This window comes from Streptomyces sp. NBC_00988 (assembly GCF_045162645.1).
Taxonomy (GTDB): domain Bacteria; phylum Actinomycetota; class Actinomycetes; order Streptomycetales; family Streptomycetaceae; genus Streptomyces.
Map to the genome: position 1 here is coordinate 11440550 of NZ_CP108730.1, position 115343 is coordinate 11555892.

The 115343-nt window shown below is 70.0% G+C and carries 101 protein-coding genes and 3 pseudogenes (1 of these 104 cut by a window edge); 53 read left to right on the forward strand and 51 right to left on the reverse strand.

Annotation, left to right across the window (positions count from 1 at the left end):
- The 7 genes from pgm to OG496_RS51570 all read left to right on the forward strand — a co-directional run.
- Positions 1–1217: the 3' portion of a phosphoglucomutase (alpha-D-glucose-1,6-bisphosphate-dependent) gene (gene pgm / locus OG496_RS51540; RefSeq protein ID WP_405975937.1), read on the forward strand. 424 nt of this gene lie to the left of the window's left edge; the window shows 1217 of its 1641 coding nt (coding positions 425–1641); the start codon falls outside the window, past its left edge; the stop codon is at positions 1215–1217.
- Positions 1218–1315: 98 nt separating this feature from the next.
- Entirely contained in the window at positions 1316–3202 is a 1887-nt protein-coding gene (gene nhaA, locus OG496_RS51545) for a Na+/H+ antiporter NhaA (protein ID WP_405975938.1), read from the forward strand.
- Positions 3203–3338: 136 nt separating this feature from the next.
- Positions 3339–3503, forward strand: coding sequence for a 50S ribosomal protein L33 (rpmG, locus tag OG496_RS51550; RefSeq protein WP_200690819.1), 165 nt, complete (start codon positions 3339–3341; stop codon positions 3501–3503).
- Between the two features lie 125 nt (positions 3504–3628).
- Positions 3629–3877 (forward strand): type B 50S ribosomal protein L31, encoded by a 249-nt coding sequence (locus tag OG496_RS51555; RefSeq protein WP_201051026.1) that lies wholly within the window; start codon positions 3629–3631, stop codon positions 3875–3877.
- Positions 3874–3996: a type B 50S ribosomal protein L36 gene (ykgO, locus tag OG496_RS51560; protein WP_014669332.1), complete on the forward strand. Its 123-nt coding sequence runs from the start codon at positions 3874–3876 to the stop codon at positions 3994–3996. The genes OG496_RS51555 and ykgO overlap by 4 nt, the downstream gene beginning before the upstream one ends.
- A 151-nt stretch (positions 3997–4147) precedes the next feature.
- Positions 4148–4978 (forward strand): PP2C family protein-serine/threonine phosphatase, encoded by an 831-nt coding sequence (locus OG496_RS51565; RefSeq protein ID WP_405975939.1) that lies wholly within the window; start codon positions 4148–4150, stop codon positions 4976–4978.
- A 176-nt stretch (positions 4979–5154) separates the two neighbouring features.
- Positions 5155–6129: an MASE1 domain-containing protein gene (locus tag OG496_RS51570; RefSeq protein WP_399390826.1), complete on the forward strand. Its 975-nt coding sequence runs from the start codon at positions 5155–5157 to the stop codon at positions 6127–6129.
- A gap of 32 nt (positions 6130–6161) precedes the next feature.
- Here the strand turns inward: OG496_RS51570 and OG496_RS51575 are convergent, their stop codons facing one another.
- Entirely contained in the window at positions 6162–7298 is a 1137-nt protein-coding gene (locus tag OG496_RS51575) for a PP2C family protein-serine/threonine phosphatase (RefSeq protein ID WP_405975940.1), read from the reverse strand.
- A gap of 154 nt (positions 7299–7452) precedes the next feature.
- On the opposite strand from OG496_RS51575, the gene OG496_RS51580 reads away from it, so the two are divergent.
- On the forward strand, positions 7453–8214 hold the full coding sequence (locus tag OG496_RS51580; protein ID WP_405975941.1) for a hypothetical protein: 762 nt from the start codon (positions 7453–7455) through the stop codon (positions 8212–8214).
- On the opposite strand, the gene OG496_RS51585 is transcribed toward OG496_RS51580, so the two are convergent.
- From OG496_RS51585 to OG496_RS51610, 6 genes are all read right to left on the reverse strand, one after another.
- Positions 8180–8713 carry a TerD family protein gene (locus OG496_RS51585; RefSeq protein ID WP_366496395.1) on the reverse strand — a complete coding sequence of 178 codons (534 nt, stop codon included), beginning with the start codon at positions 8711–8713 and terminating at the stop codon, positions 8180–8182. The two genes, OG496_RS51580 and OG496_RS51585, sit on opposite strands and share 35 nt — an antisense overlap.
- 108 nt (positions 8714–8821) lie before the next feature.
- Positions 8822–9883, reverse strand: coding sequence for a M20 family metallopeptidase (locus OG496_RS51590; RefSeq protein WP_405976868.1), 1062 nt, complete (start codon positions 9881–9883; stop codon positions 8822–8824).
- Between the two features lie 156 nt (positions 9884–10039).
- Positions 10040–11485: an argininosuccinate synthase gene (argG, locus tag OG496_RS51595; protein ID WP_033280510.1), complete on the reverse strand. Its 1446-nt coding sequence runs from the start codon at positions 11483–11485 to the stop codon at positions 10040–10042.
- A gap of 148 nt (positions 11486–11633) precedes the next feature.
- Positions 11634–12635 (reverse strand): ABC transporter substrate-binding protein, encoded by a 1002-nt coding sequence (locus OG496_RS51600; RefSeq protein ID WP_405975942.1) that lies wholly within the window; start codon positions 12633–12635, stop codon positions 11634–11636.
- A gap of 64 nt (positions 12636–12699) precedes the next feature.
- Positions 12700–13761, reverse strand: coding sequence for an ABC transporter permease (locus OG496_RS51605; RefSeq protein WP_366496392.1), 1062 nt, complete (start codon positions 13759–13761; stop codon positions 12700–12702).
- Complete coding sequence (locus OG496_RS51610) at positions 13758–14576, reverse strand: ATP-binding cassette domain-containing protein (protein ID WP_405975943.1); 819 nt, start codon at positions 14574–14576, stop codon at positions 13758–13760. Before OG496_RS51610 ends, OG496_RS51605 begins: the two co-directional genes overlap by 4 nt.
- Positions 14577–14723: 147 nt before the next feature.
- On the opposite strand from OG496_RS51610, the gene OG496_RS51615 reads away from it, so the two are divergent.
- Positions 14724–15749 (forward strand): LacI family DNA-binding transcriptional regulator, encoded by a 1026-nt coding sequence (locus OG496_RS51615; RefSeq protein WP_405975944.1) that lies wholly within the window; start codon positions 14724–14726, stop codon positions 15747–15749.
- Positions 15750–15789: 40 nt separating this feature from the next.
- On the opposite strand, the gene OG496_RS51620 is transcribed toward OG496_RS51615, so the two are convergent.
- Positions 15790–16005: a DUF4177 domain-containing protein gene (locus tag OG496_RS51620; RefSeq protein ID WP_019056094.1), complete on the reverse strand. Its 216-nt coding sequence runs from the start codon at positions 16003–16005 to the stop codon at positions 15790–15792.
- Positions 16006–16280: 275 nt separating this feature from the next.
- On the opposite strand from OG496_RS51620, the gene OG496_RS51625 reads away from it, so the two are divergent.
- Positions 16281–16943: a DUF6629 family protein gene (locus tag OG496_RS51625; protein ID WP_405975945.1), complete on the forward strand. Its 663-nt coding sequence runs from the start codon at positions 16281–16283 to the stop codon at positions 16941–16943.
- Here the strand turns inward: OG496_RS51625 and OG496_RS51630 are convergent.
- Positions 16912–17155, reverse strand: a pseudogene (locus OG496_RS51630) (hypothetical protein); the annotation flags it as partial. The gene OG496_RS51625 and the pseudogene OG496_RS51630 sit on opposite strands and share 32 nt — an antisense overlap.
- A 79-nt stretch (positions 17156–17234) precedes the next feature.
- Here OG496_RS51630 and OG496_RS51635 point away from each other — a divergent pair.
- Positions 17235–17501 carry a DUF6959 family protein gene (locus tag OG496_RS51635; RefSeq protein WP_366496388.1) on the forward strand — a complete coding sequence of 89 codons (267 nt, stop codon included), beginning with the start codon at positions 17235–17237 and terminating at the stop codon, positions 17499–17501.
- A 25-nt stretch (positions 17502–17526) separates the two neighbouring features.
- On the opposite strand, the gene OG496_RS51640 is transcribed toward OG496_RS51635, so the two are convergent.
- Together OG496_RS51640 and OG496_RS51645 are read right to left on the reverse strand one after the other, a co-directional pair.
- Positions 17527–19017: an arabinose isomerase gene (locus OG496_RS51640; protein ID WP_405975946.1), complete on the reverse strand. Its 1491-nt coding sequence runs from the start codon at positions 19015–19017 to the stop codon at positions 17527–17529.
- A 58-nt stretch (positions 19018–19075) separates the two neighbouring features.
- Entirely contained in the window at positions 19076–20377 is a 1302-nt protein-coding gene (locus OG496_RS51645) for an MFS transporter (protein ID WP_399390840.1), read from the reverse strand.
- A 229-nt stretch (positions 20378–20606) separates the two neighbouring features.
- Between OG496_RS51645 and OG496_RS51650 the strand changes: the two genes are divergently transcribed.
- Complete coding sequence (locus OG496_RS51650) at positions 20607–24542, forward strand: glycosyl hydrolase (protein ID WP_405975947.1); 3936 nt, start codon at positions 20607–20609, stop codon at positions 24540–24542.
- Here OG496_RS51650 and OG496_RS51655 read toward each other — a convergent pair.
- Entirely contained in the window at positions 24525–25550 is a 1026-nt protein-coding gene (locus tag OG496_RS51655) for a LacI family DNA-binding transcriptional regulator (RefSeq protein WP_405975948.1), read from the reverse strand. The genes OG496_RS51650 and OG496_RS51655 overlap by 18 nt on opposite strands.
- Before the next feature lie 155 nt (positions 25551–25705).
- On the opposite strand from OG496_RS51655, the gene OG496_RS51660 reads away from it, so the two are divergent.
- On the forward strand, positions 25706–26392 hold the full coding sequence (locus OG496_RS51660; RefSeq protein ID WP_405975949.1) for a TetR/AcrR family transcriptional regulator: 687 nt from the start codon (positions 25706–25708) through the stop codon (positions 26390–26392).
- 51 nt (positions 26393–26443) lie between these two features.
- Here OG496_RS51660 and OG496_RS51665 read toward each other — a convergent pair whose 3' ends face one another.
- From OG496_RS51665 to OG496_RS51695, 7 genes are all read right to left on the reverse strand, one after another.
- Positions 26444–28243, reverse strand: coding sequence for a CocE/NonD family hydrolase (locus OG496_RS51665; protein WP_405975950.1), 1800 nt, complete (start codon positions 28241–28243; stop codon positions 26444–26446).
- 46 nt (positions 28244–28289) lie between these two features.
- A complete protein-coding gene (locus OG496_RS51670; RefSeq protein ID WP_366496380.1) occupies positions 28290–29021 on the reverse strand; it encodes an acetate uptake transporter in 732 nt (243 codons plus the stop codon).
- A 360-nt stretch (positions 29022–29381) separates the two neighbouring features.
- Entirely contained in the window at positions 29382–30047 is a 666-nt protein-coding gene (locus OG496_RS51675; protein ID WP_405975951.1) for a TetR/AcrR family transcriptional regulator C-terminal domain-containing protein, read from the reverse strand.
- A gap of 151 nt (positions 30048–30198) precedes the next feature.
- Positions 30199–31182 carry an alpha/beta hydrolase gene (locus tag OG496_RS51680; protein ID WP_405975952.1) on the reverse strand — a complete coding sequence of 328 codons (984 nt, stop codon included), beginning with the start codon at positions 31180–31182 and terminating at the stop codon, positions 30199–30201.
- A gap of 98 nt (positions 31183–31280) precedes the next feature.
- Entirely contained in the window at positions 31281–31682 is a 402-nt protein-coding gene (locus OG496_RS51685; protein ID WP_405975953.1) for a RidA family protein, read from the reverse strand.
- 46 nt (positions 31683–31728) lie between these two features.
- Complete coding sequence (locus OG496_RS51690; protein ID WP_405975954.1) at positions 31729–32940, reverse strand: FAD-dependent monooxygenase; 1212 nt, start codon at positions 32938–32940, stop codon at positions 31729–31731.
- 114 nt (positions 32941–33054) lie between these two features.
- Positions 33055–34470, reverse strand: a complete 1416-nt coding sequence (locus tag OG496_RS51695; protein WP_405975955.1) for an MDR family MFS transporter — start codon at positions 34468–34470, stop codon at positions 33055–33057.
- A 69-nt stretch (positions 34471–34539) separates the two neighbouring features.
- Here OG496_RS51695 and OG496_RS51700 point away from each other — a divergent pair, with 69 nt between their 5' ends.
- On the forward strand, positions 34540–35190 hold the full coding sequence (locus OG496_RS51700) for a TetR/AcrR family transcriptional regulator (RefSeq protein WP_405975956.1): 651 nt from the start codon (positions 34540–34542) through the stop codon (positions 35188–35190).
- A 60-nt stretch (positions 35191–35250) separates the two neighbouring features.
- On the opposite strand, the gene OG496_RS51705 is transcribed toward OG496_RS51700, so the two are convergent.
- Complete coding sequence (locus OG496_RS51705; RefSeq protein WP_366496373.1) at positions 35251–35865, reverse strand: PadR family transcriptional regulator; 615 nt, start codon at positions 35863–35865, stop codon at positions 35251–35253.
- A gap of 273 nt (positions 35866–36138) precedes the next feature.
- On the opposite strand from OG496_RS51705, the gene OG496_RS51710 reads away from it, so the two are divergent.
- The 3 genes and pseudogenes from OG496_RS51710 to OG496_RS51720 all read left to right on the forward strand — a co-directional run.
- Positions 36139–36696, forward strand: coding sequence for a hypothetical protein (locus tag OG496_RS51710; protein WP_405975957.1), 558 nt, complete (start codon positions 36139–36141; stop codon positions 36694–36696).
- Between the two features lie 23 nt (positions 36697–36719).
- A complete protein-coding gene (locus tag OG496_RS51715) occupies positions 36720–38087 on the forward strand; it encodes a carotenoid oxygenase family protein (protein ID WP_405975958.1) in 1368 nt (455 codons plus the stop codon).
- Positions 38088–38209: 122 nt separating this feature from the next.
- Positions 38210–38863 (forward strand): annotated as a pseudogene (locus OG496_RS51720) (RNA polymerase sigma factor); the annotation flags it as partial.
- A 28-nt stretch (positions 38864–38891) separates the two neighbouring features.
- Here the strand turns inward: OG496_RS51720 and OG496_RS51725 are convergent.
- From OG496_RS51725 to OG496_RS51735, 3 genes are all read right to left on the reverse strand, one after another.
- A complete protein-coding gene (locus OG496_RS51725; RefSeq protein ID WP_405975959.1) occupies positions 38892–39815 on the reverse strand; it encodes an SDR family oxidoreductase in 924 nt (307 codons plus the stop codon).
- Positions 39816–40069: 254 nt separating this feature from the next.
- The gene (locus OG496_RS51730; protein WP_399390869.1) at positions 40070–40924 is read right to left on the reverse strand and encodes a chitosanase; all 855 of its coding nucleotides are present in this window, start codon (positions 40922–40924) and stop codon (positions 40070–40072) included.
- A gap of 197 nt (positions 40925–41121) precedes the next feature.
- Positions 41122–42009 carry a helix-turn-helix transcriptional regulator gene (locus OG496_RS51735; RefSeq protein ID WP_405975960.1) on the reverse strand — a complete coding sequence of 296 codons (888 nt, stop codon included), beginning with the start codon at positions 42007–42009 and terminating at the stop codon, positions 41122–41124.
- 125 nt (positions 42010–42134) lie between these two features.
- Here OG496_RS51735 and OG496_RS51740 point away from each other — a divergent pair, with 125 nt between their 5' ends.
- From OG496_RS51740 to OG496_RS51775, 8 genes are all read left to right on the forward strand, one after another.
- Positions 42135–42557: an organic hydroperoxide resistance protein gene (locus OG496_RS51740; protein ID WP_405975961.1), complete on the forward strand. Its 423-nt coding sequence runs from the start codon at positions 42135–42137 to the stop codon at positions 42555–42557.
- A gap of 229 nt (positions 42558–42786) precedes the next feature.
- Positions 42787–43830: a LacI family DNA-binding transcriptional regulator gene (locus OG496_RS51745; RefSeq protein WP_405975962.1), complete on the forward strand. Its 1044-nt coding sequence runs from the start codon at positions 42787–42789 to the stop codon at positions 43828–43830.
- Positions 43831–44009: 179 nt separating this feature from the next.
- A complete protein-coding gene (locus OG496_RS51750) occupies positions 44010–45398 on the forward strand; it encodes an ABC transporter substrate-binding protein (protein WP_405975963.1) in 1389 nt (462 codons plus the stop codon).
- A gap of 2 nt (positions 45399–45400) precedes the next feature.
- Entirely contained in the window at positions 45401–46312 is a 912-nt protein-coding gene (locus OG496_RS51755; protein ID WP_405975964.1) for a carbohydrate ABC transporter permease, read from the forward strand.
- Positions 46309–47244 carry a carbohydrate ABC transporter permease gene (locus OG496_RS51760; protein ID WP_405975965.1) on the forward strand — a complete coding sequence of 312 codons (936 nt, stop codon included), beginning with the start codon at positions 46309–46311 and terminating at the stop codon, positions 47242–47244. Before OG496_RS51755 ends, OG496_RS51760 begins: the two co-directional genes overlap by 4 nt.
- Positions 47245–47287: 43 nt before the next feature.
- Positions 47288–49444 (forward strand): beta-galactosidase, encoded by a 2157-nt coding sequence (locus OG496_RS51765; RefSeq protein WP_405975966.1) that lies wholly within the window; start codon positions 47288–47290, stop codon positions 49442–49444.
- Between the two features lie 56 nt (positions 49445–49500).
- On the forward strand, positions 49501–51255 hold the full coding sequence (locus tag OG496_RS51770) for an RICIN domain-containing protein (RefSeq protein WP_405976869.1): 1755 nt from the start codon (positions 49501–49503) through the stop codon (positions 51253–51255).
- A 63-nt stretch (positions 51256–51318) separates the two neighbouring features.
- A complete protein-coding gene (locus OG496_RS51775) occupies positions 51319–51753 on the forward strand; it encodes an NUDIX domain-containing protein (protein ID WP_405975967.1) in 435 nt (144 codons plus the stop codon).
- A 14-nt stretch (positions 51754–51767) separates the two neighbouring features.
- Here OG496_RS51775 and OG496_RS51780 read toward each other — a convergent pair whose 3' ends face one another.
- Both OG496_RS51780 and OG496_RS51785 read right to left on the reverse strand, forming a co-directional pair.
- Positions 51768–52358: an ester cyclase gene (locus OG496_RS51780; protein WP_405975968.1), complete on the reverse strand. Its 591-nt coding sequence runs from the start codon at positions 52356–52358 to the stop codon at positions 51768–51770.
- A 47-nt stretch (positions 52359–52405) separates the two neighbouring features.
- A complete protein-coding gene (locus OG496_RS51785) occupies positions 52406–53470 on the reverse strand; it encodes a medium chain dehydrogenase/reductase family protein (RefSeq protein ID WP_405975969.1) in 1065 nt (354 codons plus the stop codon).
- A gap of 151 nt (positions 53471–53621) precedes the next feature.
- Between OG496_RS51785 and OG496_RS51790 the strand changes: the two genes are divergently transcribed.
- The 3 genes from OG496_RS51790 (at position 53622) to OG496_RS51800 (ending at position 56354) form a co-directional block, all read left to right on the forward strand.
- Entirely contained in the window at positions 53622–54269 is a 648-nt protein-coding gene (locus OG496_RS51790; RefSeq protein WP_405975970.1) for a TetR/AcrR family transcriptional regulator, read from the forward strand.
- Positions 54270–54382: 113 nt separating this feature from the next.
- Entirely contained in the window at positions 54383–54925 is a 543-nt protein-coding gene (locus OG496_RS51795; RefSeq protein WP_405975971.1) for a hypothetical protein, read from the forward strand.
- A 256-nt stretch (positions 54926–55181) separates the two neighbouring features.
- On the forward strand, positions 55182–56354 hold the full coding sequence (locus OG496_RS51800; protein ID WP_405975972.1) for a DNA gyrase subunit B: 1173 nt from the start codon (positions 55182–55184) through the stop codon (positions 56352–56354).
- Positions 56355–56464: 110 nt separating this feature from the next.
- Here the strand turns inward: OG496_RS51800 and OG496_RS51805 are convergent, their stop codons facing one another.
- Both OG496_RS51805 and OG496_RS51810 read right to left on the reverse strand, forming a co-directional pair.
- The gene (locus OG496_RS51805; RefSeq protein ID WP_405975973.1) at positions 56465–57430 is read right to left on the reverse strand and encodes a phosphotransferase family protein; all 966 of its coding nucleotides are present in this window, start codon (positions 57428–57430) and stop codon (positions 56465–56467) included.
- Positions 57431–57469: 39 nt separating this feature from the next.
- A complete protein-coding gene (locus OG496_RS51810; protein ID WP_405975974.1) occupies positions 57470–58732 on the reverse strand; it encodes a PQQ-binding-like beta-propeller repeat protein in 1263 nt (420 codons plus the stop codon).
- 226 nt (positions 58733–58958) lie between these two features.
- Between OG496_RS51810 and OG496_RS51815 the strand changes: the two genes are divergently transcribed.
- Positions 58959–61016, forward strand: a complete 2058-nt coding sequence (locus OG496_RS51815; protein ID WP_405975975.1) for a GH92 family glycosyl hydrolase — start codon at positions 58959–58961, stop codon at positions 61014–61016.
- Here the strand turns inward: OG496_RS51815 and OG496_RS51820 are convergent.
- Complete coding sequence (locus OG496_RS51820; RefSeq protein ID WP_405975976.1) at positions 61005–61487, reverse strand: winged helix-turn-helix transcriptional regulator; 483 nt, start codon at positions 61485–61487, stop codon at positions 61005–61007. The genes OG496_RS51815 and OG496_RS51820 overlap by 12 nt on opposite strands.
- A 92-nt stretch (positions 61488–61579) precedes the next feature.
- Here OG496_RS51820 and OG496_RS51825 point away from each other — a divergent pair, with 92 nt between their 5' ends.
- From OG496_RS51825 to OG496_RS51835, 3 genes are all read left to right on the forward strand, one after another.
- Positions 61580–62074 carry a PaaI family thioesterase gene (locus OG496_RS51825; RefSeq protein ID WP_366496350.1) on the forward strand — a complete coding sequence of 165 codons (495 nt, stop codon included), beginning with the start codon at positions 61580–61582 and terminating at the stop codon, positions 62072–62074.
- Between the two features lie 191 nt (positions 62075–62265).
- Positions 62266–63060 (forward strand): response regulator transcription factor, encoded by a 795-nt coding sequence (locus OG496_RS51830; protein WP_405975977.1) that lies wholly within the window; start codon positions 62266–62268, stop codon positions 63058–63060.
- Between the two features lie 595 nt (positions 63061–63655).
- A complete protein-coding gene (locus tag OG496_RS51835; protein WP_405975978.1) occupies positions 63656–64882 on the forward strand; it encodes a cysteine desulfurase-like protein in 1227 nt (408 codons plus the stop codon).
- A 68-nt stretch (positions 64883–64950) separates the two neighbouring features.
- Here OG496_RS51835 and OG496_RS51840 read toward each other — a convergent pair whose 3' ends face one another.
- From OG496_RS51840 to OG496_RS51855, 4 genes are all read right to left on the reverse strand, one after another.
- Positions 64951–65109, reverse strand: a complete 159-nt coding sequence (locus tag OG496_RS51840) for a hypothetical protein (RefSeq protein ID WP_405975979.1) — start codon at positions 65107–65109, stop codon at positions 64951–64953.
- Positions 65110–65224: 115 nt separating this feature from the next.
- Positions 65225–65431, reverse strand: coding sequence for an SDR family NAD(P)-dependent oxidoreductase (locus tag OG496_RS51845; RefSeq protein WP_405975980.1), 207 nt, complete (start codon positions 65429–65431; stop codon positions 65225–65227).
- Positions 65428–65556, reverse strand: a complete 129-nt coding sequence (locus tag OG496_RS51850) for a hypothetical protein (protein WP_405975981.1) — start codon at positions 65554–65556, stop codon at positions 65428–65430. Before OG496_RS51850 ends, OG496_RS51845 begins: the two co-directional genes overlap by 4 nt.
- Positions 65557–65610: 54 nt before the next feature.
- A complete protein-coding gene (locus OG496_RS51855) occupies positions 65611–66183 on the reverse strand; it encodes an O-methyltransferase (RefSeq protein ID WP_405975982.1) in 573 nt (190 codons plus the stop codon).
- A gap of 239 nt (positions 66184–66422) precedes the next feature.
- Here OG496_RS51855 and OG496_RS51860 point away from each other — a divergent pair, with 239 nt between their 5' ends.
- The 4 genes from OG496_RS51860 (at position 66423) to OG496_RS51875 (ending at position 69750) form a co-directional block, all read left to right on the forward strand.
- Positions 66423–66593 (forward strand): hypothetical protein, encoded by a 171-nt coding sequence (locus tag OG496_RS51860; RefSeq protein ID WP_405975983.1) that lies wholly within the window; start codon positions 66423–66425, stop codon positions 66591–66593.
- 11 nt (positions 66594–66604) lie between these two features.
- Complete coding sequence (locus OG496_RS51865) at positions 66605–67492, forward strand: sugar phosphate isomerase/epimerase family protein (RefSeq protein WP_405975984.1); 888 nt, start codon at positions 66605–66607, stop codon at positions 67490–67492.
- 142 nt (positions 67493–67634) lie between these two features.
- The gene (locus tag OG496_RS51870; protein WP_405975985.1) at positions 67635–68483 is read left to right on the forward strand and encodes a sugar phosphate isomerase/epimerase family protein; all 849 of its coding nucleotides are present in this window, start codon (positions 67635–67637) and stop codon (positions 68481–68483) included.
- A gap of 247 nt (positions 68484–68730) precedes the next feature.
- Positions 68731–69750 (forward strand): sugar ABC transporter substrate-binding protein, encoded by a 1020-nt coding sequence (locus OG496_RS51875; protein ID WP_405975986.1) that lies wholly within the window; start codon positions 68731–68733, stop codon positions 69748–69750.
- 98 nt (positions 69751–69848) lie between these two features.
- Here the strand turns inward: OG496_RS51875 and OG496_RS51880 are convergent.
- Positions 69849–70274: pseudogene (locus OG496_RS51880) on the reverse strand (Gfo/Idh/MocA family oxidoreductase); the annotation flags it as partial.
- Between the two features lie 22 nt (positions 70275–70296).
- Positions 70297–71475, reverse strand: coding sequence for a phytanoyl-CoA dioxygenase family protein (locus tag OG496_RS51885; RefSeq protein ID WP_405975987.1), 1179 nt, complete (start codon positions 71473–71475; stop codon positions 70297–70299).
- 109 nt (positions 71476–71584) lie between these two features.
- Here OG496_RS51885 and OG496_RS51890 point away from each other — a divergent pair, with 109 nt between their 5' ends.
- Positions 71585–72631: a LacI family DNA-binding transcriptional regulator gene (locus tag OG496_RS51890; protein ID WP_405975988.1), complete on the forward strand. Its 1047-nt coding sequence runs from the start codon at positions 71585–71587 to the stop codon at positions 72629–72631.
- 28 nt (positions 72632–72659) lie between these two features.
- Here the strand turns inward: OG496_RS51890 and OG496_RS51895 are convergent, their stop codons facing one another.
- The 5 genes from OG496_RS51895 to OG496_RS51915 form a co-directional block, all read right to left on the reverse strand.
- Complete coding sequence (locus tag OG496_RS51895; protein WP_405975989.1) at positions 72660–73235, reverse strand: YbhB/YbcL family Raf kinase inhibitor-like protein; 576 nt, start codon at positions 73233–73235, stop codon at positions 72660–72662.
- Complete coding sequence (locus OG496_RS51900) at positions 73232–73798, reverse strand: cysteine hydrolase family protein (protein ID WP_405975990.1); 567 nt, start codon at positions 73796–73798, stop codon at positions 73232–73234. Before OG496_RS51900 ends, OG496_RS51895 begins: the two co-directional genes overlap by 4 nt.
- Positions 73799–73865: 67 nt before the next feature.
- Entirely contained in the window at positions 73866–75623 is a 1758-nt protein-coding gene (locus tag OG496_RS51905) for an MFS transporter (RefSeq protein ID WP_405975991.1), read from the reverse strand.
- A gap of 29 nt (positions 75624–75652) precedes the next feature.
- Positions 75653–76096 (reverse strand): MarR family winged helix-turn-helix transcriptional regulator, encoded by a 444-nt coding sequence (locus OG496_RS51910; protein WP_405975992.1) that lies wholly within the window; start codon positions 76094–76096, stop codon positions 75653–75655.
- A 76-nt stretch (positions 76097–76172) separates the two neighbouring features.
- Positions 76173–76550, reverse strand: coding sequence for a hypothetical protein (locus OG496_RS51915; protein ID WP_405975993.1), 378 nt, complete (start codon positions 76548–76550; stop codon positions 76173–76175).
- Between the two features lie 133 nt (positions 76551–76683).
- Here OG496_RS51915 and OG496_RS51920 point away from each other — a divergent pair, with 133 nt between their 5' ends.
- The 4 genes from OG496_RS51920 (at position 76684) to OG496_RS51935 (ending at position 83220) form a co-directional block, all read left to right on the forward strand.
- On the forward strand, positions 76684–77880 hold the full coding sequence (locus OG496_RS51920) for a sensor histidine kinase (RefSeq protein WP_405975994.1): 1197 nt from the start codon (positions 76684–76686) through the stop codon (positions 77878–77880).
- Positions 77881–77930: 50 nt separating this feature from the next.
- Positions 77931–78512 carry a LuxR C-terminal-related transcriptional regulator gene (locus OG496_RS51925; protein ID WP_405976870.1) on the forward strand — a complete coding sequence of 194 codons (582 nt, stop codon included), beginning with the start codon at positions 77931–77933 and terminating at the stop codon, positions 78510–78512.
- A 272-nt stretch (positions 78513–78784) separates the two neighbouring features.
- Complete coding sequence (locus OG496_RS51930) at positions 78785–80041, forward strand: MFS transporter (protein ID WP_405975995.1); 1257 nt, start codon at positions 78785–78787, stop codon at positions 80039–80041.
- Positions 80042–80076: 35 nt separating this feature from the next.
- Complete coding sequence (locus OG496_RS51935) at positions 80077–83220, forward strand: ATP-binding protein (protein WP_405975996.1); 3144 nt, start codon at positions 80077–80079, stop codon at positions 83218–83220.
- Here OG496_RS51935 and OG496_RS51940 read toward each other — a convergent pair.
- Together OG496_RS51940 and OG496_RS51945 are read right to left on the reverse strand one after the other, a co-directional pair.
- Positions 83201–83986 carry an ABC transporter permease gene (locus tag OG496_RS51940; protein ID WP_405975997.1) on the reverse strand — a complete coding sequence of 262 codons (786 nt, stop codon included), beginning with the start codon at positions 83984–83986 and terminating at the stop codon, positions 83201–83203. The genes OG496_RS51935 and OG496_RS51940 overlap by 20 nt on opposite strands.
- The gene (locus OG496_RS51945; protein ID WP_405975998.1) at positions 83983–84969 is read right to left on the reverse strand and encodes an ATP-binding cassette domain-containing protein; all 987 of its coding nucleotides are present in this window, start codon (positions 84967–84969) and stop codon (positions 83983–83985) included. Before OG496_RS51945 ends, OG496_RS51940 begins: the two co-directional genes overlap by 4 nt.
- 173 nt (positions 84970–85142) lie before the next feature.
- Between OG496_RS51945 and OG496_RS51950 the strand changes: the two genes are divergently transcribed.
- Complete coding sequence (locus tag OG496_RS51950; RefSeq protein WP_405975999.1) at positions 85143–85589, forward strand: SRPBCC family protein; 447 nt, start codon at positions 85143–85145, stop codon at positions 85587–85589.
- Positions 85590–85600: 11 nt separating this feature from the next.
- On the opposite strand, the gene OG496_RS51955 is transcribed toward OG496_RS51950, so the two are convergent.
- Complete coding sequence (locus OG496_RS51955; protein WP_405976000.1) at positions 85601–89689, reverse strand: discoidin domain-containing protein; 4089 nt, start codon at positions 89687–89689, stop codon at positions 85601–85603.
- A 222-nt stretch (positions 89690–89911) separates the two neighbouring features.
- Between OG496_RS51955 and OG496_RS51960 the strand changes: the two genes are divergently transcribed.
- From OG496_RS51960 to OG496_RS52010, 11 genes are all read left to right on the forward strand, one after another.
- Positions 89912–92041 (forward strand): glycoside hydrolase family 27 protein, encoded by a 2130-nt coding sequence (locus OG496_RS51960; RefSeq protein ID WP_405976001.1) that lies wholly within the window; start codon positions 89912–89914, stop codon positions 92039–92041.
- A 91-nt stretch (positions 92042–92132) separates the two neighbouring features.
- Complete coding sequence (locus OG496_RS51965) at positions 92133–93425, forward strand: extracellular solute-binding protein (protein ID WP_366496328.1); 1293 nt, start codon at positions 92133–92135, stop codon at positions 93423–93425.
- A gap of 1 nt (position 93426) precedes the next feature.
- On the forward strand, positions 93427–94362 hold the full coding sequence (locus tag OG496_RS51970) for a carbohydrate ABC transporter permease (protein WP_405976002.1): 936 nt from the start codon (positions 93427–93429) through the stop codon (positions 94360–94362).
- The gene (locus OG496_RS51975) at positions 94362–95210 is read left to right on the forward strand and encodes a carbohydrate ABC transporter permease (RefSeq protein WP_405976003.1); all 849 of its coding nucleotides are present in this window, start codon (positions 94362–94364) and stop codon (positions 95208–95210) included. The genes OG496_RS51970 and OG496_RS51975 overlap by 1 nt, the downstream gene beginning before the upstream one ends.
- Entirely contained in the window at positions 95207–97270 is a 2064-nt protein-coding gene (locus tag OG496_RS51980; RefSeq protein ID WP_405976004.1) for an alpha-galactosidase, read from the forward strand. The genes OG496_RS51975 and OG496_RS51980 overlap by 4 nt, the downstream gene beginning before the upstream one ends.
- A 67-nt stretch (positions 97271–97337) precedes the next feature.
- Entirely contained in the window at positions 97338–98111 is a 774-nt protein-coding gene (locus OG496_RS51985) for an SDR family NAD(P)-dependent oxidoreductase (RefSeq protein ID WP_405976005.1), read from the forward strand.
- A 34-nt stretch (positions 98112–98145) separates the two neighbouring features.
- Positions 98146–98922, forward strand: coding sequence for a FadR/GntR family transcriptional regulator (locus tag OG496_RS51990; RefSeq protein WP_366496323.1), 777 nt, complete (start codon positions 98146–98148; stop codon positions 98920–98922).
- Positions 98919–100064, forward strand: coding sequence for a galactonate dehydratase (dgoD, locus tag OG496_RS51995; RefSeq protein WP_405976006.1), 1146 nt, complete (start codon positions 98919–98921; stop codon positions 100062–100064). Before OG496_RS51990 ends, dgoD begins: the two co-directional genes overlap by 4 nt.
- Positions 100061–100879, forward strand: coding sequence for a hypothetical protein (locus OG496_RS52000; RefSeq protein ID WP_405976007.1), 819 nt, complete (start codon positions 100061–100063; stop codon positions 100877–100879). The genes dgoD and OG496_RS52000 overlap by 4 nt, the downstream gene beginning before the upstream one ends.
- Before the next feature lie 30 nt (positions 100880–100909).
- A complete protein-coding gene (locus tag OG496_RS52005) occupies positions 100910–101557 on the forward strand; it encodes a bifunctional 4-hydroxy-2-oxoglutarate aldolase/2-dehydro-3-deoxy-phosphogluconate aldolase (protein ID WP_405976008.1) in 648 nt (215 codons plus the stop codon).
- Positions 101554–102549: a sugar kinase gene (locus OG496_RS52010; RefSeq protein ID WP_405976009.1), complete on the forward strand. Its 996-nt coding sequence runs from the start codon at positions 101554–101556 to the stop codon at positions 102547–102549. Before OG496_RS52005 ends, OG496_RS52010 begins: the two co-directional genes overlap by 4 nt.
- A gap of 19 nt (positions 102550–102568) precedes the next feature.
- On the opposite strand, the gene OG496_RS52015 is transcribed toward OG496_RS52010, so the two are convergent.
- From OG496_RS52015 to OG496_RS52055, 9 genes are all read right to left on the reverse strand, one after another.
- The gene (locus OG496_RS52015; protein WP_405976010.1) at positions 102569–102928 is read right to left on the reverse strand and encodes a hypothetical protein; all 360 of its coding nucleotides are present in this window, start codon (positions 102926–102928) and stop codon (positions 102569–102571) included.
- Positions 102929–102956: 28 nt separating this feature from the next.
- Positions 102957–103628 carry a SigE family RNA polymerase sigma factor gene (locus OG496_RS52020; RefSeq protein ID WP_405976011.1) on the reverse strand — a complete coding sequence of 224 codons (672 nt, stop codon included), beginning with the start codon at positions 103626–103628 and terminating at the stop codon, positions 102957–102959.
- 153 nt (positions 103629–103781) lie between these two features.
- Positions 103782–104180, reverse strand: coding sequence for a hypothetical protein (locus OG496_RS52025; protein WP_405976012.1), 399 nt, complete (start codon positions 104178–104180; stop codon positions 103782–103784).
- A gap of 189 nt (positions 104181–104369) precedes the next feature.
- The gene (locus OG496_RS52030) at positions 104370–106097 is read right to left on the reverse strand and encodes an MOSC domain-containing protein (RefSeq protein WP_405976013.1); all 1728 of its coding nucleotides are present in this window, start codon (positions 106095–106097) and stop codon (positions 104370–104372) included.
- Between the two features lie 114 nt (positions 106098–106211).
- The gene (locus tag OG496_RS52035; protein ID WP_405976014.1) at positions 106212–109193 is read right to left on the reverse strand and encodes a glycoside hydrolase family 2 TIM barrel-domain containing protein; all 2982 of its coding nucleotides are present in this window, start codon (positions 109191–109193) and stop codon (positions 106212–106214) included.
- 57 nt (positions 109194–109250) lie between these two features.
- Positions 109251–111980 carry an alpha-mannosidase gene (locus OG496_RS52040; protein WP_405976015.1) on the reverse strand — a complete coding sequence of 910 codons (2730 nt, stop codon included), beginning with the start codon at positions 111978–111980 and terminating at the stop codon, positions 109251–109253.
- A 29-nt stretch (positions 111981–112009) separates the two neighbouring features.
- On the reverse strand, positions 112010–112867 hold the full coding sequence (locus tag OG496_RS52045) for a carbohydrate ABC transporter permease (protein ID WP_366496311.1): 858 nt from the start codon (positions 112865–112867) through the stop codon (positions 112010–112012).
- 26 nt (positions 112868–112893) lie between these two features.
- Positions 112894–113841 (reverse strand): sugar ABC transporter permease, encoded by a 948-nt coding sequence (locus OG496_RS52050; protein ID WP_366496310.1) that lies wholly within the window; start codon positions 113839–113841, stop codon positions 112894–112896.
- 7 nt (positions 113842–113848) lie between these two features.
- Positions 113849–115183 carry an ABC transporter substrate-binding protein gene (locus OG496_RS52055; RefSeq protein WP_366496309.1) on the reverse strand — a complete coding sequence of 445 codons (1335 nt, stop codon included), beginning with the start codon at positions 115181–115183 and terminating at the stop codon, positions 113849–113851.
- Positions 115184–115343 lie beyond the last annotated feature (160 nt).

Below are 115343 nucleotides of genomic sequence, written 5' to 3' on the forward strand. Positions count from 1 at the left end.
TGGTCACCCCGTCCCACAACCCGCCCGGCGACGGCGGCTTCAAGTACAACCCGCCGAACGGCGGCCCGGCCGGCTCCGAGGCCACCTCCTGGATCCAGGACCGAGCCAACGACATCATCGCGGGCGGCCTGAAGGACGTACGCCGCATCCCGTACACCCGCGCGCTCGCCGCCCCCGGCACGGGCCGCTACGACTTCCTCGGCACGTACGTCGCCGACCTGCCGAGCGTGCTCGACCTGGACGCGATCCGTACGGCGGGCGTGCGGATCGGCGCCGACCCGCTGGGCGGGGCGTCCGTCGCCTACTGGGGCCGGATCGCCGAGGCGCACCGGCTCGACCTGACCGTCGTCAATCCGCTCACGGACCCGACCTGGCGGTTCATGACGCTGGACTGGGACGGCAAGATCCGCATGGACTGCTCGTCGCCGTACGCGATGGCCTCGCTGATCGCCCAGCGCGACCGGTTCGACATCGCCACCGGCAACGACGCCGACTCCGACCGGCACGGCATCGTCACCCCGGACGCGGGCCTGATGAACCCCAACCACTACCTGGCCGCCGCCATCGCCTACCTCTACGCCCACCGCGAGCAGTGGCCCGCCGACGCGGGCGTGGGCAAGACGCTGGTGTCCTCCTCGATGATCGACCGGGTCGCCGCCGACCTCGGGCGCCGGCTCGTCGAGGTGCCCGTCGGCTTCAAGTGGTTCGTGGACGGACTGGTCGACGGCTCGCTCGGCTTCGGCGGCGAGGAGTCGGCCGGTGCCTCCTTCCTGCGCCGGGACGGCTCCGTGTGGACCACCGACAAGGACGGCATCATCCTGGCGCTGCTCGCCAGCGAGATCACGGCGGTCACCGGGAAGACGCCGTCCCAGCACTACACGGCGCTCACGGACCGGTTCGGCTCGCCCGCCTACGCCCGGATCGACGCCCCGGCGTCCCGCGAGGAGAAGGCGCTGCTCGCCAAGCTCTCGCCCGCTCAGGTCACCGCCGACACCCTGGCCGGCGAGCCCGTCACCGGCGTCCTCACCGAGGCACCCGGCAACGGCGCGTCCCTCGGCGGCATCAAGGTGACGACCGCGAATGCCTGGTTCGCGGCGCGGCCCTCCGGCACCGAGGATGTCTACAAGATCTACGCCGAGTCCTTCCTCGGCCCCGACCACCTCGGCCAGGTGCAGGAGGAGGCGAAGGCCGTGGTCGGGGCGGCGCTGGGCGGCTGACCCGGAGGCCGTGGTACCGGCTGCCGTAGGAATGAATGGTGTGGCAGGCGGGTTGGGCCGACACGTGAGCCATGACGCACGACGGAAGTGAACCCCGTATGTCCTTCGAAACGACCGACTACACGGGGCAGACCACGTGCGGCGACGAAGCGCGCACCCCGCTGCGTGACTTCCTGCGGACGGAGACCGGCAGTGCCGCTGTCCTGGTGGCGGCGGCGATCGTCGCGCTCGTCTGGGCCAACGTCACGCCGTCGGCGTACGAGTCGTTCTGGGAGACCCACCTCTCCGTCCGGCTCGGCTCGCACGGGGTCTCCCTCGACCTGCGCGAGTGGGTCAACAGCGGGCTGATGACGCTGTTCTTCCTCGTCGTCGGCCTGGAGGCGCGCCGCGAGTTCGACATGGGCGAGCTGCGCGAACGCAGGCGGCTGGCGCTGCCGATGGTCGCGGGCGCCAGCGGCATGCTCGTGCCGATCGCCATCTACCTGGCGATCAACAGCGGGCACGGGACGGCGGACGGCTGGGGCGCGGTGATGTCCACCGACACGGCGTTCGCGCTGGGCATGCTCGCGGTCGTGGGCCGCCACATGCCGCCCGGGCTGCGCGTGTTCCTCCTCACGATCACCGTCGTCGACGACTTCCTCGCGCTTGTCGTGATCGCAGTCTTCTACAGCGACCACATCGCCGTACCGGCACTCCTGGTCGCCGTCGGTACGTTCGCCGTCGTCATGCTGCTCCGGCGGTTCCGGGTGCGCCGGGGTCCGCTGTACGCGCTGCTCGGGCTCGTCGCCTGGGTCGCCCTGCTCAAGTCGGGCGTGGACCCCGTCGTGATCGGACTCGCCATGGGGCTGATCACGTACGCCTATCCGGCGGGGCGTGACGACCTGGAGCGCGCCACCGGCCTGTTCCGGCTCTTCCGCGAGCAGCCCACACCCGAGCTGGAACGCGACGTACGCGCCGGCATCGCGGCGTCGATCTCCCCGAACGACCGTCTCCAGCGCATCTACCACCCGTGGGCGAGCTACGTCGTGGTCCCGCTCTTCGCGCTGGCCAACGCCGGTCTGCAGATCAGCGGGGAGCAGCTCGCCAGGGCCTTCACCTCGCCCGTAGCGCTCGGCATCCTCATCGGGTACGTCGTCGGCAAGCCGCTCGGCATCGTCTCCTCGACCGCGCTGACCAGCGTCTTGTCCCGGGGCCGGATCCGGCCGCCGGTCGGCTGGGGAGCGGTGACTGCGGGCGGCACGCTGGCGGGCGTCGGCTTTACGGTCTCCCTGCTGATCGCGACCCTCGCCTTCGACGGGACCACCCTGGAGGACGCGAAGACGGGCATCCTCAGCGCCGTCATCTGCTCCTTCCTGGTCGGCCGGCTGGTCACGGGAGTGATCGGACTGCTGCCGCCGCAGATCCGGCCCAGGGTGCTGTTCGGCCGGGCGGAGACCATCGTCGACCTGTCGGTCCCCGTCGACCCCGACCGCGACCACCTGCGCGGACCGCGCCACGCCCCGGTGACCGTCGTGGAGTACGGCGACTACGAATGCCCCTACTGCGGCCAGGCCGAGCCGGTCGTCCGTGAACTGCTCGGCTCCTTCGGGGACGAGGTGCGGTACGTGTGGCGGCACCTCCCGCTCACCGACGTCCACGAGCACGCCCAGCTCGCCGCCGAGGCCGCGGAGGCCGCCGCGCTGCAGGGCGGCTACTGGGAGATGCACGACCTGCTCCTCAGCCACCAGGGCGCCCTGCGCTTCAAGGACCTGCGGGCCTACGCCGAACAGATCGGCCTGGATACCACCCGCTTCGAACGCGACATGCGGGCCCACGAGGGGTCGGGCCACGTCGCCGAGGACGTCGAGTCGGCCGACCTCAGCGGGGTCGCGGGCACGCCGACCTTCTTCGTGAACGGCCGTAGGCACCATGGCGCGTACGACATCGAGGGGCTCTCGCAGGCCGTACGGGCGGCTCGTGAGCGGGCGGCGGTGGTGGCGGCGTAGGCCGTCCCGCCCTGGTCGGAGACCGTCTCGTACCAGGGGACGGAGCCGGGAATGGACCGAGGGGTGCCCGTGTTGAGACGTACGTAGCTGACATGCCCGGGACAAGATCCCGGGATGTGGGCGGAAGGAGGTCCTCATGGCACGCACCACGAACCGTCCCGTCGTCACCCTGAAGTCGACGGCCGGGACCGGCGTCACCTACGTGACGCGCAAGAGCCGTCGCAACGACCCCGACCGGCTGGTCCTGCGCAAGTACGACCCGGTGGCGGGGGAGCACGTCGACTTCCGCGAGGAGCGTTGAGTCGAACTCGGCGGCGGTCCCACGAAGTGAGCCGAGCGGCAGTTTCACGAAGCAAGCCGAGCGGCGGTCCCACGAACACAGCAGAGCGGCCGTCCCGCAACGGACGGCCTGAGGAAGGAAGCACCATGAGGTCTGGCATCCACCCCGTGTCCCGTCCGGTCGTCTTCCGCGACCGCGCGGCGGACACCGCGTTCCTGACCACCTCGACCGCGCGGTCGGCGCGCACGATCGAGTGGGCGGACGGGAACACCTACCCGCTGATCGACGTCGAGATCTCGTCGGCCAGCCACCCGTTCTACACCGGCAACACGCGTGTCGTGGACACCGCGGGCCGTGTGGAGCGCTTCGAGCGCCGCTATGGGAGGCAGTCATGAAGGTCCGCAATTCCCTGCGCTCGCTGAAGGCCAAGCCCGGCGCGCAGGTGGTACGCCGTCGTGGCGTGACGTTCGTGATCAACAAGAAGGACCCGCGCTTCAAGGCCCGCCAGGGCTGACGCGGCACGTACGACCGGTCGGCCCGGCCCCGCTTCGGCGGTGGCCGGGCCGTTGTCGTACCGCCTCCGTGCGTCCTGTCTGTGTGCGTTTCCGAGGGAAGGAAATCCGTTCTTTATGCTTATAGCGGTACCAACCCCCTTGGAGTGGTCAATGTCCCGCAAGCTCCCCATGGACGACGGTGACGAACTGCTGGCCAGACTCGGGACGCTGACCGCCCAGGCACGCGAGCGGGCGGAGCTGCAGCGCTCCCTGCTCGAACTGGCCGTCGCCCTGCAGCGCGGCATGCTGCCCGGCGACATGCCCGTCACTCCCCGGTTCCACCTCGCGGTCAAGTACTCGCCCGCCAACCACGGCCTCAACGTGGGCGGCGACTGGTACGACGCCTTCACGATGCCCGACGGGCGCATCGGCCTGTCCATCGGCGACGTCCAGGGCCACAACATCGAGGCGGCCGCGTTCATGGGCCAGGTGAGGGTGGGTCTGCGCGCCCTCGCGTCCGTCACCAGCGAGCCCGGCGAACTCCTCTCCCTGACGAACGACCTGCTCCTGTCCCTCGGCACCGAACTCTTCGCGACCTGCACCTTCATGCGCCTGGACCCGATCACCGGGGTGCTGGAGAGCGCGCGGGCCGGACACATACCCTCCGTCTGGGCCACCGCCGACGGCCGCTCCGGCATCACCGACGACGAGGGCGGCCCGCCCCTCGGCATCGTCGCCGGACAGCGGTATCCCGTGACCGAGCACAGGCTCACCACCGGCGGTGTCTTCGTCCTGGTGACCGACGGCGTCGTGGAGGGCCCCTCGATGAGCGTCGACGAAGGCCTCGATCAGGTGATGCGTCTCGCCGGAGTCGCCGCCGTGGCGGGCATGGAGGCAGGCTCGCTCGCGGCCGCCGTGATCAAGGGAGCCGAGCGCGTGGGACACGAGGACGACGCGGCGGTCCTGGTCGTGGGACACGACGCACCCGACACCGGCGCGTAGGGCCCGTCCGGCGGAGGTATGGCCGGGCTGCCGCCATGTCCCTGCCGGGGCGCCTTGACGGTCTTACGGCCGTCCGCGCCGCGCCCCGCTCACAGGCACCGGTCAGGTGCCGGCTCCCTCCCGCGCGGCCCGGCCCCGCCACGCTCGCCTCGCCGACACGGCCGCCTCAGTGTCTGATGGCAGCTGTGGTGGGTTTCGAGGATCTGCGGCGACCGGCCGGGTACGCCCTCCTGACGCTGGCCGTCGCCGGCGGCTACTTCGCGGCGGGACGGCTCGGCCTGCTGCGGGAGCTCGTCGTCGAGGGCGCCGTGTTCACTCCCATCTGGCCGCCCACCGGCGTCGCGGTGGCCTGCCTGCTGATCTTCGGGCTGCGGGTGCTGCCCGGCATCGCCCTCGGCGTACTCCTCGTGATCATGTCGATCACCTCGCTCCAGCCGACCGTGCTCGTCGTCCTGGCGGGCAACACCGTGGCACCCGCCTGCGCCTACCTCATGCTGCGCCGGGTGGGCTTCCGCACCGACCTCGGCCGGCTGCGGGACGGCCTCGCCCTGGTCTTCCTCGGCGCTCTCTCCGCCATGCTGATCAGCGCGACCTGCGGGGTCGGGCTGCTCGTCGTCACCGACAAGCTGGCCGCGCACTCCTTCTGGCCGGTCTGGCTGGGCTGGTGGGTGGGCGACGCGATGGGTGTGCTGATCGTCACGCCGCTCCTGCTCATGCTGCGGACCGTGCGCCCGCCCCTGGACCTGCATCGCTGGAAGGAGGCCCTGCTGCTCGCGGCCACCATCGGCGTGATCGTCCCCCTCGTCACCCACAACCACATCAGCCTGCTGTTCCTGATCTATCCGCTGCTGATCTGGGCGGCACTGCGCTTCCGCTTCGCGGGCAGCATGCTGTGCGCCCTCTTCGCCTCCGTCATGGCCACCATCGCGGCGACCCAGGAGACGGGCCCGTTCGCCGAGCTGACCCACGTCGAGGTCATGATGAAACTCCAGGCCTTCAACGGCACGATGGCCCTCACCGCCCTGCTGCTGTCCTCGGTCATCACCGAGCAGCGCAACACCAGACTCTCGGTGGAGAAGGCCTGCCAGGAACTGGCCGAGGTCCTCGAACACCTCACCGCGGGCGACCCCCGCCAGGGCGGCCGCCCCTGACCGGCCTGCTCCGTCAGGCTCGGCAGGGTCCGTCAGGAGAGGCCCGCGTCGCCCCGCCTGCGCAGCACCAGCAGCGCGGTGTCGTCCCGGGGCGTGCCAGCCGTGTGGCGCCGCAGATCGCCGTAGACGGTGGCCGGTACATCCTTCGGGAGGACCTCGCCCCAGGTCGCCGCCCGCTCCTCCAGGGGATAGAACGCGCCGGACGGATCGCGCGCCTCGGTGACGCCGTCCGTGCAGAGCAGAAGGGTGCCGTCCGACGGGAAGGCGAACCACTCGACGGTACGCGGCTCAGGGGCCAGCGCGTCGAGGCCCAGCGGCACGCAGGGCTCCTGCCGGAGCACCGGCTCGGCCCGCTCCTTGTGCAGCAGCAGCGGAGCGACATGACCGCAGTTGATCGCCTGCACCTCCTGCTCGGCGTCGATGCCCAGGACGAGCGCCGTCACGAACCGCTCCCGCTCACCGGTCTGCGCCGCGAAGGAGTTGTGCCGTAGCACCGCCTCCTCCAGGGCGTCGACGACGGCGGTGAGCGTGGGCTCGGCCACGGCCGCCTCACGGAAGGCGCTCAGTACGGCGAACGCGGCGCTGATCGCCTGGAGGCCCTTGCCCTGGACGTCGGCGATGAAGACGCGGCTGCCGTAGGGCGAGGACACGACCTCGTAGACGTCGCCGCCCACCCGGCTGTCCTCCTCAACGGGCCGGTACAGGCCGTGGACCAGCAGCTGGTCGGTCATCAGGGGGAACGGGCGCAGGATCTGGCGTTGCAGTGCGGCAGCCGCCGAGCGCAGCCGGGCGATCTCGCTCTCCCAGCGGATCCGCTGCGCCGCGCGCGCCACGCTGAGGCCGTTGAACACCAGGGTGAAGGCGACGACGGCCGCGTCGGCGCCCGCCGTGCCCAGCGGGGTGTCGACGAGGGAGCCGACGATGACGAGTGTCACCCACACGGAGGCGACGGTGGTCTGCCGTACGGTTCCGCGCCCGGCGAGCAGCGCGGGCAGCACCACCAGAAAGGGGGCGGGCCGGGTGTCCCGGCCCAGCGCGATACCGGTCACCGCCACCATCAGTGTGACGACGACGAGCCAGAACACGACCACGGCCCAGCTGAGCGGAGGTGTGGAGCGCTGCCCTGCGTCTACCACGGTGGAGCCGGCCGGATCTCTTGAGGTGCGCACCGGCCCTCCGCTTCCTTCAGTCGTCGAACAACCGTCGGGAAAGCTTCCCACTCTTCAATATCAGCCCCACCCGTACCGTCCGCGAGCCGCGCCAACCAGCTCGGGCCGACCCGGGACGCACAAGAAGCGCACAGGGGGCTAGATTCCGATCCGTATGTTTGGCCGATGGTGGGGGAGTTGGGGACCGTTGTTCATCTGGCGCACACTGCGGGGTGAATGGCAGGGCATCGTCGTCGATCCGGTACGACAGCTGCTGCGGCGCGGACTGATGGGGGTGTCCCTGGCGTTCGTCGCCGCTTTCGGCGTCATCTTCTTCCACGCCCTCGCCCAGAACCCGACCGGAGCCGTGATCGTGCGGGACATCGGCGGCGTCCAGGGCGACCTGCCCCTGTGGCTCGCCCTGCTGCGCACCCCCATATCGCTGTACGTCCCCGCCCTCGACCTGCCCGTCTGGGCCGGCATCACCCAGCTGTTCCTCGCCTTCGCGCTGGCCGAGCTGGCCCTCGGCCGGGCCCGCACACTGGTCGTGGCCTACGCGACCACCCTGGCCGGCACCCTCACGGTGCGCGTGATGCTCCTGATCGGGCCCGGCTGCGGCGGCATCGGGCTGCGGCCCGAGATCGGGCACGTCCTCGACACCGGGCCGTCCGCGGCGGTCGTAGGACTGTTCACGTATCTCGCCGTCGTGCGGCGCGCGCCCGTCGTGTTCTTCCTCACCGGCGGGTCGATGGTGTGGGAGTCGATCGTGAAACCCAACCTGGCCGGCCGTGAACACCTGGTGGCGGTGGCCACGGCCGTCGTCCTGGGCGTGGTCCACGAGGTGCGCCACAAGCGGCCGACCGTCACGGCGCTGCTTCCGCAGTTCCAGGCGGAGCAGCCGGTCAGGGCCGAGACACGCTGCCCATCTCCGCGGTGAACCCCGCCGGTTCGCTGTCGAACCCGCGCACCATCGCGCGGAACTCCCAGGCTCCGGAGGCGTCCTTGGTGAACTCCGCGACGGTCGCGGCGGTGGACCCGGCCACCTCCGCGAAGTCGTCCGACAGCAGCTCCTTGTACCCCTCCACGACCAGCGCCCTGGCATGCGACAGATCACCGAACGTCCTGGTCCCGCCGTTCTGGTGGATCGCCACTCCCACGACCACCCGCGCGAAGGACGCGGCGAGCCGGTCGAGTTCGAGGACCATCACCTCCATGTAGCCGTACCCCTGGCCGCTCTCGCTGTGCCGGCTCATGTTGATCGTGCCGTCCGGCGAGCGGCTCTCGGAGTTGACGACGTACACCGGACGTCCGTGCGGGGCCTCGGCCGAGTAGGTCGCCGCGACGATGTCCAGATGGCGCGGCTGCTGCCCCCAGGGACTCGGATCCCAGCGGAGCCGTACTTCGACCTTCCCCGCAACTGTGCTGACACTGCTCACTGAATGCCGCTCCCGTATCAGGCCATCACGGGACGATCCCCCGCATGGTCAAGTATGGCTCTCCGACGGCCTGTTGATGCCGCCCGAACGGACCTGACAAACCCGGGGTCAGGCGCGCCGGATCGCGTCCACCAGTCCGGCGACGAGGTGCGCCCGCTCGGCCATCGACGCGACGAGCAGATACTCGTGGTCGGCGTGGGCCCCGCCCCCGACCGCGCCCAGCCCGTCGAGCGTCGGCACCCCCAGCGCGGCCGTGAAGTTCCCGTCGCTACCGCCGCCGACCGCCCGGCCTTCGAGCCCGGGCAGCAACCGCCGCGCCACCGCGAACAGTTCGGCCGCGGACGACTCGGGCATCGGCGGCCGACCGACACCTCCCTCTACGGTGATCACGGCCTCGTCGAGATGCGGGGCGAGGGCGGCGAACGCGGCCTCGATCCGTTCCTTCTCGCCGGCCGACTCGACCCGCACATCCACGACGACGGTCGCCCGCGCGGGGACGACGTTGTCCAGCGTTCCGGCGGACGCGACGGTCGGCGTGACCGTCGTGCCGACCTCGGGCCGCGCCAACGCCGCGATGTCCAGCACCTGGTGGGCCGCCTCGACCAGCGCGTTGACCCCGGCCGCGGGCTCCAGTCCCGCGTGCGAGGCCCGGCCCGCGACGGAGACCTCGAACGTGCCGCATCCCTTACGGCCGGTCTTCACACCCCCGCCGTCGGCGGCCCCCTCGACCACGAGCACGGCACCGCAGGCGAGGGCACGTTCCTCGATGAGCGCCCGGGAGGAGCGCGAACCGACCTCTTCGTCGGCGGTCATGAGGATCTCGACGCCCGAAAGGTCGTCCAGCGCCGCCAGCCCATGGATCGCCTGCACCAGACCGCCCAGCATGTCGAAAACACCGGGTCCGGTCACCCGCCCGCCCTCGACCAGGAAGGGGCGGCGCGCGAGGGTGCCGAGCGGGAACACGGTGTCGTGGTGACCGAGGACCAGCACGCGGGGTGTACCACCGCCGGACCAGCGGACGTGCGGCCCACCTTCACTCTCCACCAGTTCGGCCCGCCCACCGAGCCGCCCTTCGATGACAGCGCCGACGATCTTGGCCGACTCCCGCAACGCATCCAGGTCACGGGAGGGGGACTCGATCTCGACGAGGGTCCGGAGGTCGTCGAGCATCGCTTCGACGCTCACGGCGGCGGTCTTGTGCGTGGTCACGGGGGAAGGGTACGTGGGCCTCGGTGACCGATCCGTTCCCGCCCCGAACGCCGAAAGGCCGGTCCGACGCCCAACGCGTCGAACCGGCCTTTCGGCGGTGCTGATCCCCGGAGTCGATCAGTCCGTGCCGGACTCCATCGCGGCGCGGTCCAGGAGCGCGTCGTCCTCGGAGACCTCGCCGCGGGAGGCGATGGCCTCGGCGCCGCCCTCCGGCATGCTGCCGATGAGGCCGGTCGCGGCGGCCTGGGCGGCGCCGATCGCGGTGTTGCCGGTGCCGATGAGGCCGAGGCCGGCGTACTGCTCCAGCTTGGCGCGGGAGTCGGCGATGTCGAGGTTGCGCATGGTGAGCTGGCCGATGCGGTCGACCGGGCCGAAGGCCGAGTCCTCGGTGCGCTCCATGGAGAGCTTGTCCGGGTGGTAGCTGAACGCCGGGCCCGAGGTGTCGAGCAGCGAGTAGTCCTCGCCGCGCCGCAGCCGCAGGGTGACCTCACCAGTGATCGCAGAGCCGACCCAGCGCTGCAGGGACTCCCGGACCATCAGGGCCTGCGGGTCCAGCCAGCGGCCCTCGTACATCAGACGGCCGAGGCGCCGGCCCTCGTTGTGGTACTGGGCGACCGTGTCCTCGTTGTGGATCGCGTTCACCAGGCGCTCGTAGGCCGCGTGCAGCAGGGCCATGCCCGGGGCCTCGTAGATACCGCGGCTCTTCGCCTCGATGATCCGGTTCTCGATCTGGTCGGACATGCCCAGGCCGTGTCGGCCGCCGATCGCGTTGGCCTCCATGACGAGGTCTACGGGGGAGGAGAACTCCTTGCCGTTGATCGTCACCGGGCGGCCCTGGTCGAAGCCGATCGTCACGTCCTCGGTGACGATCTCGACCGACGGGTCCCAGAAGCGCACGCCCATGATCGGCTCGACGGTCTCCACACCCGTGTCCAGGTGCTCCAGGGTCTTGGCCTCGTGGGTGGCGCCCCAGATGTTGGCGTCGGTGGAGTACGCCTTCTCCGTGCTGTCCCGGTACGGCAGCTCGTGCGCGAGCAGCCACTCCGACATCTCCTTGCGGCCGCCGAGCTCCGTCACGAAGTCCGCGTCCAGCCAGGGCTTGTAGATCCGCAGGTGGGGGTTGGCCAGCAGGCCGTAGCGGTAGAACCGCTCGATGTCGTTGCCCTTGAAGGTCGAGCCGTCGCCCCAGATCTGGACGTCGTCCTCAAGCATCGCCCGCACCAGCAGCGTGCCGGTGACGGCGCGGCCCAGGGGGGTGGTGTTGAAATAGGCGCGCCCGCCGGAGCGGATGTGGAACGCTCCGCAGGTCAGCGCGGCCAGACCCTCCTCGACCAGCGCCGCACGGCAGTCGACCAGCCGCGCGATCTCGGCGCCGTAGGCCTGCGCGCGGCCGGGCACCGAGGCGATGTCGGGCTCGTCGTACTGGCCGATGTCGGCGGTGTAGGTGCAGGGGACGGCACCCTTGTCGCGCATCCAGGCGACCGCGACCGAGGTGTCGAGTCCGCCGGAGAAGGCGATGCCGACGCGCTCGCCGGTGGGGAGGGAGGTGAGGACCTTAGACATGGGAAGATTATGCACCCTCGCGCATGGTCATGCAAAGTCCCCTTTCTGATCCCCCTTTTCGATACGGCTCGATCCCTCCTTTGATACGCCACTGCCGGGCGCCCGTGACGCAGGAGGGCACCCGGCAGCGGCGGCGGTGGGACTGTGCTCAACACCCCGCCTTGTAGAAGTACTTGCTGATCTCGGGCTGGTTCATGTTCGCCTTGGTGATGGCGACCATGTTGGTGCCGATCGACTTCCGGACCGTCTTGCCCTCGAAGGCGGCCGCGAGCTCGTCGACGGCCTCCTTGCCGATCGCCGCCGGGTCCTGCGCGACCAGGACCTGGAGGGTGCCCGCCTTCAGCGAGGCGATCTCGTCCGGCTCGGCGTCGAACGCGGCGACCTTCACCGTGCCCTCCTTGCCCGCCTGCTTGAGACCGGTGGCTATGCCCTGGCCGGTGTTCGTGTTGCCCGCGAAGACACCGCCCAGGTCGGGGTGGGCCGCCAGCGTCGACTGGATCTGGGAGGCCGCGGTGGCCGGCAGGTCGTTGTCGTAGAGGGTGGGCAGCATCTTGATGTCCGGGTACTTCTTCATCTCCTCCGTGAAGCCCTTGATGCGGGCGTCGGTGGTGGAGACGCCGGGCTTGACGCTGATGACGATGGCCGAGCCTTTCTCGTTCATCAGCTTGGCGAGCGCGTCGGCCGCCACCCGGCCGCCCTTCTCGTTGTCGGACGAGATACGGGTGATGCCGATCGACGGGTCGGTGACCGTGGTGTCCACCAGCGCGACCTTGGTCCCGGACGACTGGATCTGCTTGAGCGAGGGGGTCAGCGCACTCACGTCGACCGGCGAGATCAGGAGTCCGTCCGGCCGGGTCGCCGCCACCGAGTCGATGAGCGGGCGCTGGACCGACACGTCCCACTGCGCGGAGCCGTCGGCGCTGAACTCCATGCCCTTGGCCTTGGCCTCGGTCTGCGCCGCGCAGGTCATGGTGATGTAGAAGGGGTCGCTCTTCACGCCGGTGATCAGCCGGACCTTCTTGCCGGAGGCCCCTCCTTTCGACCCCGAACTGCCGCTGTCGCTCGACGAACTGCAGGCGGCGGCGCCGGTCAGGACCAGCACGGTGCCCGCGGCGACCAGTACTTTGCGTGAGATGCGGATGCTCGACATAAGGGTGTCCTCCTGGGTCATACGAGGGTTGGGGCGAAGGCTGGAGCGGGAGTCGTGCCGGGAGTCATGCGCGCTCCCGGGTCTTCCTGCGCATCTGGTCGATGTAGACGGCGGCGACCAGGACGACACCGACGGCGACGTCCTGCCAGTACTGCTGAACGCCGATGACGATCAGCCCGGTGGTCAGCACCGCGGGGATGAACACGCCGATCACGGTGCCCAGCACCGAACCCCGCCCGCCGAACAGGCTGGTGCCGCCCAGGACCACCGCGGTGATCACCTTCAGGTTGTCGGTGGAGTGCCCTGCGATCGACGTCGTGCCGTACGACGCCAGCCACATCACCGCGCCAAGACCGGCGAGGAGGCCCATCAGGCCGTAGACCTTGATCAGGTGGCGGCCCACCGGGATGCCCGCGCGGCGGACGGCGGTCGGGTTGGAGCCGATCGCCAGGGTGTGGCTGCCGAACTTCGTTGCGCTGAGGACCGCGCCGAACAGGGCGGTGACCACCGCGGCGAGGATCACCATCCAGGGGATGCCGAGCAACTTGCCGAATCCCAGGCTGTTTTGAAGGTGCGCCGCGGACGCGCCGGACGGGTCCTGGCCGCCGGTGGCGAGTTCGGCGATGCCGAGTGCCGCGCCCAGGCCGCCCAGGGTCACGATCAGCGGGGGCACCTTCCCGGTCGCCACCACCGCGCCCTGCAGCGCACCCCAACCCGCCCCAACCGCAAGGGCGATGACGACACAGACCGCGACCGTGAACCAGCCGGCGGTGGGGCCGCCGTGGTGGATGTTGTACTCGCCCGCGGCCACCGCCGCGAGCACCAGCACCGAGCCGATCGACAGGTCGATGCCCGCGGTGATGATCACGAACGTCATGCCGACGCCGAGCACCAGATAGATGGCCGCGTTCACGGCGATCTGCGTGATGTCGTACGTGGTGAAGAACTTGCCCGGTGCCGCGATGGTGAAGAACGCGACCAGCGCGACGAGGATCACGAACGTCCACAACTCGCTGATTCCGGCGGCCCGTCGGAGCCACGGGGGTATCGCGAGGCGTCCGTCGCCGGCCGGGGGCGGCTCCTGTGCCGGGGCGGCCGGCTTGATGTCCTGGCTGTTGGCGCTCATCGCCCGTCCTCCGCTTCCGTCGCGCCGACCGTGTCGTGGTTCCCGTTCGGCGCGCGCTCGTCCAGCGATCCGGTCATGGCGCCGACGAGTTTCTCGATCGTGGCGTCGGCCGCGGTGAACGAGGCGACCCGGCGCCCCAGCCGCAGCACCTCGATCCGGTCGGCGACCGACAGCACCTCGGGCATGTTGTGGCTGATGAGGACGACGCAGATGCCCCGGTCGGCGACCCTGCGCACGGTCTCCAGGACCCGGGCCCGCTGGACGACGCCCAGGGCGGCGGTCGGTTCGTCCATGAAGATGACCTTGTTGGCGAAGGCCACCGCGCGCGCCACGGCCACGGACTGCCGTTGCCCTCCTGACAACGTTGTCACAGGAGCCGTCACATCTTTCAGCTCCACGCCCAGTTCACCGAACGCCGCGATCGCCTCCCGGCGCATGGTGGGCCGGTCGAGCACGCCCAGGCGGCCGAGCAGGCCTCCGCGCACAAGTTCCCTGCCCAGATAGAGATTTGACGCCGCGTCAAGATCCGGTGCCAGCGAGAGGTCCTGGTAGACGGTCTCGACACCGTGCCGTTGCGCGTCCATCGGCCCCGTGAACCGGACCGGCACCCCGTCCAGGCGCACCTCGCCCTCGTCCGGGGTGAGGACGCCGGAAAGTACGTTCACCAACGTCGACTTGCCGGCGCCGTTGTCACCGATCAGTGCGACGACCTCGCCGGCGTACGCCGTGAAGTCCGCGCCCGAGAGCGCGTGGACATGGCCGAAACGCTTGACCACGCCGTGTGCCGCGAGAAGTGGTTCCCTTGCAGAGGCCATGCTGTGCTTTCTGGTTGGTATCGTTAACAGTTCGTCGATTCTGGGAGGCCCATGAGTGGGCGTCAAGGGTCGGGACGGACAGGGATTCGGACGGCCGCTGTCGGCCCGCCGGTCCGGTCGCGCTGGGCGAGATCTGGAGGACGCGGCGTGGCCAGCCGTCCCAGGATGAAGGACGTAGCCGCGGAAGCGGGCGTGAGCGTGATGACGGTGTCCCGGGTGGTCAACGGCGAGGCGGGCGTGGCACCCCTCACCGCCGCCCGCGTGGAGGCCGCCGTCCGCAAGCTGGGCTATCAACGCGACGACGTGGCACGGCAGTTACGCCGTACGGACCGACTGAGCCAGACCATCGGACTGATGGTGGACAACGTTGCCGACCCCTTCATGGCCGCCGTCGCCTCGGCCACCGAGGACGTCGCCCACCGGCGCGGCAACATGGTCCTCATCGGCTCCAGCCGCGCCGACCTCCGGCGCGAACGCGAAGTCATCGCGGCCTTCACCGCCCGCCGCGTCGACGGGCTGATCCTCACCCCGGTCGCGGGCGACCACCGCGTTCTGCGCTCGGCGCAGGCGCGGGGCACGAAGATCGTGTGCGTGGACCGGGTGGCGCCCGGACTGGACGTGGACACCGTGGTGGTGGACAACTTCGGCGCGGTACGGCAGGCCGTACGCCATCTGATCGCGCACGGCCACCGCCGCATCTGCTACCTCGGCGACAAGCCGGAGATCTGGACCTTCGGCGAACGCCACCGCGGCTATCTGGCGGCCCTGAACGCCGCGGGCATCGACGCCGATCCGGCGCTCGTCCGGCACGGCTTGAGGTCCGGCGCGGACGCCGCCCGGGCCGTCACCGCGATCCTCTCCGCACCGGAGCCGCCCACGGCCGTCCTCGCGGGCAACGAGGCCCTCGCGTTCGGCGTACGGGCCGTGCTGCCCGCCGGCGTCGCGTTCATCGCCTTCGACGACTTCGCGCTGGCCGCGCAGTTGACGCCGCCGGTCACGGTCATCGCGCAGGACCCGGTCGCCCTAGCGACGAGCGCCGCGCATCTGCTGTTCGCCCGCATCCACGGGGACACGTCACCGCCCCGCAGGGTCGTCATGCCGACCGAACTGATCCCGCGCGGGTCGGGGGAGATCCCGGGCCCCGGTACGCCGATCACGACTCCTCGGCGCTGACGAATCCGGGCCGCCCCCGTCCCGCGTACGGCATCGATGGTTACGCGCGAGGCCGCTCGAAGGTGAGGAGCAGGCCCTCGACCGCGCCGGGACCTATGCGGCCCTTGACGTCGGCGGCGGTGATGGCCTTCAGGCCCCAGCCGTCCTCGGCGTGCTTGTTGAGGACCTTCTCCAGCTTGTCGCTGTCCAGCGCGTCGCCGATCAGCGACTCCCGGAAGCTGACGACCTTGTACTCGAACGTGTAGGCGTTGCTCATGGCTGCGGTGTCCTCCTGTGCGTGCGCACGGTGTGCGGTGGGCGGGGTCAGCCAATCATGGGAAGACGTTCCCGCGCAGGCCGGGGGTGGTTTCGTGGCACGGCCGTCAACTGGGTCCGGGCAGCGGTGTGTTGTCCGGAACGGGCGTCGGAGTAGTACTCCCGGGTATGTCATGACCCCGCGCCGCGGCCGTCGTGTCACCCCGGACGCGGCGGGGCGGAGACGTAGCGTGGCCGGTGACCGAGGCGTACGCGAACGGATCCCGTGGAGGTGCCATGTGCTGGAGTGCGAAGGCCGACCTCGTGGCGGGCGCGGCGGTCGCCGCCGTAGGAGTGGCCTGTGTGGTCCGGGCGCGGCGGCGGACGGATCTCCCGATGGCGGCACTGCCGTTGCTGCTCGGCGCCCATCAGATCGTGGAGTCGGCGGTGTGGGCCGCCGACGGGGGCACCGGGCCCGCCACCCTCGCCTGGGCCGTGATCGCCATGCCCCTGCTCGCGGTGTGGGTCCCGGTGGGCGTGTGGTGCGCCGCGCCACGGCGGGCCCGGCCCCGGATCGGCGTGCTCGTCGCGATCGGCGCGGCGACCGCGGCGGCCCTCGCCCACGCCCTCGCCGTACACCCCGTGACGGCCGAGATCCGCGGCCACACCCTGGGCTACGTCGTCGATCTTCCCTACGCCCAACTGGTCATCGCCGGCTACCTCGTGGCGACGATCGGCTCGCTGCTCCTGTCCGGTGAGCGCGGGCTGGTGGTGATGGGGATCCTGGTCACGGCCGGCGCGATGGTCTGCTGGACGCTGTGGGAGCTGGAGTTCGTCTCGACGTGGTGCGCGGTCGCCGCGGTGTCCTCGCTTGTCCTGTTCTTCTGGGTGAACGGCCGCGACCGGGAGCCGGGGAGGCGGCCCTACGTCAGTGTGGGGCGCGGCGGGTCCACAGGCTGAGGTCGCTGCTCGTGGCGACGGCGAGGGTCTGCCCGGAGGGCGAGAAGCCGGCGGCGCGCAGTTCCGAGTAGTCGCGGAGCACCGCGGTGCAGTCCGCCGCCGAAGAGACCGGCACTGCGCACCGGGACGCCCGCGATCGGGGTCCCGGTCGCGGGGGAGGGCATCACGGGGGCGGCGGGCGTCGAGCCGAATGTGATGGGGGTCCTTTCACGGGTGCCGCTCTGCGATGCCCAAGTTCCGCCGCGTGCCAAGTCGTTGGTGTCGGCCGGGGATGTCGGGTTGGATGGCTCCATGGAGCGCATAGACGCAGAGCTGTTCACTGATGGCGGTAACGACGCCGTGGTCCGTCTGCCCGGCCGCCGGTTGCCCGGTGTGCTCATCCAGGGCGACTCGCTGCACATCCTCCGCGGCGATGTGGCCGAGGTGGTGGAGGCCTGCGAGCGGGGCGACCTGGCCGAGGCGGGGGAGGCGGCGGGGCTTCTGCTGGCGGGGTTCGACGCGCTCCTGAGCCGCTACTCGGTGGCGTTGGAGAACCATCGGATCAAGTTGCCCTACTGACCGGGTGCCCTCCAGGAGCTCTCGCTCACACCTTCCGGTGCTCGATCCCCAACAGGCTTGCCGCCGCCCGGAAGTCGGCCGTGTGGTGACCCAGCGCGAGGGACCAGTGGTGGCCTACGCCCGTCGCGCTCCACGCGTCGACCCACTCGCCGGGGTCGCGGCCGAAGTCGACGCGGCTGGTGGTGTTGCCGATCGCGAGGTGGGGTCCGGGGACGACGGTGCCCTCGGACGTGACGAAGGAGAGGGTGCCGTCGGCGTCCTGGCCGAGGCCCAGGAGGGTGACAGGGCCGTGCTGGACGTCGAACTCCACGCTGACGCCCCAGCCGCGCTTGCCGTGATAGACGCCCAGGCCGCGCAGCAGCGGGTCGCGGGCGCTGACCGCGAGGTGGGCGGGTCCGTCGTGGCCCATCTCCACCACACCGGCCTCGAAGTCGAGGGCCTGGATCTCGGTGAAGGAACCCCCGGCGCCGATGCTCTGGGTCGCCAACTGGGCCAGGCTGGTGCGGAGTTCGTACTCGCCGGCGGCCGGTACGCCCCGGGCGGTGAGCAGGGAGGCGCCCAGGATCATGCCGGCGCCGAGCCGTTCGTGCAGTTCGCCGTCGAGGCCCCGGTGGTAGTAGGCGAGGGTGTCGAGGCCGAAGTCCTCGACGAGCCGGTCGAGGGCGACGGACACGGTCGCCCCCCATGCGAAGTCCTCGTCGACCACGCTGTCGTCCACGGCGAAGATCCGCCGGGCGAGCGCCGTACGTTCACGGGTCTCGGCCTCGCTCACCTTCTCCACCCGATGCCGTAGGTCGTCGAACTCCAGCACCTCGACGTGGGAGCCGAACGTCGCCGGAAGCAGCGTCAGATCGGTCGACACGTCGAGCATGCCGGGATACAGGTGCCCCATCAGTCCGTGCCGTGCGTGCCGGAGCGCGGCGCGTACGTGGGCGGCCCGGATCCACTGCTCGATGCGCTGCCACGCCGACTCCTGGCGCAGCCAGCCCGACACCGACCGGAAGGGGATCCCGGCCCGCCGGAAGACGTTGCCGACCTCGGGCACCGGGCACTGTCCGCAGTAGGCGAGCCAGGCGCCCGTGTCGAAGGAGGCGTGGTCCATCCGTTCGGACGGCTGGAGGTCGATGACCAGGACGGGGGTGTGCGAGCGCTGGGCGATCGGCAGCACCATCGACGAGGTCAGATACGTCGTCAGGAACAGCACGATCAAGTCGCAGTCCGCACGCCGCAGTTGCTCGGCCGCGACCGCTCCCTCCTGGGCGTCGGAGATGAAGCCGACGTCGGTCACCTCCGCGTCCATCCGTTGGAAGCGCTCGGCGACGTACGCCGACGACTCCCTCAACTGCGGGAGCAGGTCGGGGAATTGGGGCCAGTAGGCGCCGAGGCCACCCGCCACGAGTCCGATCCGGGTGCGGCGGCGGGGCGCCGAGGGGAGCAACTCGCGCAGGGCGGCGGCGCGTTCCGCGGTCATGGTCGTGGGTTCGGTGGTCACGGTCGCGGGTTCGGTCGTTGCCATGGGCGGTGTTCCTTCGGGTGCGCGGTGTGTGCTTTTCCTTCCGGTGTCCGGTGCGGAATCAGGTCCGGGCCACGCCCAGACCCGGCGCCGGGGCGACGGCCGTGTCGGGGGAACGCCGGATGAGGACATGGATGACGTAGACACCCGCGACCCCCGACGCCGCCATGCAGAGCGTGATCAGCCACAGCAGGAGCGACGCGCTGTAGTCCATCAGCGCGGGGGTGACGAAGGCGACGCCCGCGAAGACCCCGCGGGACAGGGCGTAGGTGAGGCCCTGGGTGGTGCCGCGGGTGTCCGGCGGCAGCGTGAGCTGTGACCAGACCTTGTAACTGGCCTCGCCGGCAAAGGGGTTGGAGATCTGGTACAGCACGAAGAAGACGAGCATGCCGACCAGGGCGCCCGCCGTGAGGGAGGCGATGCAGAAGGCCACGACCTGCACGACGGTGAAGACGTAGAACAGCCGGTCGCGCCAGGGGGTGTCGGCGATCCGTACGAAGACGAAGGTCAGGACCAGGGCGATCGGCAGGAAGGCCAGGTTGATCCCGGTGGCCAGGCTCTGTGAGGCGCCGCTGACCGTGACCAGGAGGTAGGTGCCGAACTGGCCGAAGGTGTTGGCGCCGATGCCCCAGGTGACGTAGTAGACGAAGGTAGCGACCATCGGCAGCAGCGCGGCGCGGTTCCACACGTTCTTGAGCTCGATGCCGCGCGGGGCGGCCAGCGCGGCGGCCTCCTCCTGCTGTGCCGCTTCGGACGGTTCGGCCAGCTCCAGGCGGGCGCGGAGCAGGAAGGTGACTAGCGCGGCGACGATCAGATGGCCGGTGATGATCCGCGCCCCGACCATGCCCGTGTCCGACAGGACGTAGCCGAGGAAGATGACGACGACGATGCCCAGTACCCACATGACCTGGGTGAACGACACGAGACGTGCCCGGCCGTCGGGGGGTGCGGCGTCCGAGACGACGGCCAGCGACGTCGGCAGGTCGGCGCCGGCGGCCAGTCCCGCGACGAGCACGCCGACGAAGAGGACGATGTCGTTCGGCGCGAGGGTGATGACGACCGCGCCGATCGCGTAGCAGAGGATGTCCAGGTTGTAGACGCGGCGGCGCCCGAACATGTCGGCGAGCCGGCCGCCGACGAGGGAGCCGACGGCGATGCAGCCGGTGACGATCGCGCTGATCGCCCCGGCCATCCACACGCCCATGTCGTAGTGGTCGCGGTAGATCGCCAGGTTGACGGCGATGCTGACGATGAGTGCGGCGTCGAGGTAGGAGGCCATGCCCGAGAGGGCCGCGACCTTCCACAGGTGCTTCGGGATGGGCGGTTGTTCCGCGTGCTCCGGTGCAGATGAGAATCGGATCATGATGCGGCTCCTCGCGGCTCTGGGCCGGGGTCGCAGTGAATATAGAGTTCAAAAAACGTTCCAACAAGCCCTCTTGCAGGTATCCGAAGGAATCTGCGCCAAGCAGGGCCCGCCTCCTTCCCGAGCCTCGGATCCGGTGCCAACATCGCAGGTGGCGGACAACAGAGCCGACGTAAAACGTTTTTTGATCCGTGAGGGTGACCGAGCCGCACCCGGAAGGACCAACACCGTGATCTCACCCGCGTTGCAGCAGCTTTTCGACGCCCCGCCCCGGGACTTCGGCCCCACCCCGCTGTGGTGGTGGTCCGGCGCCAAGGTCACCCGCGAGCAACTCGCCTGGCAGTTGCGCCGGTTCGCGGACGGCGGCGTCCACAACCTCGTCGTCATCAACCTGGCCCCGGCCGGCCCGGCCTTCGGCGCCCGGACCGACGACCCGCCGTGGTTCGGCGAGGAGTGGTGGGACCGCTTCACCGACACCTGCAGGATCGCCCGGGACATCGGCACCCGCCTGTGGTTCTACGACCAGATCGGCTTCTCCGGCGCCAACATCCAGGGCGCCGTCACCCGCAGCCACCCGGAAGCGACCGGCCGCGCCCTGCACTCCCGGAGGGCCACCGTCACCGGCGGCACGGTCGCACTGCGCGGAGCCGAAACCCTGGTCGCCGCCTACGACTTGGCGGGCCGTCGCCTGCCCGCGACCCCCGACATCCCGGCCGCCGAGGGCACGGACGTACAGCTGGTCGTCGCCGTCCCCACGGCCTTCGACTACCTGGACCCGCACGCCGTCGGCCTGCTGCTGGACGCCGTCCACCACGAGTACGACAGGCGTGTCCCCGAGTACCTGGGCAACGTCATCGCGGGCAGCTTCCAGGACGAGTTGCCCGGCACGAACTCCTGGAGCCACCGCTTCCCCGACGAGTTCCGTGCACGTCGCGGCTACGACCTCCTCGACCATCTGCCCGCTGTGTTCGGCCCGGTGACCGCCCGCGCGGCGAGGATCCGCGCCGACTACTACGCGGTCCGCGCCGAACTCACCGAAGAGGCCCTCTTCAAGCCCCTCGCCGCGTGGCACGACGAACGCGGCATGCTCATCGGAGCCGACCAGAGCAACCCCGCGCGGGCGGGCTTCCCGGCCCAGTCGACACAGATCTACACCGACTACTTCCGCACCCACCGCTGGTACGGCGCCGCCGGAAGCGACCACGAGGGCGACTCCAAAGTCCACTCCTCCATGGCCCATCTCTACGGCCACGAGCGCGTCTGGATCGAGGCGTTCCACTCCTCCGGCTGGGGCGGCACCCTGGCGGACACCTACGACTGGCTCCTGCCGTTCCTGCGCAGTGGCGCCAACCTGTACAACCCGCACGCCAGTTACTTCGGCACCGCGGGCGGCTGGTTCGAATGGGCACCGCCGTCCACCGACTGGCGCCAGCCCTACTGGCAGCAGTACCCGGCGTTCTCCCGTGCCGTCGCCCGGATCTGCTCGATCATGTCCTGGGGCACCTACAGCGCCGACGTCGCGGTCCTGCACCCCACCGCCACCATGCAGTCCCTCATCCCGCTCGACGTCCCCGTCAAACACTTCGGCGACGGCCGCCTCGGCGAGGACCATGCCGACGTCGACGAGACACAGGAGCACTACCTGGACCTGGTCGGCACCAACAACTGGTCCCGGCCCCGCGTCGGCACGCTGGACCGCCACCGCATCTCCTTCGACGTCATCGACGACGCCTCCGTGCAGCGCGCCACGGCCGCCGAAGGGGCCCTCCACGTCACGGACTTGGCGTACCGCGCGGTGCTGTTGCCCTCAGCGAGCGTCCTGGAGGAGGAGACGGCACGCCGACTCACCCAACTCCTCGATGCGGGGGGCCGGGTGGTCGTCGTAGGCCGTGCCCCTGCGACGGCGGCCGGTCAGGACGGTGACGACTCCGTCGTCGCGGCGCTGCTGAAGCACCCGCGACTGGAACGGGCGAGCGATGCCGAGGCCGGAGCGGCGGCGGTGGCCGACCTCGCCGGCCACGCGACCGGCGAGGTGCCACTGCTCGTCAGGAGGAAGGGAGTTGAAGCGGTCGCTCTGGTGACGGGCGCCTTCCCCGACGCCCGCACGCTGCCGGGAGACGCCAACCACGTGGCAGACCCCGCGCGTTACGCCGACCACTCGACCGTCACCGTGCGCGCCCCGGTCGTCGAGGCCGAGATCTGGAACCCGGGGACCGGCACCCGTCACCCTGCTCAAGTCACCGTCTCCGAGGGCCGATCGACCATCGAGGTGCCCTTGGAGGGCGCCCCTGCCGTCCTCGTCGTATGGCGCGAGGGCACCCCGCAGACAGTCCCGACACCCGCACCAACACCCGCGCCAGAGCGGACGATTGACCTCTCGCACGGCTGGGAGGGCCGCCTGGTCCCCACCATGGACAACACTTGGGGCGACCTGGCACTGCCGGCCGGCTCGTCCGTCGCGGAACCGCAGATCTGGAAGATGAGCTGGACCGAGACGGACGGCCCCGACGCGAGCTGGGAACAGACACGGGCGACCTACGGCAACCGGGTCCGCGTCCTCCCGCACGTGTCGTCCGCCGAGGCCCCCGATCCGCTGGACGCGACCTCCGTCGAACGGGTCCTCGCCGGTGAACTGCCTCTCTTCTCCGCGGACTTGGGATGGCGCAGTTCGCTGTACTCGTCGAGCCGAGGCATCCCGGACCCGGACGGTCTGCTCGGCAACAAGGGCCTCGTGACAGAGGAGTTCGTACGTGTCCCTGTGCCCGGGCCCGGTACGGTCGCCCGGGTCCGTTCGATCGTGGAGACGGATCACCGTGGCCCCGCCGAGCTGCACATCGGCGCCGCGGCCACCAAGCGGGTGTGGTGGAACGGCGAGCGCCTGGACACCGGCACCGGGTACCTCGCCACCGCCCGCGTCCGGATCGGCCGGACCCGCAACGTCCTCGAATACGAGCTGGGGGAGGCTCAGGACAGGCCGTTGTTGATCTCCGGCACGGCGGACACACCGTTGGGCAGCTACTTCTGCCTGACCCGTCCGGACGGGTTCGGGCCGCGCCCGCAGTTCATGTGCCTCCCCGAGGACGTACGACCGTCCGGCGGCGTGACCTATCGGGGGCGGCTGAATGGCCCTGGCCGGGCGGTACTTGTCGTGGGCGCCGCGGTGGGCGTCACCGTGCTGCTCGACGGGGCGGTCGTCGCGCGCCAGGAGAAGGTGGAGTACTACGAGTCCGACTGGGGCGCGGTGCCGATGTTCTTCCAGCATCAACTCGCCCTCGTGGACGGCGAACACGTGCTGGAGGTGGTGGCCGACGCCGTCCATCCGCGCGAGGCGGTGTTCGTCGACTGCGTGGCCCGCACGGAGTCGGCCGTGAACTCCCTGGTGAGCGGCTCCGGTTGGGAGGCCGAGACGGGGGAGTGGCGAGGCGGTACCGTCGAACACGAGGGCCGGTGGGGGGAGTTGCAGCACTGCTACGCGGCCGTACGACCGCACCCGTTGCCGGACACCGAGTGGCTCACCGGCGCGCCGGTGCTCGGGACCTCCGTGCTGCCGTTGCGTTCCACGGACACCGTCCGCGAACACGCCCAGCGTTTCCGCTTCACCGTGCCTCCGGGCACCGAATCGCTGGAACTGCCACTGGAGTTGCCCGCGAGGGTGCGGGTCGGCGACGGTGCCGAGACGTGGCTGGACGGACAGTTCCTGACACTGGATCAACCGCTCCCGGAACCGACGGAGGTCGAGGTCGTCACCGCCCCCACGGCCGTACTGCGGGGTGGCTCCGCCTGGCGGGGACCGGTACGCGTCCGCACCGTGCCGGCGCAACTACCGCTGGGGGAGTGGCAGCTGCTGGGGCTAGGCGGCTGGAGCGGTGGTGTGACGTACTCGCGGGAGGTGGAGGTACCGGCCGGACCGGACCCGGTACTGGACCTCGGGCGGGTACGCGGCAGTGTGTCGGTCGTCGTCGACGGGGAGTGTGTCGGCGAGGCGTTCTGTCCTCCGTACCGCTTCCAACTCCCGGGTACCGCAGGGCGATTGGTCCGGCTGGAGGTGACTGTCAACAACACCCTGGCTCCCTATCTCGCCGAAGCCACCCCCACCGCCTGGGCCTTCCCGTCCCAGCTCTCGTCGGGGCTGCTGGGGCCGGTGACGCTACGGATTCGGGACTGACAGGGGCCGAGTGGAGTCCCGTAGGACGAGGTCGGGCGCGAACACCCGTGTCTCATGGGCGTGTTCGGCGCGCGCCTCCACCTCGTCGAGCAGCATTCCCACGGCCGCTCTGCCGAGTTCCTCGACGGGTTGCCGGACGGTCGTCAGGGTCGTACCGACGAAGCTGGCGATGTCGAGGTCGCCGTAGCCGACTACCTGTATTTCCTCGGGTATTCGTACGCCCCGTTCGCCGAGTCCTCGGCACAGGCCGGCGGCGAGGAAGTCGTTGGTGCAGAAGACACCGTCGGGCAGGTCGTCGAGAGTGCGGGCGATCTGCAGGCCGTAGGCCACCGTCATCTCGTCGGCGACGACCTGGCGGACCCGTGCCTCGCGGCGGGTGCGTACGGCCTGGCGGGCGCCCTGGTAGCGCTCGGCGCACTGCACGATGCCGCGCTCGCCGTTCACGACGAGGATGTCGCGCGCCCCGCAGTCCAGGAGGTGCTGTACGGCGACCCGGCCGCCGGCGATGTCGTCGACGGAGACGGAACAGCCGTCCTGGGCCGACAGCGCGCGGTCCGCGAGGACCAGGGGGATGCCGCGTTCGCGCAGGCGGGTGAGGCGGGTGGGGTCGGCGCCGAGGGGGACCACCACCGCGCCCACGGCCCGCTGTTCGATCAGCATCGTGAAGTAGCCCTGCTCGCGCTCGGGGGCGTCGCCGCTGTCGCAGAGCACGAGGGAGTAGCCGTGGGCGTAGGCCGCGTCGGCGGCACCGCGTGCGATGCGTGAGTAGAAGGAGTTGGCGACGTCGGGGAGGACCAGGCCGATCGAGGACGAGTGGCCGGTGCGCAGGCCTGCGGCTCCTGGGTGTGGCACGTAGTCGAGTGCGGCGACCGCGTCGCGGACCCGTTCGGCGGTGCGGGCGTTGACGCGTTCGGGCCGGTTCAGGACGTTCGACACCGTGGAGACCGAGACTCCCGCGGCGGCCGCGACATCCTGAATGCGGGCGGGGCGAACCTGAATGGCGTCCACCCCCTCGCTGTGACAGCCGTGCGACCAGGCACGACGCGGTTCTCATGGGCGGCGTCAGTGTACCCCGATGGTGGTTGCAACGTTTTCCGTCGGGCGCCTTGGAGAGGGGTGCGGTGGCCGAACCGGCCTGTGATCAAGAGGGCTAGCATGGGGTTATGGCTGAGGGTTCCGGGGTTGATGCTCCGATGGAGGGTGATCGCCCGCTGAGGCGTGACGCCGCCCTCAACCGGGAGAAGATTCTGCTTGCCGCGCGGGAGGTCTTCGGCCGGCACGGGCTGAGGGTCACGCTCGACGATGTGGCCCGGCACGCGGGGGTCGGGGTCGGGACCGTGTATCGGCGATTCCCGGACAAAGAGACGCTCGTGCGGGCCCTGTTCGAGCAGGACCTCGGGATGCGGCAGGCGTCCGCGGAGCGGGCTCTCGCTCATCCTGATCCCTGGGAAGGGTTCGTGGACTTCCTGATGGAGATGGGGGCCGATCTTGCCGAGAATCGTGGTCTTCAAGAAGTGATCATGCTGGGGAGCCACAGTTCCGAGCCCATGGAGACGATGCGCGGCGGGATGCTCCCCTTCCTTGAGGCCCTGATCCAACGGGCGCAGGAGAGCGGGGACCTGCGTGCGGAGATCACTCCCTCCGACATCCCCGTCGTCGTGCAAATGCTCAGCTCCGCCAGCCAGTTCACCCAGGGCAAGCGGCCCGACGTCTGGCGCCGCTACTTCGAGATCATCCTGAACGGCATCCGGCAGCGTCCCGACAACCTGCCGCTGACGACACCGAGCCTGAGCAACGAGATGGTGGAGCAGGTGATGGGCCTGGTCAGGCCCGCCTCGGCAAAGGAGTAGCAGGTCTGCTGTACGCGCAGACCTGCCTCCCGTATTTCACACCCTCGTGGTTCAGGAGGACGGTCCCCAGTCGGTGTCGCTGGGTGTGGCCGAACTCGGCGTCGTCAGGGGCAGGTTGACGAAGGACGCCGCCTGCGGGGAGTGCTCGACGGTGTAGATGCCGCTGGCCAGGTTCGCCAGTTCCTGCGGGGTCGGGGCGACGGGGAAGTGGAAGTCGGCCGGGGGTTGGCTGTTGATGCTGATCTGGATCCGGTAACCGGCCGGAATCCTGGTGAAGTTGGACAGCAGGGAGATGTCGTAGCGGGTGGTCCGGCCGGGTGTCACCGGGTGCTGTGACGCCTGGGTGAAGGGGTGGCTGGGTTTGATCAGGGTGCCGTTGTCGCCGTACCAGCTCTCCTGGGTGTCCAGGGCGCGTTGGCTGCCCAGGAGGATTCCGTCGGCCTGCTTGGTCACCGTGCCGTCCGGCGCGACGATGCTCAGCTTGGCCGAGAGTTCGGTCTCCGGGGTCGTGGACTTGGCGTAGAGGGTGACGTCGGTCGGGCCGTTGAGCAGGGCCGCCTTGGTGAGCGGGGCGGTGGTGTAGGTGAGCGTGTTGGCCGCGGTCGCCGCGCTCCAGGAGAGCGTGTCGCTGCCTTCGTCCGTCGGTTTTCCGGGGGTGAGGGAGCCGTTGCCGAGGTAGTAGGTGCGGGCGTCGGAGGACAGGGGCCAGGCGGCGCTGTCGACCCAGGTGTTCGCGCCGTTCTCGAACAGGTGCAGGGGAGTCGAGGTGTTCGCCATGCCGGTGGGCGCGTTCTTGAGCCAGGTGTCGAACCACTCCAGGCGGATGCCCTGCAGTGTCGCCTCGTTGACGTGCTCGCCGTGGGTCCAGGGTCCGACGATCGCCTGGTAGCGGCCGGTGACGGGTTCGTCCGACGAGATCGGATCGGTCAACGGCCGGTGGTAGTAGGCGTTTTGGGCGGACACGTAGGCGCCGAGGTTGCCGCCGGGGAAGAGGTCGTTCCAGCCGGCCTCGGTCAGTGCCGGGATGCTGTTGCCCACGATCTTCGGCACGAGCTTCTTCTGGACGTTCAGGGACTGCCAGTAGGCGTCGTTGTACGAGCGTGAACCGCCCGACGCCTGCTGGGCGACGGTCACCGACTGCGGGTCGGTGGCGGGGTCGTCCTCGGGGCCGCGCGGCTCGGCCTGCGCGATGCCGGCCACGAAGGGGGTGGGGATACCGCCGTTGCCGGTGAGGTCGTTGTAGAAGTCCGAGTCGGTGCAGAACGGTGTGATGGCCTTCAGTGCGGAGTCCTTGCCCACGGCCGCCGCCGTGAACCACTGGTCGACCCCGAGGTAGGAGCAACCATCCAGCCCCACCTTGCCGTTGGAGCCGGACAGCGTGTGGGCTGCCCAGTCGACGAGGTCGGCCCCGTCCTTGCCCTGCCGGTCCCCGAACCAGTCGACCTGCCCGCCGGAGTCACCGGTGCCGCGTACGGCGGAGGCCACGTAGATGTAACCCCGCTGCACGAAGTAGGTGCCGCTGTCCGTGGGGTCGGAGCGCTGGGCGCCGTAGGGATTCTGGGTCAGGAGCACGGGGAACGGGCCCGACGCGCGGGCGCCGGTGCTCGGGTCGGTCGGATAGACGACCTCGACGGCGATCTTCACGCCGTCGTCCATGGTGACGGTGGTGTGGACGGGCGTGCTCGCGGCGTAACTGGCCGCCGGTGGCGTCCAGTTGGTCGCGTGCGCGGGGAGTGCGGTGGCTGTCGTCTGGCCTGCGGCCACGAGGAGGAGCACCGCGGAGGCACTGCTCAGTACGGTGACTCTGTGCGGCAGCTTGATCCGGTGGTCCGCTGCCTTGGGCGTTTTCATGCGGCTCCTTGAGACGGGTGGGGGGTTCCTCGTCATGCCGTCCGGGTCAGGCCGTCTGCGCGAGGGCGTGACGGTCGCGGTTCAGGGCGAAGAGCGGGAACACGTCGCGTCCGCGGATGTCGTTGGTCAGCTCCGCCAGGACCAGGTAGAAGGCGACGGCGGCCAGCACGATCTCGACGTAGCCCGCGGTGTGCAGCACCGAATCGCTCGGGACACCCGCGCTCGAAGCGCCGAGGTAGGCGGTCACCAGCAGCACGATCGTCAGCGACAGCAGGGCGAACGCGCTCACGATCACCGCGTTCGTGCCCAGACTGGCGACGGCGAAGACCAGCGTGACGACCAGCCAGGCGATGAGGAACAGACCCAGCGACTGCATCACCGCGTGTCCGCCCGCGGCCGCCGATGCCTCGGCCGACGCCCCGCCGGCCTTCGCCGCGGCCGCCGCCGCTCCCGCGATGTGGGGCGCCGCCCAGAACTCGATGGCGGTGTAGCCGAGCCAGAACGCCCCGTACGCCGTCAGGAACGCGGCCGCGAAGGTCGCGCCGGACGCCAACGCGAAGAAGCCCGCGACGAGTTGGACGATGCCGCCGTAGAAGAAGGTCCCCGCCAGCACGATCGTGCCGTCGGCCGCGTCGATGACGCCGGCGGTGTGCAGGCCCAGGATGAGCGAGCACCACGCGAATCCGGCCGCCCCCACGGCTGTCGCGTGACCGATGTGTGAGGTGGTGACTGTCGGGACCGGCGGGCTCTGGGCATCGTGAAGCGACACTTCGGTCATGGTGATCAACCCTTCTGGAATGTCGACAGCGGGGGCGCTCGGCCCGGGCCGTCAACCGAATGGTCGGTAGTTTGGGAACGGCCGGTTGGGGCTGTCAAGGGATCGAACCGAAGTGGAAAACGCCCTCGATGGCGTCTCGGCGGCGACCGTCGACGGGTCGAACGCGGCGCGGGGGCGGCTTCAGGGGCGCGTCTTCAGCGCCCGGATCCCGGGCATCGTCCCTGGTGAGGATGGGTGCCTGGAGTCCCGTCCGGAGTGGCCGGACGGGTGGCGAGTGATCGTCCGGGAGAGCCGTGTCGCAGGGCTTCCCGGGCCGAAGAAAGTGGAGATATATTCTCCGAAACGAGGGCGGGGGTGCCCTCAGGGGAGATCGTTCTGGGGGAGCTGCCCGCGCAGGCCGCCGAGAATGAGCCCGAGTCCGAACTCGAAGCGGTCGTCGAAGTTGAGGATCTCCTCGACGGGGGTGGAGAACAGTTGCGGGTACGCCTGGCTCGCGCCGGGGAACGTGAGCCTGTCGCGGGCGTCGTCGGTCAGGCCCTGCTGCTCCAGGGCTTCGCCGAGGACGTAGCAGAAGACGGTGGACGTGGCCCAGAGCGCGGCGACCCCGTTGAATCCCGCGCGTTGCATGACGCCGACGAGGCGTTCCGCGAGCGTCAGGCTGTGCCGTTTCGCGGCGTAGCTGCCGCCGACGATCCGGGCGCCCTCACGCTGTGCCAGCAGGGCCTGCCGCAGCTGCCTGGCGAGGAGGGCGACCTCGGCCTCCCAGCCGCTCTCGTGGCTCTCCGGCAGGGCCTTGGCCAGGATCGCCTCGGCCATCTCGTCCAGGAGGGCCTGTTTGTTGCTGAACACGCGGTAGATCGCGGGCAGTTGGAGCTTGTTCGCGTCCGCGAGCCGACGCATGGTCAGCGCTTCCAGTCCGCCCTCGTCGACGATCCGGAGCGCGGCGGTCACCAGCGCGCGGGCACGGGTCGCGGGCGGCGGGGGGCCCGCCTGCGCGGGAGGAGAAGCGTCAGGACCCAGAGGCATGGTAACGATGTTATCGTCACCTTTGGGGAGTCGCGACGAGGGGAGCCGCGACGGCAGGTCCGGACGGTAGCTGATGAGGGGTGGGGGAGGGGCCGGTCGTGTAGCTCCGGCAGGTGTGGAGCGCCGACCGGCCCTGAACGGCTTGAGGTGATCAGCCCTTGTTCTCTCCCAACAGCCTGCGCAGCCAGTCCAGTTGGGCGGCGAACGAGGACTGGGACAGCCTTGCCTGCGGAGCGAAGCCCGCGAAGCTGTGGAAACCGCCGGGCCAGACGTGCAGTTCGGCCGTGCCGCCCGCCTGCCAGATCCGGTTGGCATAGGTGACGACCTCGTCGCGGAAGGTCTCGGTGGAACCGACGTCCAGGAAGGTCGGCGGCAGGTCCGTGAGGTCCTGGGCGCGGGCGGGCGCCGCATAGGGGGACACGTCCGGGCCGCCGCGCGAGGTACCGAGCAACGCCGTCCAGCCGGTCTCGTTGGCCGTACGGTCCCAGATGCCGACGCCGGTCATCTGATGGCCGGACGGGCTGTCGTTACGGTCGTCCAGCATGGGGCACATCAGCAACTGGCCGATGACACGCGGGCCTTGGCGGTCACGGCTGAGCAGGGCGAGCGCCGCGGCGAGTCCACCGCCCGCGCTGGTGCCCGCGATCACGATCCGTTCGGCGTCCGCGCCGAGCTCCGCCGCGTGTTCCGCCGTCCAGACGAGCCCGGCGTAGACATCCTCGACCGGCGCCGGATGCGGATGCTCCGGAGCCAGCCGGTATCCGACGGACACGACGACCGCGTCCAGCTCCTTCGCCCAGCCCAACGGCACGGTCACACCGGACCTGTTGTCGCCGATCACCATGCCGCCGCCGTGCACGTAGTAGACGACCGGGCGAGGGTGCGCCGGGGCCGGCACGGTGGGGCGGCAGATGAGGAGGGGGATGCTCGGGGCGTCCTCGGGCCCCGGTACGGTCCGGTGCTCGACGTCGAAGGCGCCGTCCATCGTGAAGTCGGTCTCGGCGAGCGCGGCCACCGCCGGGCCGTTGCGGAGGCCGTCGATCTCCTCCAGCGTCAGGCCGGGTGTGAGCACCTCCTTCAACGAGTCGAGGACGACGGCGAGTTCGGGGTCGAACGGGGGCGGTGTCAGAGACATGGCTTCTCTCCGTGCGGGCGGTCGTGGACGTCGTGAACAAGGGGGAAGGACGGTGATCGTGGGGTGGTCCCCCGTGGTGTGGCCCCACTGCCGTCGCGTCAGAGCGTCGCGACGACCTCGATCTCGACCAGGAAGCCGTCCGCGTAGAGGGTGGGGACGCCAACGGCGGTGCTCGCGGGCGGAGTCGGATGGCCCTTGCGCGCCGCGGCGATGATCGCGGTCAGTTCGGCGGCACGGTCGGTCGTGTAACCCGGCAGGTAGATCGTCTCCTTGATGATCCTCTCGCGGGAGGAGCCCGCCGCACGGAGCGCCGCTTCGACGTTGTCGTAGGCCCGCTCGAACTGCGCGGCGATTTCGTCGCCGCCCACGAGTTGGCCGTCCTTGTCCCAGGCGACCTGGCCCGAGGTGTACACGAGTCCGAGTTCCGGCACGGCGACGGCGTGCGAGAGGACGCCCGGCAGCGGGGGAAGTTCAGGGGGATTGACGTAACTGACCGACATGATCAGCCCTTTCGAGGGTGTGGGGTGTCGTGGAATGCCGCAGGGGCTAGGCCGCTACCTGATGCCGTGAGTAGTCGTCGAGCGTGAACGCGTTCGACCTGTTGATCTGGCTCCGGATCAGAAGTTCCTTGCCGGGCACGTGACGTGCCAGGCGGACGAGGTTGTTGCGGAACGCGATGCCGTACGCGGTCCGGGGCGTCATCGTCTTCCCCGAGTCGGGAGCCGACCGCTGGATCTGCCCGATCCACGGGCGCAGCTTCCGCTCGTACCGGGTGAACGCACCCGTGATGTCCCCTGGTGTGCCCGCCAGTTCGCCGGCGAGGACGTACGCGCCGACCATGGCGATCGTGGCGCCGTGGCCCGACAGGGGTGAGGCGCTGTAGGCGGCGTCTCCCAGCAGGCCGATGCGTCCGGCCGACCACCTGGGCAGCCTGACCTGACTGCAGGTGTCGAAGTAGAAGTCGGGTGCCGTGTCGAGCTGCGAGAGAAGCGCGGCCGCCTCCCAGCCCATGCCGGACGCGCGGGCCTTGACGATGCGCACCTGGGCGTCGGTGTCACGCCAGTCGTAGGACGGCTGACCGGCGCGGAAGCTGAAGAACGCCATCACCTTCGTGTTGCCGAGGATGGACCGCATCCCGATGGTCCTGCCGGGTTCGCTGTAGGCGACGGTCCAGTCCTTCAGCCCGATGTGGTTCCGGGCCGTCCAGAAGGAGATGTAAGTCCCCAGGTGGTGAAGGTGGTTGGACTCCGGGCCGAACAGCGTCTCGCGCAGTTCGGAGTGGAGACCGTCCGCCCCGACCACGACGTCGAACGTCTCGGCGGGCGCGGACGCGAACTCGACGTGCACCTTCGTACCGTCGTCGAGGGTCGAGGTGATGCGATCGCCGAACCGGTAGTCGACCCGGTCCCGCGACTGGTCGTGGAGCACCCGGGACAGGGTGCCGCGCAGGATCTCGATCTCGGCGACCGGTCCGTCGCCGCCGAACTGATCGGCGCGGAGCGCCCCCTTCGTACGCCCTTGGCCGTCGACGAAGGAGAGGCCGAAGTTGCCCTCGCGCTCGGCCCGGACCTGGGTGTCGACCCCCATCCGGCGCAGTGCCTCTCTGGACACGCCCCGGAGATCGACCAGTTGACCGCCGGTGCGCAGCTCGGGCCAGCGCTCCACGACCGTGACGTCCGCGCCGTACTTGGCGAGCCAGAGCGCCAGCGCGGGCCCGGCGATGCTCGCGCCGGAGATCAGAACCTTGAGTCGTCCCATGGGCTGCCTCGCTTCACGGAAGGGTGTGACCCATATGTGTTAACAGCGTTATCGCCGACGGTAGCGTTAACGTTGTTACCGTGTCAACGGAGCAAGATCGACCTTGGAGCGGGATCAGCTCCGGTCGGTCGAGGGAACGAAGAAGGCGAGGGCGAGCGGGACGGCGCCGAGGCCGAAGATCCACCAGAACGTGCTGGAGAACGCCGCGAGTTGGTCCGCCGCCGTGGTCGCGCCGTCGAGCAGGCTCTGCAGGATCATGGCGACGACCGCGACCCCGAAGGGCGCGCCCACGCGTTGGACGACGCTGAACGCCGCGCTGCCTCGGGGAGTCTCGGCGTGGCTCAGGCCCGAGAGGGCGAGCGTCATCACCGGGAGCGTCGTTGCGGCGAAGCCGAGCCCCTGGGCGAACTGCGCGGCCAGCAGCACCGCCGTACCGCCGTGTACGTCCGCGAGGGTGAACGGCACGGTCCCGATCATGGTCAGCGCCGCTCCTGCGGCGATGACGAAGCGGCTGTCGAACCGTGCCGCGACGGGGCGCAGGGCCACCACGAAGAACATCGTGCCGAGCCCCTGCGTGATGAGCAGCAGGCCCGTGTGCAGGACCGTCTCGCCGCGAACCTGCTGGTAGAAGAGGGGGAGCAGGAACGACAGGGCGTAGGTCGAGAACCCGCCCGCGAACGTGATGACACTGCCCAGGCCGAAGCCGCGCCGCGCGAACATGCGGACGTCGATGAGCGCGGGACGGCGGGCGCGCAGCGAGTGGACCGTGAAGGCGGCGAGCAGCGCGACGCCGATGACGAGTGGGAGCCAGGCGGCGACGGCGGCGAAGCCGTCCTCGCCGGATATCCCGCTGATGCCGTACGCGACGGCGACGACGGCGGGCGTGAGCAGCAGGAAGCCGAGGATGTCGAGTCGGTGGCCGCGCTCACCGGCGGTCGCGGGCAGCAGGGTCCGGCCGAGAAGGAGCGCGGCGAGGCAGACCGGCACGTTCACGAGGAACAGCCAGTGCCAGCTCAGCGACTGGATGATGGCGCCGCCGAGCACCGATCCCAGGACCGGCCCGAGCAGGCCGGGAAGCGCGACGGCGGCCGTGGCCTTGTGGATGCGCTCCGGGCCGGCCGCCCGCGTCACGATGGAGAGCGTGATCGGCATGACCATCCCGCCGCCGATTCCCTGCAGCACCCGGAAGGCGATGAGCGCGGGCAGCGAACCCGCGAGGCCGCACAGGAGCGAGCCGCCGAGGAAGGCGCCCACGGCGAACATCCAGGCGTTGCGCGCGCCGAACCGTTCGGACAGCCACCCGCTCACCGGGATCACCGACACGAAGGCCAGCAGATAGCCCGTCGCGACCCATTGCGTCCGGGCGACCGGGGCATGGAACACCACCTGCAGATGATCGAGGGCGATGTTGACGATCGTCGTGTCCAGAAGGGTCGTGAACACGCCGAGGGCGAGGACCAGGCTGATGAGGTTCAGCCGGTGATCGGTCACCGGAGTCGTGGCCTGCGAGGCCGTCACTGTCGGAGTCATGGCGGGGACACTACACCGTGCAGTGTAGTTGCTACACCCGTCGGTGTAGGGTTTGCCCCGGAGGTGCGGATGAGCGCGGTGGGCACGGAGAAGACGGTGCGCGAGGGGTCCCTGGAGAAGCGGACGGCGATCCTCGCCGCCGCGCGCGAACTGTTCGTACACCAGGGCGTGGACCGCGTCAGCATGGACGCCATCGCGGCCCGGGCGGCGGTTTCCAAGCGCACCGTGTACGACTACTTCGGCGACAAACGGCGCCTCTTCCTGGCCATCCTCGCCGACGTGTCCCAGTCCATGACGGACACGGTGCGGCGTGCGCTCGACGAGCACCTTCCGGAGGATGCGCGGATCGCGACGGTGCCCCAACTGGAGCGGTCGCTCACGGAGTTGGCGATCGACCTCGGCACGTCGATCGTCGGCTCGGCCGACTACGCCGCCGGGTTCGCCCTTGTCGCCCAGGAGCGCCTGCGGACTCCGACGACCCGGGACGACATCGCGACGGGGGCGGTGGAGGAGGTGTTCGCGGAACGCCTGGCCCACTTCGCCGACACCGGACTCCTGGAGGCGGACGACCCGCGGCTGGCCGCCGACCACTTCTTCGCCCTGACCGTCCTGCTGGCCTACGACCGTCAGCCGGTGCCCGCCAACCCCGACCCGGAACGGGTCCGTCAGACCATGATCGACGGGACCCACGCATTCATCCGGGCGTACGCCGTGCGGTAGGAATGCGTGAGGGCGTGATCAACAGGCGTTCCTGAGTCGCCGGGAAAGCCCTGCGGCGCGTCAACGCCCCGAGTGCGCCTGATCGTTGGCGTCGCCGGCGCTCGATGTGTCCGCGTCCGACGGTTCGGTGGAGCCCGTGATGTCGGGACCCTTGATGTGCGCCGTGCGCAGCTGCTCCGCCGCCCAATGAGCCCACTCCTGCTCCAACACCCGTTGCCGGATGCCGTGTTCGAGGACGAGCCGGCCGCACACGGTGAGCATGTCCTTGTCCCACTCCTCCGTGTCGCGGAGGGCGACCAGGGTGTCGTGCTCCTTGGCCGAGGCCTCCGCGTGGTCGAGGAGCCGCTGGACCGCTTCTTCGCGCGGCAGGAGACCGAGGAAGAAGGTCTGCAGGAGCATCGGGTTGCGCAGCGGCCTGCTCTCCCGGTTCTCGGTCAGCCAGCGCAGCGTCTCCGCTTGGCCTTCGGGGGTGAGCGAGTACTGCTTGCGTCCCCGGGGGCCCTCCTCCGTGACCTTGATCAGACCGGTCGCGTCCAGCTTGGTCAGCTCGCCGTAGATCTGGCTCTGCTTGGCGGGCCAGACGTAACCGAGCGAGGTGTCGAACATCTTCAGCAGGTCGTAGCCGCTGCCGGGGCGGAAGACGAGGAGGCCCAGGAGGGCGTTGCGGAGGCTCATACGGACAAGCCTAACGCCTGTCACTCCAATATTGACAGGTCGAAAACTACCCATGTGGATTCTGTGCGTCCGGGACGGGGGCCGCGTGGAGGTCGGGTGCGGCCGTAGGGGTTTGCGCAGGTAGTGCCTGTGCGGGCCGGTGGGGGCGCCGACGCGGCGGACTTTCGTTCAATATTCCATTCTTGACATGTTGATTGCGGAGCATCTAGCTTCCACCTGTCAAAGTTGGAACATCGAGCTGTGAGGAAGTAAAACGTGGGCATCATGGCGTATATGCGTGGGTTCTACCCATGGATCGCGGCAGGCTTCGTCTCCGCCGTGGACTGGCGCTGGGGCGCGGCGGCCGGCGTCGTCGGCGGCGGCCTGCTGCTTCTCCAGGACCGGCGCAGGGGAGTCGCGATGGACGCGATGGTGCTGGAGATCAGCACCATCATCTACTTCGTCATCATCGGGGCGATCGCCTTCAGTTCGCCCGACTCGTCGATCCAGGACCACAGCGACGTCATCTCGTTCGTCTGGCTCGCCGGGACGGCCTGGGGCAGCATGGCCCTCCGCAGCCCCTTCACGCTCGGGATCGCCCGCCGGCAGACGCCCGAGGAGTACTGGGACACCCCGGGCTTCCTCGCCGTCAACAACCACATCACGGCCGCCTGGGGATCCGGGTTCACGTTCATCGCCGTCGTCCTGGCCATCAGCGGCGCGACCGACGCCCCCGCCTGGGTCGGCATCGTCGCCCACGTCGTCGGCCTGGTCGCCCCCGCGGTCTTCACCTCCGTCTACCCCAAGCGTGTCCAGGCGCGCCTCGAAGCCATGCAAGCAGCGCAAGCCTGACCAGCTAACCCAAGGACTTCCCCATGAGTACGGACAAGACCCCACCGCCTCCGCACCTGGCCGGCAACTTCGCCCCGGTCCCCGACGAGATCACCGTCACCGAACTCGCGGTCAGCGGAGCCATCCCGCCGGAACTCACCGGCTGGTACCTGCGCAACGGCCCCAACCCGCACGAGGCCACCTCCGCCCACTGGTTCACCGGCGACGGGATGGTGCACGGCGTCCGCCTCGACGCCGGCAAGGCCACCTCGTACCGCAACCGCTGGGTTCGCACCCCCACGCTCGAAACGGGCGCTCAGGTCTACGGCCGCGACGGCGGGATGAACCTCGCCGCGGGCGTCGCCAACACCCACGTCATACGGCACGCGGGCCGCACCCTCGCCCTCGTCGAGACGTCCTTCCCACAGGAGTTGAGCTGCGAGGCGGGCCGCGAACTCGACACGGTCGGCCCCTACGACTTCGACGGCCGGCTGCGCACCCCGATGACCGCGCACCCCAAGACCTGCCCGGTCACCGGCGAGTTGCACTTCTACGGGTACGGCGGGCTGTCGGCGCCCTACCTCACCTATCACCGTGCCGACGCCGACGGCGAGTTGACCGTCAGCCGTCCGATCGACGTGCCGGCGCACACGATGATGCACGACTTCTACCTCACCAGGAACCACGTCGTCTTCATGGACCTGCCCGCGGTGTTCAGCATCGAGCGCGCCATGGATCCGACCGGAGGCATGCCGTACGTCTGGTCCGACACCTACGGAGCCAGGCTCGGCGTCCTGCGCAGGGACGACCCGTACGGCGACATCCGCTGGTTCGACATCGACCCCTGTTACGTCTTCCACACCCTCAACTCCTATGAGGAGAACGAGGGTCGGAGTCTCGTCCTGCTCGGCATGCGGTACCCGTCCCTGCGGGACGGCGTGACCGTGGCGACGGCGGCGCACCTGTGGCGGTGGACGATCGACCTCACCACCGGCGCGGTCAGCGAGGAGCAACTGGACGACCACCCGGGGGAGTTCCCCCGCATCGACGACCGACTCGCGGGCCTGCCCGCCGACTTCGGCCACGCCACCGCGGCACCCGTCCCGGAGCTCCCGCAGTACGACCCGAACGAGTCGCGTGCCGCGATCCACCGGTACGACCTGCGCAAGTCGAGCGTCGCCAGCCACTACTTCGCTCCCGGCCGCCTCCCGGGCGAGGCGGCCTTCGCCCCGGCCGACGATCAACCCGGCGGCCCCGGCTGGCTCATGACGTACGTCTACGACGCCTCGACCGACCGCAGCGACCTGGTCATCCTCGACGCCGACAACCTCACCCAGGAGCCGGTGGCCACCATCCACCTGCCCCGACGGGTACCCGCCGGCTTCCACGGCAGCTGGCTGGCGGACGCCTGACACACCGCACCCTGCCGACTCCATGAACGGTGAGCCGTCCTCCGGGCCCGAACGCCCGGGTTCGGAGGACGGCTCTCGGCAGGGTGCCCCGAACAGTCGCGATCAGGTGCCGAAAGGGACTCATGATGGGGGACGCCGAGGGGGCGGCACGCACGGAGGACGCGCAGCTGACGCGTGCGGCCCAGTCGGGCGAAGTCGCCGCGCTGGGGCTGCTGTTGGAACGGCACCGCGCCGGAATGCGCGCCGTGGCGGTGAGCATCCTGGGGCCGGGTGCGGACGCCGACGACGTGATGCAGGACGCGGCGCTGACGGCGCTGCTGCGGATCGGGGACGTACGTGATCCGGAGGCGGTGGGCGCGTGGCTGCGGGCGGTCGTGCGCAATGCCGGTCGAGTGGTGGTGCGGGAAGCGGTCGTGGTCCGGCCGGTGGGTGAACTGCCCCTGCAGTCACCGCACATGGGCCCGGAGCAGTGGCTGGAGCGGAACGCGCTGCGCGACTGGGTCTGGAAGGCGCTGGAGGAACTCTCCCCGGTGTTGCGCATGCCGTTGGTACTGCGTTACTTCGCCACCGGGGTCACCTCGTACGAACGGATCGCGGAGGTCTGCGGGATTCCGGTCGGGACGGTGCGCAGCAGGCTGAGCCAGGGCCGGACCAAGCTGGCGGCAGCCCTCGCCGCCACGGCGGACGCTCCGCACGGAGATGCCGAACTACGCATCCACGCCAGCCGAGTTGAGGCCCACGAGCTGCTGGCAGCCGTAGGGCGAAAGGGACTTGGACCGAGCCCTGACTCCGCTTCGGACCGGATCAGTGTCCTGCGCTGAACTCCCCGAAGTAGTGGCCCTGTTCGATGTCCGGGACCAGTGCGGGGTGCGTCGGTTTCCATCCCGTGCGCTGCCGCGTCAGGGCGCTCGACGCCGGGTTGTCGAGCGCGACCAGTGGGGCGAGGAAGCCGACGAAGTGCCGGCCCGCTTCCTCGGGGGTCAGGCTGACGGCGGGGATCTTCAACTGACGGCCGATGGCCCGCGCGATGTCCCCGAACGGCACCCCTTCCTCGGCGACCGCATGCAGGGGCGTACCGGCCGGTGCGGATTCCAGGGCCAGTCGGTACAGGGCCGCCGCGTCACGTCGGTGCACCGACGGCCACCGGTTCGACCCGTCGCCGACGAAGGCCGACACACCCGTCGTACGAGCGACGCCGATGAGCGTCGAGATGAACCCGCGCGCGTCCCCCGGGCCGTGCACGGTCGGGGCCAGCCGTACCGAGGACGACCGCACTCCGCGCTCGCCCGCGGCGAGCACAGACGATTCGGCCTGGAGCCGTAGGGCTGTGACGGGGTTGGGTACGGCGGGAGTCTCTTCGGTGAGCAGGTGGCCCGGGGTGCGGCCGATGACCCCCGAAGTGACCACGAAGGGCTTGCCCGTTCCCTCCAGCTCCGTGCCGATCGCCTCCACCGCTTTCAGTTCGGCCTTCGCGCGGGCGGCCGGGTCGGTTGTCTCGGAGATGTGCTGGTTCGCGGCGTAGACGACTCCGTCGGCCGCCGCGGCTCCGGCGCGCAGGCTGTCGGCGTCGTGGATGTCGCCGCGGTGCACGTCGACGCCGGTTCGCGTCAACGCGTCGGCGGCCGGGTCCGAACGGGCGAGGCCGAGGACCTGATACCCCGCGTCGAGGAGTTCACGGACGACGGCGGAGCCGATGTAACCGGTCGCGCCCGCAACGAAAACACGCACAGTGGAGATCCCCCAGGGTGGTTCGGGTCGACCCGGCGGCAGTTGGCGACGGGCTCACGGACCACGCTAGGAAGGGCCCGCACGGGTGTCCAAGTCCTGTGTCGCATAGGGCGATGCGCGGCAGGCATGACCGCAGGTGGGTGCCTGACGGTGGGTGATCCGGAGGGAGACGGCAGCGGCGCCAGGACCCGTACCTTCAGGTCCTGGCGCCGCACCGTCCGCCGAGTTGCCTCCCAACCAGGCGGCAGGACCGGTCAGTTGATGGTGTAGCTGTCTCCGTAGACCTTCCAGTTCAGCGGTGTGTTGAGGTCGAAGTTGCCGTTGCGGAGGAAGACGCGCTGTTCCGTGTCGACGCGGGTGGTGTCGCTGTGGGCCTCCTCCTGCTTCATGGCCCACACGCGCGCGTCGAGGAAGGCGTTGAGGTACGTCGTCTCGTTGCCGCCCTGGGCCGGCGGCTTGGCCGAACGCAGGGCGCGGGCGCGGATGTTGCGGAAGCTGGTGGGGTCGTCGCCGTCGCCGTGCATGACGATGGCGTCGTAGTACGTGAACTGGCCCAGCACACGCAGTCCGTCGGTCTTGCCCTGGCTGACGGCGGGGTTGAAGTACACGCGGTCGCGTTCGTCGTTCTGCGCCTGCTGGAACACCGTGTCCTGGGCCGCCGTGCGCCAGTCCTTGGGGAAGTTCGGGTCGAGGCCGGAGTGCGAGTCGGTGCCGTTGACGTTGCGGAGCGCGGGGAGGTACTTGGCGAGGACGTTGCCGGGCTTGCGGGTCGCGTAGAGCTGCACGAGGTCGAGCATGTCGCCGGTGCCCGAGCAGAAGCCGATGATGCCGGCGGTGTAGCCGCGGCCGTCACCTATGTCCTCGATGTACTTGTACTGCGCCTTCCAGTCGAGGGAGGAGTTCTCCGCACTCGACACCAGCTTCATGGCGATCTCCTTCTTCGCCGGGTCGTCGAGGCCGATCGCCGCGGCGGCCGTGGGGGCTGCCGAGGCCTGCGGGGCACGCAGCAGAGGTGCTGCCGCGAGCGACACGCCGATGAGCGCGAGGAGCGTCCGACGCGAGGGGCTCGTCGGCTCGGAGATCGCAGGGTCGCGGAACGGGTGGACCACGGGGACTCCAAAGGGTGGTGGGGGGTGGGGAGTTGGTCGTACCGCCGAACTGATAGGAAAGTTAACTATCAGAGGTTCGGCGTCAAAGGCACCCACCTGGAGCCAAGTTCGTAGCTATGAACGAGAGTCGCGTGTCTGTGCGAGGGTGATGCTTGATGGTTTGCCCACGCTTGTCGCATCGGCCACCTCGGCGACGATCAGCGACGCTCTGCCGCCTCCGTGCGCTCCGCGGCCGCCACGGTCGCCTGGGCGAGAAGGCGCAGCGCCGCCTCCGACGCCGTACCGGAGTCGGCGGTCGCGACGACGATGCGCCGGTCCTCCTCCTGCGGCACGTTCAGGGTCTGGAGGTTGAGCCGCATCCGGCCGACGAGCGGATGGCGCATGCGGTACGTCGCGAGGTCCCACTTCCGGACCCGGTGCTCGGACCACATCGACGCGAACTCCGGGCTCTTCATGGCCAGTTCACCGATCAGCGCGGCCAGCCGGGGATCGTCCGGATGCTGCCCGGCGGCGAGCCGCAGCTTGCCCACCACGTCCCTGGCCTTCTCCGGCCAGTCCTCGTACAGGTCCCGGGTGTGCGCGTCCAGGAACACCAGCCGTGCCGTGTTGGGACGTCGGTCGGGCCGGTCGGGGATGCACGGGTCCAAGTGCCCGGCGAACAAGGCGTGTCCGGTGCGGTTCCAGGCCAGTACGTCGCTACGGCGGCCGAGGACGATCGCGGGCGCGTCACCGAACGCGGCGAGCAACTGCCGGGTCGTCTCGCCCACGCGCTCCGGCGCCGGCCCGCGCCGGGCGCCGGTCCGGCGTGACGCTCGGGCCAGGTCGTGCAGATGGGCCCGCTCCACCTCGTCGAGGCCGAGGGCGCGGGCGAGCGCGTCAAGGACCTCCGGGGACGCGTTGAGCGACTGTCCCTGTTCAAGTCGCGTGTAGTAGGACAGTCCCACCCCGGCGAGCCGTGCCAACTCGTCCCGGCGCAGCCCCGGCACGCGACGGCGCTCGCCGAAATCCTGGAGCCCCACATCCGCCGGCCGCAACTGCGAGCGGCGCATGGTGAGGAACTCTCCCAGCGCGGGCTTCTTGTCCATGAGCCGAGTATCGATCACCGGCGCACCCGGAAGCCTGCCCCTGGCAGGGGCAGGCTGCGCGCGGCCGGCGGCTCCAGACTCGGAGCCGCTCCACCACTCGTAGCGACGACGAAGAGGGAACCGCCATGCCCACGCTGTACACCACCGAGGCACTGTCGACCGGCGACGGCCGCAACGGCGAAGTCCGTTCCGTCGACGGCGTGCTGGACGAACTCCTCGCCGTCCCGAAGGAGATGGGCGGCCCCGGTGGCGACAAGACCAACCCCGAGCAGCTCTTCGCCGCCGGATACGCCGCCTGCTTCCACAACGGACTCCGTCTGATCGCGGGTGAGCAGGGTGTCCGCGTGGGCGCCTCCACTGTTCAGTCGCAGGTCAGCCTGCTCGCCCTGGACACCGGCGGCTTCACCCTCGCCGTGTCGCTCGCCGCGCATCTGCCCGGTCTGGAGCAGTCCACCGCCGAGCAGCTGGTGAAGGCCACGCACGAGGTGTGCCCGTACTCCAACGCCACCCGCGGCAACATCGAGGTGACTCTCAACACCACGGTGTAGTACGGGACTTCAGGCCCCGCGCTCTGTGAGAGCGCGGGGCCTTCGGCCTGTCCGCCGCGCTCGGACGGGACGGGCCACGCGCCCTGCCCGGCCCTCCCGTATTTCGCGGATGTTGCGCGAAGTCTTGACGCGCCCCACTCCGTTGCGTAGATATGACTGCGCAGTCATGACAGCGCAGTCATAGACCGGAGTCGGGCTAGGATGCGGCTGCCGGAGATCGGGAGACACCATGACACCAGTGGCAGGACGTGGCGCGGGAGCCGCGCCGCGCAGCGTGGACGTGGCGCGCCTCGCGGGCGTGTCGCAGAAGACGGTGTCCCGGGTCATGAACGACGAGCCGTACGTCTCGGAAGACGTACGCCGTCGTGTCCTCGCGGCGGCCGGTGAACTCGGCTACCGCTCCAACAACGCCGCCCGCGCCCTGGCCTCCGGACGCACCCGGTCCATCGGCGTCGTGACGCTCGGCACCGCCCTGTACGGCCCCGCCTCGCTGCTCATGGGCGTCGAACGGGCCGTACGGGACACCGGTTACGCGCTCCGTGTCGTCAACACGATGGAGGGCGAGTCGGCGGGCATCGCCGGAGCCGTGGACTCGCTCCTGGACCAGGGCGTGGACGGCATCGTCATCTCCGAGCCGATCGACGAGGAGGGCGGCGCGGAGTTGTCCGCGCGGGTCGATGTGCCGGTCCTGGTCCTGGGCGCACCCCCGCCCTTCGCCGCCCCGCATGTCGTGACGGGCGGGATCGTCTCCGGCCAGATGGCGCGGGCGGCCACCGAGCACCTGCTGGAACTGGGCCACACCACGGTCCACCATCTGGCGGGGCCCCAGCGCTGGTACTCGGCGCGGGACCGGCTCGACGGCTGGCGTGCCGCGCTCGCCGACCTCGGCCGGGTGGAACCTCCGGTTGTCGAGGGCGACTGGTCGGCCGCGTCGGGCTACGCGGCAGGGCGTGAACTCGGCGCCGACTCCAACGTCACCGCGGTGTTCGCCGCCAATGACGACATGGCGATCGGGCTGATCCGGGCGCTGACGGAGGCCGGGCGGCGGGTTCCGGAGGACGTCAGCGTGGTCGGGTTCGACGACACGCCGGTCGCCGCGTATGTGACTCCGCCGTTGACCACGGTGCGGCAGCCGTTCGACGCGATGGCGCAGGACGGTCTGAAGTTGCTGGTGCATGCCATCGAGAACCCTGGGTCGGATCCGTTGCCGATGACCGACCCGCCGGTCGAACTCGTTGTTCGGGCGTCTACGGCGGCGCCACCGCTCCGCTAGTCGTTCCGCTGGGTCTGCGGTTCTTTTGTCCGCGGGCCGGTGGGGGCTGGTCGCGCCCACGCGGCGGAGCCGCAAATCGATACAGCCCCCGCGCCCCTGAGGGCGCTCACCTCACCTGAAGTTTCAGCACGCCGTCGGCCGGTGTGCCGGTCACCCATACCCTCTCTCGGGAGTTCACCATGTCCGGACCCTTCTCCAACTCGCCCTCGTCCCTGAGCCGTCGGGGCTTCCTCGCCGCCACCGGCGCGCTGTCGCTGGCCGCCACGCTGTCCGCCTGTGGCGGGGACAGCGGTGGTACGAGCGGCTCGTCCAGCAAGCCGGTCGGTCAGGCCGACATCGACAAGGCGATGAAGACGCCGACCCAACTGACGTTCTGGACCTGGGTTCCGAACATCGACAAGGAGGTCGCGCTCTTCGAGAAGAAGTACCCGGCCGTCAAGGTCAAGGTCGTCAACGCCGGTCAGGGCACGCCCCAGTACACCAAGTTGCGCACCGCGCTCAAGGCGAACAGCGGTGCCCCGGACATGGTGCAGATCGAGTTCCAGGCGATCCCGACGTTCACCATCACCGACAGCCTGCTCGACCTCCGTCCCTACGGCGCCGCCGCGCTCAAGTCGACGTTCGTGGACTGGACTTGGGGTCAGGTCAGCGGCAGCGGCGGGGAGATATGGGCGATCCCGCAGGACACCGGCCCGATGGGCATGCTGTACCGCAAGGACATCTTCGACCAGCACGGCATCCAAGTACCCACCACCTGGGACGAGTTCGCTGCCGCCGCCCGCAAGCTGCACAAGGCCGACCCGGACGTCTACCTCACCAACCTCGCCGCCAACCAAGTCGCCGCCTGGCACGGCCTGTTGTGGCAGGCGGGCGCCAAGCCGTATGTCACCTCGGGCAAGAGTGACATCACCGTCAGCGTCGACGACGCGGTCTCCAAGAAGCTCGGCGAGTACTGGGGCACCCTCGCCAAGGACGGCGTGATCGGCGTGGAGCCGGACTTCACCGACGCCTGGTACGCGGCCCTCAACAAGGGCAAGTACGCGACCTGGTTGACGGGTGCCTGGGGGCCGGCCTTCCTCTCCGGTTCGGCAAAGGCCACCTCCGGCAAGTGGCGCGCGGCCCCGCTCCCGCAGTGGGACGCATCCAAGCCCAGCTCGGGCAACTGGGGCGGCTCCACCACCGCGGTCATCCGCTCCACCAAGAACCCCATCCAGGCAGCGGTGTTCGCCCAGTTCCTCAACAGCGACCCCACCAGCGCCAAGATGTTCGCCACCGAGCAGTTCTTCTTCCCGGCGACCAAGCCCCTGCTCTCCGAGGCGAGCTTCCTCGCCGACGCCCCCGCCTTCTACGGCGGCCAGAAGGTCAACCAGGTCTTCGCGGACATCAGCGCGCAGGTCGACCCCGCTTTCCAGTGGCCGCCGTTCCTCGACCGGGTGGCCACCGACTGGACGGAGACCGTCGGCAAGTCCCTCGCCGACAAGACAGACACGGTCCGCGCGCTCGGCTCCTGGCAGTCGCGCATCACGACCTTCGCCAAGAGCCAGGGCTTCACGGTGAAGGGAGGCTGACCATGGCCATCACAGCCCCCTCTCGTACGAACTCCCCACCCCGCCGACGCCAACTCGGCACAACAGGCGCCCTGTTCATCGCCCCCTTCATGGTGCTGTTCCTGCTCCTGTTCCTCGCCCCGCTCGGTTACGCCGCCTACCTGAGCCTCTTCCAGGAAAAGCTCATCGGCGGCTCGGCGTTCGTCGGCCTGGACAACTACGTGACGGCCCTCAAGGACCCCCAACTCCTCAAGGGACTGGGCCGAGTCGCCCTGTTCTTCGTCATCCAGGTCCCCGTGATGCTGCTGCTCGCCCTGTGCTTCGCACTCGCGCTGGACAGCGGCCTGCTGCGGCTGGCCCGGGTGATCCGGCTCGGCATCTTCGTCCCGTACGCCGTCCCGAGCGTGATCGCCACCCTGATGTGGGGCTACCTCTACGGCCCCGACTTCGGCCCCTTCGCCCAGATCAGCCACGACCTCCACCTGCCGGCCCCGCACTTCCTCACCGACGGCTGGATGCTCGGCAGCCTCGCGAACATCGTCACCTGGGAGTTCGTCGGCTACAACATGATCATCCTGTACGCCGCGCTGCGCACCATCCCCGCCGAGCTGTACGAGGCGGCGGCCATGGACGGAGCCGGCGCCTGGCGGATCGCCTGGTCCATCAAACTCCCCGCGCTGCGCCCGGCGTTGACCCTCACCGTCCTGTTCGCGGTGATCGGCAGTTTCCAGCTCTTCAACGAACCGAAGCTGCTCATGAGCGTCGCCCCGGACGTCATCGACAGCTCCTACACCGCCAACCTCTACGCCTACTCCGTCGCCTTCATCAGCCAGCAGACCAACTACGCGGCCACGGTGTCCTTCATCCTCGGACTCGTCATCGTGATCGTGTCGTACGCCTTCCTGCTCACCGCGAACCGCAGGAGGACCGCATGACCACCGTGACGCCCACCGCCTCAACCACCCCCACCGCGAAGCGAGTTGATGCCGAGCCCGGCCCGTCGCGCCGGTCGTCGACCCGTCGCCGCAGCACCCCGCTCACGATCGCGATGCTGGCCGTCCTGGCGTACTTCCTGCTGCCCCTCTTCTGGCTGCTGATCGCCTCGACCAAGAGCACCCAGGACCTGTTCAACAGTTTCGGTCTGTGGTTCTCGCATGCCCCGCAGCTGCTGTCGAACATCAAGGCCACCTTCACCCAGGACGACGGCGTGTTCGGACGCTGGCTGCTCAACACGGTCCTCTACGCCGGGGCGAGCGCGCTCGGTGCCGCGCTGCTCGCGGCGGCGGCCGGCTACGGCTTCGCGAAGTACCGCTTCCGCGGTCACGGCGCGGCCTTCAACCTCGTCCTCGGCGCCATCATGATCCCGACCACCGCGCTGGCGATCCCCACCTACCTGCTCTTCGCCAAGGCGGGCCTGGTGAACACCCCTTGGGCCGTCATCCTGCCCTCCCTCATCAGCCCGTTCGGTCTCTACCTCATGCGGATCTACGCCGAGGACGCCGTCCCCGACAGCCTCATCGAGGCCGCCCGCATGGACGGCGCCGGAGAGTTCCGGATCTTCTGCACCATCGGGCTGCGGCTGCTCGCCCCGGGCCTGGTGACGGTCGTCCTCTTCACGCTCGTCGCCACCTGGAACAACTACTTCCTGCCGCTGATCATGCTCAACGACCCGAACCTGTACCCCATCACGGTCGGGCTCTCCTCCTGGGCCGCCCAGGCGCAGAACGGCGGCGCCGGAGCCAGCAGCGACATGCTCGCCCTCGTCGTGACCGGCTCGCTGATCTCGATCGTCCCGCTCGTCCTGGCCTTCCTGCTGCTCCAGCGGTACTGGCAGAGCGGCCTGGCCACCGGCGGCGTCAAGCAGTAACCCCCACACCCCCCAACAGCCCCTGCACTCCGGAGGTTTGTCCATGGCGGATCTGCCCGCCCGCGTTCTGTTCGGTGCCGCTTACTACCACGAGTACCAGCCCGCCTACGGCCCGGACGTACGGCCCGACGAGCAGCTCAAGACCGACCTCGACCTCATGGCCGAAGCACACTTCACCGTGATCCGGATCGGCGAGTCGGTGTGGTCGACCTGGGAGCCCGAGAACGGCCGCTTCCAACTCGACTGGCTGCGACCGGTGTTGGACGGCGCCCACGCACGCGGCATCTCCGTCATCCTCGGCACCCCCACCTACGCCGTACCGCCATGGCTGGCCCGCCAGTACCCGGAGATCACCGGCGAACGGCGCACCGGCGAACGCATCGGCTGGGGCGCCCGGCAGGAAGTCGACTTCACCCACCCCGCGTTCCGCTTCCACGCCGAGCGGATCATCCGGAAGGTCGTCGCCCGCTACGCCGACCACCCGGCCGTCATCGGCTTCCAGGTCGACAACGAACCGGGCCTGGAGCTGTTCCACAACCACGGCGTCTTCCAGCGCTTCACCGACCACCTGCGCGAGAAGTACGGCGACGTCGAGACCCTCAACCGCGAATGGGGCCTGGTCTATTGGTCCCACCGCCTGTCCACCTGGGCCGACCTGTGGACCCCCGACGGCAACGTACAGCCCCAATACGATGTCGCCTGGCGGGAGTTCCAGGCCCGCCAGTGCACCGAGTTCATCGGCTGGCAGGCCGACATCGTCCGCGAGTACGCCCGCCCCGAGCACTTCGTCACGACCTGTATCTCCTACACCCGCCCGGCAGTCGAGGACGACGAACTGACGGACCGTCTCGACATCGCCACGGGCAACCCGTACTACGACATGCAGGACGGCCTGCTCCTGCCCGACCCGACCCCGGACACCCACGAGCAGAAGTGGAAGACCACCGGCGTCTGGTCGCTCTACCAGACCGCCGACTGGATGTTCTCCTCCCGCCAGGAGCCGTTCCTGGTCACCGAGACCAACGCCAACTCCATCGGCATGGCCTGGGACAACCGGCCCGCCTACGACGGCCAGTGGCGCCAGGCCGCCTGGGCCCTCGTCGGCCGCGGGGCCCGCATGATCGAGTACTGGCAGTGGCAGACCCTGCGCTTCGGTGCCGAGACCTACTGGGGCGGAGTCCTCCCGCACAGCGGACGGCCGGGCCGTACCTACGCCGAACTCGCCCGGCTGGGTGCGGAGTTCGAGGCCGTAGGACCCCTCGTCGCCGGTCTCGAACCGGACGCCGACATCACGATCGTCTACTCCACCCCCAGCAAGTGGCTGATGCAGAAGCACCCGCCCCTCGCGACCCCGGACGGTGAGCCGGACCCCGCCGCCTACCACCGCATCCTCGACCCCTTCTACCGCGGCGCCTTCGACGCCGGGCGCCAGGTCCGCGTCGTCCACGCGCGCCAGCTCCACGACCCGCGCGGCGAACGCGAAGGCACGGCCCCGGAAGAGGCCGCCCGCCGCCACCCCGTGGTCGTCGTCCCCGCCCTGTATCTCGCCGACGACGCCACGCTCGACTGGTTCGCCGCCTACGCGCAGGCCGGCGGCCACCTGGTCCTCGGCCCCCGCACCGGCTACGCCGACCACGAGGCACGCGCCCGGCACGAACCGGCCCCCGCCCGTCTCACCGACGCGGCAGGAGTGTCGTACGACGAGTTCAGTAACCTCGCACAGGCTGTGCCCGTGCGCACCGCGCCCGGCAGCCCGCTCGCGCTGCCGGAGGGCGCGACGGCGACGCACTGGGCGGACGGCCTGACCGTCGCCGACGCCGAGGTCCTCGCGACGTACGAGCACCCGCACTTCGGGCGTTGGCCCGCCGTGACGACCCACCGTCACGGGGAGGGGCGGATCACGTACGTCGGCACCGTGCCCGGCCGTGATCTCGCCCGTGCGCTGGCCGAGTGGCTGGCCCCGGCCGCCCGGAGCGGATGGGCCGAGCTGCCGGTGTCCGTCACCGCGACGACCGGTACCTCGCCCGACGGCCGGCGGGTGCACATCGTCCACAACTGGAGCTGGGAGCCCGCCCGTTCGACGGTTCCGGTCGATCTCGCCGATGCCCTGGACGGCACGTCCCTCCCCGCGGGCGCGATGTTGGAGCTGGGCCCGTGGGACGTACGCGTACTCGTCTCCCCGATCGACGCGAAGGAGTAGCTGTGCGAAGAAGCAGAGCGGTGAAGGCGCTGGGTACGTTCGTCGGGGCCGCGGCGATGCTGGCGGTGCCCATGGCCACCGGCGCGCAGGCGTACAACCCGACGGGCGGAATCCTCTACCAGCTCGGCAACGAGCCGTGTCTGAAGGGGCGGGGCAACTGCGCCGTCTACCCGAAGTCGGCCCAACTGCCCGGCGGGCGGCTGGTCGCGTCCTTCGAGAAGTCCACCGTCGTGTCGGCCACGGGCAGTGCCGACGGGCAGACGCTCCCGGTCTACAAGAGCGACGACCACGGGACGAGCTGGCAGCCGCTGTCGGAGGTCAAGGCTCCCGCGTACCTCTCCAAGGACCCCAAGTACGCGAAGTACACCAGCAATTGGACCAACCCCTACCTCTACACGCTTCCGCAGAGCGTCGGAGAACTGAAGCGCGGGACACTGCTCCTCGCGAGTGTCGTGTCGGGCGACGACGAGTACTACAAGGAACACAAGGCGGCCGACCCCAACTGGACGCCCTCCAACGACGGTGACCGCAGCGACCTCGCCATCGCGCTGTACTCCAGCACCGACGACGGCGCGTCCTGGAAGGTCGTCAACGTCATCGCGACCGGCGGCTGGCAAGGCGGCAGCGCGGGCGCGATCGGGCAGAACGTCGCCACGGCCAACACGCACCAGCAGGTGGACCCCGTCTGGGAGCCGTACTTGATGGTCTACAAAGGCCAACTCGTCTGCTACTACTCCGACGAGAACGACTACACCGGCTTCGACGCGACCACCGGCGTCCCGACGCTGGACCCCGCCAACGACACCGCGACGGACTCACACGGCCAGATCCTCGCCCACCGGACCTGGAACGGCCGCAGCGCCAAGTGGAGCGGACCCGTCGTCGACGTCGCCGGACTGACCCAGAGCATGGGCGACGGCAAGACCGAGATCGGCGGTGGACGGCCGGGCATGACGAACGTCGTGCGGACCACGGACGGCAAGTGGCTGCTCACGTACGAGTACTGGGGCGGCGGAGCCAATGTCCGGTACCTGCTCACCGACAACCCGCTTGATTTCCACCGGAGTTCGGCGACCGGCGGTGCCGTCACCTCGCTGCCGGTCGACACCGGCTCCCGTCCGCTCGCGACGGGCGGCAGTCCGGTCGTCATCAGGCTGCCCGGGGGAGGCCTGGTCTACAACGCGGCCGGCAGCGGCAACGTCTGGGTCAACAAGAGCGGTCGTGGCGACGGCATTTGGAAGGAGTACCAGACGACGTCGCAGGCCGGATACAGCCGCGATCTGCAGTACGTCGACGCCACCGGCCGTATCGCGATCCTCAACAACCAGGGCACCTCGACGATCGCCTACGCCGAGGTCGACCTCGGAGGGTCGAAGGGCGCCTACTACCGGTTGGTGAACCGGAAGACCGGTCAGGTGATCGGCACCGGCGGGAAGTCGAACGACGCGAACATCGGCAACGGGGACGTCCCCGATGTCGTCCTGGAGGCCCGTGGTTCCGCCGCGGACCCGGACACCCAGTACTGGCACGTGGTGACCGAACCGAACGGCGGAGCAACGCTGTTGAACGGATCGGGCGGCCGTGCGGCGGCGATCTGGACCGGAAACGCGACGGTCGGTCAGCGGATGGGACAGTGGGTCGACAACAGTGCCACCGGCAGCTGGAACCTGGTGAAGACCGATGACGGGTTCTACCGGTTGCAGTCGGTCAAGAACATGAGCCTGTACCTGACCGGAGCGTCCGACGGGGCGCCGCTGACCCTGCAGAACACGGCGGCGGACGGTTCGCAGGAGTGGAAGCTCGTGCGGTAGGGCGGTGGACGGGCCGGCCGACTTCGAGGGTGAACTGCCGGTCGGCCCACTACCGTTGGGGACATGAGGGTTCGTCACAAGGCACGGGTCGTACTGCTCGACGACGGTCATCTGGTGTTCCTGAAGCGCGGCTGGCCGGGTGGTGATCCGTACTGCACCACCGTCGGGGGGAGCGTCGAGCCCGAGGACGCGGACCTCCAAGCGGCGCTGCGCCGCGAGGCGATGGAGGAGATCGGGGCCACGATCGGCCAGGCCACCGAGTTCCTGACCCTGACCGAACCGCGCGGGACGAGCATCGTCGTCCAGCACTACTTCCTCGCCGACCTGCTGGACATGGACCTGGACCGCCGGCACGGTCCCGAACTCGACGACCCCGACACGGGCGACTTCGAACCGGTCCGGGTAGCCCTGAGCCGTCAGGCCGTGGCGGCCCTCAACCTCCAGCCCGCCGAGCTGGTCGACCATGTGCTCGCGCATGTCGAGGCCTGGGGCGCCTGACAGCCGCACGGTGGTCACAACACCTTGAGCTGGGTGAGGAGTTGGAGGGTGTCGGTGTTGACCCAGTACTCCACGAACCTGCCGTCCCGCATCCGGAGTGTGTCGGTGCCGGTGAACGTGATCACGGTCCCGGGGTCGGCCTTGGCGCCGGGGAAGCCGCCGGCGTAGGTGCCGGTGGCCGTCCACCGTACGGACGCGTGACGGCCGTCGACCAGCGGGGCGACCTGCTCGGTGAAACGTAGGTCCGGGAACGCCGCGCGTGTCTGCTTGATCCACGCGACCAGCCCGTCGGCGCCCCGGATCGAGCTGCCGTCACCGCCGTCGAGGAGCGCGGCGTGGACCCGGAAGGCGGGGGAGATGATGCCCGGCGCACGGTCGTAGTCGCCGTTCCAGAGCCGGAGCCAGTCGTCGAGCATCGCCTTCGGTTTCTGCGTGCCGTCGTGGTGGCTCTGGACGGTCGTGATCGCCGTCGTCGCGGGTGACTTGGGTGACGCGTCCGAGGCGGTGGCGGTCATGGCCGTGCAGACCAGGGCGGCGAGCGCCGCCGGGACGAGCAGCCGGGAGCGGGGACGTCGGGTGGTGCGGGCGGGCGGGACGGTGGTCACGGCAGGTCCTTCCGAGAGGGGTGGGGAAGAGGGGAGGGCGGGGTGCGTCACGGGGTCAGGACGACCTTGCCGGCGACCGTGCCGGACTCGGCCAGGCGCAGGGCGTCCGAGACACGGGCCAGCGGGAGTTGGGCCGCGATCTGCGCGTTGACCTCACCGCGCTTGAGGGCCGCGAAGACCTGGGTCAGGTCGGCGCTCAGCTGGGCGCGGAACTTGTTCTTGCTCAGGGCCCGCCCTGCCCAGACGTTGAAGAAGTAGGCGTGACGGCCGTTCGGCAGCGCGTTCCACGTCCAGACCCGGCCCAGGATCTTGAGCACGGGCAGCTGCTTGGAGCCCTCGTCGTCGCGGGTGGAGGCGCTGCCGTAGGAGACGAGGGTGCCGCCGGGGGCGAGGAGGTGCCAGGACCGGACGACGCTGGCGCCGCCTATGTGGTCGAAGACGGCGTCCACGCCGCGCGGGGAGAGTTCACGGACGCGTGCCGCGAGGTCGGGGGTGCGGTAGTCGATGGGCTCGACCCCTTGCTCGCGCAGTGCGTCGTGGTGGCGCGGGGACGCCGTGCCGATCACGTGCACCCCGGCGGCGTGGGCGAGTTGGACCAGGACGGTGCCGACTCCGCCGTTCGCGCCGTGCACCAGGATCGTCCGGCCGGCGCGGACGCGGGCCTTGCGGTGCAGCATCTGCCAGGCGGTGATGCCGTTGACGACCACGGTCTCCGCCTCGGCCGCGCCGACCCCCTCGGGCACCGGCACCACGTCGGCCGCGTCGACCAGCACATGGCTGGCCCAGCCGCCGACCTTGACCAGCGCGGCCGCCCGGATGCCGGCCAGGCCGGGCTCGACGCCCGCGCCGGTGCTCTGGACGGTGCCGACCAGGTCGTAGCCGGGGACGAAGGGGAACGGGGGCTGGTCGTAGTACTTGCCGCGGCGCATCTGCTGCTCGGCGAAGGAGACCCCGGTCGCCTCCATCCGGATCACGACCTGGCCGGGGCCCGCGACGGGAACCGCTCCGTGCCGGACCTCCAGGCCCTCCGGCTCCACCTTGCCCGGCAGGACGACCTCGACGAGTGCGTCGGTGGTGTTGTCCGCGTGGTTCGTGTTGTCCGTGCTGTTCATGGTGACCTCCACTGCGATCCGTTGCGAGCTAGGTGTCTTCGTGTTCGTTATAAGTTGTAACTCATGCGAGAAGGGGTCGTCAATAGCAATCGTGATAGCTTCTAACTGAAGCGTGAGCATGTAGTCGAGTGGGAGTGGAAGGCGGCCGGTCATGGCGGAAACGGGCACGAAGACCCCACGCGAGCGCTATCGCGACCAGGTGCGCGCGGAGGTCAAGGAACACGCGCGGGAACAGATCGCCACGGCGGGCGCCTCCGGGCTCTCCCTCAACGCGATCGCCAAGCGGATGGGCATGAGCGGACCCGCCCTCTACCGGTACTTCGCCAGCCGCGACGACCTGATCACCGAACTCATCCGGGACGCCTACCGCAGCCTCGCCGACACCTTCCGCGCGGCCGCCGCCTCCGGCACCGACCTGCCCGGCCTGGCCCACGCCCTGCGTGGCTGGGCCCTCGCCGACCCCCAGCGCTACTTCCTCATCTACGGCACACCCGTCCCCGGCTATCACGCGCCCGACGACATCACCGGTATCGCGTCCGAGATCATGGCGGCCCTGCTGGACGCGAGCACGGAACTGCCCGCGGACGGTCCCGAGACACCGTTCGTAGTCGACCTGGGAGCCCACCGCCACTGGGCGGGCGACCACCCCGCCCCACCCGCGGCCCTCCACCGCGCCCTGACCTTCTGGACCCGCCTGCACGGCGTCCTGTCCCTGGAACTCGCGGGCCACTTCACGGGCATGGGGTTCGACCCGGAGATGTTCTTCGACTCGGAACTGGCCGCCCTGTCGGCGCCGTAGGCCCAGCGAGGTGCGACGGTCGTGATCCCCGTGCGCTTCCGCGTCTCCGGTTGGCCGGGCGCCGGTGGGGTATTTCCGCCGTGCGACGGTGAGGGCGGAGCGAAGGCGGACTGATGTCCATTCCGGTTGGCGGGGGCGCGATGTCGAGGATGAGCCGGGAGACACGTGACGCGGCGGTGCGTGCCGCCGGGGAGGCCGGGCTCGGTGAACTGAAGGCCGTCTACGACCGCTCCCTCTTCGGTGCGTGGGTCCTCGCGGTGTCGGGCTGCGCTTTCGTGGCCTTCCTGATGCCCGTCGTCGTGATCGACACCGTCAACGACGGCGTGTCCGGCAAGACGTACGCCGGCGCCGTCATCTGTCTGGTTGTGCTCGTCGGTATGTTGCTCGCCGCCCGCGTCGTGTGGCGGAACTCCGAGGGCGGCGTCGTCCAATTCGAGGGCGGCATGGTCGAGACATACGGCGCGGGCAGCGAAACGGTCTGTGCCTGGCGCGACGTCACCGAGGTCCGACGACTGTCCAGGAACCCGATCTTTCCCACCACGTACGCCATCACCGCCGGGGGACGCCGACTCACGGTGGGCCGCGACGAGTTCTCCCGCTGCCGACCCCTCCTCAAGGACATCGCGAAGCTGGCGGCCCCGGCACCGAGCGACTGAACGTCAGACCTGCCTCCCCGACCGGCCTGCCGCACAACGGAATTGAGGCCGTCAGGGGCGTCCGGAACGGGGTCGTACACGGCTTCGGCAGACCCTCGGACGCGTTCCGGGTGCGGTGCGCGACGGCTGCGCCGCCCGCTTCCCGACACGCCTTCACCCGCCTGTCTGCGACTTCGGTGAAACAGCTCTGACCTGGTGTTTTATTTGATTCCGCCTACGCTGGAGCGATCAACCGAGCGCCAGGGGAGGGGTCTTCGTGAGTGCGGAAGGCATGCAGTACGACGCTGCCCACATCGAGGTGCTGGAGGGCAGGGAAGCCGTTCGGAAACGGCCCGGGATGTACGTCGGCTCCACCGGCGAACGCGGCCTGTACCACCTCGTGTTGGAGGTCGCCGACCGGGCCGTGAGCGAGGTCCTGGCGGGCCGCGCCGGCTCCGTCGACGTCACGCTCACGTCTGACGGAGGCGTACGGGTCGCCGACGACGGGGCGAGCGATGGGCGGGCCAACGACCCGGACCTCGAAGCGCAGTTGACCAGTCTGCACGTCGGTTCCGGCCCCATTGGCCGGCGCACTGCGGTCATTGCCCCCTTCAGCCTGGGGCTTTTCGTCGCCAACGCCCTGTCGAGCCGGCTGACGGTCGAGGTGCGGGGCGGGGGGACCCGGTGGGTAAAGGAGTACGCGCGCGGTGTCGAGGTCGAACAGCCCGACCCAGTGGGGCCGTTGACCGGAGGTGTGGGCTCGGCGATCGGAAGCGGGACGACCATCTCCTTCTGGCCCGACACCGACATCTTCGAGACGACATGGTGCTCGTTCCCCGTGCTGGCGGAGCGGTTCCGGCAACTGGCCTTCCTCAACCGGGGTCTGGCCATCTCGCTGACCGACGAACGCCCGGCGGAAGGGCCTCGAAGGGTGCTGTTCCAATTCCCGGACGGAGTACGGGACTTCGTGGCCGCCCTCGACGCGGAAGCGGGGGCGTGCCCCCATGCGGAGGTCTTCGGCTTCGAGCGGGAGGACGAGAGAATGGCGGGGACGATGGAGGTGGCCCTGCTGTGGGGACACTCCCGAGGCGCGCGGATACGCGGCTTCGCCAACAGCCTGGCCACTCACGAGGGCGGCACGCATCTGGACGGCTTCCGCGACGGAGTGGTGGCCGCGGTCACCGCGTTCGCGCAGGAACGGGAGTTGCCGGCCGCGTCCGACCTCGATGCCCGGGCCGGCCTGATCGTCGAGAGCCTCACGGCAGTCGTCTCGGTGAAGCTCGACCAACCCGAATACCTCGGCGCCACACGCACGTTGCTGGGTAACACCGAAGTGCGGGTGTGCGTCGCGGAGGCCGTCCGGGAGCACCTCGGCTACTGGTTCGCGGAGCGGCCGGAGCGAGGTGCGGAGGTCGTCGACCGAGTCGTCCGAGCCGGCCGGCAGGACTGAACAGGGGCGGGCGGTCCCAGGGCTGAACCGCAACGGACGGTCCGTCAGAAATGCCTCAGGTACCGGACGTTGAAACCAGCCCCGACCGTCGCGCACCGGACGACGCCGGCTCAGCCCAGCGTGTCCAGCAGAGCGGCGACGTAGGCATCCAGCCGTTCCTCCACGGCCCGCGTCGTCAGCTCCGCCCTCCCCGCCCTGCGCCACGGCCGCGCCACCCACTCCGCGCCGGCCGCGAACGGCAGCGCGTCCAGCAACCTCCAGTACAACCGTTCGCCCGCAGACGCGGCCAGCACGCCGCCGGCCTCCTCGTACGCCTCGGCGAACCGCAGACCCCAGGCGGGGCCGTGGAGCAGGGCCAAGTTGCTGGAGCAGTGCGCCACATCGAGGTCCGCCGGCCCCCAGGAGTTCTGTACCCAGTCGACGACGCCTGTGATAAACGGACCTGTCGTGCTTGGGGGCGACACGTCGAACAGCACATTGCCGGGGTGGAAGTCCCGGTGCAGGAAACGCCCTTCATACCGGGGCGCGGGCTTGCGGATCACGTCGGCTGCCGCGGCCCATGCCACCGGGTCGGCGCCAAGTGGAGGGACGACGGCGTCGGCGGTCGTCCACGCCTTGTACACCTGTGGCCGGACGGCGGGTCGCAGCGCGTGGATCGCCACGAGTTGACGGGCCAACAGCGGGACGCGTGCCTCCAGCCCCTCGTCGTCGAGGACCGTCCGGCCCGGCAGATGTGTCATGAGGAGCGACGGGTACTCGCAGTGCGTGGCGGTCGCGTCGACCGCGACCGGTCCGGGAGCCGGGACGTCGGTTCCCGCCAGCAGGGCGAGGGCGTCGGCCTCGCGGTTCAGCAGGTCCTCGGCGTGCTCCACGAAGTGGGGGTCGACGAAGGTCCGCAGCACCAGGTCACGCGTACTCCGGTCCTGCGTATCGATGGTCAGCCGCCGCATCTCGGCGGTGATCCCGCCGTGCAACGCCTCGGTTCCGACGACCCGCTCGCCGACCTCCAGCTGCCGGTTCACCCAGGCCAGCGTCAACGGCCGTACGGCCCCCGCCTCTTCGTGGTCGATCACCATGCCACCCATCATCCTGGTCCGTTCCCAGGGCATCTGTTCCTAGGGAAGCGGCAGCGACCGCAGGATGTGATGGACCATCGTTTCGATGACGACGTGGTCCGGGTCGCCTCCCGGCAGGACGAACGCCGGGTACGCGCTGCCCACGGTCTCCGGGTAGGCCGGTGACATGCGGGGTGCGGCATCACCTTTCGCGTGCGGTCCGGCATGCAGGTCGATGCTGATCATGTGTCCCCGGGTGGCGCGGTCGTTGCGGGGGGTGAAGGTCAGGAACCGCCCGCCGACTAGGCCGGCTTCATCCGAGGTCGTGTGGTAACTCCACAGTTTCTTCGGGTGGTTGAGGTCGTAGGCGTTCCAGTCCCCGACGCTGGAGTCCTCCGGACTGACCTCGAAGAGCATCAGCACACCGTCGGCCGAGATCAGAGCGCGTTCGGGTTTCTGGTCGCTGGCCTTGGCGGTGGCGAGTGGTCGGAGGTCGCCAGGGTCGAGTCGCCGGAGGGGCGGAAAGGTGTCCTCGGTCGTGTACGCACTGCCCGAGCAGACGAGGTAGTCGGCGCCGGAGATGAGGTGCGGACACTTGGTGCCCGAGGTGGTGGTCGCGAGCGCATCGCCGGTACGGGCGTCGCGCGCCGTGACCTTCGAGGAGTCGGTCGTGTAGACGCGCCCGCCGAACGCGGCCGGGCTCTCATAGCGGTCGGCGTGGACGGTCCGGTGCCACAGCGTCGTACCGTCGGACGCCCGGTAGGCGCCGAGCTCGACGTTCGCCTCGCGGTCGAAACTGCTCCACGCGTCGAGCGCGTAGACGATTCCGTCCGCCGCCACGAACCCGGTGTACGCGCGGTCGGCGGGCAGCCGGAGCGACCAGGCCGCCTTGCCGGTGCGCAGGTTCGCGGCGCGCAGGGTGCGACCGCCGCTGGTCACCGCGCGTTCGTCGGCCTTGTCCACGACGAGTCCGAGGTTCTTGCCGGAGGTGATGGTGGGCACGGTCCAACTGACCGCGCCGTCGGTCCGGGACCGCCCGACGAAACCGTCCGCGCCGGTGGCACACACGACCTGGTGGGCCGTGGCACCACAGACCTTTACCCCCTCCGAGCCGGAGAGGTCCCTGGTCCAGGCACGCCACGAGTCCTGGCCGCCGCCGGAGCTCTGCGTCACCGCGGAGGCCGACGCGGAGGCGGGCGCAGACGCGGTCGTCGTATGCCCCATCCCGGCGGACTGCGCGCCCCCGGAGCCCGAACAGCCGACCGCCGTCAGCCCCAACAGGACTGCACCCATCACCCCGTGCGCCACCCGAACCCGTCGCATCAGCCACCCCCGTCGTGTGAGGCGCCCATGTTTCCAGACGCGGCGTTTCACGCACCACGTCGATCGACACCCCGTCGGCCATCGCGACATGCGGCGGAGTGATGACCCGACCGGCTGGTCCTCGGACCCGGACGGTGTGGCGGCACGGCAGGTGGGGCCGCGTTGGGGACACTCGCGGTCCGGCGCCGCGCGGGCGGCGGGTTCCCTGTCTGGCTGGAGAAACGTGGTGCGACTTCCCCTGCTTCGGGCCGCCCTGGCGGCCTCGGTGCTCGTGGCGTCCGGAACGGCCGCCGCCCCGGTCCGGGCCGACGGAACGTCCCGGCCCCGGGCCGTCGACGATCTCGCGCGGTACGTCAACCCCTTCGTCGGCACCGCCCCCGGCGGCCCCGACTTCGGCCACGGCGGCGGCGCGGGCAACACCTTCCCCGGAGCCTCGGCCCCGCTCGGCGGGATGCAGTGGAGCCCCGACACGCTGACGTACCAGCACGGCGGCTACTCCTACGGCGACAACCGCATCCGCGGCTTCAGCCTCGCGCACATCTCCGGAGCGGGCTGCGCCGCCTACGGCAACGTCCCCTTCATGCCTACGCAGGAGACCGCACCGCCGTCGTACGCCACGTTCTCGCACGCCAACGAGCAGGCAGCGCCCGGCAGTTACCACGTCACCTTCGACAACGGCATCGGCACCGACCTGACCACCACCCAGCGCTCGGGCATCGCCCGCTTCACCTACCCGGCGACCGACACCCGCCCCGCCGCCGTGAGCATCGACGCGGCGAAGGCGTTCACCGCGGCCACCGGATCAGTCGACATCGGGACCAACACGCTCTCCGGGTACAGCGACAGCGGCGCGTTCTGCAAGTCCAAGAACCGGTACCGGCTCTACTTCCACGCCACCTTCGACCAGCCCTTCGCCCAGACCACGCACCCCGACGGCAAGGCGGGCGCGGCCATGGTCACCTTCGCCCCCGGCGTCCGTACGGTGACCGCCCGGGTCGGCGTCTCCTTCGTCGACGTCGAGGGCGCCCGCCGCAACGCGCTCACCGAGCAGAAGGCGCGGTCGTACGACACGATCCGGCAGGCCGTGCGCGACGACTGGAACGGGTGGCTCAACCGCGTCACAGTCGGCGGCGGCACGGACGCCCAACGCCGCGTCTTCTACACCGCCCTCTACCACGCCCTTCTGCACCCCAGCGTCTTCAGCGACACCGACGGCCGCTACACCGGCATGGACGGGATCGTCCACCGAACCGTCGCCGGGCACGTCCAGTACGCCAACTTCTCCGGCTGGGACGTCTACCGTTGCCAGGTCCAGCTGCTGGCGCTGCTCGCCCCGCGCGAGGCCTCCGACATCGCGCAGTCCGTCCTCAACCAGGGCCTCCAAGCTGGGTACTTCGACCGTTGGACCCTCGCGAACGGCGGCAGCGGCGTCATGGTCGGCGACCCGCTGCCCGCCATCGCGTCCGCGATCCACGCCTTCGGCGGTACCGACTTCGACGCCGCCACCCTGCTGCGCACGGCCCTCGCGGACCGGCAGGACAACCGCCAGCGCCCCGGACACGAGCAGTACGACTCCCTCGGCTACGTTCCCGCCGGCACCAAGGGCGTCTGGGGCTCGGTCTCCACCACCCTCGAATACGCCGTCGCCGACTACGCGCTCGCCCAACTCGCCCACCGGCTCGGCGACTTGACCGCGTACGACACCCTGCTGCGGGCCTCCGGCAACTGGCGCAACCTCTTCAACCCCGCGACCGGCTACATCCAGCCCCGCGCCGCCGACGGCACCTGGCCGGCCTTCACCCCGGCCCAGAAGACGGAGTACGTGGAGGGCAACGCGGCCCAGTACACGTGGATGGTCCCGCAGGACCTGCCCGGACTGTTCGCGGCGATGGGCGGCGACGCCGCCGTCACCGCCCGCCTCGACACCTTCTTCACCAACCTCAACGCGGGCGCCGGTGACCCGTACGCCTACCTCGGCAACGAGCCCTCGTTCGGGACCCCTTGGGCATACACCTACGTCGGCCACGCCGACCGCGCCGGGGCCGTCACCCAGCGCGCCCTGTCCACGCTGTTCACCGACGCCCCCGGCGGACTCGTCGGCAACGACGACCTCGGCGCCATGTCGTCCTGGGCGGTGTGGGCGAGCCTCGGCCTGTACCCCGAGGTCCCCGGCACCGCCCAACTCCTGCGCAGCGCCCCGCTGTTCCCCACGGCCACCGTCCACCGGGGCGACGGCACCGAGCTCACGGTCGGCTCCGCATCGCCCAAGCACTCACTCCGGTAGCAGGCTGCGTACGGGCCGGGCCGCCGGTCCGGGCGCGGCCGTGACCGCGGTCGGCTTCAACGCGCCGTGCGGCCCGTCGCACTCCACCACCACCCGGACCGGTGCGCCGCACCCGGTGTGCCGTACGTCGAGAACCGGCCCCTCGGGGTCGGCGGCGTACGTCTCGCCCCACTGCCGTAGCGCCATGAGAACCGGCCAGAGATCGCGGCCCTTGCTAGTCAGCCGGTACTCGTGCCGCGTCCGGCTCCCCGCCTGCTGGTAGGGCACCGTCGTCAGGATGCCGGCCGCCACCAGCTTGCGGAGCCGGTCGGCGAGCACCGCGTCCGAGAGCCCGATATGGCGCCGGAAGTCGTCGAAGCGACGGACCCTGATGAACGCGTCCCGCAGGATCAGCAGGGTCCACTTCTCGCCGACGAGATCGAGCGTGCTCTGGACCGGGCAGTTCTCCGTGCTCACGTCGAGCCATTCCATGCCGCCAGCGTAGCCACCTGGCTCTGTCATTGACAGTCAGCTGCCGACAGATCTAGCTTCTTTTCAGGAAGCCAGCTGGGAGGTAGCGCCGTATGGGACGGTCACGCACGTACGAGTGGGAGGACCCGGGGGTATCGGCAGCCGCCGTAGGACAGTCCACGGGTCTGGAATTCCTGCGGGAACTGATCGGCGGGCGCCTGCCCGCGCCGCCCATCGGGGCCACTCTGAACTTCACGCTCGACGAGGTGGAGCACGGACGCGCGGTGTTCTCGCTGATACCGGGGGAGGAGCACTACAACCCCATCGGCAGCGTGCACGGCGGGGTCTACGCCACGCTGCTCGACTCCGCGGCCGGCTGCGCGGTGCAGTCCACGTTGCCGCAGGGCATGGGATACACGTCGCTCGACCTGTCCGTGAAGTTCCTGCGCCCGATCACTGCCGACACCGGCCGGGTCCGTGCCGTAGGGACCGTGTTGAACGGCGGACGGCGCACCGCGCTCGCCCAGGCCGAACTGTTCGACGAGAAGGACCGGCTGCTCGCGCACGCCACGAGCAGCTGCCTGCTGTTTCCCGTCCCGGGTTCCTGACCCGGGTTCCCGACCTGGTACGGCCGGAATCCGCCTGTCCCCCGCGCAGGCGGATCCGTACCGTCAACTCCCTTGATCCATACGGTCGCAGGCGCTGCCGGAACGCTGTGAATTCTGCCGGGCGGCGTGGCTGTGGTGGTATGGGGAGAAGTACGTACGCGGACGTGACACACGCGGGATCGTGAGGGCGTATGACGGGCGGGCCGGCCGGGGCGTACGAACGCATGCTCGCGGTCGCGGTGGCGGCTCTGCACGAACGGGAACCCGAGCGGTTGTGGCCGCTGGTCGCCGCGGCCCTGCCGGGGCTGTGCGGCGGCGACGCGCTGATCTACAAACTCGGCGAGTGGACGGACCGGACCGGGTCGATGGGGCTCTCGCCCGGCGCCGCGGCGCATCTCGGGCGGATCGACGACATCGGGGACGAGTCGATGGCGGTGCTGCGCAGGGGTTACCCCTTCGCGGACCACTACGCCGCGGCCGGTGCCGTCCGCCGACCCGGGACCGCGCACCGGATGGCCGGGAGGGGGTGGGCGCGCAGCCGCACCGCGGGGACGATCAGCCGCTTGATGGACGCCGACCACGTCCTGGCGATACCCCTGCCCGGCACGACCACGCCGGTCACCGGCTGCCTCGTCTACCGCGGCGGTGCCGACTTCACCGAGGACCACGTCCGGGCCGCCGAGCAGCTGCAGCCCCTGCTGGCCGGCGTGGAGCAGCAGCGACAACTTCTTGAACGGTTGCGCGCGACGACGGCACCGCCGGAGGCGGCAGCGGACTCCCGGCTCACCCCTCGGCAGGTCACCGTCCTCCTTCTGCTCGCCGACGCCCTCACGGCCTCGGCCATCGCCCACCGGCTGGGCATCTCCGTACGCACGGTCCACAAACACGTCGAGAGTCTGTATCGGAAGCTGGGTACGCGCGATCGCGTGAGCACAGTGTTGCGGGCGCAGGAGATCGGGTTGTTGCCGAGGCGGGTGAGGCGTTGAGGCCCCGGGCTGTTGCTTCGACGGGGTGCTCAATCGGTGTTGGGGGAAGGGAGTTATCGGTGTCGGGGGCTTGGGGCCGTCTCGTGGGTGCGGGTCGGTGGGGGCTGGCCGCGCAGTTCCCCGCGCCCCTGAAAGACCTGGCTTCGCCGGTCTCCGTGGGGTGTGCCTGCGTGGTGGAGTCGCGTGTTGAGGCCGGGTTGCGCCGGTCTCCGTGGGGTGTGCCCGCGCGGCGGAGTCGCATGTTGACGTAGCCCCGCGCTGCTATGGGATCTGTCTGTGCCGGTCTCCGAGGGGTGTGCCTGCGCGGTGGAGTCGTGTGTTGGCACTGCCCCGGGCCTCCACAAGACCGGGCTGCGCCGGTCTCCGAGTGGCGCGCCTGTGCGGTGGAGCCGCACATCGACACAGCTCCGCGCCGCTGCGGAGCGTCGGGACGTGTCGTGGAGTACCAACCCCAACGCGTGCAGGCCGCTGACATCCGCGCCGGACGGGACACCGAGCGCCCCGCCCGCTGCCCCGAACCCCGCCGATGTCCGATGATCGTCGTGGACATCCGGGGCCCCGAGGCCCGCACACGGCATCGACAGGAGCTCACTCCGTGGCCTACGACATCTCCGCCCTGCGCGCCCTGTTCCCCGCTCTGAGTGGCGGGCCGGCCCACTTCGACGGGCCTGGCGGTACACAGACGCCCCGGCCGGTCATCGAGGCCATCACCCGGGCGTTGGCGAACCCGCTGTCGAACCGTGGCCAGGTGACCGCGGGGGAGCGCAATGCCGATGCCATCGTCACCGGGGCGCGCGAGGCCATGGCCGATCTCCTCGGGGCGCAGGCCTCGGGGATCGTCTTCGGCCGCAGCGCCACCCAGCTCACCTACGACTTCGCCCGCACCCTCGCCGCGACCTGGTCGCCCGGAGACGAGGTCGTCGTCACCCGCCTCGACCACGATGCCAACATCCGCCCCTGGATCCAGGCCGCCGAGCGGGTCGGTGCCACCATCCGCTGGGCGGACTTCGACCCCGCGACCGGCGAACTCACCCTGGACCACCTCCGCGCCGCCCTGTCCGACCGCACCCGGCTGGTCGCCGTCACCGCCGCCTCCAACCTGATCGGCACCCGGCCCGCGATCACCGAGATGTCCCGGCTGGCACATGGGGTAGGGGCCCTGGTGCACGTCGACGGGGTTCACTACACCGCGCACGCCCTCGTCGACATCGGCGAACTCGGCGCGGACTTCTTCGTGTGCTCGCCGTACAAGTTCCTCGGCCCGCACCACGGCGTCCTCGCGGCCCGGCCCGAGCTGCTCGAAACCCTGCGACCGGACAAGCTCCTGCCGTCCTCCGACGCGGTTCCGGAACGCTTCGAACTCGGCACCCTGCCCTACGAGTTGCTCGTCGGGACGAGCGCCGCGGTCGACGTCCTGGCCGGGCTCGACACGGACGCCGGCGGCAGTCGCCGCGAGCGTCTGGCAGCGAGCCTCGCCGCGCTCCACGAGCACGAGGAAACCCTGCGTACGCGCATCGACCAGGGGCTCGCAGCCCTGGACGGGATCACCGTCCACTCGAAGGCGGCCGACCGGACGCCCACTGTGCTCCTGACCCTGGACGAAGCCTTGGGCGCACAGGGCACGCAGGACGCCTCCCGCTTCCTGGCGGAACGGGACGTGTACGCGCCCTCCGGCTCCTTCTACGCCATCGAGGCCTCCCGTCGGCTCGGCCTGGGCGACTCCGGCGGCCTGCGGATCGGCCTCGCGCCCTACACCAGCGTCGAGGACGTCGACCGGCTCCTCGCCGGTCTGGAACTGTTCCTGAAGCGGGCGCCTCACTGAGACTCGGGTCCATGACGGAGACGGGAGATGGGTGTCTGAACTGCCCTGGTGCGCGGGCCAGTTGGCCCTCAGCAGGCTCCGGGCACCACCGCGTCCCGCGGCGGGAAGTCCGCGCCGACGGTGACCTCCCGCCAGCTGTCGAAGGCGGGCCTGAGGGAGTCGAGCTTGGCGGGGGCGGTGGCGATGTCGTACGCGACCCGGCCCAACAGGAGCCGCGACGGGGGCACTTCGGCCGTGACCGCGTCGATGACGGCGGCCAGCGCCGCGCGGGCCGGGTCGCCGGGCCGGTTGCCGTAGGTGGCCAGGGTGCTGGTGTGCCGGGTGCCCGCGGTGGGGCCGTAGTCATCGATGGTCGTGGCGGACTGGCGTATGGAGGGCCCCGACCAGTTGGGTGCGGAAGGCGGCGGGCTCGACGGTCGTCACGTTGACGCTCAGCGGTGCGAGTTCGGCGGCGAGCGACTCGGAGAGGCCCTCCATCGCGCACTTGGAGACGTGGTAGGAGCCGGTGGCGCCGAACCTGACCAGACCGCCGAGCGAGGAGAGGTTCACGATGTGACGGCCCGCCGGGCGCGCATGTCCGGCAGTACGGCCTTCGTGGTGTCGACCAGGCTGAACACGTTGGTGTCGAACAGGGCGCGCCTCAGCAACAGGGCGGCCGCCAGGGCCCGCAGCACCTGGGAGGAGGGAGAAGGTGGCCCTGGTGCAACCCACCCTCCGCGGCGCGGGCCTCAGGGGCGGCGTGCGGCGACCACCGCTGACGTGGACGGTGTGGTGAGTACTTCGGTCGCGTCGAGGGCCGGGTGCGTGAGGTAGAACAGGCGCAGCTCGTCGACCTCGTCGCCGTGACGTGGTGGCCAGTGTGGTGACGGGGTGAAGTCGTCCAGGACGAGGAGGCCACCGGGGGCGAGGAGGCCGACGACCCGCTCGGGGTCCTCGCGTTTTCCACCGCCGTCGCAGAAGAAGACGTCGAAGGGGGCGTGCCGCTCCAGCAGTCGCCAGTCCCCGGTGAGGACAGTGACGCGGTCGTCGTCCGCGAAGACACCGGCCGCCCGACGGGCCAGCTCCTCGTCACGCTCCACGGTGACCAGACGGGCCCCGGCGCCGAGCCCGCTGTGCAGCCAGGCGGTACCCACGCCCGTGCCGGTGCCGCTCTCCGCGACGACCCCGTGCGGTTTCGAGGCGGCGGTCAGCTTGAGCAGCCTGCCGACCTCGGGGATACAGCTCCACGTGAAGCCCAGCTCGGTGGCGACACGCTCCGCGGCCACCACACGGGACGGAACGGCCCGCTCTGCCATGAGCACGGACTCCCTTCAGTACGGACTCGCCTCATCGGGGTGCACGTGAAGCTATCCGTCGACAGCTGCCGTCCGTCAAGTACGGATGAGGGAAAAAGACGTGCCCAATGAAGGATTAATGATGGTTTTCACCTCTTCAACAATGCCCTGCGCCGCACCTACCGTTACGCCCATGTGAACGGCCCGGCGACCGACTGATCAGCGCGCTTGTGGTCGGCCATGACGGTTTCTGGAGGGAGAGGGCGATGGAGCCTGCGGTGGACCCGGCGGTGGTCGGCCTCGCCATGACCCCGCACCTCGCCACCGCCTCCGGGACGGTGACGCGCGCCTACGACCCGTTCAGCCTGCCTCCAGCCGCCGCCCGCTCATCCCGACGTGGTTCCCACCCCTCGTCCCACCCCGACCGGAATCTCTGAAAGGCCACAGCATGACCACCTCCCCCCAAAACAGGATCGCCGGTGCCCCCATCTCCTGGGGTGTGTGCGAAGTCCCCGGCTGGGGCTACCAGTTGACGCCCGAGCGGGTACTGAACGAGATGCGCGAGGTCGGCCTGGCCGCCACCGAGTTCGGCCCCGAGGGGTTCCTGCCCGCCGAGCCGGGCGCCATGGCCCGCACCCTCGCCGACCACGACCTGCACGCGGTCGGCGGCTTCACCCCGCTGCTGCTGCACGTGCCCGGACACGACCCGCTGCCCGAGGCCGAACAACTCCTGGCGGGCTACGACGCCTCGAAGGCGGAGGTGCTGGTCCTGTCCGCCGTCACCGGCCAGGACGGCTACGACTCGCGCCCCGAACTCGACGCCGACGGCTGGAAGTTGCTGCTGTCGAACCTCGACCGGCTCGCCGCGCTGGCCGCCGAACGCGGTGTCCGCGCCGTCCTGCACCCGCACGTAGGCACGATGATCGAGAACGGCGACGAGGTCCGGCGCGTCCTGGAGCACTCGGCGATCTCCCTCTGCCTCGACACCGGCCACCTCCTCATCGGCGGCACCGACCCCGCAGAGCTCACCCGGCAGGCCCCCGAGCGCATCGCCCACACCCACATGAAGGACGTGGACGCCTCCCTCGCCGCCAAGGTTCAGGACGGACAGCTCAGCTACACCGACGCCGTGCGCAAGGGTATGTACCGCCCGCTCGGCGCGGGGGACGTGGACGTCCAGGCCATCGTCACCCACCTCAGCGCCCGCGGCTACGACGGCTGGTACGTCCTCGAACAGGACACCATCCTCACCGAGGAGCCCAAGGCGAAGGGCCCGGTCGAGGACGTATGGGCCAGCGCCGAGCACCTGCGTTCGGTGCTGCGCGGTGTCGCATAGCCGCATTCGGGCCTGATGTGCTTTTGATGTGTTCTGAGGGATTGACCTATGAGCGAGGGCCGTCTCAGAATGCCGAAGCGATCGGGTGCCGTGTCTTTGTGAACTTGAGGAATCCGAAACACGAGGAATCCAGGAAACGGAAATGACCGCTGACCAATTTCTGGCCACGTGCTGGACCACGGCGGGCGACGCGGCTCCCGACGAGGCGGATCAACGCAGTCCGCTGAATCTGCGGGACCGGGTGGAGGCGGCGCGCGACGCCGGATTCACCGCCTTCGGACTGCTGTACGCGGACCTGGTGGAGGCCGAGCGCGAGTACGGGATCGCCGGGATCCGGTCCCTCTTCGAGGACAACGGGATCAGCCATGTCGAATTGGAACTGCTGACCGACTGGTGGGCCGACGGACCACGGCGGGCCGCGTCGGACACCGCCCGGGTCGGCATGCTGCGAGCCATCGAGGCGCTCGGTGCCCGCACCTTCAAGATCGGCCCCGACGTGGCGGACGAACCCTGGGAACTCGACGTCTGGGCCAAGGAGTTCGCCGTACTGGCCGCGCAGGCCGACGGGGTGGGCGCCCGCCTCGGGGTAGAACCGCTGCCCTGGTCCAACCTCAGGACCGTGCACGACGGCCTACGGCTCGTGGAGGCCGCCGGCCACCCGGCGGGGGGCCTCATCATCGACGTCTGGCACACCGAGCGCGCCCACACCCCACCAGCCGAGCTGGCGGACGTGCCGGGTGCGCGGATCGTGGGCGTGGAGCTCAACGACGCCGACAGCCAGGTCGTCGGCACGCTCTTCGAGGACACCGTCCACCGCCGTCTCCTGTGCGGAGAGGGCTCGTTCGACCTGCCGGGCATCGTCGACGCACTCCGTACGGCCGGTTTCCGAGGCCCTTGGGGCGTGGAGATCCTGTCCGACGCGCACCGCGCGCTGCCGGTGCGGGAGGCCGCGGCGGCGGCATATCGGAGTGCCGCGGCACTCGTGAACTGAAAAGGGCCACAGGGGTGGCGGGAGCGAAACCACGGTCGTTCCCGCCGCCCCTGTTTTCATTTCCATTTCGGTGTACGGGACACGTTTTGGCGGCCGTCGGGAAATTGTTCAGACATCTTGTCGTGATGGACAAATGATGTAACTGCAAGCGTTGACCCCGGGATGACGTGACGGTTCTATCTCGTCATAAGCAACAGCCGTGTTAACGACGTGTGATCCGCCGCAGTCACAGTGAGGTGCCGGAAAGATGGACCGTACATCCCACCCCTGCTCCCGCAGAATCGTCCCCGTTGTCGCGGCGGCCGCAGCCGCCGCACTGCTTGTGGCCGGCTGCTCCAGCAGCTCCGGAGGCAAGCAGTCCGCGGAGGACACCTCCGGTGTCTCGGCCGGCAAGGCCACCACTCCCCGTATGACGGTCGCGATGATCACGCACGCGGCGCCCGGTGACACCTTCTGGGACACGATCCGCAAGGGCGCCCAGGCCGCCGCCGCCAAGGACAACGTCAAGCTGATCTACTCGTCCGACCCCAACGGCCCCAACCAGTCGAACCTGGTGCAGAACGCGATCGACCAGAAGGTCGACGGCATCGCGGTCACTCTCGCCAAGCCGGACGCCATGAAGGCCGTCGTCGCCAAGGCCGAGCAGGCCGGCATCCCCGTCGTCGGCTTCAACACCGGTGTGCAGGACTGGAAGAAGCAGGGTCTGCTCGAATACTTCGGCCAGGACGAGAGCATCGCCGGCGAGGCATTCGGTCGCAAGCTCAACGAAGCCGGTGCCAAGCACACCGTCTGCGTGATCATGGAACAGGGGCAGGTGGCCCTGGAGGCCCGCTGCGCCGGCGTGAAGAAGACGTTCAGCGGCAAGACCGACATCCTCTACGTCAACGGCACGGACATGCCGTCGGTGAAGTCGACGATCACCGCCAAGCTCACGCAGGACAAGACCATCGACTACGTGACGACGCTCGGCGCCCCGTTCGCGATGACCGCCATCCAGTCCATCGCCGACGCCGGCAGCAAGGCCAAGCTCGCTACGTTCGACCTCAACAAGGACGCGGTCGGCGCCATCAAGGCCGGCAAGATCCAGTGGGCCATCGACCAACAGCCTTACCTCCAGGGCTACTTGGCCGTCGACTCGCTGTGGCTCTACAAGACGAACGGCAACTACAGCGGCGGCGGCCAGGCCCCCGTGCTGACCGGCCCGGCCTTCGTCGACAAGACCAACGTCGCCAAGGTCGCCGAGTTCGCCGCCAAGGGAACGCGGTGACGCTCACGACCCCGCTTACGGCACCGGCGACGGACTCCCCGTCGCCGGCTCCGCCGGTCTCACAGACGGGCGGCCGGATCTCTGAACGGCCCCTGCCGCTACGGTTGTTGGCGCGTCCTGAGGCGCACCTCTTCGAGTCGTACGGGACGGTGTTCGTGCAGCGACAGGGTGCACACCTCGGCGATCCGGCTCGCCTCGACGGCGTCGGCGACCGTGCGCGGGGAGGTACGGGTGCCGGCCACCACCTCGGTGAACGCGGTGAGTTCGGCGCGGTAGGCGGCGGCGAACCGGTCCATGAAGAAGGTGTGCGGAGTGCCGGCCGGGAACGTCGCGCCCGGGTCCACGGACCGTAGCGGCAGCTTGTCCTCCAGGCCGACCGCGATGCTGTCCTTCATACCGAGCAGTTCGAGGCGTACGTCGTGACCGCGGGCTTTGTGGCGGGAGTTGGAGACGACGGCGATGGTGCCGTCGTCGAGGGTGAGCAGACTGGACGCGGTGTCGACGTCACCCGCGTCACGGATGTGATGTGTCCTTTTCGGTTTCGGCTCAGCTCTGGCGGCGCTTGGCGGCGGCCTGCAGTTCGTGGCGCAGCCTCTCCGGGTCCCACTCCTTCGCGACGGCCTGCCGGAGGGTGTCCGCCTGTGAGGGCGGGGCGAGACCCTCGACCGGCGGGTCGAGGTCGAGGTTGGTGGGGAAGGGGTAGCCCTCGGCGGTGGCGGCGATCACGCGGCGCAGCCAGTCCTCGGAGACGCCCTCGGCCTTGCGGCTCAGCAGCACCGGGAACAGGGCGTTCGCCATCGCCTCGCGGTCCACCGTCTCCATGGCACGCCCGAAGGCGGAGGAGACCTGGAGCAGATTGGCCATGCGCTTGATGCCGGCCGAGCGGTTGTGCCCGGCGGCGTGGAAGAGCGCCGGGTTGAAGAAGACCGCGTCGCCCTTCTCCAGGGGGAGTTGGACGTGGTGCGCGCCGAAGTACTCGACGAACTGCGGGAGCCGCCAGGCGAGATAGCCGGGCTCGAACTTCTGCGAGTGCGGCAGATAGAGCGTCGGGCCGGACTCGACGGGCATGTCGCAGTGGGCCACCGCGCCCTGGAGGGTCAGCACCGGGGAGAGCCGGTGGACGTGCGCGGGATAGGCCGCCGCCTGCTCCTGGGAGAGGAAACCGAGGTGGTAGTCGCGGTGCACGTTCTGCGCCGCGCCCCCCGGGTTGACCACGTTGACCTGCGAGGTGACCTGGTAGGCGGGGCCGAGCCAGGCCTCGGAGATCAGCTCCAGGATGTCGTTGGCGTAGTAGTCGGCGAACGCCTCGGGTGCCCGTACGGCCACCTTGTCCAGGGCGTTCCAGACGCGGTCGTTCGCGCCGGGCTTGGCGAAGTGGTCACCGCGTCCCGCACCGCTCGCGCGCTCCTCCTCGATCAGCGCGCGGAAGGCGTCCGACGCCCGGTCCACGACGGCCTCGTCCGGGAAGGCGCCCTTGAGGACCACGATGCCGGGCCCGTCGAGCAGCGCCCCCACCAGCTCGCTCTGCACGTCCCGGCGGCCCTCGGCGGTGGCCGCGAGAGCACGGAGCCGGGCGCTGTCGTAGAGCGGGACGTTCTGCTCGACGCGCTCGGCCGAGGGATGGTCGGCGATGTCGGTGCGCTGCTCCACGAGTGAGCGGAACGCGTCGAGATCGCAGTCCGCCTCGGTCAGCCAGGTCCGCGTCCTTGCGGTGATGGGAGACATCCGGGTCCCTTTCGCTGTCAGTGCGTTTCTGCCAGTCTTGATAAAATAAACCCATCATTCAATGCCTCTCACTCCATCAAAAGTGCATCATCGGTCTGGGGGATCACTCATGCGACATCAGTACCCGATCAGGGAAATCGCCCGCCAGGCCGGGCTGAGCACGGCCACTGTCGACCGTGTCCTCAACCAGCGGGGCAATGTCACGGAGAGCACCATCAGGGAGGTGCAGGAAGCCATCAAGGACCTGGACCGTCAGCAGAGCCAGGTCCGGCTCGGCGGCCGCACCTTCATGATCGACATCGTGATGCAGACACCGGAGCGGTTCTCCACCGCCGTACGGGACGCGCTCGAAGCCGAACTGCCCTCCCTGCACCCCGCGTTGGTGCGTTCGCGCTTCCACTTCCGCGAGACCTGCCCGCCCGCCGAACTGACCGCGACGCTGGACGGGATCGCGAAGCGCGGCTCGCAGGGCGTGATCCTCAAGGCCCCCGACGAGCCGGAGATCGCCGCCGCCGTCGGGCGGCTGGTCGCGGCCGGTATCCCCGTCGTCACCCTGGTGACCGATCTGCCCCACAGCGCACGCCTGGCCTACGTCGGCATCGACAACCGCGCGGCCGGCGCCACCGCCGCCTACCTCCTCGGACAGTGGCTGGGCAGGCGGCCCGGCAATGTGCTCACCACCATCAGCCGGGGCTCCTTCCGGGGCGAGGAGGAACGCGAGATGGGCTTCCGCAGCGCGATGCGCCTCGCCGACCCCAGGCGGTCCCTGGTCGAGGTCACCGACAGCGACGGCCTGGACGCCACCCAGCACGAGCTGGTCCTGGAGGCACTGAAACGGGACGAGGAGATCATCGCCGTGTACTCGGCGGGCGGCGGCAACCTCGCCACCCTCGACGCCTTCGAGGCGCTGGGCCGGGAGTGCGCGGTGTTCATCGCCCACGACCTGGACCACGACAACACCCGGCTGCTGCGCGAGCGCCGCCTGTCCGCAGTCCTCCACCACGACCTGCGCCAGGACATGCGCCGCGCCTGCCAGATCGTCATGCGCGCCCACAAGGCCCTCCCCGACGACGGCCCGACACTGCCCTCGGCGATCCAGGTGGTCACCCCGTTCAACCTGCCGCCGGGGGCACCGTCCGTACCGGTCGTCGACTGAACTGGGCGCACGGTGTGGGGCGTTGGGGTCAGCGCTCGTAGACGCCGGTCAGGCGGCCTCGGCCGAGGACGGATGCCGTGATCGTTGGCAGGAGGGCGCGGGGGCGTGCCCGGTCCACCGGCGTTGTGCCGGAGGCGCTGTCCACGGCGACCGAGAGGGCGAACAGTTGGAACACGTAGCGGTGCGGGCCGTGGCCTTTGATGGGCGCGGGACCGTGATAACCCCGTCCGATGGTGGACCGGAGGATCCGTACCCCGGGGCCGGGATGCTGCGCGGCCAGGGCACCGGGTTCCAGATGTTCGGCTGCCGACGGGTTGATCAGCGCGAGGCAGTGCACGGCCGGCTTGGCCATGGGGACGTCGATGTCCTCTACGACCAGGAGGAGTTGGGCGGTGCCGGGCGGGAGTGGGGCCCAGGTCAGGTGAGGGGACAGGTCGTCGCCGCCGATCTGCTTCGCGCAGTGCTTCAGTGACATGCCGTCGCCGTCGCCGAAGTCCTGGCTGGTGAGCGTCAGTTGCTCGGGGCCTTGGAGGTTGGGCAGGTTCCACGCCATGTGGGCGTCGCCTGCTCTGCGGTTCTTCAGGAGTCGGCCGAGCAGGGTCATCGGGTCGCCTCCAGCATGTCGACGACGTCGGCGGTGGTCGCGGTCTCGCCGAGCTTGGGGAAGATGCGCTCGACGCTGTGGCGATGGGCCTCGGGATCGGGATCGCCCATGGCGTCGGTGGCCAGGACGACGTGATAGCCGTGGTCGGAGGCCGAGCGTGCCGTCGACTCGACGCCCGAGCTGGTCGCGATGCCGGTGAGCACGACCTGCGTGACGCCCAAGTCCCGCAGGAGCGTGTCGAGTCCGGTGTCGTGGAACGCGCTGCGCCGCCGCTTGGTGACCAGGTGGTCGGTCGGCTGTACGTCGAGTTCGTCGATGAGGTCGGCCCAACCGGCGCGCGGCGTAGGGGCGTTGGCGGACCGTCCGCTGTCGGTACGTCCCGGCGCGCGGCCGGTGACGTTGACCAGGATCACGGGGAGGCCGTGGCGCCGGAACTCGGTGGCCAGGTGGGTCGCCTGCTTGACGGCGGTGGTGGTCGGATCGTCGGTGAGGGCCGAGACGATGCCCTTCTGCAGGTCGATCACGACGAGCGCGGACGCGGGGTCGATCGTTGTCAGTGGCATGGGGGTTGCTCGCTTCTCCTGTGCGTGTCGGCCGGTCTGCTGAGGGTGGGGAAGGGGGGCAGTAGGCCTACCTGTCCGGTCGGGCGAGCGTGTCGCCGGTGGCGGCCTTGCGCGGCCCCGGTGCCTTGGCCGTGGGGCCTGCGCCGGCGCCGCGCAGCAGGGAGGCGATCGCGGCGAGGAAGGCGAGGGTGGCGCCGAAGGCGAACACGATGACCAGGCCGGAGTGGAAGGGCCCGGATATCAGGCTCGGGAAGAACTCGCTGCCGGTCAGGGTGTGTTGCTGCGCCGCCGTCAGATGGGTCAGGACTCCGCTGGGCTGGAGCAGATGCTGGATCGGGTTGACGCCCAGCTGCGCTGCGAACAGGGACGAGACCGGGGGCAGCCCGCCGACCTGCGCGGCCAAGTGGGCCGGTACGCCCTGCTGTTGCAGTCCCGCGGTGAGGGTGTGCGGGAGGCTCCTGGCCAGCCCGGCGATCATCAGGGAGAAGAACACGCCGATGGAGACTGCGGTGCCGGAGTTCTGGAAGGTGGCGCGCATGCCGGAGGCGACACCGCGCAACCGGGCGGGCACACTGCCCATGATCGAGGAGGAGTTGGGGGAGGCGAACATCCCGCTGGCGATCCCGTTGAGCGCGATCAGCACCGCGAAGATCCAGTAACTGAAGTCGATCGGCAGGCACATCAGGCCCAGGAAGGTGGCGCCGAACAGCGCCGCACCGCCGGTGGCCAGCCCCCGGGAACCGAGCTGGTCCGACAGATACCCGGAGACCGGGCCCGCGGCGAGGAAGCCCGCGGTCAGCGGCAGCATGAAGATGCCGGCCCACAGCGGGGTGTCGCCGTAGTCGTAGCCGTGCAGCGGGAGCCAGATGCCCTGGAGCCAGATGATCAACACGAACTGCATTCCGCCCCGGCCGATCGAGATGGCCAGGCCCGCCAAGTTGCCGAAGGTGAAGGCCCGTTGGCGGAAGAGGCTCAGCTGGATCATCGGTGCGGAGACGCGGTTCTCGATGACGACGAAGGCCGCCAGGAGGAGCAGTCCGCCGGCTATCAGGACGTCGACCAGCGGGTTGGTCCAGCCCATGGTGTGGCCGCCGTAGGGCTGGAGGCCGAAGGTGATGGCGATGAGGGTGGCGCTGAGGCCCACCGCGAAGGTGATGTTGCCCCACCAGTCGATGCGGCCGCCGTCGTGCTTGGCGGTCTCGCGGAGGGTGCGGTACGCCCACACCGTGAAGAACACGCCGACGGGGACGTTCACCCAGAACACCGCCCGCCAGTCCCAGGCCGACAGCAGACCGCCGGCGACCAGACCGATGAACATCCCGCCCAGGGCGGCGACTTGGTTGATGCCGAGGGCGAAGCCGCGCTGTTCCTCGGGGAACGCGTCGGTGAGGATCGCGGCCGAGTTCGCGGTCAGCATCGAGCCGCCGACGGCCTGCAGCACCCGCCAGCCGATCAGCCACATCGCTCCGTGACCGCCGCCGAAGGGGTCGAAGGACAGCAGGACCGAGGCGAACGTGAAGACCGCGAACCCGGAGTTGTAGATCCGGACCCGGCCGTACATGTCGCCGAGCCGTCCCACCGTGACCACCAACACGGCCTGGACCAGCCGGTATCCCATGATCATCCACAGGAGATAGGCGATGTTGCCCGGCGCGAGCGGGTCGAGGTGGATGCCCCGGAAGATCGTCGGCAGGGCGATCAGCACGATGGAGCCGTCCAGCGCGGACATGAAGACCGCGGCGGTCGTGTTCGTCAGCGCCGTCCACTTGTACCGGTCGTCGGCGGCCGGGCTGCGCGGGGCGCGCGTCTTGGAAGAGTTTGTCATCGGTCTGCTTCCTCGTGGCTCCGTCGGCGTCAGATGTTCTGGGCCAGTCGCTCCAACAGCGGTGCGGCCGCGGCGAGTTGCTCCAGCTCCGTCGGGGTGAACGCACCGCCGGTCAAGGCTTGGGCCAGGAGTTCGGCCCGCGCGTTGCGCTTGTTCCGCAGCGCCTGCCGGCCCGCGTCGGTCACCGTCAGCACCGCGCGCCGGCCGTCGTCCGGATCCGGGCGGCGCTCGACGAGGCCACGGGTCCGGAGCGCGTTGAGCGTCGCCCCCATGGCCTGCGCGGTGATCTGTGCCTCCCGGGCGAGCGCGGACGAGGTCGTGGGGCCGGCGCGGTCCAGCCGCGACAGGGCGCTCCGCTCGGGCATGGTGAGGCCGCCCTCGACCGGCACTTGCCGGGCCCGCCGCACCAGCACGCCGATGCTCGCGAGCAGGGCGGAGGCGACAGCGTTCGGGTCCAGGTCGTCGTCGCTCATATACTAAGGCTACGTTATAAAGCAGCCTTAGTAAATTCCCCTGGTGCGCCCACTCTGAGCCTGTGCGCACTCTGAGCTAGGGCAACGACGGTGGCAGCGCGCGCAGGGCGTTCCATGCCACCGCCGTGCACAGGGCGGCGAGCGGCAGTTCGAGGCAGGCGGCCATCAGTACCGCCGCGAGGACCGCTCCGGGGCCGGCGGTCAGTACGTCGAACCAGGCGTCGACCGTCAGGAGGACGGCGGTGGCCGGGGCCACGGCGACCCGCCGCCGGTCGCAGCGGGCCAGTAACAGGCCCGTACCGACAAGGCCTATCGCCTCCATCGTGTCCAGGCCGACCCACGCCACGGGGTGGGCGCCGGCCACTCGCGCCAGCACGAAGATCCAGGGAATCAGGGCCAGTCCGGCGGCGGTGAGCACGCGAGCGGACCAGTTCCAGCAGGGTGTCGTTGTCATGGCGACAAGGCTTCTCGGGATGAACTCCCAGGTCAGTAACGTGGATTTCCGACCTGAGGGTGGTGCTGGGTACAGCCCGAAGCGGAAGCCAGCTGTATGTTCCGCGGGTCCGCGCGCGTTCTACGGTGTGCGCATGCCCCTTCTCACCGCACTGCGCGGCGTGCTCGCACGCGTGGGCCGTGCGATGGTCTTCAACGTCGCCGGTGTGCTGCTGCAGTTGCTTCCGCTCCTGCTGCTCGTGGAACCGTGGCTGGTCTTCGCCACCGGTGCACTGACCGCCGTCCAGCGCCGCAGGTTCGCGTCGCTCGCGGGCGTCGACATACCGCTGCTCCCGGTCGCGCAGCGCAGGCCCACACTCCGTGGAGCGATGAACTGGCTCCGCTCCGGGGGAACTTGGCGACAGCTCGCCTATCACCTGCTGATGGGGCCGTTGGTGTCGTGCGGGACGGTCGTCACCGTCGTGCTGTGGGCCTGGGGTGCGTTCGCGGGGACCGCTCTGGTGTGGATGTGGGGTGTGCCCCCTGAGCAGCGGCTGAAGTTCCTGGAGACTTCCACCGAGGCCGTTTACATCAACGCGTCTGGATTCGCTGCCCTGTTGGCCGCCACGTGGCTCACACTCGTCCTCGTTCGGATCGACACCCGTGCAGCCCTGGCCCTGCTGGGCCCCAGCCTGACCGAACAGCTCACGCGACGGGTCGAGGACCTCACCGAGAGCCGGGCCGGAGCGGTGGACGCCGCCGACACCGAACGCAGGCGCATAGAGCGGGACTTGCACGACGGGGCACAACAACGTCTGGTCTCCCTCGCCGTGAACCTCGGTATCGCCAGGGCGACACTCACCGACCTCCCCGACGAGGCCAGACAGGTCATCGACCAGGCCCACCGGGAGGCGAAGGAGGCGATCGACGAGCTGAACAACCTGGTGCGAGGCCTGCATCCGGCCGTCCTGGACGACCGGGGACTGGACGCGGCCCTGTCCGGCATCGCCGCGCGCGGCCCGCTGCCGGTGCGGCTGCGCGTCGACGTACCCCGGCGGCTCGCCCCGACCGTCGAGGCGGTCGCCTACTTCACCGTCTCGGAGGCGCTGGCCAACATCACCAAGCACGCTCCCGAGGCCTCCCGGGCGGACGTCACCGTCGAGATCCGCGACGGTAGGCTCCGGGTCACCGTCGCAGACGACGGTCCCGGCGGTGCCGACCCCGCTCACGGCTCCGGCCTGGCCGGACTCGCCCGCCGGGCGGCCTCCGTGGACGGCGCGTTCTCGATCAGCAGCCCCGCCGGAGGCCCGACCGTCATCACCGTGGAGTTGCCGTGCGCCGTCTCGCCGTGATCGCCGAGGACTCGGTCCTGCTCAGGATCGGCCTGGTCAAGGTGGTGGAGATGGCGGGCTACGAGGTCGCCGCCGAAGCCGGTGACGCCGACTCCCTGCTCGCCGCCGTCGCCGAACACCGCCCCGCCATCGCCGTCGTGGACGTCCGCATGCCGCCCGCCCAGTCCGACGAGGGGGTGCGCGCGGCCCTGGTCATCCGCCGCGAGTGGCCGACGACAGCAGTCCTGCTGCTCTCCCAGTACGTCGAAGAGCGGTACGCCGCCGACCTGTTGACGACGAACACCGGCGGCGTCGGCTATCTGCTCAAGCAACGCGTCGCCGACGTCGAGGACTTCGTCGACGCCCTCCGTCGCGTCGAGGCGGGCGGCACCGTCCTGGACCCCGAGGTCGTGGCCCAACTCCTCCTGCGCCGAGCCAGTGACCCACTGGACCGGCTGACCTCACGCGAACACGAGGTGCTGGCCCTGATGGCCGAGGGGCGCTCCAACTCCGGCATCGCCCGACAACTGGTCGTCAGCGACAGCGCGGTGGCCAAGCACATCAACAGCATCTTCACGAAACTCGATCTGCCGTCGGTCGACAGCGACCATCGCCGGGTGCTGGCGGTACTGCGGTTCCTGAGCGCGGGGTGAGCGATGTGCTCTGCGGAGGGCAGTAATCGGCTTTCCTACGAGGCCCCCGAGAGCTACTGTCCCAACCGCCAGTGACCGCCGAGATGTTGGAGCCCAGAGATGCCCGGTCGTCCGGGCGCGCGTTGACGGCATAGGCCGAGATCGGCCCGTCATCGCGTGCCGCCCTTGATGTCGCTGCGGCACAGCGAGCCTTCCCCTCCCCGCTCGAACCGTGGGCGCGTCCTTCGCGCGCAGGGTCGCGGGTCTCGTTGCCGGCAACTCAAAGGGTTCCTGTGCCGTCCACTTCGAACAATGACTTCCGCCGGCTCTGGCTGGGGCAGACAGTCTCCCAACTCGGCGAACAGACAAGCCTGGTGGTCCTACCGCTCTTCGCCGTCCTCACGCTCGACATCGGTGCCGGACAGTTGGGTGTCCTGCGCGCGGTGGAGCAGGCGCCGATCCTGCTGCTCTCGCTCCTCGTCGGCGCCTGGGTCGACGGATGGCGGACGCGCACGGTGATGGTGGTGGCCGACGTCGGCCGAACCCTGGTGCTGGGCGCGGCCGCCGTAGCCGGACTGCTCAACTCGCTCAGTCTGCCCGCCCTGTTCGCGCTGGTCTTCGTCGCCGGGGTCCTCTCCGTGTTCTTCGACGTGGCCTACCAAGCCTCTCTCGTAAGGCTGGTGACGTCCGATCAGTTGGTGCGGGGCAACAGTGTGTTGGAGGGCAGCCGGTCCGCCGCTCAGATCGGGGGGCCCGCCCTCGGCGGCGCGCTGGTGACCCTGCTGTCGGCGCCGGTCGCTGTCGCCTCCAGCGCGCTGTTCTTCGCGCTGTCGTTCCTGTCGGTCCGACGGATCCGCCGTACCGAGTCCGTCCCGGAGCGCTCGGAACGTTCCCCGCGCGTATGGCGGCGGGTCCACGAGGGACTCCGTTTCGTCGTCGGTGAGTCCTTGCTGTGGACCGTCTGCCTCGCCGCAGCCGCCTTTCAGTTCTTCTTCGCGGCGATGATGACCGTCTATCTGCTCTTCCTCCCCCGGGAACTGCACCTGTCGGGCACCGCCGTAGGCCTGGCGCTCGCGGCGACCGGTCCGGGCGCGCTCGTCGGCGCGCTGCTGGCCGCCCGGCTGCCGGGCCGGTTCGGATACGGCCGGGTGATCGTGGTCGCGGCGGCACTCGGCGACGGCGCGTTCGTGTGTGTGCCCACGCTGCACGGTTCGTCCGCGACGACGATGGCCGTCCTCCTCGCGGTCAACTTCGTGTTCGGGATTGCCGGGCAGTTGGTGAACGTCACGGTCATGGCCGTCCGGCAGGCCGTGACTCCCCACGGGTTGCAGGGGCGTGTGGCCGCGACGATCACGTTCGCCGGCATGGGGCTGACGCCGCTGGGCTCACTGTTCGGCGGGTTCCTCGCGCAGGAGTGGGGGCTGCGGACCGGCCTCCTCGTGACGGCCGTAGGCATGGTGCTGTCCCCGGTGGTGCTGGCGCTGTCCCCGCTCGCACGCCTGGGCGGGGATCTTGACGCTCTCGTACGTGATCGGCCCGGTGCCGAGTAGGGGAGTGGTGGCGGGACCTTGGTTAATCTGCACGGGTGACTGTTGACCTGACCCTGCTGCCGCGTGTCGCCTATCGAAGACAGGAGGTCACCGCGCCCCGTCTCCGCGGTCTCCTCGCGTTGCTCGCGGGCGACCTGCGCACCGGCTGCAGCACCGAGCGGCTGGTGGAAGGGCTGTGGCCGGACGAGTTGCCGGAGCGGCCGGGGAAGGCGCTCCAGGTCCTCGTGTCCAGGGCGCGGGCGCAGCTCGGCGCGGACCTCATCGTCAGCACGCCGACCGGATACAGGCTCGCCCTCGGCGAGGACCAGGTCGACAGTTCCGCCCTGCTGCTGCATGCCGCTGCCTGCGCGGACCGGGCCAGGGCCGGGGACCACGCGGGATCACTGGCCGAGGCCGAGGCCGGGCTCACGCTGTGGGAGGGGACCCCCGACCAGGGCGGCGACAGCGACGACCCCGTCGCCGCGCTGCGTGCCGAGCGCGCGCCCGTCCGCGACACGCTCGTCCGCGCGCAGGCGCTCGCGCTCGCCCGCCTCGGACGGCACGCGGAGGCCGCAGGACCGCTGGCCGCGGCCGCCGTAGCGCATCCGCGTGACGAGGAGGTGCTCGGTGAGCTGCTGCGGGGCGAGGCGGCGACGGCCGGCCCGTCCGCCGCGCTGACCCGGTACGAGGCGTACCGCCGTGAGCTGCGCGACGAACTCGGCACGGACCCGGGGGCCGGACTCAAGGCCGTACAGCAGGAGTTGCTGCGTGGCGAGGCGCCGGTGGCCCGGCATGGTGTGCCGCACGAGCCGAACCCGTTGCTCGGCCGGGGCGAGGACATCGCGGCGGTCGAAGGGTTGCTCCGCTCCTCGCGCGCCGTCACCGTCGTAGGCCCTGGCGGGCTGGGCAAGACGCGGCTCGCGCACGCCGTCAGCCGTCGGGCCGAGCAGCGCGTGGTGTACTTCGTGCCGCTCGCCGGTGTCACGGAGGACGCGGACGTGGCCGCCGAGGTCGCCTCCGCGCTCGGTGCCGGTGCCATGAACGGGCCTGCCTCGGCAGACCCGGTGTCCGGCATCCTCGGCGTGCTCGGTTCCGGGCCCGCGCTGCTGGTCCTCGACAACTGCGAGCAGATCATCCGGGGCGCGGCCGACCTCGTCCAGGCACTCGTCTCGTCGTCCAAGGACCTACGGGTGCTCGCCACCAGCCGCTCCCCGCTCGGCCTCACGTCCGAGGCGGTGTACGCGCTGCCTGAACTCGGTCTCGGTGTCTCGGTCGAGTTGTTCACCCAGCGGGCCCGGGCCGCCCGGAGCGGGGTGGAGCTGCCGCCGGACGCGGTGGCCGAGCTGTGCCGGCACCTCGACGGGCTGCCGCTCGCCGTGGAGTTGGCGGCAGCGCGGGTGCGCGTCCTGTCGGTCCCGGACATCGCCCGCCGCCTCGGCGACCGGTTCGCGCTGCTGCGCGGTGGGGCGCGGGACGTGCCGGAACGTCACCGCACCCTGCACGCGGTCGTCGAGTGGAGCTGGAACCTGCTCGCCGAGGACGCCAGGGCCGCGCTGCGCACGCTGTCCGTCTTCCCCGGCGGCTTCTCCGGCGAGGCGGCCGAACAGGTGCTGGGCGACGACGCGTTGGTCCTGCTGGAGCAGTTGGCCGACCAGTCGCTGCTCACCGTCGCCGACACCCCGGCCGGTGTGCGGTTCAGGATGCTGGAGACCGTACGGGAGTTCAGCGCGGCCCGGCGTACCGAGGCGGGCGAGGACGAGGCGGCCGTAGACCAATTCCTTGTCTGGGCGCGGGAGTTCGGGGTCGCGCATCACGATGTGCTCTTCGGGTCGGACTCGCAGGCCGCTTGGGAGCGGATCAAGGCCGAGCAGGACAACCTCGTGGCGGCGCTGCGGCATGCGCTGGCGCAGGCGGACGACCCCGCGACCGCTGCCGTGACCGCCGTCCTCGCCAGTCTGTGGTCGACCGGCACCAACTACCCCCGCCTCGTCGCCCTCACCGAGGACACCGGACCGGCGCTGTCGCACTACCACCCCGCGCCCGCATACGTCGAAGTCGCCCGCACCGCAGCGGTGTTGGGCACGGTGACCGTGTTCATGGGCACGGGCCCGCGCGCCGTACGCCAGCTCGTCACCCTCCGGCGGCTGCCGCCGGCCCCGCCGACCTCGTTGATGCGCGCCACCGCGATCGTGCTGAGCGCGATCCCCGAGATACGGCGGCCCGACTACGACGTGCTGCGCAGGCTGTGCGATGGCGAAGGTGGGGGCGGTGAGGGGCCGTTGCTCTCCGGTATCGCCGAGTGCGTGGCGTGTTACGTCTGGGAGTTCGAGCACGACATCGAGCGCGCGCTGGTCTCCGCCCGCCGAACTGTCGTAGGACTGGCCCGAGTTGACAATCCGTCCGTGCAGCTCATGGTGCACTCGCGGCTGAGCGAGCTGTGCCTGCGGACCGGGCGGGGCGAGGAGGCGTACGAGCATCTCAAGGCGTCCCTCGCGGTGTTGCCGCGGCTCGGTGACGGGCACGACTACGTCGGCATCCGTTCGCTCCTCGTCCTCGCCTGTCTGCAGCGGGGTGACGCCGACGAGGCGGAGCACTGGCTGCGGCAGGCGGAGAGCGACAGCACCCCGCCGGAGGACGACTTCTACCGGCCCGACCTCGGCGGGCGCGCAGAGATCGCGCTCGCCCGCGGACTGACGGAGGTCGGGCTCGGCCTGTGGCGCGGCGCCGTGGAGCGCATGCTCGCGGCCGGCGCGCTGCGCGACGACGATGCCTGGCTCGACCCGTGGGCGTTCATGGTCCAGGCGGTGGCCGTGACCGCGCACGCACGTGCCGGTCGGCTGGCGCTGGTGGAGGAGTTGGTCGACCGGTTGCGGCGGCGGCTGCGGACGCTGCTCGCCGAACCCGTCGGCTCGCCCTCCGAACTTCCGTTGCTCGGGACGATGTTGCACGCCCTCGGGATGGTGGGGCTCGCATCCGGCGAAGGAGACGAAGGCGCCGTACGGATGATCGCGTTGGCCGAACGGCTGGGCGTGCTGCGGGAGTTCCAGCCCACGATGTCCGCGGATCTCGCCCGGCAGGCGGCCGAGGACGCCGACAGGGCGGCGTACACCGACGCGGTGTCGGAGTACGCCGCCCTGGGGCGGGACGAGTTGCGGGAGGCGGCCCGCGCTGTCATGGCGACTACTTCGGGTCGCGGTTGAACGCGGCCGTGGACCAGCGGTAGCCGAGCACGGTCAGACCGACGCACCAGGCCAGCGCGATCCACCAGTTGTTGCCGATCCCGGTGCCGAGCAGCAGGCCGCGCAGGGTCTCGATGGCCGGGGTGAACGGCTGGTACTCGGCGATGGGCTGGAACCAGCCCGGCATCGTGTCGGCCGGGATGAACGCGCTGGAGATGAGCGGGAGGAGGATCAGCGGCTGAGCGCTGTTGGCGGCGGCCTCGGCGCTCGGGCTGACCATGCCCATCCCGACCGCGATCCAGGTGAGCGCCAGGGAGAACAGCGCGAGCAGCCCGAACGCCGCCAGCCACTCCAGTGCGGTGGCGTCCGTGGACCGGAAACCGATGGCCACGGCGACGGCACCGACGAGGACCACGCTGGCGACGCACTGGATCACACTGCCGACGACGTGCCCGACGAGCACGGACCCGCGGTGGATCGCCATGGTCCGGAAGCGGGCGATGATGCCCTCGTTCATGTCGGTGGCGACCGACACCGCGGTCCCGATCACGGTGCCGCCGATGGTCATCATCAGGATGCCCGGGACGAGGTACGCGACGTAGTCGGAGCGGTCCGCGCCGCCGATGCCCGTGCTCAGCACATCGCCGAAGATGTAGACGAAGAGCAGCAACAGCATGATCGGCGTGAGCAGCAGGTTCAGGGTGAGGGACGGGTAGCGGCGCGCGTGCAGCAGGTTGCGGCGCAGCATCGTGGACGAGTCGCGGACGGCGAGGGAGAGGGTGCTCATCGGACGTTCTCCTTGGGCTGGTTGGGCACGCTGGGCTGGTGGGCGACCTTGGCGCCGCCGGTCAGGGCGAAGAACACGTCGTCGAGGTCGGGGGTGTGCACGGTCAACTCGTCCGCCTCGATGTCGGCGGCGTCCAACCAGTCGAGGATGGCGCGCAGTTCGCGCTGGCTGCCGCCACTGGGGATCTGCAGCGAGAGTGTCTCGTCGAACCGGGTGACCTCGCGCAGGGCCGTCGCGGCGGACTGGTAGGCGTCCGGGTCGGTGAACCGGAGCCGTACGTGTCCGCCCGGGACGAGCCGCTTCAACTCCTCGGCGCTGCCCTCGGCGACGAGCTTGCCGTCGTTCAACACCGCGATGTGGTCGGCGAGTTCGTCGGCCTCGTCCAGGTACTGGGTGGTGAGGAAGACGGTCGTACCGCCCGAGACCAACTCCCGGATGATTCCCCACATGTTGTGGCGGCTGCGGGGGTCGAGGCCGGTGGTCGGTTCGTCGAGGAAGATGATCCGCGGGTCGCCGACCAGGGTCATGGCGAGGTCGAGGCGGCGCTTCATACCGCCGGAGTAGGTGGAGGCGGGCTTCTTGGCTGCCTCGGTGAGGTCGAAGCGCTCCAGCAGTTCGGCGGCGACCCGCCGTCCCTCCTGCTTGGACAGGTGGTGCAGGTCCGCCATGAGGAGCATGTTCTCCTCGCCGGTGATCAGACCGTCGACGGCGGAGAACTGCCCGGTGACACCGATCGCTGCCCGCACGGCCTGCGCGTCGGTGGCCAGGTCGTGACCGCCGACCCGCAGGTCGCCGGCGTCGGCGGTCACGAGGGTGGAGAGGATCTTGACGGCGGTGGTCTTGCCGGCGCCGTTCGGACCGAGCAGGGAGAAGACGGTGCCGGCCGGGACGGCCAGGTCGATGCCGTCGAGCACTGTCCTGTCCCCGTAGGCCTTGCGCAGCCCGGTGGCTGAGATCGCGAGTTCGTGGGTCGTTGTCGTCATGCCGCAGAGCTTGCGGGAGGGCGCATTCAGCTCGGTTTCACGGCGGTTTCAGTGCCCTGGAACCGGCGGGTTCGCCGACAGGGAGCACGGGCGGAGCCGCGCCGATAAGCTGAGGGTGCTCGGCACACCAGCGCGCACCCAGCCAAAACTCCCACCGCAGCACAGGAGGAATCGTGGCCGGACAGTTTGAGGCGACAGCCGAGGTCAACCGCCCCGTCGAGGAAGTCTTCGCCTTCCTCGCCGAGGGTACGAACGACCCCAAGTTCAGCCCGAGGGTCCAGGAGATCACCAAGACTCCGAAGGGCCCGACCGCCGTGGGCACCATCTTTACGAGCACGGTCAAGGACGCCGGTATGAAGACGGGCCGGAAATTCCGGATCACCGAATACGACGCCCCGCACCGCATCCGCTGGGCCGAGGACTCCAAGAACGTCGTGACGGCGGCCGAAGGCGGCTACGACCTGGAATCCACCGGCCCGGGCACGACCCGGGTGCGGATCTTCAACGTCCTCGAAGGCCACGGCGTCGGCAAGCTCCTGGTGGGCTTCGCCCTGGGCGCGGCCCGCAAGGACGCGCCCGCGTTCGGGCAACGCATCAAGACGGCGGTGGAGGCGTCCTGACGGACCAGCTTTTAGGAACTCGCTGTTGCGGGGCGGCTGTTATAGGCCTCCACCTCCAGAAGCGGATGGCCTGAGGTCAGAGCCCCGGTCGGCCACGACAGGGTGACGGTCTGGGACTCGTCGGGCAGCAGCCACAGGTAGTTGTGGCTGTACAGCGTCGGCAGGACGCGATGGCCGGTCGCGGCGTCCTTCAGCGAGAGGCGGACCATCGCGGCGACGGCCGGCCCGTGATTGCGGACGGTGGCGGTCAGTTCGGTACGGGTCCCGGAACGGGACACGCGCCCGAGCGTCGCGGAGACCTTCGTCCGCGGCGCCTTGCTCAGTGCCTGCATCGCGGCCGGTGTGCGATAGCGCCAGTAGGTGTTGCGCGACAGGACCCGGCCGTCGGTGCCGGTCAGCGTCAGGCGGAGGAGATGCAGGTCCGGCAGGTCGTCGGTCCAGGCCGCCGTGAACGCCTTCGTGGTCGCGGCCGGTGCCACGTCCAGCCGGGCACTCTTGCTCCCACCGAGCCGACGGCCCGTCAGATCGATCAACTGCGCCGAGACCACGGCGTTCTTCAGGCCGTCACGCGTGTGGTTGACCGCGATGACCCGCCCCTCGGGATCGGCCTGGACATGCAGGGGCTCGCAGGCCGAACGGGCGCCGTAGTACGTCCCGTTGACGTCGAAGTCGTAGTCGTAGGTCTGCCAGACCGTGCTGTGCCAGGCCGGATGGGACATCCACAGCATCAGGCCGCTGGCGTTGTCCCAGAGGTTCGCGTTCCACGCCTCGAACATGGCGCGCGTGTTCTCGTAGTTGACGAACTGGGCCTTGCGCGCGAAGTCGTCCAGGTCGGTGGTTGCGCCGAGGCGCGCTTCTACGGCCGCCTTGTACGTCTGCGGTGCCTGGTTCCCGCGCTCGCTCCAGTCGTGGTAATACCAGGCGCCGCGGATCGGCCACTCGGGTTCGTCGCCCGTCAGGTTGCGCATGCTGGCGGCGGTGGAGACGACGGGCATGCCGATCTCCGTGTGGAACCCAAAGTCCTTGCTGCCGTAGGTGGTTGGGTCGAAGTACTTCTCCGGTTCGACCCAGCCGTACGGGCCGCCGCCGGTGATGATGCCGCCGGCCGAGTTGTTCTGGTAGAGGATGCCGGGGGCCTGTCCCTCCACGGCCTCGCGCATGCCCTGGTCGATGGCGGCGGGCGGGTTGCCCTCGTTGGCGCCGCACCAGATGACCACGCTGGGGTGGATGCGGTAGCGAAGGACGGTGTCCCGGGCGATCGAGTTGAAGGCGTCGTGGTCCGGCGGGTCCATGCCCCACGCGTTGGGGAAGTCGTTCCACACCAGGATCCCGTGCTCGTCGCAGGCGGCGAAGAACTCCTCCCGGTCGGACGTGCCCACCCAGTTGCGGATCATGGTGAAGTTCATGTCGCGGTGCATGCGTACGGCCGCGTCCATCCGCTCCGGCGGCATCCGGCGCAGCAGCTCGTCCCAGCCCCAGTTGCCGCCTCGGGCGAGCACCCGGACCCCGTTAACGCTGATCTTCAGCGGGTCGGGGGTGTTGGACACCGACTTCACGTCGGTCCAGGTGTCCGCGTCGTCCGACACCTGGATCACATAGGTCTTCGGGTAGGCCGACTCCCAGAGGATGGCGACCCGGTCGAAACGTTTTGCGGCGCCGAGGTCGACCTGGATCCACTGGTGGTCCACGTACTCCGAGGACCAACGGGTGCTCGTGTCACCGTCGGTGGCGTGTGCGGCCGGGTTGTCGGGGTCCTCGGTGGACGCGGTCGTCTTCTGGTGCAGGGCCAGGTCGGTTCCGAGCGCGGCACTGTCGACGACGCCAAGAGACCACAGGGAGTTGCCCCAACTGGTGTTACGCAAGCCGCAGTTGATACGGACGTAGCGCGCGGTCCGGGCGGCGAAGTCCTCCACTTGCAGGCTTGCGTTGCCGTTGTTGAAGGGCAGCGGAACCGCGCTGTTGTCCACCGACGCGGCATCGGTCCAGGTGGCGTTGTCGGCGGAGACCTGAACCAAGTAGGTCTTCGCGTAAGCCTGTTCCCAGGTCAGGTCGATCCCGTCGAAGGACTGCACGGAACCCAGGTCGACCCGGATCCACTGGTCGTCCGCGTAGGCCGAGGACCAGCGCGTGCCGGGGTCGCCGTCGGTCACGTTGCCGGCGGCGTGGTCGTCCCCGTCCGTGCTCGAAGCGTCGGCCTGTGTGTGCAGGGCCAGGTCGGTGGCGGGCCGAGTGCTGTCGCGTACGGCCAGGGTCCACAGGGAGTAGCCCCAACCGGAGGCCCTGGTAAGGCATTTGACGCGCACGTACCGGGCCTGTTGCCGGTCGAACGTCACGGACTGGGTGTACGCGTCACCGGAGTTGGCGAACGGCAGCGGCACCTCGTACTCGTAGCCGAACTGACGGATGCCGAACCGGGTGATGCGGCGGTCGCTCTCGGAGCCGTCGAGCGTCGCGGTGATGGTGAGCTTGTGGAGGGCCGGGTCGCCCAAGCCGTTGGGCCACCACAAGTCGGGGTTGCGGAGACGCAGTTGACCGAAGGCGTCAGGAGTGAACGTGACGTCGACACTCTCGCCCGCCGGTACGGTGACGACCTTGCTGACCCTTACGTTGCCGAAGGCCGCGGAGACCGTCGTCCTGTGGTCGGTGGTGTCGGCGTTGCGGACCGGTACGACGATCGTCAGCTCGGCGACCGACACCTGGGGCAGGTTCGGCAGCACGGTGTCGACACGCGGGTCGCTGATCACGACATGGCCGGTCGTTCTCAGCCGGACGTGGTTCCAGATGCCGGCGGCCCGGTCGCGTACCGCCGGCATCCAGTCCCAGCCAGAAGAGGCCAGGTAGGTGGGGGAGTTGAGGTTCATCTGGTTGGCGCCCGCGTCCACCCAGGACTCACCGGCGGGGCCCTTGTCGCCGGGGCTGCCGGGTACCGGCATGGGTGTGATCTTCACGGCGAGCGCGTTCGCCCCGCCCGCCGCGAGCAGCTCGGTCACGTCGTGGGCCGAGCGGGCGAACGGGTAGGTCAGACCGCCCACTTGGTGACCGTTGAGCCAGATGTCGGCCGTGTGGTTGATGCCGTCGAACTCCAGCCAGGTCCGCCGCCCGGCGCCGGTGCGCAGACCGCGCGGCAGCTCGAACTCCCGCCTATACCACCACGAATGACGTGACAGGGCCTCGGGGATGTGGAGGTTGTTCAGTCCGACCACGGGGTCGGGCAGCTTGCCCTGGTCCACGAGTGAGCCGAGTACCGTGCCGGGGACGGTGGCCGGTAGCCAACTACTGGTGTCCGTGGACGTCTTCGACAACTTCGCGCCGTCGCCGTCGGCCCAGTCGTCCAGTGTCAGCCGCCAGCCGGACTCCACCGGGACCGTGCCGTCCTCGGCCACCGTCAGCTTGGGTGCCGGTCCGGAGTGGATGCCCCAGTCCGTCCAGCCCGTGGCCGACGGCCGGTGGCCCGCGACACTGCCGTAGACCTCGAAGCCGTTCAGGCCAAGGGGGTTGGGGTTGGAGCGCCGGGTCGAGGTCAGCCGTACCCAGCGGGCGGTGACCGGGTGCGGGGGCTGGATGTCCACCACTCCGCCGGTGCCCGCCGTGGTGCGGTACGCGCTGGTCCAGGTCGTGTGATCGGTGGACGTCTCGACGACGTACTCGACCGAGTAACTGGACTGGATCTCCTTGCCCGTTGTGCCGTCGGCCGGGTTGCCCGTGGTGGGAGGTGTGAACACCGGGTCGCTCGCGTCGGCCTCGAAGGTGAGGCGGATCGACGTGACGGCGCACGCGGCCTGCAGATCGATCGCGATCCACTGCGGGTCGCCTGCCGCCGCCCGCCATCCGCTTCCGCGCACACCCGGCGAGCCGAGCCGGTCCACCACGAACGAACCCGGGGTGGGCGCGTAGGCCGTCGAGGAGACGGACACGGGGCGGTGGAGCGCGAGTTCGCCGGGTGTGCCGGGGGAGGAGGGCGCGGTCGCCGGGCCGGCACCGGCGGCTGTGGCGGTCGACATGGGCAGCACTGAACCCAGGCCGAAGCCCGCGAGCAGGGTGGAACCCGTGGTGACGACGGATCGGCGCGACAGGCGTGGCGAACTCGATTGATCTGTCATGAACGTGATGTCCCATCAAACGTCGGCGGCACTGACAACGTTGCCAAAGGCTGTGACGCGCGGGAAGCTGTGTCAACCCCTGATGCAGCCTTCTAATAAATTAGGAATTAATATTGACAGGGTTTCGGTCGCGCGCCACAGTCGTCGCCGTGACGCCGGAAGCCCCTGTCGCAGTGCGGCCCGGGTCACGTCCTCCTGCTTCCCAACCCTCGGGAGAGGCAAGTGACTTCACATCCGCAGGTCCGCACGCCCGCGGTTTCGAGACGGACGCGCCGCGCCACCGTCGTCGCCATCGCGACCGTACTGGCGGCGACCGCCGCTCCGGTGGCCACGGCGCAGACCGGCGCCGATCAGGGCGCACCCGACTATTACGACAGCGGCCTTGCGTCGACGCCGTACATGGGCTGGAACACCTACTACGGTCTGGGCGCACCCACCGAACAACAAGTGCGCTCCGTCGCGGACAAGCTGGTCAACAGCGGTCTGCGGGACGCCGGTTACGACATCGTGTGGCTCGACGGCGGCTGGCAGGCCGACAACCCGCGTGACGCGCAAGGCCGGTTGGTCGCCAACCCGACCCGCTTCCCCTCCGGCATCCCCGCCCTCGTCTCCTACCTGCACAAGCGCGGCTTGAAGGCGGGCATCTACACCGACGCCGGCACCTACGACGGCGGCAAGAGCTGCGGGCTCGGCAGCAGGGGCCACTACGACGCGGACGCACGGCAGTTCGCCGGCTGGAAGATCGACGCGGTCAAGGTCGACTTCCTGTGCGGGATCGGCGCCAAGCTCGATCCTGGCCCGGCGTTCAAGGAGTTCAGCGACGCGGTCGCCAAGTCCGGCCGCAAGATGCTGCTGAACCTGTGCAACCCGCTCACCGACGACTGGGGCCTGCCGCACACACCCGAGCAGGACGCGCACAACACGTACGTCTACGCTCCGACGATCGCCGACTCCTGGCGCACCGGCACGGACATCGCCTGGGGCACCCCGAGCCCCGGACAGTGGCCCAACATCCTGCGCAACATGGACGCCAACGCCTGGCACCCCGAGGCGCAGGGACCCGGGCACTACAACGACCCGGACTACCTCATCCCGATGCGCCAAATGACCGACGGCACGCTGGAGTTGACCCAGGAGGAGTCCACCACGCAGTACGTGATGTGGGCCGAGATGGGTTCGCCGCTCGTCCTGGGTTCCGACCCGCGCACTCTGACGGACTTGATGCTCGCCACTCTGCGCAACCCGGAGATCATCGCCGTCGACCAGGATCCGCTGGCGATCCAGGGCGTGCGCGTGGCCAGTGACTCGGTCGGCGACGTGTACAGCAAGGTGCTGGAAGGACGCGGGCAGCGCGCGGTCGTCCTGCTCAACCGGTCCGACCAACCCGCCCTGCGCACCGTGCAGTTCGCGGATTCCGGGCTCGGCGGGTCGGTCCGGGTGCGTGACCTGCGGGCTCGCGCCGACCGGGGCACGCACACGGGGTCGTACACCGTCGAGGTCCCGGCGCACGGCACCGCGCTCCTGAAACTGACCGGAGCGGACGCCCTGCCCGGTGCGAACTTGGGCCAGAAGACCACGGCGAGTCCGGCTGTCGTGCGTGACGGCGACACGCTCACCACCTTCCTGCGCGGACCGCACGGCTCGCTAGTCCAGCAGGCCGATGGCAGGACGCGCGACCTTGGTGGTCCTACGAAGGGCGAGATCCTCGGCCAGCCCGCCGCCTACGCCTCGGCCGGCGGGCGGATCGACGTCTTCGTGCGAGGCGCCGACTCCCAGGTGTACCGGCGGGTCTACGTCGGCGGACGCTGGGGAGCGTGGCAGAGCCTGGGCGGCCGGGTGGCCGACGCGCCGTCGGTGGCGTTCACCGATCCCGCGCACTGGACGCTGTTCGCCACCGGCACGGACGGGCAGGTCGTGCAGCGCGGCCCGTCGACCGGCTGGACCTCGCTCGGCGCACCCGGTGGCCGGGCGGTGTACGGGCGGCCGTCCGCTGCCGTGGACGCGCAGGGGCGGGTGCATCTCGCCGTGCGCAGCGCGGCCGACGACGTGTGGACGCGGTCCCGGGATGTGTCGGGGGAGTGGTCGCCGTGGGCGTCGGTCGGCGGGACCGTCAGCGGGAGCCCGACGCTGGTCGCCGTAGGGGATGCCGTGGTGCTGTACGCGCGGGCCGCCGACTACACGCTCTGGCAGCAGCGGTACGAGAACGGTGCGTGGCAGGGGTGGACCAAGCAACTGGCGTTCCCCAGCGCGGCGTTCGACGGTGCGCTCGGGGCGGTGGCCGGGCCGGGCGGGACGGTCGACGCGGTGTTCCGCGGAGTCGACGGCTACGTTCACCTGACTCAGTTCAACTAAATTAGTAATTATTCTTGACGTGGTGGGGACACCACGTGAACCTGGATCCCGCGTGCATCAGGATCCGCGCGGGATCCACAAGGAGCCATCCATGACGAACCACCAGCCAGACCGACGCCGGTTCCTTGCCGGACTCGGTGCCGCGGGCACGGCGGCGCTGCTCAGCGGCTGTGTCACCTCGACCTCCTCCGGCAAGAGTTCCTCGAAGGGCGCGGTGACCCTCCAGTCCAACCTCTCCGCCCCGCAGGCCAAGGCCGCGATGGAGGACCTCGTCGCCGCCTACGCAAAGAAGGGCTCCGACCGCGCGAGCCTCAACACCGTCGCGGCGGAGACCTTCCGCACCCAGCTGCCGACGTACCTCACCTCAGCCAACCCGCCGGACGTCTACACCTGGTACCCCGGCTCGGTCGCGGAGGCCTACGCCAAGAAGAACCTGCTGCTGGACCTCGATGACGCGTGGTCCTCGTCGCCGGACCTCAAGCGGTACTCCAAGGCGCTCAACTCGTTGTGCACGTCGACGAGTTCGGGCAAGAAGGTCTTCGTCCCCACCACCTACTACTGGTGGGGCATGTTCTACCGGAAGTCCAACTTCGCCAAGTGGGGCGTGAGCGAGCCGAAGAGCTGGGACGACTTCCTCGACCTGTGCGACAAGCTCAAGAGCAAGGGCGTCACCCCGATCGGGCTGGGTGCCGGCGGCGGCACGGCCTGGGTGGCCTCGGCGTGGTTCGACTACCTCGACATCCGGATCAACGGCGCCGAGTACCACCGCCAACTCCTCGCCGGAAAGCACCGGTTCGACGACCCCGAGGTGCGCAAGGTCTTCGACCGCTGGCAGGAGGTGCTGCCGTACTTCGACCCGAACGGCGCCGCCGTCGCCTTCCAGGACGCCACGACCTCGCTGCTCAACGGCCGTAGCGGCATGATGCTCATCGGCACCTTCTTCGCCGACGCGGCGCCGAAGAACGCCCTCGACGACATCGACTTCTTCCGCTTCCCGGTCATCGACGCGAAGGTCCCGCTCGCCGAAGAGGCGCCCACCGACGGCTACTTCGCCAGCGCCCGCACCGGTCGGCACGATCAGGTGATCGACCTGATGAAGTACCTCGCCACCGCCGAGGCCCAGGAGATCTACATCAAGGGCTCCTCCGGTACCGTCCTGCCCTGCAACCCCGCCGCGAAGGACGCCGGCACCGCGCTGGTCAAGAAGGGCCGCAAGCACGTCGATTCGGCCGTGGAGATCACCCAGTTCTTCAACCGGGACTCCAGCGACGCCCTCCAGCCCACCGCGGACAACGCGTTGACGAAGTTCCTGGCCAAGCCCAAGTCGATCGGGAGCATCCTCACCGACTGGCAGCGCGACGCCGAGAAGATCTGGAACGCCTGACATGGCCGTCCTGACCGCGCCCGACCGGAAGTCCCCGGCCCGAACGCCCGCCAAGGGCAAGCGGGTTCGGGGCCCCCGGCGCACACCCCCGCTGGTGCTCGCCTTCGTCCTCGTCCCGCTCCTCGTCGAGGCGGTGTGGGTGTTCTGGCCCGCCGCCCAGGGCTTCTACCTCGCCCTGACCAAATGGGACGGCGTCTCCCCACCGCAGTTCGTCGGTCTGAGCAACTTCCGGGAGATGGCCCACGACGACGTCTTCCGCAGCGCGGCCGGCCACACCATCCTCTGGCTCGTCCTCTTCGGCGGCCTGTCCGCCCTGCTCGGCCTCGCCGCGGCCCTGCTGCTCCAGCAGGAGCGGCGGGGGGTCGGCTTCTACCGAGCGGCCCTGTTCCTGCCGGTCGTGTTCTCCCTGGTAGCCACGGCTCTCGTCTGGCAGGCGATCTACCAACCCGACGGCGTCCTCAACCAACTCCTGCAATCCGTAGGCCTGGGCAGCCTGCGCCACGCCTGGCTCGCCGACCAGGACACCGCCCTCTACGCCGTGATCGTGCCCGCGCTCTGGCGCCAGATCGGCTACGTCATGGTCCTCTACCTGGCCGGACTCAAGGGCATCGACCCGGCCCTGTACGAGGCCGCCAAGGTCGACGGCGCCAGCGCCTGGCAACGCCTCCGGCACGTCACCCTGCCCCAACTGCGCAGTGTCAACGCGGTGGTTCTGTCCGTCATCGTCATCGACTCGCTGCGCTCCTTCGACGTCGTGTGGTCCCTGACCCGCGGCGGGCCCTACCACTCCTCCGAGCTGCTGAGCACCTACATGTACTCAACCGCCTTCCAGTCCCTGCGACTTGGCTACGGCTCCGCACTCGCCGTCGTCATCTTCGTACTGGCCTTCGGTGTCATCTGCTCCTACCTCGTGCGCGCGTTCCGGGAGGCCGACTGATGTCCGCCAACTCCACGGCCCTGCGCCGCAAGAGGGCCGCGACCGCCGGATTCCACCTGGGTGCGGGCGCGTTGGCGATCCTGTGGCTGCTGCCCATCGCCCTGGTCCTGGTGACCAGCCTCCGCTCCTTCGACGACATCGCCGCCAACGGCCTGGGCAGTTGGCCGCACTCCTTCACCCTCGGCAACTTCCACCAGGCCTGGGTCGATGGCGGCCAGCAGCGCGCCCTCATCAACAGCCTGATCGTCACGATTCCCTGTGTCCTGATCACGCTGGCCCTCGCCGCGATGGCCGCCTTCGCCCTCAGCCGCTACGAACTCCCTTTCCGCCGCTCCCTGTTGCTCATCATGCTCGGCGGCAACCTCCTCCCGCCGCAGATCCTCCTCATCCCCGTCTCCAAGCTCAGCGAAGTGATGGGCATCTTCGACACCCTGCCCGCACTCATCGGCGTACAGATCGGCTTCGGCGTCGGCTTCTACGTCTTCGTCCTGCACGGGTTCATGCGGTCGATCCCGACGGAGATCCAGCAGGCGGCGGTCGTCGACGGCGCCGGCCCCTGGCAGATCTTCTGGCGGATCATCCTCCCGCTGACCCGCCCCGCCCTGGCCGCGCTCAGCGCCCTCTCCTTCACCTGGATCTTCAACGACCTGCTCTGGGCGATCACCGTCCTGCGCAGCGACACCAAGATGCCGATCACCGCAGCCCTCATCGGACTTCAGGGCCAGTACGTGTCGATGTGGAACGTCATCGCGGCCGGTTCCGTCATCGCCGCCGCACCCACGGTCGCCGTGTTCCTGCGCTTCCAGCGGCACTTCGTGGCCGGGCTCAACCTCGGGGCGGTCAAGTGACCTACCAGCGCTGGACCTTGCGCACGGAGAACACCAGCTACACCGTGCGCCTGTCCCCGGACGGCCCGTGGGCCGAGCTCGACGCGTGGGGACCGCTCGGCGTCGAGGACGGTCCGTCCGCCCTGGACTGGTCGAGGCGCACACACTTCATCACGCCCGCCGACGCGGCGCCCGCCGAGTATCTGCCGTACGGACTACGGCCGTTCACCGGGTCGGAACTGGTTGCGTCGCGTCCGGATGGCGAGGACCGGGGCGTGTGGTGGGAGTTCGCAGGCGCTGAGGCGGACGAGGGCGCGCTTCGAGTCGCCTTCCACGACGAGCAGTTGGGCCTCCGTACCGTCCTCCACTACGAGACCGTCCCGGGCACGGACGTGATCCTCCGCTGGACAGAGTTCACCGCCACGGACCAACTCCGCCTGGAGCGCCTCGACTCGGCGGCCGTGAACATCCCCGTCACCGGAGTCGCCCGCCTGACCTACCTCACGGGCCAGTGGTCGCAGGAGTTCCAGCGCACCCAACTCAACCTGCCCAGAGGTACGTTCAGCATCGGCAGCCTGCAAGGTGTGCCGGGACACGCGTACGCGCCCTGGCTCGCGGTGCAGGACGGCGAGTCGCCGGCCGCGTACGGCATCGCCCTCGCCTGGCCCGGCAACTGGCACATCACCGCCGAAGCCGAACCCGGCGGTGCTGTGCGGGTACGGGCGGGCCGCGTCCCGCACGAGGGAGCGGTGATCCTCGCGCCCGGCGAGACCCTCACCACCCCCCAACTCGCCTGCGCCTTCAGCCCGGAGGGCCTCGACGGACTCTCCCGCGTCTGGCACCGCTACGAACGACACCTCTCCAGCGAGCGCCTGCACCGCCCCCGCAAGGTCCTCTACAACTCCTGGGAAGCCACCGGCTTCGACGTCGACGCGGCCGCGCAACTGGAGCTGGCGAAGACGGCCGCCGACATCGGGGCCGAGCTGTTCGTCGTGGACGACGGCTGGTTCACCGGGCGCGCCGACGACACCGGGGGACTGGGTGACTGGTGGCCGGATCCGGCGGCCTTCCCGCAGGGCTTCGATGAATTCATCGCGGACGTACGGGCGTTGGGCCTGGACTTCGGTCTGTGGATCGAGCCAGAGGCAGTCAGCCCCGGGAGCCGTCTGTACGCCGAACACCCCGAGTGGGTCTACCGGATCGAGGGCCGCCCCGGCCGCCTCGTCCGCAACGAGCTGCTCCTCGACCTGGGACGGGCCGACGTCCAGGACTTCGTGATCGGGACGCTCGACCGGCTGCTCGGCACCTACGCCATCAGCTACGTCAAGTGGGACATGAACCGCCCGCCCACCGAGCGCGGTCGCCCCGGTGCAGGCCGCGTGGACCTGGACGGCGAGCATGTCGCCGGATACCTGCGCGTTCTCGACCACCTCCGTTCCGCCCACCCCGACGTCACCGTCGAAGGCTGCGCGGGCGGTGGCGGGCGGATCGAGCACGCGACGATCGCGCGCACCGACGTGGTGTGGCCCAGCGACAACACCGCACCGCTGGACCGGCTTTCGGTCCAGTACGGGTTCCTGCACGCGCATGCCCCGCACGTCATGAGCTCGTGGGTCACCGACGCGCCCGGTGTCTTCGATCCACGCCCGCGCAGCCTCGCCTTCCGTTTCGTCAACGCCATGTGCGGGGTGCTGGGCGTCGGCGCCGACCTGCGCGCGTGGACGCCGGAGCAGCGGGCCGAGGCGGCTTGGTGGATCGGCCGGTACAAGGAGGTGCGGGACGTGATCCACCATGGTGAGGCGCGGCTCCTCGGTACGCCGGAGGAGCCGAGCTGCGGGGTGCAGTACGACGCCGGGAACCAGACCGTCGTCGCTGCGCTGAGCACCGGGCGGCTCGACGGGGCGCCGCTCGTGCCGGGGCGGATGGACCGGCTTCGGCTCCGGGGACTGGACGCGACGGCGCGCTATCGGGACACGGCGACGAGAACGACGTACAGCGGAGCCCATCTGCTGCACTACGGGCTGCCGTTCGCGTGGAGCGCCGATCATGATGCCGACCTGATCGTGCTGCTGCGTGAGTGAGCCCCGTATGTTTCCGGCAAGCCCTTTCTCGCGAGAAACGCGCAGGACGCGAAGGAGTCGAACCCCGATGGACCAGTCCGTACGACGGCACGGCGCCCGTTTCACCGGACGCACGGCCGTGGTCACCGGCGCGGCCTCCGGCATCGGAGCCGCCACGGCCGTACGCCTCGCCGAGGAGGGAGCCGCCGTCGTGCTCGCCGACATAGCCGAGGAGCGGGGCGAGGCGGTGGCGGAGCGGATCGGCAAGGACGGTGGGCGGGCGCGGTTCGTGGCCGCCGATGTCGCGGTCGAGGAGGAGTGGGCGCGGATCGTCGGCGCCGCGCACGCCTTCGGGCCCGTCGACGTCCTCGTCAGCAACGCCTTCACTGTCGACGTCACCCCGGCCCACGAGATGACCCTGTCGTCCTGGCAGCGGCAGCTCGACGTGAATCTGACCGGCAGTTTCCTCGGGTTCCGGGCGGTGCTGCCCGATCTGAAGGAGCGGCGGGGCGCGGTGGTGCTGACCTCGTCCGTGCACGCCCACAAGGGCATCCCCGGGCATCCCGCCTACGCCGCCGCCAAGGGCGCGCTGCTCTCCCTGTGCAGCCAACTGGCCGTCGAATACGGGCCTGTTGTACGCGTCAACGCCGTTCTGCCGGGACCGATACTGACTGCCGCCTGGGACAGAGTGCCGCCCGAGGAACGGGAACGCAGCATCGCCGAGACGGCCGTACGCCGCTTCGGCACGCCCGAGGAAGTGGCCGCGGCCATCGCGTTCCTCAGCGCCGACGAAGCCTCCTTCATCACCGGGACGAGTCTCGTGGTGGACGGCGGCTGGAGCGTCGTCAAGGCCTCCGCATGACCACGCTCCCCAACCAGCAGAAAGGCTGTACGACATGACGCCCTATGCCCGTCGAGGCGTCCACGGCCAGACCGTGGAACTCCTCGCCCGCCGCATCCTGGGCGGTGAGATCGCAGAAGGGGCCACACTCGATCTCGTGGCGCTGCAGAGCGAGTTGGACGTGAGCCTGACCGCGCTGCGCGAGTCGCTCAAGGTGCTCGCGGCCAAGGGGATGGTCGACGCCCGGCAGCGGCGCGGCACCTTCGTGCGCCCCCGCGCCGAGTGGAACCTGCTCGATGCCGACGTACTGCGCTGGCAGTTCGAGGGCGCCTCCACCAGCGAGTCCGACCGGGCGCTGCTGCACAACCTCGCCGAAGTGCGCGCCATCATCGAACCCGCTGCCGTACGCCTGGCCGCCCAGCGCCGCACCGACGCTGACCTGGCCGCACTTGACGGCGCCCTCGACGCGATGGGGGAGCAGGGCAGCGACGCCGCCCATGCCGTCGAGGCAGACCTCGCCTTCCACCGCGCGCTGCTCGCCGCCACCCACAATGAACTCCTGGAACGCATGGAGATGGTGATCGAGTCCGGCCTCGCACACCGCGACCGGATCGTGCACAGCGCCCCGCACAGCGAGGACCCCGTCCCGGCCCACCGCGCCGTCCTGGACGCCGTACGCGACCAGGACCCGCAGGCCGCCGAGGCCGCGATGCGCGCCCTGCTCGACCAGGCCGGCCGCGACCTGGACCGCCTGGACGACTCCGAAGAAGAGGGTTCCCACGTGGACTCCGCACAGGACTCCGAAGAAACGGAAGGCTCCCGGTCTCAGTGAAGATCACCCGTGTCGAGACCTTCCTCGTCCCGCCCCGCTGGCTGTTCTGCCGCGTCGAGACCGACGAGGGCGTGGTCGGCTGGGGCGAACCGGTCGTCGAAGGGCGCGCCGAAGTCGTCCGCGCCGCCGTCGACGTCCTTGCCGAACACCTCGTCGGCCAGGACCCGTTGCGCATCCAGGACCACTGGCAGGTCATGTCCAAGGGCGGCTTCTACCGGGGCGGCCCGATCCTCTCCAGCGCCGTCGCCGGCCTCGACCAGGCGTTGTGGGACATCGCCGGGAAGACGTACGGCGCCCCCGTGCACGCCCTGTTGGGCGGTCCCGTGCGCGACCGCGTCCGGGTCTACGCCTGGGTCGGCGGCGACGAACCCGCAGAGCTGAGCGAGCAGATAGCCGCCCAGGTCGAGGCCGGTTTCACCGCCGTGAAGATGAACGCCGCCGGAGCCACCTCACCGATCCCCACCCCCGCCGAGACCGCCGCGATCGTCGCCCGCGTGGCCGCCGCCCGCGAGGCACTCGGCCCCGACCGTGATGTCGCCGTCGACTTCCACGGCCGCTTCACCGCCGCCGGCGCGCGCCGCGTTCTCGCCGAACTCGCCCCGCTGCACCCGCTGTTCGTCGAGGAACCAGTCCTGCCCGAGCATGGCCATCAGCTGGCCGACCTCGTCGCGTCGAGCCCGGTACCGCTCGCCACCGGCGAACGCCTTTACGGCCGCGCCGAGTTCCTGCCCGTACTCGCCGCGGGCATCGCCGTCGCCCAGCCCGACCTGTCCCACGCCGGCGGCATCTCGGAGGTCCACCGCATCGCCTCCCTCGCGGAGGCCTACGGAGCCCAGCTCGCCCCGCACTGCCCGCTCGGCCCGATCGCACTGGCGGCCAGTCTGCAGGTCGCGTTCGCCACCCCCAACTTCCTTATCCAGGAGCAGAGTCGAGGCATCCACTACAACAAGGACGCCGACCTGCTGTCCTACCTCGTCGACCCGGCGCCCTTCCGGTTCGTCGACGGTCATGCGGTACGCGGTGACGCCCCCGGCCTCGGCATCACGATCGACGAGGCCGCCGTACGAGCCGCCGACCGCACCGGCCACGCCTGGCGCAACCCCGTGTGGCGGCACCCCGACGGCTCCTTCGCGGAGTGGTGACCGTGCCGCTGGACATCGTTACCGACCTTGCGCACGGCGGGCGTTGGACCTCGCTGCGGGTGGCGGGGCGTGAGTGGCTGTGGCGGCGCGAGGCCCCAGAGCGCGACAACGTTTCCCCCGGCGACACCTTCGTGGACGCGGGCGGACTGGAGGAGTGCATCCCAACGGTCCGAGGTGCTCCCGACCACGGTGACGCCTGGTCACGACCCTGGACACGAGAGGGAGTTGCGGATGTCCTTCGCTGCGACCGCTTCACCCTGGCGCGCACGGTGCGGGGTACGACGGGCGGTGCCGAGGCCGACTACGTCCTGACGGCCGACCCGGGCTTCCGCTTCGTATGGGCCGCCCATGCTCTGCTCGACCTCTCCGACCGTGCCGGGCTGCACATCCGTAGCGGAGCGCGTACCCGGCTCTTCCCTGAAGCGGCACCGCTGTTGGACCGTGCGTGGCCGGACGGTGCCTCATGGGTGGAGGGCGACTGGCCCGCGCCGTGCGGACTGCGTCTGGACGGGTTCGGTCCGGATGACGGCACTGCCGTAGGAGCCGTCGTGGACGCTTCTTACTGCTGCCTCCACGACCAGGCCGACCGCCTCTCACTCGCCCTCGAAGCCGACGGACAGCCCGTGTCCATCGCGCTGTGGCGCAACCTGGGCGGCTTTCCCGCCCAACACCCCTACCGCAGCACGGGCGTTGAACCGATGCTCGGCCGCGTCTTCGACCTCGCCGAGGCGGGCCCCGAGGACGCCGCCCGGGTACCCGCCTCGGGCGAACTGCGGTGGCGGCTTACGCTCGCCACGAACTGCCGTTGCGCCTGAACCGACCTGTACAGGATGGGAATTCGTCACATGGATCTTCGAGCGGCCCTGGCCGCCCACCGCCTGGTCGCGATCATCCGCGGCAGCGATCCCGAAGCCGCCGTACGCACCGTACTGACCCTCGCTGAGGAAGGCGTCGAACTGATCGAGGTCTCCCTCACGGGCGCGGACGCCTTGTCCGTCATCGCGCGGGCCCGCAAGGAACTCGGCCCCGACCGCCCCCTCGGCGCCGGTACGGTCCTGACCGCCGACGACGCCCGTGCCGCCCATCGGGCCGGCGCGAACTTCGCCGTCACCCCCGCACTGGGGGACGGTATCCGCGAGGCGCACCGGCTCGAACTGCCGGTAATCGCTGGGGTGTTGACGCCCACCGAGATCCTCGCCGCACGCCCCCTCGGTGTCGCCGCCCTGAAGATCTTCCCGGCCGCGGAGGCCGGTGGCCCCGCCTATCTCAGGGCGTTGCGCGGCCCGTTCCCGCACGAGGTGTTCGTACCGGTGGGCGGCGTCGACGAGTTGGCCGCGCGGGAGTATCTGAAAGCCGGAGCGACAGCCGTCGGCGTCGGCTCACCCCTGGTCGGCGACGCGGCCGACGGCGGCAGCCTGACCGCGCTGCGCGCCCGAACTCGTGCCTTTCTCGCCGTCGTTGAGGAAGCCTCGTTCGTGCCGGAGGTGTCATGACGAACGGATGGCAGTCGGCCGGAGGCGAGGTCGTCTGTATCGGGGAGACCATGGCGGCCCTTGCCCCCGACCCGTCCTCCTCGCTGGAGTGTGCCGACGATCTGCGGGTTTCGGTGGCCGGGGCCGAGTCGAATGTGGCCATGTACCTGGCCGACCTGGGGATTCCCGTCTCGTGGCTCTCGGCTGTCGGGGACGACGCGTTGGGGCGGCGGGTGCGGGCCGAGGTGGGTGCGGCGGGCGTCGATGTGAGCGGCGTGCGGTGTGATCCGGAGCGGCCTACTGGGCTGCTCGTGAAGGAGCCGACCGGTTCGCGGACCCGGGTCCACTACTACCGCGGCAACTCGGCGGCCTCGGCGATGGGACCCGACGTACTCGACGACGACAAGCTGAGATCGGCCTCCGTCGTCCATCTCACGGGCGTGACACCGGCGTTGTCCCCGTCCTGCCGGAGCCTGGTGGCCACCGCGCTCACCGTCCCGGCCGCTGAACGGCCGTATGCCATCAGCTTCGACGTCAATCACCGCCCCGCGCTGTGGCCGCCCGGTACGGCCGCCACCGTGCTGCGCGACCTCGCCGACCGGGCCGACATCACCTTCGTCGGCCTCGACGAGGCGCGGGAGTTGTGGGGCGCGGACCTCCAACCGGCCGACGTACGGGCGCTGTTGCCCCATCCGCGCCTCCTCGTCGTCAAAGACGGCGGCCATTCCGCCATCGCCTTCAGCGATGAAGGCGTGCGGACCGTGCCCGCGCTGGACACGGATGTGGTGGAACCCGTCGGCGCGGGCGACGCGTTCGCCGCCGGAGTTCTGACCGGGCTGCTGCGCGGGGATGGGATAGAGCGTGCGCTGCGGTTGGGACACATCACGGCGGCATCCGCCCTCAAGGTGACCGCCGATCACGGTCCCCTGCCGGACAGCGCCCGGATCGAGCGGCTTCTTGAGCTTCCGACGAGCGAGTGGGCGGCCGGGGCCGGGAGCAGTTTCCGCGGGTGACCAGGTGCATCGCGCTCGGTCAGGGATTGAGTGATGCGGTGAACCCGCCCGACTCGGGAGGATCAGGTACTGCGTCGGTGGCGTTGGGGGTGGGTGACACCGACGGGCGGTTCGCGGGCCTGACCGGTGGCTCCCGGACCTCGTGCATCGCAACGAACAGGACGCCGATCACCGCGGCGGCCACGACGAGCAACGCGACGGCGGTGCGGCGGACGGGGTGGAGGGCCGGGATCCGGAACAACCGGGGCCGACCGGTCGGCGGGGCCGCGGGACGCAGCGTGTGCAGGTCGACGGAGTCGGCCCGGGCGCGCAGGGCGTTGCGCAGCCGTTCTTCGAGGGGGTCCGGAGGAAGCCCCGAACCGAGGTCCTGCTCGATCATCGGGACGCCTCCGGGGTCACGCGTGTCGTCATCGGGACGCCTCCAACTCTCGGCGCAGGGCTGCCAGTGCGCGGCTCGCGGTGGATTTGACCGCGCCGCGGGACAGGCTCAGGGTGTCGGCGATCTGGGCCTCGCTGAGGTGGGACCAGTACCGCAGGACCAGCACTTCGCGTTGCCGCCGGGTCAGTCGGTGCAGGGCGGCGATCACTTCTCCGTGCTCCTCGCGCAGCAGCACGGGTTCCTCGGCGGACGGGGCGTGCCCTTCGCGTTCGGGGACGTGGGCCCGTACCGTACGGCGGCGGCGCAGGACCGAGCGCGAGGTGTTGACCACGCTGGTGCGCAGATACGCGTCGGGGTTGTCGAGGCCGGTCAGGCGCTCGCCGTGGCGGCGGTAGAGCGCGGCGAAGACATCCTGCACGACGTCCTCCGCCGTGGGGAGGTCGTCCACCAGGAGCAGGGCCAGGCGGACGAGGGGCAGGCGGCGGTGGGCGTACAGCTCGTCGATACCGGGTGCGCGGAGGTCGGCGTGGACAGCCGGTGCGTCCGGCGCAACCGGGATGTCCTCGCGCCGCTGCGACACCCCGCGCACCAGGTGCCGTAGCGCCCGTCGCAGCGCGTCCGACCAGGTGCGAGCCGGGAGATGTAGGGGTCTGTACCTGCCCGTCGGTACACCGTAGGCCGGGGTCGTCGCCGCGTTCATGGATCTCCAGGACAGCAAGGTCGTCGTACAACCGCCCGGAATCACCGGACGGGCGGTGGAACCGCCCGGCAGGTACCCGGCGGCTCCACCTCGGCGCGGGCCGCGGAACGGCCCGTGCCGATCAGCGGCGCTCAGCCGCTTCTGCCTGCTCCGTCACCGCTTGGCCGGAGCGGGCTCGGCGTCCCTGGCGGAGTGGTCCGGGGCGGTGTCGCTCCCGTCGGGTACTGCCTCGACCGGGGCGCCGACGTTCGGGCCCGGGTCGACGCACTCGCCGCCCGGCACCGCGTCGACCGGGTCCTCGCTGAGGGTCGTGTACGACACCTGGTTGTCCTTGACGGTGTGGTCGACCCCGTTCGGAACCGCCTCGACCGGTTCCGGGCACAGCTCGCTGGACGTCACCTGGCTGGGCACCGGCGTGGGCTCGGACGCGGAGTTGTCGGCGTGGGCGGTGAACGAGCCGCCGATGGCGAGCGCGGCGGCGGCGATGACGCCCAGGGCGATCCGTACCCGTCCCGCGCGGAGGCTGCGGCGGACGGTCTGACCTGCGGACATGTGATTCCTCGAATCGTCGATGCTGACGGGACTGGCGAGCCGCCGCCACGGCTGGCTTCCCGTGACGAAGGCCCTGGCTCGGAGGCGCCTCCACCCGGACAGACGTTCCGAGGGCATCGAGGTTGCAGGTCGGAAGAGTCTTTTCTACGGCGAGTGCGCGACGGCCCTTGGGGGAGTGAGTGACGGCCCCTACATGTCCAGGACGATGTCCGTGCCGGGGCGGGCGCAGCAGATCAGGATCTCGCCGTCGGCCGGTGGCTCCAGGGGATCGGGGGAGTAGGTGATCGTGCCGGACAGCAGGGGCGTGACGCAGGTGTGGCAGACGCCGGTGCGGCAGCTCCAGCGGGTGGGTACGTCGCAGGCGTCGGCGAGTTCGAGCACACTGCCGTTGTTGTCGGCGTCGAACGGGACGGCGATGCCGCTGCGGGCGAACGTCACCAACGGGCCAGTTCCGGGCGGGCCTTGGGGCTGGTGAGGTGCGCGAGCGGGGTGGTCGGTGAGACCGGGGTTGATGGCGCCCAGGGTTCCGAACAGCTCGGCGTGGATGCGTGCGGGGTCGATGCCGGCCTCGGTGAGGGCCCGCCGCATGTCGGTCATGAAGGGGGCGGGGCCGCAGATGTACGCGGTCGCGTCGGCCGGGATCGACAGCGCGATGAGCTTGTCCTTCGTGAGGCGTCCCGGGGTGGCATGGGTGCGCTGCAGTTCCTCGGGGGTGGCCGCGCTGTAGAAGACGTGCTCGTGCGCGTCCGGCAGTGAGGTGATCAGGTCGTGTGCCTCGGCGGCGAGCGGGTGTTCCCGGGGGCCGCGGGCGCCGTGGATCCACCAGACCTCACGCTTGCTGCCTTGCGCGGCCAGCTGGTGCAGCATCGACAGCACCGGCGTGAGCCCGATGCCGGCGGAGACGAGGAGCACCGGTCCGTTGTCCTCGGCGTACACGAACTCCCCACGGGGCGCGGCGACTTCGAGGACGGCGCCCGGTCGTAGCCGCATGGTGAGGTAGCCGCTCGCCGTGCCGTGGGGCTCGTGTTTGACGCTGATCCGGTAACTGCCGGCGTCGGGGGCGGCGGAGAGCGAGTAGCTGCGTACCGGGGTCGGGCCCGTCGTGGCGGGGATGCGCAGGGTCAGGTACTGGCCCGCGCGGGCGGCCGGGAGCGGGGAGTCGTCCGGGGCGGTCAGCCGGATCGAGGTGACCGTCGTGCTCTCGGGGATCACGTCCGTCACCCGCAGCGCGCGGAAGCCGTCCCAGGCCGGGCGGGTGGTGGTCGCCGTACCGTCGGCTGCGGCGAGCAGTTCACGGAACGACCCCTGCCAGCCGGGGCTCAGCGCGGGCACGTCCAGGGCGAGGCGCAGCTTGGCGGGGTCGCGGCCGGGGAGGTAGAGCAGCGCGTCGGTGTCGGCCACGCTCAGCTCGCCGGGACCGGTCCTGGTCCGTACGATCCCGTCGCCGGCCTGCACCAGCCCCTCCCGCACGACCCGCATGTAGAACCCGGGACGGTGATGGCTCACCAGGAGCGCGGCCAGCTCGGGTTCGCCGAAGCGCATGCCGACGCGGTAGCAGGTGACGCGCGGCTGGGTGACCTCGAACTCGGCCTCGCCGATGCTGTACCGGTCGCCGATGCAGACCTCGTCGTCGAGCAGGCCGTCCACGGTGAGGTTCTCGCCGAACTGGCCGTAGCCGAGGTCGTCGCGGCCGAAGTGCCGCTGCCAGTGCCGGTACGACTGGATCTGGTAGACGAGCACGGCCCGCTGTTCGCCGCCGTGGCCCGCGGTGTCGCCCTGGCCGTCGCCGTCGATGTTGAGCCGGCGGACCATCGCGGGGCCGACCACCGGGTACTTCCACACGCCCGTATAGACGGTCTTGCCCTGCCAGGGAACGTCCTTCGGCATACCGACATTCACCGACAGCAGGGTGGGCACGGGGAACTCCTTCCCACGGGGAACTTCCCAAGAGACGACCGGTACGGCAGCCGTCTCCTCCCATACTGAGGGTGCGGTCCCCGGCGTGCGAGACCGCACCCTCTCCGTATCGGCCTAGTTCGGCGCTGTGATCCGGAGCCTGATCGTCCGGGCCTCCGGGCGCAGCGCGAACTCCGGCCACACATCCGGACCGCAGGCCCGTGAGCCGAGCCCGTGCTGGGCCGCGTCGACAAACAGCCGGCTCGTCGTCGATTCCGGCAGCTCGTAGGGGTGCCCGGCCTTGGCGATCTCCTGCGGGGTGTGCCGGGTGAGCGTGAAGCCCGGACGGCGACCGTGCGTGTCGGGGAGGGCCTCGACGCGCAACACTTCCGCGTCGCCGCTGGTCAGGGCCAGTCGACGCAGTTCGGAACGGTGACCGGTCTCCTGGGGGCGCGCGTAGTCCACCGAGAGGTCGCCGATGGTCGCGGAGAAACGGCCGGTGCGGGCCGCGCGCACGCTGTCGGGATACGACTCCAGCGGGCCGAGGCCGAACCAGTCGGCCCCGTCGACCGGAGCCGCGCCGTCGGGCAGGTCGAAACGCACCCCGATCCGCGGCCACACCGTCTCCCAGCCGTGCGAGGGCTGGATCTCCACCCGCAGCTCCACCTCGCCGTCGCTCTCGCGCAACCACACGGACTCCACCAGCACCGACAGGGCCGAGTCGGCGGCCGACACCTTGTCGACCGTGCGCAGCGCGTCCGCGCTCTGCTCCACGGACACTCGACGAGTGGTCAACCGGTCGAGACCGTCGCGACGCCACAGCTCGGCGTTGGAGACCCCGGAGACGCTCGCGTCACTCTCGTCGACATCGCCCCACGCGCCCTTGTCGTTGTCCGTCGGCGCGCGGAACAGCTCCAACCGCGGCCCCGCTACGGCGCGTTCGCCCAGCTTCACGAGAGACCCGCCGACGAACTCGGCGATGCCGAGCGTGAGTGTCCCGTCGCCGGGCTGCCAGTCGAACCGGCCGCGGCCACCGCGTACAGGACGGCGAACCGATCGGTCCAGCTGGGCAGTTGCGACGACATGCCCCTCAGGTGCCCAAGGGGTTGCCGTCGCCAGCACCGCGTCGATCGTCAGCCATGTCTCGGCATCCGGCGACACCGGAATCGACGGCAGCGACACCCGGCCCGAGTCGCCCGCCGCGACGAACGGGACCTCCAACTCCCCTGATTCCACGGCCAGTCCGTCGTGCTCGACCCGCCAGCGGAAGCGCAGGTCGGACGTGTCGGTCGTGTGCCGGAGGTTGGTGACCGCGACCTTGTCGCCGTCGAAGGCGAAGTGCACCGGCGATACGACGGCCTTGAACTCGTGGAGGCTCGGAGTCGGCACGTCATTGCTCAACACCATGCCGTCCATCACGAAGTTGCCGTCATGGACGACCTCTCCGAAGTCGCCGCCGTACGCGTAGTACGGCGTCCCGTCCGGGGCCGTGGCCAGGATCCCGTGGTCGCGCCACTCCCAGACGAACCCGCCGTGCAGGCGCGGGTGTTGGCGCACCAGCGCCTCGTACTGGTCGAACGCGCCCGGTCCGTTGCCCATCGCGTGCGCGTACTCGCACAGCAGGAACGGCCTGGTGCGCTGCCGGGCGCCCTGCGCGGGCGTGCAGTTGAGCAGCGGGGCGCGTGAACCATCGGTGCCGATCTGCTCGGTCTCCAGCACGGACGCGTACATGCGCGAGTAGACGTCGGTGTACTCGCCGGTGTAGTCGCCCTCGTAGTGCACGGGGCGTTCGGCGTCGCGGGCGTGGACCCACGCCGACATGGCGGCGAGGTTGCTGCCGGTGCCCGCCTCGTTGCCGAGCGACCAGATCACGATGCTGGGATGGTTCTTGTCCCGCTCGACCGTGCGCTGGACACGGTCGAGGTACGCCTCGCGCCAGGCCGGGTCGTCACTGGGATTGCCGACCCAGTCCACCTTGCCGAAGCCGTGCGTCTCCAGATCGCATTCCAGGATCACCCAGAACCCGAGCTCGTCGGCGAGGTCGAGCAGCCGGGGGTGCGGCGGGTAGTGGCTGGTGCGGATCGCGTTCACGTTGAACCGCTTCATCAACGCCAGGTCCTCGCGCGCGTGCGCCTCGTTGAACACACGGCCGCGCTCCGGGTGGGTCTCGTGCCGGTTCACGCCATGGAACACGATCCGGCGCCCGTTCACCAGGAACTGGTCCCCGCGGATCTCGACCGTACGGAAACCCACCCGCAGGGAGACGGTCTCCGCGGCCGTCGAGACGGTGGCGTCGTACAGACGGGGCAACTCGGCCGACCAGGGCTCCACTTCGGCGATGTCCACGGGCGCCACGTCGTCCGGCGTCGCCCAGACCTGCTCGACACCGAGTTCGGGAATGCGCAGGGTGACCGGGAACGCCGTAGCGGAGGCGACGACCTCAGCGTCGACCCGCCCGCGTCCGTCGTCGAAGCCGGTGCGCAGCCAGACGTCCTCGATGCCGCCCGCCGGACGGGCGGTCAGGGTGACATCGCGGAAGATGCCCGGCAGCCACCACTGGTCCTGGTCCTCGACATAACTGGCCGCCGACCACTGGTGCACCCGCACCGCGACAACGTTCTCACCAGGGCGTACGGCGTCCGTCACATCGAATTCGTGGGCGAGGCGGCTGCCGCTCGCGCCGCCGATCCCGACGCCGTTGACCCACACACGGAAGAGCGACTCGACGCCGTCGAAGCGTAGGACGACACGCTCGGCGTCCGACCAGTCGGCGGGGACGTCGAAGGTGCGGCGGTAGTCGCCGGTGGGGTTCTCGTCCGGGACGTACGGCGGGTCGATCGGGAACGGGAACTGGACGTTCGTGTAGATCGGGCGGCCGTACGCTCCGTCGCCCTCAAGTACCCAGTGGGCGGGCACGGGGATGCTGTCCCAGGCGTTGTCGTCGAAGCCGTCGGCCGCGAAGTCCTCCGCCGCCGACGCCGTGGGGGACAGGCGGAAGCGCCAAGCCCCGTTCAGGGAAAGGGAGGGCGCGTCGGAGTGCAGCCACGAGCGCGCCGGGCGCAGGGCGCCATGTCCGGGTGCGAGGTCGTAAACACGGGGGGAGGGCTCGGGAAGCAAGAGGTCACAACGCTTTCGTGGGTGCGGAACGGGTGCATTGCATTCGATCATGGCGGCCTATCGGAGCACGACGGTGCGGATCTCCCAGGGACCGAGGGCGAGTGACAGCTCGTCCTGGACCCGGGTGCGGGAGATCGTCCGGCCCAGCAGATCGACGGTGACGGCCTCGGCGAACGCCCCCGTCACGCGGACCGTCGACGCGGTGTCGCGCATCGCGGTCAGCCGCACCTCGGTGCCGGACCCGTGCTCGTCGTCGATGACACGGCGGACGGCCGAGACGAGGACGTCCTCGCCGTCGACCCTCAACCCCGCCATGTCGGGCGGCAGTTGACGCCCTGCCGGTGCGGTTCCGCGGGTGACCAATACGTCGTTGCGGAACTCCTCGGCGAGAGTCACCGCCTTCGCTCCGCGCCAGCCGGTCGCCGAGGGGACGACCGCGAACCTGTTCTCGATCCGCATGCCGAGGTCCTGCGCGCCGGGTACGGGGATCTCGCTCGCCGCCGGTTCGTCGCGCAGGGGGTGGATGTTGACACTGATCGAGCCGATCGCGCGCAGCAGCGTGATCGCGAGTTCGGAGCCGTCGCCGACGAGTTCGTACTCGCCGGAGTGGTCGAGCAGGACGGTGGCGGCCCCGGCCGACACGAACGAACCGGCCGGGAAGGTCGGCAGCGGATACTCGCCCCAGCCGCCCTCGGCGGTCAACCCGCGCTCGGTGACGGCGAATTGACCGGCCGACGCGGAGGTGGCCACCGACTCGGGCAGCGGTACGTGGAAGCGCAGCCGGTGGTCGGCGGACTGGTTGAGGAAGGACGTGGAGACCCGCACGAAGGGCTCGCCCGCGCGCACCTCCACGAGCGTCTCCACCAGCGTCGGCACGGTCTGCTCGCTGCGGAGATCACGGTCGGCGGAGAGCGCGGCCGGCCACGCGTAGACGCGGGTGACCCGCAGCCGTGCGCGCAACGGGCCGTTCTCGACGACCTCGACAGCGATCTCCGTCGGCTCGGAGACGAGGACGTCGTGCGCCGGGGGAGCGTAGTTGTAGCTGTCGCCCCGGTCACCGCCGTCGACGAGGCGGCCGACTCCGTACAGCACGGTGCCGTCGGGCCCGGTCAGATCCAGGGTGCCGTCGGCGGCGACCGCGACCTCGACCAGGCCGTTGGAGAGGGCGCGGTCCGTCGCCGTAGCGGGCGCGTGCGACGCTACGGCGACGGAGGCGCGGTCGCTCGGCTCGACCCGGAAGGACGCCAGCCCGGAGGCGGGAACGTTCACAGGGACAAGTGCGGTGGCCCGGGCTTCCTCCAGCGTCAACACCCGCCACTCACCGGGGTGTTCAGCTGCTGCTGCGGCCACCTCGCGGCGCAGGATCAGCAGGTCGAAGGGGCCGGCGGTCGGTACCTCGGCGAGGTGGAACACGAGGGCGCCGGGGGTGAGTTCGTAGTGGTCGATCTGGCGGCCGAACAGTTCGCGGCGGTGGATACGGCGCAGGACGCGTTCGACCTGGGAGGCGTCCATGCGCTCGTCGCTGAGGACGGTCGGGGCCTCGGAGATCAGTTGTACGGGGGCCGTCGAACCGTCGGCCGCGGTCGAGATCAGCGTGGTTCCCTCGGGCGGGGCCACGACGTCCACCTCGACCAGCGCCGAGCGGTCGAACGGCAGCGGGTTGGCGACCAAGTAGCCGTCGCTCGGGACCAGTTCGGCGGGCTCGGTGAGCGCCGCGTCCCGTACGGCACGCGCTGTCTGTGCGGCTTCGGCGAGGCGGGCGGCGACCTGGTCGCAGGTCTCGTCGGTGCCGGAGCCGACGACCGAGTCGTGTGCGGTCGACTCGATGATCTTGTGCCAGGCGAGGTCCAGGAACGGCGAGTCGTCGCGCCGGGACCACAGGGCGTTCATGCGCTCGGCGTGGTCGATCGTGCGCTCCGCGACGGCCATCCGCTGCTTGAGCCCGAGCCGCACGGAGAGCACGCCCGGGAGGATGTTGCCGCGCACATGGCTGCGCAGCTCACCGGTGACGACGGCGGACACCTCGTCGCGGACGTGTTTGCGGAGGTACTCGTCGAGGGTGGCGATGGTGATCGCGCGGCCCTTGTCGGCGGCTTGCCGTAGCCAGGAGGCGAGTTGGGGGTCGGGCGCGTTGTGGTCGGTGCCGGCCATCGCCAACACCGGGTCGTCGCCCCAGCGTTCGGCCGTCATCTCGGCGTAGTCGCCGAGCGCGCGGCCGATCCGGTCGGGGACCAGCAGGACGTCGAGGCCGTTGTCGTAGCCGTCGAAGAGGAACTCGGTACGGACCTGGGAGCCGTCCGGCGCACGCCAGTTGAAGGCGTGGCCCTCGACCGAGCCGGGCACTCCGCGCCACAGCGCCGCGTGCTCGATACCGGCACGCGCCAGGATCTGCGGCATCTGCGCGACGTGGCCGAACATGTCCGGCAGATAGCCGATCGGCATCGCGCCACCCAGCTCGGCCGCGACCGCCCAACCCATCCGCAGATTACGGACGATGGTCTCGCCGGAGCAGAGGAACTCGTCGAGCAGGATCAGCCACGGTCCGACCGCGAGCCGGCCCTCGGCGACCAGGGCCGCGACCCGCTCGCGGTTCTCCGGCCGCATCTCCAAGTAGTCCTCGACCGCGGCCATTTGGCCGTCGACGGTGAACCGGAAGTCCGGGTCCGTCTCCGCCGTCTCCAGTACGGTGTCGAGAGCGGCGACGAGCCGGTGCCGGAACACCTGGAAGGGCTCGTACCACTCCCGGTCCCAGTGGAAATGGGGCACGAACACAGCGGGGTTGGGCATCGCGAGAGGCACCTTCTGTGCGGGTACGGTCACTTGAGGGAACCGGCGGCGAGTCCGGTGCGCCAGAACCGCTGGAGCAGGATGAACACGATGATCACGGGCACGATGGACACCAGCGAGCCGGTGATCACGGACTCCTGGAGGAGCGGGGCGCGGGCGGTCTGGCCGTTCCACTCGTACAGGCCGAGCGTGATCGGGAAGAGGGACTCCTTCTGCAGCATCACCATCGGAAGGAAGAAGTTGTTCCAGATCGCGACGAACTGGAACAGGAAGATGGTCACCAGCGAGGGCGTCATCAGCTTGAACGCCACCGAGAAGAACGTGCGGAACTCACCCGCGCCGTCGAGCCGCGCCGACTCCAACAGCTCTTGCGGCACAGCGGCGTTGGCGAAGATCCGCGCGAGGTAGACGCCGAACGGGCTGACGATGCTGGGCAGGAACACCGCGAAGTACGTGTTGACGATGCCCGTCGCCGAGAACAGCAGGAACAGCGGGAGCGCCAGCGCGGTGGTCGGGACGAGGACGCCGCCGAGGATGACCGAGAACAGGAACTCCCGGCCACGGAAACGGAACTTGGCGAGCGCGTAGCCGCAGAGCGCGGAGATCAGCGTTCCCACGAGGGCGCCGAACACCGCGTAGATCACGGTGTTGACGATCCACTTGCCGAAGATGCCGTCGCTGCGGCTGAACAGGACCCGCAGGTTCTCGAACAGGTTGAAGTGCGAGAACGTCAGGCCGTTGGTGGCGGCGAGGTCGCCCTGTGGCTTGGTGGCGGCGACGATCAGGAAGTAGATCGGCAGCAGGAAGTAGATCGCCAGGAGCAGCATCAGGGCCATGGCGGCCGTACGGCTGACCTGGCTCTCGCGGTTCACGGATGGCTTGTTCATGGATCGGCCGCTCATGGATCGGTTGTTCACAGGCCGGCCCTCTTCGACGTCAGTCGCATGAACCCGAAGCTCAGCACGAAGGTGATGACGGCGATGACCACGGAGATCGCCGCGGCCTGCTGGTAGTTGTTCCCGGAGGCCACCGCATAGGCGAGCATGTTCGGCGTGAACGTGCTGGAGATGTTCGAGGAGATCTGCCGCAGCACGGCCGGCTCGGCGTAGAGCTGAAGCGTGCCGATGATCGAGAACACCGTGGTGAGGACGATCGACGGGGCGATGATCGGGACCTTGATCTGCCAGGCGATGGTCCAGTTGTTGGCGCCGTCGAGCTTGGCGGCCTCGTACAGCTCCTGCGGGATCGACTGCAGCGCCGAGAACATGATCAGCATGTTGTAGCCGGTCCACAGCCACGTCGAGATGTTCGCCGCCGACCACAGCACGGCACCCGGGCCCAGGAAGTCGGGCTTGAGCCCGATGTTGTTCAACAGGTCGACGACGGGGCTGAGTTGGGGCGAGTAGAGGTACGACCACATGATCGCGGCGATCACGCCGGGCACGGCGTACGGCATGAACGCGGTGATGCGGAAGACCGACTTGAGCTTCAGCAGGGGAGTGTCGAGGAGCAGCGCGATGACCAGGGCGACGAACAGCATCACCGGCACCTGCACGATGCCGAACAGGCCGATGCGCCCGACGCTGGACCAGAACTCGCTGTTCTGGAAGACCTTCTCGTACTGGTCGAAGCCGCCGAACGTCGTGTACGAGGTGCCGTACTGGCCGCCGGTGCGGCGGACGACGCGGACGCTCTGCCACAGGGCGTAGCCGACCGGTACCAGGTAGAAGAGCACGAACGGGAGGAAGAACGGGATCACGAACGCGAAGATGGTGCCCGCCCGGGGGCCGCCGCCGTTGAGACGGCGACGGCCCCCGGGTGATGCCACCACACGCGGCGCGCGGGGTGCGATGTCGGTCATTGCCCGGTCACTTGCCCGCCGCGGCCGGGATCGCCTGGTCCTTCATGGACTTCAGCGCGGCTGCCTGCGCCGTCGTCAGCGCGTCGTAGAGCGTGCCGTCACCGGCCGCCGCCTTGGCCATCGCGTCCTGCAGCGCGAGGTTCACCGTCTTCTGCGTGGGACCCCACGCGAAGCTGGTGTTGATCTTCTTGGACGAGTCGGCGAAGACATCGAAGATCTTCTCGTTGTTGTAGTACGGAACTCCCTTGGACAGCGCGGGGAGTTGGAGCCCCGCGTTCGCCGCCGGGTAGAGACCGCCCAGCTGGTTCTCCAGCGCGAGGGCCTCCGGGTCGGTGTTCAGCCAGGTGTTGAACTTGACCGACTCGTAGAGGTGCTTGCTGCCCTTCATGAACGCGACGGTCGAGCCGCCCCAGTCACCGGAGGCGCCGCTCGAACCCCACGTCGGCATCGGGACGATCGTCCACTTCCCGGACTGCTTGGGGAGGTTGTCGCGGAACATGCTGTAGCCCCAGGCCGCGCCGACGTAACTGGCGATCTGGTCCTTCTGGTACGCGGCGTACATCTGCGTCGAACCGTTGGCGAGGTCGGTGCGCACGAGCTTGCCGGAGATCAGCTTCTGCCAGTAGTCGGCGACCTGCTTGCTCTGGTCCGAGGCGACGGTGACCTGCCACTTGTTGTCCGAGTAGCTGTACATCTGCGAGTTGTTCTGCCAGAGCAGCCCGTTGAACCACTCGGCGTTGTTCGGGTCGAAGAACGTGATGTCGAGGCTGGAGTCCGCCTTGTGCAGCTTGGCCGCGGCGGCCGCGTACTCGTCCCAGGTGGTGGGGATCGCGATCTTGTACTTCTTGAAGATGTCACTGCGGACGTAGAGGGCCATCGGGCCGGTGTCCTGCGGCAGGGCGAAGACGCCGGTGCCGCCGAAGCTGGTCTGCGACCAGGTCCAGGGCACGAACTTCGACTTGGCCGCGGTGGCCGCCGAGCAGGACGAGGCGTCCACGAACGCGCTCTGGGTGCGCAGGTTGGGCAACTCGTCGTAGCCGACCTGGGCGAGGTCCGGCGCCTTGCCCGCCTTGAGGGCGTTGCTGAGGATGCCGTACTGGTCGTTGGAGATGTTCTTCGTCGAGACCTGGATGTTCGGGTTCTTCTTGTTCCACAGGGCGACGACCTTGTCCATGCCAGGAACGGTGTTCCAGTACTGGAGGGTGACCTTGCCCTTCGCCGGTGCGCAGGAGGCTGCGGATGTCTTCGTCGACGGCGAGGACGACGAGCATCCGGCGAGTACGGCGACGCTGGCGGCCACGGCTACGGCGCCGAGGCGGATGCGCGTGATTGTGCTGCTCATGGTTTCCGTTCCAGACAACGACTAGCGGCGGTGCTAGGCGGCTCGATGCTGATCCCGAGGGCGGGATGCCTTCTGGGTGGAAGGGACGTGGGCACACCATTTTCCTGAGGTCTAAGAGCGTCCCGTGAGCGCTCCCGTGAGCGCTCACGGGACTGCTTGC

What these genes read in the sequence shown, in the direction of transcription:
- OG496_RS52045 (WP_366496311.1), bottom strand. Translation starts at nt 112,867, where the DNA reads ATGAACAAGCCATCCGTGAACCGCGAGAGCCAGGTCAGCCGTACGGCC.
- OG496_RS51670 (WP_366496380.1), bottom strand. Translation starts at nt 29,021, where the DNA reads ATGACCGAAGTGTCGCTTCACGATGCCCAGAGCCCGCCGGTCCCGACA.
- OG496_RS51945 (WP_405975998.1), bottom strand. Translation starts at nt 84,969, where the DNA reads ATGACGACAACGACCCACGAACTCGCGATCTCAGCCACCGGGCTGCGC.
- OG496_RS51750 (WP_405975963.1), top strand. Translation starts at nt 44,010, where the DNA reads ATGTCCGGACCCTTCTCCAACTCGCCCTCGTCCCTGAGCCGTCGGGGC.
- OG496_RS51715 (WP_405975958.1), top strand. Translation starts at nt 36,720, where the DNA reads ATGAGTACGGACAAGACCCCACCGCCTCCGCACCTGGCCGGCAACTTC.
- OG496_RS52055 (WP_366496309.1), bottom strand. Translation starts at nt 115,183, where the DNA reads ATGAGCAGCACAATCACGCGCATCCGCCTCGGCGCCGTAGCCGTGGCC.
- OG496_RS51680 (WP_405975952.1), bottom strand. Translation starts at nt 31,182, where the DNA reads ATGTCTCTGACACCGCCCCCGTTCGACCCCGAACTCGCCGTCGTCCTC.
- OG496_RS51590 (WP_405976868.1), bottom strand. Translation starts at nt 9,883, where the DNA reads ATGCTCGACGACCTCCGGACCCTCGTCGAGATCGAGTCCCCCTCCCGT.
- OG496_RS52025 (WP_405976012.1), bottom strand. Translation starts at nt 104,180, where the DNA reads ATGTCCGCAGGTCAGACCGTCCGCCGCAGCCTCCGCGCGGGACGGGTA.
- OG496_RS51985 (WP_405976005.1), top strand. Translation starts at nt 97,338, where the DNA reads ATGGACCAGTCCGTACGACGGCACGGCGCCCGTTTCACCGGACGCACG.
- OG496_RS51675 (WP_405975951.1), bottom strand. Translation starts at nt 30,047, where the DNA reads ATGCCTCTGGGTCCTGACGCTTCTCCTCCCGCGCAGGCGGGCCCCCCG.
- OG496_RS52040 (WP_405976015.1), bottom strand. Translation starts at nt 111,980, where the DNA reads ATGCCCAACCCCGCTGTGTTCGTGCCCCATTTCCACTGGGACCGGGAG.
- OG496_RS51555 (WP_201051026.1), top strand. Translation starts at nt 3,629, where the DNA reads ATGAGGTCTGGCATCCACCCCGTGTCCCGTCCGGTCGTCTTCCGCGAC.
- OG496_RS51760 (WP_405975965.1), top strand. Translation starts at nt 46,309, where the DNA reads ATGACCACCGTGACGCCCACCGCCTCAACCACCCCCACCGCGAAGCGA.
- OG496_RS51900 (WP_405975990.1), bottom strand. Translation starts at nt 73,798, where the DNA reads ATGCCACTGACAACGATCGACCCCGCGTCCGCGCTCGTCGTGATCGAC.
- OG496_RS51640 (WP_405975946.1), bottom strand. Translation starts at nt 19,017, where the DNA reads ATGGCAACGACCGAACCCGCGACCGTGACCACCGAACCCACGACCATG.
- OG496_RS51805 (WP_405975973.1), bottom strand. Translation starts at nt 57,430, where the DNA reads ATGGTGATCGACCACGAAGAGGCGGGGGCCGTACGGCCGTTGACGCTG.
- OG496_RS51910 (WP_405975992.1), bottom strand. Translation starts at nt 76,096, where the DNA reads ATGAGCGACGACGACCTGGACCCGAACGCTGTCGCCTCCGCCCTGCTC.
- OG496_RS51990 (WP_366496323.1), top strand. Translation starts at nt 98,146, where the DNA reads ATGACGCCCTATGCCCGTCGAGGCGTCCACGGCCAGACCGTGGAACTC.
- OG496_RS51785 (WP_405975969.1), bottom strand. Translation starts at nt 53,470, where the DNA reads ATGAACAGCACGGACAACACGAACCACGCGGACAACACCACCGACGCA.
- OG496_RS51745 (WP_405975962.1), top strand. Translation starts at nt 42,787, where the DNA reads ATGACACCAGTGGCAGGACGTGGCGCGGGAGCCGCGCCGCGCAGCGTG.
- OG496_RS51700 (WP_405975956.1), top strand. Translation starts at nt 34,540, where the DNA reads ATGAGCGCGGTGGGCACGGAGAAGACGGTGCGCGAGGGGTCCCTGGAG.
- OG496_RS51605 (WP_366496392.1), bottom strand. Translation starts at nt 13,761, where the DNA reads ATGAGCGCCAACAGCCAGGACATCAAGCCGGCCGCCCCGGCACAGGAG.
- OG496_RS51565 (WP_405975939.1), top strand. Translation starts at nt 4,148, where the DNA reads ATGTCCCGCAAGCTCCCCATGGACGACGGTGACGAACTGCTGGCCAGA.
- OG496_RS51625 (WP_405975945.1), top strand. Translation starts at nt 16,281, where the DNA reads ATGTGCTGGAGTGCGAAGGCCGACCTCGTGGCGGGCGCGGCGGTCGCC.
- ykgO (WP_014669332.1), top strand. Translation starts at nt 3,874, where the DNA reads ATGAAGGTCCGCAATTCCCTGCGCTCGCTGAAGGCCAAGCCCGGCGCG.
- OG496_RS51775 (WP_405975967.1), top strand. Translation starts at nt 51,319, where the DNA reads ATGAGGGTTCGTCACAAGGCACGGGTCGTACTGCTCGACGACGGTCAT.
- OG496_RS51705 (WP_366496373.1), bottom strand. Translation starts at nt 35,865, where the DNA reads ATGAGCCTCCGCAACGCCCTCCTGGGCCTCCTCGTCTTCCGCCCCGGC.
- OG496_RS51710 (WP_405975957.1), top strand. Translation starts at nt 36,139, where the DNA reads ATGCGTGGGTTCTACCCATGGATCGCGGCAGGCTTCGTCTCCGCCGTG.
- OG496_RS51695 (WP_405975955.1), bottom strand. Translation starts at nt 34,470, where the DNA reads ATGACTCCGACAGTGACGGCCTCGCAGGCCACGACTCCGGTGACCGAT.
- OG496_RS51940 (WP_405975997.1), bottom strand. Translation starts at nt 83,986, where the DNA reads ATGAGCACCCTCTCCCTCGCCGTCCGCGACTCGTCCACGATGCTGCGC.
- OG496_RS51885 (WP_405975987.1), bottom strand. Translation starts at nt 71,475, where the DNA reads ATGTCTCCCATCACCGCAAGGACGCGGACCTGGCTGACCGAGGCGGAC.
- OG496_RS52050 (WP_366496310.1), bottom strand. Translation starts at nt 113,841, where the DNA reads ATGACCGACATCGCACCCCGCGCGCCGCGTGTGGTGGCATCACCCGGG.
- OG496_RS51690 (WP_405975954.1), bottom strand. Translation starts at nt 32,940, where the DNA reads ATGGGACGACTCAAGGTTCTGATCTCCGGCGCGAGCATCGCCGGGCCC.
- OG496_RS51830 (WP_405975977.1), top strand. Translation starts at nt 62,266, where the DNA reads ATGACGGGCGGGCCGGCCGGGGCGTACGAACGCATGCTCGCGGTCGCG.
- OG496_RS51925 (WP_405976870.1), top strand. Translation starts at nt 77,931, where the DNA reads ATGGCGGGCTACGAGGTCGCCGCCGAAGCCGGTGACGCCGACTCCCTG.
- OG496_RS52010 (WP_405976009.1), top strand. Translation starts at nt 101,554, where the DNA reads ATGACGAACGGATGGCAGTCGGCCGGAGGCGAGGTCGTCTGTATCGGG.
- nhaA (WP_405975938.1), top strand. Translation starts at nt 1,316, where the DNA reads ATGTCCTTCGAAACGACCGACTACACGGGGCAGACCACGTGCGGCGAC.
- OG496_RS51660 (WP_405975949.1), top strand. Translation starts at nt 25,706, where the DNA reads ATGGCTGAGGGTTCCGGGGTTGATGCTCCGATGGAGGGTGATCGCCCG.
- OG496_RS51915 (WP_405975993.1), bottom strand. Translation starts at nt 76,550, where the DNA reads ATGACAACGACACCCTGCTGGAACTGGTCCGCTCGCGTGCTCACCGCC.
- OG496_RS51820 (WP_405975976.1), bottom strand. Translation starts at nt 61,487, where the DNA reads ATGGAATGGCTCGACGTGAGCACGGAGAACTGCCCGGTCCAGAGCACG.
- OG496_RS51580 (WP_405975941.1), top strand. Translation starts at nt 7,453, where the DNA reads ATGTTTGGCCGATGGTGGGGGAGTTGGGGACCGTTGTTCATCTGGCGC.
- OG496_RS51790 (WP_405975970.1), top strand. Translation starts at nt 53,622, where the DNA reads ATGGCGGAAACGGGCACGAAGACCCCACGCGAGCGCTATCGCGACCAG.
- OG496_RS51975 (WP_405976003.1), top strand. Translation starts at nt 94,362, where the DNA reads ATGTCCGCCAACTCCACGGCCCTGCGCCGCAAGAGGGCCGCGACCGCC.
- OG496_RS51770 (WP_405976869.1), top strand. Translation starts at nt 49,501, where the DNA reads ATGCTGGCGGTGCCCATGGCCACCGGCGCGCAGGCGTACAACCCGACG.
- OG496_RS51685 (WP_405975953.1), bottom strand. Translation starts at nt 31,682, where the DNA reads ATGTCGGTCAGTTACGTCAATCCCCCTGAACTTCCCCCGCTGCCGGGC.
- OG496_RS51865 (WP_405975984.1), top strand. Translation starts at nt 66,605, where the DNA reads ATGACCACCTCCCCCCAAAACAGGATCGCCGGTGCCCCCATCTCCTGG.
- OG496_RS51635 (WP_366496388.1), top strand. Translation starts at nt 17,235, where the DNA reads ATGGAGCGCATAGACGCAGAGCTGTTCACTGATGGCGGTAACGACGCC.
- OG496_RS51755 (WP_405975964.1), top strand. Translation starts at nt 45,401, where the DNA reads ATGGCCATCACAGCCCCCTCTCGTACGAACTCCCCACCCCGCCGACGC.
- OG496_RS51570 (WP_399390826.1), top strand. Translation starts at nt 5,155, where the DNA reads ATGGCAGCTGTGGTGGGTTTCGAGGATCTGCGGCGACCGGCCGGGTAC.
- OG496_RS51665 (WP_405975950.1), bottom strand. Translation starts at nt 28,243, where the DNA reads ATGAAAACGCCCAAGGCAGCGGACCACCGGATCAAGCTGCCGCACAGA.
- OG496_RS51610 (WP_405975943.1), bottom strand. Translation starts at nt 14,576, where the DNA reads ATGGCCTCTGCAAGGGAACCACTTCTCGCGGCACACGGCGTGGTCAAG.
- OG496_RS51645 (WP_399390840.1), bottom strand. Translation starts at nt 20,377, where the DNA reads ATGATCCGATTCTCATCTGCACCGGAGCACGCGGAACAACCGCCCATC.
- OG496_RS51920 (WP_405975994.1), top strand. Translation starts at nt 76,684, where the DNA reads ATGCCCCTTCTCACCGCACTGCGCGGCGTGCTCGCACGCGTGGGCCGT.
- OG496_RS51890 (WP_405975988.1), top strand. Translation starts at nt 71,585, where the DNA reads ATGCGACATCAGTACCCGATCAGGGAAATCGCCCGCCAGGCCGGGCTG.
- OG496_RS51765 (WP_405975966.1), top strand. Translation starts at nt 47,288, where the DNA reads ATGGCGGATCTGCCCGCCCGCGTTCTGTTCGGTGCCGCTTACTACCAC.
- OG496_RS51620 (WP_019056094.1), bottom strand. Translation starts at nt 16,005, where the DNA reads ATGAGCAACGCCTACACGTTCGAGTACAAGGTCGTCAGCTTCCGGGAG.
- OG496_RS51965 (WP_366496328.1), top strand. Translation starts at nt 92,133, where the DNA reads ATGACGAACCACCAGCCAGACCGACGCCGGTTCCTTGCCGGACTCGGT.
- OG496_RS51955 (WP_405976000.1), bottom strand. Translation starts at nt 89,689, where the DNA reads ATGACAGATCAATCGAGTTCGCCACGCCTGTCGCGCCGATCCGTCGTC.
- OG496_RS51825 (WP_366496350.1), top strand. Translation starts at nt 61,580, where the DNA reads ATGGGACGGTCACGCACGTACGAGTGGGAGGACCCGGGGGTATCGGCA.
- OG496_RS51860 (WP_405975983.1), top strand. Translation starts at nt 66,423, where the DNA reads ATGGAGCCTGCGGTGGACCCGGCGGTGGTCGGCCTCGCCATGACCCCG.
- OG496_RS51905 (WP_405975991.1), bottom strand. Translation starts at nt 75,623, where the DNA reads ATGACAAACTCTTCCAAGACGCGCGCCCCGCGCAGCCCGGCCGCCGAC.
- OG496_RS51895 (WP_405975989.1), bottom strand. Translation starts at nt 73,235, where the DNA reads ATGACCCTGCTCGGCCGACTCCTGAAGAACCGCAGAGCAGGCGACGCC.
- OG496_RS51870 (WP_405975985.1), top strand. Translation starts at nt 67,635, where the DNA reads ATGACCGCTGACCAATTTCTGGCCACGTGCTGGACCACGGCGGGCGAC.
- rpmG (WP_200690819.1), top strand. Translation starts at nt 3,339, where the DNA reads ATGGCACGCACCACGAACCGTCCCGTCGTCACCCTGAAGTCGACGGCC.
- OG496_RS52015 (WP_405976010.1), bottom strand. Translation starts at nt 102,928, where the DNA reads ATGATCGAGCAGGACCTCGGTTCGGGGCTTCCTCCGGACCCCCTCGAA.
- OG496_RS51740 (WP_405975961.1), top strand. Translation starts at nt 42,135, where the DNA reads ATGCCCACGCTGTACACCACCGAGGCACTGTCGACCGGCGACGGCCGC.
- OG496_RS51795 (WP_405975971.1), top strand. Translation starts at nt 54,383, where the DNA reads ATGTCCATTCCGGTTGGCGGGGGCGCGATGTCGAGGATGAGCCGGGAG.
- OG496_RS51875 (WP_405975986.1), top strand. Translation starts at nt 68,731, where the DNA reads ATGGACCGTACATCCCACCCCTGCTCCCGCAGAATCGTCCCCGTTGTC.
- OG496_RS51970 (WP_405976002.1), top strand. Translation starts at nt 93,427, where the DNA reads ATGGCCGTCCTGACCGCGCCCGACCGGAAGTCCCCGGCCCGAACGCCC.
- OG496_RS51600 (WP_405975942.1), bottom strand. Translation starts at nt 12,635, where the DNA reads ATGTCGAGCATCCGCATCTCACGCAAAGTACTGGTCGCCGCGGGCACC.
- OG496_RS52005 (WP_405976008.1), top strand. Translation starts at nt 100,910, where the DNA reads ATGGATCTTCGAGCGGCCCTGGCCGCCCACCGCCTGGTCGCGATCATC.
- argG (WP_033280510.1), bottom strand. Translation starts at nt 11,485, where the DNA reads ATGTCTAAGGTCCTCACCTCCCTCCCCACCGGCGAGCGCGTCGGCATC.
- OG496_RS52020 (WP_405976011.1), bottom strand. Translation starts at nt 103,628, where the DNA reads ATGAACGCGGCGACGACCCCGGCCTACGGTGTACCGACGGGCAGGTAC.
- OG496_RS51810 (WP_405975974.1), bottom strand. Translation starts at nt 58,732, where the DNA reads ATGCGACGGGTTCGGGTGGCGCACGGGGTGATGGGTGCAGTCCTGTTG.
- OG496_RS51735 (WP_405975960.1), bottom strand. Translation starts at nt 42,009, where the DNA reads ATGGACAAGAAGCCCGCGCTGGGAGAGTTCCTCACCATGCGCCGCTCG.